The 115,343-nt window shown below is 52.4% G+C and carries 102 protein-coding genes and 1 pseudogene; 47 read left to right on the forward strand and 56 right to left on the reverse strand.

Translation table 11 applies throughout. The features are described 5' to 3' along the window. On the reverse strand, positions 1–853 hold an 853-nt coding region (locus AADEFJLK_RS16675), incomplete at its 3' end, for an IS1595 family transposase (RefSeq protein WP_103975109.1). A gap of 202 nt (positions 854–1,055) precedes the next feature. Between AADEFJLK_RS16675 and AADEFJLK_RS16680 the strand changes: the two genes are divergently transcribed. Further along, positions 1,056–1,709, forward strand: coding sequence for a M23 family metallopeptidase (locus tag AADEFJLK_RS16680; RefSeq protein WP_146054632.1), 654 nt, complete (start codon positions 1,056–1,058; stop codon positions 1,707–1,709). Here AADEFJLK_RS16680 and AADEFJLK_RS16685 read toward each other — a convergent pair. From AADEFJLK_RS16685 to AADEFJLK_RS16695, 3 genes are all read right to left on the reverse strand, one after another. After that, positions 1,698–2,369, reverse strand: coding sequence for a transposase (locus tag AADEFJLK_RS16685; RefSeq protein WP_103975110.1), 672 nt, complete (start codon positions 2,367–2,369; stop codon positions 1,698–1,700). The two genes, AADEFJLK_RS16680 and AADEFJLK_RS16685, sit on opposite strands and share 12 nt — an antisense overlap. Positions 2,370–2,397: 28 nt before the next feature. Next, a complete protein-coding gene (locus AADEFJLK_RS16690) occupies positions 2,398–2,925 on the reverse strand; it encodes a helix-turn-helix domain-containing protein (protein WP_103975023.1) in 528 nt (175 codons plus the stop codon). Positions 2,926–3,349: 424 nt separating this feature from the next. Next, positions 3,350–4,393: a hypothetical protein gene (locus AADEFJLK_RS16695; protein ID WP_103975024.1), complete on the reverse strand. Its 1,044-nt coding sequence runs from the start codon at positions 4,391–4,393 to the stop codon at positions 3,350–3,352. Between the two features lie 353 nt (positions 4,394–4,746). Between AADEFJLK_RS16695 and smc the strand changes: the two genes are divergently transcribed. The 3 genes from smc (at position 4,747) to AADEFJLK_RS16710 (ending at position 9,835) form a co-directional block, all read left to right on the forward strand. Next, complete coding sequence (gene smc / locus AADEFJLK_RS16700) at positions 4,747–8,274, forward strand: chromosome segregation protein SMC (protein WP_088620217.1); 3,528 nt, start codon at positions 4,747–4,749, stop codon at positions 8,272–8,274. Continuing rightward, positions 8,274–9,140 carry a cell division protein ZipA C-terminal FtsZ-binding domain-containing protein gene (locus AADEFJLK_RS16705; protein WP_088620218.1) on the forward strand — a complete coding sequence of 289 codons (867 nt, stop codon included), beginning with the start codon at positions 8,274–8,276 and terminating at the stop codon, positions 9,138–9,140. Before smc ends, AADEFJLK_RS16705 begins: the two co-directional genes overlap by 1 nt. Positions 9,141–9,460: 320 nt before the next feature. Further along, on the forward strand, positions 9,461–9,835 hold the full coding sequence (locus AADEFJLK_RS16710) for an ankyrin repeat domain-containing protein (protein WP_103975025.1): 375 nt from the start codon (positions 9,461–9,463) through the stop codon (positions 9,833–9,835). 117 nt (positions 9,836–9,952) lie between these two features. Here the strand turns inward: AADEFJLK_RS16710 and AADEFJLK_RS16715 are convergent, their stop codons facing one another. After that, the gene (locus AADEFJLK_RS16715; RefSeq protein WP_103975026.1) at positions 9,953–11,344 is read right to left on the reverse strand and encodes an ammonium transporter; all 1,392 of its coding nucleotides are present in this window, start codon (positions 11,342–11,344) and stop codon (positions 9,953–9,955) included. 356 nt (positions 11,345–11,700) lie between these two features. On the opposite strand from AADEFJLK_RS16715, the gene AADEFJLK_RS16720 reads away from it, so the two are divergent. Together AADEFJLK_RS16720 and AADEFJLK_RS16725 are read left to right on the forward strand one after the other, a co-directional pair. After that, the gene (locus AADEFJLK_RS16720) at positions 11,701–12,879 is read left to right on the forward strand and encodes a hypothetical protein (protein WP_103975027.1); all 1,179 of its coding nucleotides are present in this window, start codon (positions 11,701–11,703) and stop codon (positions 12,877–12,879) included. A gap of 319 nt (positions 12,880–13,198) precedes the next feature. Further along, positions 13,199–13,600 (forward strand): hypothetical protein, encoded by a 402-nt coding sequence (locus AADEFJLK_RS16725; protein ID WP_103975028.1) that lies wholly within the window; start codon positions 13,199–13,201, stop codon positions 13,598–13,600. 59 nt (positions 13,601–13,659) lie between these two features. On the opposite strand, the gene AADEFJLK_RS16730 is transcribed toward AADEFJLK_RS16725, so the two are convergent. The 6 genes from AADEFJLK_RS16730 to cyoE form a co-directional block, all read right to left on the reverse strand. Then, entirely contained in the window at positions 13,660–15,387 is a 1,728-nt protein-coding gene (locus AADEFJLK_RS16730) for an arsenate reductase/protein-tyrosine-phosphatase family protein (protein ID WP_103975029.1), read from the reverse strand. Then, positions 15,387–16,235, reverse strand: coding sequence for a sulfotransferase family protein (locus AADEFJLK_RS16735; protein WP_103975030.1), 849 nt, complete (start codon positions 16,233–16,235; stop codon positions 15,387–15,389). Before AADEFJLK_RS16735 ends, AADEFJLK_RS16730 begins: the two co-directional genes overlap by 1 nt. A 7-nt stretch (positions 16,236–16,242) precedes the next feature. Beyond that, positions 16,243–17,175, reverse strand: a complete 933-nt coding sequence (locus tag AADEFJLK_RS16740) for a glycosyltransferase family 2 protein (protein ID WP_103975031.1) — start codon at positions 17,173–17,175, stop codon at positions 16,243–16,245. Position 17,176: 1 nt separating this feature from the next. Further along, on the reverse strand, positions 17,177–18,136 hold the full coding sequence (locus tag AADEFJLK_RS16745; RefSeq protein ID WP_088619516.1) for a glycosyltransferase family 2 protein: 960 nt from the start codon (positions 18,134–18,136) through the stop codon (positions 17,177–17,179). A 278-nt stretch (positions 18,137–18,414) separates the two neighbouring features. Continuing rightward, the gene (locus tag AADEFJLK_RS16750) at positions 18,415–19,437 is read right to left on the reverse strand and encodes a glycosyl transferase family protein (protein WP_088619517.1); all 1,023 of its coding nucleotides are present in this window, start codon (positions 19,435–19,437) and stop codon (positions 18,415–18,417) included. Next, positions 19,434–20,321 carry a heme o synthase gene (cyoE, locus tag AADEFJLK_RS16755; protein ID WP_103975032.1) on the reverse strand — a complete coding sequence of 296 codons (888 nt, stop codon included), beginning with the start codon at positions 20,319–20,321 and terminating at the stop codon, positions 19,434–19,436. The genes AADEFJLK_RS16750 and cyoE overlap by 4 nt, the downstream gene beginning before the upstream one ends. A 367-nt stretch (positions 20,322–20,688) precedes the next feature. On the opposite strand from cyoE, the gene AADEFJLK_RS25930 reads away from it, so the two are divergent. The 6 genes from AADEFJLK_RS25930 (at position 20,689) to AADEFJLK_RS16775 (ending at position 24,876) form a co-directional block, all read left to right on the forward strand. Next, entirely contained in the window at positions 20,689–20,814 is a 126-nt protein-coding gene (locus tag AADEFJLK_RS25930) for a hypothetical protein (RefSeq protein ID WP_282957371.1), read from the forward strand. Between the two features lie 44 nt (positions 20,815–20,858). Continuing rightward, the gene (locus AADEFJLK_RS25655) at positions 20,859–20,993 is read left to right on the forward strand and encodes a transposase family protein (RefSeq protein WP_249028068.1); all 135 of its coding nucleotides are present in this window, start codon (positions 20,859–20,861) and stop codon (positions 20,991–20,993) included. Further along, positions 20,948–21,160, forward strand: a complete 213-nt coding sequence (locus AADEFJLK_RS25660; RefSeq protein ID WP_249028073.1) for a hypothetical protein — start codon at positions 20,948–20,950, stop codon at positions 21,158–21,160. The genes AADEFJLK_RS25655 and AADEFJLK_RS25660 overlap by 46 nt, the downstream gene beginning before the upstream one ends. 461 nt (positions 21,161–21,621) lie before the next feature. Next, a complete protein-coding gene (locus AADEFJLK_RS16765; protein ID WP_103975033.1) occupies positions 21,622–22,056 on the forward strand; it encodes a hypothetical protein in 435 nt (144 codons plus the stop codon). Between the two features lie 336 nt (positions 22,057–22,392). After that, complete coding sequence (locus AADEFJLK_RS16770) at positions 22,393–22,839, forward strand: hypothetical protein (protein WP_103975034.1); 447 nt, start codon at positions 22,393–22,395, stop codon at positions 22,837–22,839. A 429-nt stretch (positions 22,840–23,268) separates the two neighbouring features. Beyond that, positions 23,269–24,876, forward strand: coding sequence for an NAD+ synthase (locus AADEFJLK_RS16775; RefSeq protein WP_103975035.1), 1,608 nt, complete (start codon positions 23,269–23,271; stop codon positions 24,874–24,876). A 367-nt stretch (positions 24,877–25,243) separates the two neighbouring features. On the opposite strand, the gene AADEFJLK_RS16780 is transcribed toward AADEFJLK_RS16775, so the two are convergent. Together AADEFJLK_RS16780 and AADEFJLK_RS16785 are read right to left on the reverse strand one after the other, a co-directional pair. Continuing rightward, positions 25,244–26,545, reverse strand: coding sequence for a hypothetical protein (locus tag AADEFJLK_RS16780; RefSeq protein WP_103975036.1), 1,302 nt, complete (start codon positions 26,543–26,545; stop codon positions 25,244–25,246). Positions 26,546–26,946: 401 nt separating this feature from the next. Continuing rightward, positions 26,947–29,139 carry an HzsA-related protein gene (locus AADEFJLK_RS16785; RefSeq protein ID WP_103975037.1) on the reverse strand — a complete coding sequence of 731 codons (2,193 nt, stop codon included), beginning with the start codon at positions 29,137–29,139 and terminating at the stop codon, positions 26,947–26,949. A 794-nt stretch (positions 29,140–29,933) separates the two neighbouring features. On the opposite strand from AADEFJLK_RS16785, the gene AADEFJLK_RS16790 reads away from it, so the two are divergent. Further along, positions 29,934–30,299: a hypothetical protein gene (locus AADEFJLK_RS16790; RefSeq protein ID WP_103975038.1), complete on the forward strand. Its 366-nt coding sequence runs from the start codon at positions 29,934–29,936 to the stop codon at positions 30,297–30,299. 48 nt (positions 30,300–30,347) lie between these two features. Here AADEFJLK_RS16790 and AADEFJLK_RS16795 read toward each other — a convergent pair whose 3' ends face one another. The 17 genes from AADEFJLK_RS16795 to AADEFJLK_RS16875 all read right to left on the reverse strand — a co-directional run bounded on the left by AADEFJLK_RS16795 (position 30,348) and on the right by AADEFJLK_RS16875 (position 42,490). Beyond that, positions 30,348–30,746 carry a DUF7684 family protein gene (locus tag AADEFJLK_RS16795; protein WP_103975039.1) on the reverse strand — a complete coding sequence of 133 codons (399 nt, stop codon included), beginning with the start codon at positions 30,744–30,746 and terminating at the stop codon, positions 30,348–30,350. Between the two features lie 122 nt (positions 30,747–30,868). Then, entirely contained in the window at positions 30,869–31,987 is a 1,119-nt protein-coding gene (locus AADEFJLK_RS16800) for a fatty acid desaturase family protein (protein ID WP_103975040.1), read from the reverse strand. Between the two features lie 227 nt (positions 31,988–32,214). Next, complete coding sequence (locus AADEFJLK_RS16805) at positions 32,215–33,204, reverse strand: hypothetical protein (RefSeq protein WP_103975041.1); 990 nt, start codon at positions 33,202–33,204, stop codon at positions 32,215–32,217. 155 nt (positions 33,205–33,359) lie between these two features. Then, positions 33,360–33,626: an NHLP leader peptide family RiPP precursor gene (locus AADEFJLK_RS16810; protein ID WP_103975042.1), complete on the reverse strand. Its 267-nt coding sequence runs from the start codon at positions 33,624–33,626 to the stop codon at positions 33,360–33,362. A 146-nt stretch (positions 33,627–33,772) separates the two neighbouring features. Further along, positions 33,773–34,216 (reverse strand): NHLP leader peptide family RiPP precursor, encoded by a 444-nt coding sequence (locus AADEFJLK_RS25210; RefSeq protein ID WP_211299237.1) that lies wholly within the window; start codon positions 34,214–34,216, stop codon positions 33,773–33,775. Further along, entirely contained in the window at positions 34,198–34,464 is a 267-nt protein-coding gene (locus AADEFJLK_RS16820) for an NHLP leader peptide family RiPP precursor (RefSeq protein ID WP_103975043.1), read from the reverse strand. The genes AADEFJLK_RS25210 and AADEFJLK_RS16820 overlap by 19 nt, the downstream gene beginning before the upstream one ends. A 127-nt stretch (positions 34,465–34,591) precedes the next feature. Continuing rightward, positions 34,592–34,861 carry an NHLP leader peptide family RiPP precursor gene (locus tag AADEFJLK_RS16825; protein ID WP_103975112.1) on the reverse strand — a complete coding sequence of 90 codons (270 nt, stop codon included), beginning with the start codon at positions 34,859–34,861 and terminating at the stop codon, positions 34,592–34,594. 140 nt (positions 34,862–35,001) lie between these two features. Next, positions 35,002–35,274 carry an NHLP leader peptide family RiPP precursor gene (locus AADEFJLK_RS16830; protein WP_103975113.1) on the reverse strand — a complete coding sequence of 91 codons (273 nt, stop codon included), beginning with the start codon at positions 35,272–35,274 and terminating at the stop codon, positions 35,002–35,004. Positions 35,275–35,395: 121 nt separating this feature from the next. Then, the gene (locus AADEFJLK_RS16835; protein WP_088619537.1) at positions 35,396–35,665 is read right to left on the reverse strand and encodes an NHLP leader peptide family RiPP precursor; all 270 of its coding nucleotides are present in this window, start codon (positions 35,663–35,665) and stop codon (positions 35,396–35,398) included. Positions 35,666–35,872: 207 nt separating this feature from the next. Beyond that, positions 35,873–36,148: an NHLP leader peptide family RiPP precursor gene (locus tag AADEFJLK_RS16840; protein ID WP_103975044.1), complete on the reverse strand. Its 276-nt coding sequence runs from the start codon at positions 36,146–36,148 to the stop codon at positions 35,873–35,875. 133 nt (positions 36,149–36,281) lie between these two features. Next, positions 36,282–36,557, reverse strand: a complete 276-nt coding sequence (locus AADEFJLK_RS16845) for an NHLP leader peptide family RiPP precursor (protein WP_088619539.1) — start codon at positions 36,555–36,557, stop codon at positions 36,282–36,284. Between the two features lie 101 nt (positions 36,558–36,658). Beyond that, a complete protein-coding gene (locus tag AADEFJLK_RS16850; RefSeq protein ID WP_088619540.1) occupies positions 36,659–36,934 on the reverse strand; it encodes an NHLP leader peptide family RiPP precursor in 276 nt (91 codons plus the stop codon). Between the two features lie 122 nt (positions 36,935–37,056). After that, on the reverse strand, positions 37,057–37,326 hold the full coding sequence (locus AADEFJLK_RS16855) for an NHLP leader peptide family RiPP precursor (protein WP_088619541.1): 270 nt from the start codon (positions 37,324–37,326) through the stop codon (positions 37,057–37,059). Between the two features lie 83 nt (positions 37,327–37,409). Then, on the reverse strand, positions 37,410–38,855 hold the full coding sequence (locus AADEFJLK_RS16860) for a SagB family peptide dehydrogenase (protein WP_103975045.1): 1,446 nt from the start codon (positions 38,853–38,855) through the stop codon (positions 37,410–37,412). A gap of 13 nt (positions 38,856–38,868) precedes the next feature. Next, on the reverse strand, positions 38,869–41,103 hold the full coding sequence (locus AADEFJLK_RS16865; RefSeq protein WP_103975046.1) for a TOMM precursor leader peptide-binding protein: 2,235 nt from the start codon (positions 41,101–41,103) through the stop codon (positions 38,869–38,871). Positions 41,104–41,262: 159 nt separating this feature from the next. Continuing rightward, on the reverse strand, positions 41,263–41,778 hold the full coding sequence (locus tag AADEFJLK_RS16870) for a Nif11 family protein (RefSeq protein WP_170065146.1): 516 nt from the start codon (positions 41,776–41,778) through the stop codon (positions 41,263–41,265). 91 nt (positions 41,779–41,869) lie between these two features. Beyond that, positions 41,870–42,490 (reverse strand): RNA polymerase sigma factor, encoded by a 621-nt coding sequence (locus AADEFJLK_RS16875; RefSeq protein WP_103975048.1) that lies wholly within the window; start codon positions 42,488–42,490, stop codon positions 41,870–41,872. 193 nt (positions 42,491–42,683) lie between these two features. Between AADEFJLK_RS16875 and AADEFJLK_RS16880 the strand changes: the two genes are divergently transcribed. The 7 genes from AADEFJLK_RS16880 to AADEFJLK_RS24095 all read left to right on the forward strand — a co-directional run bounded on the left by AADEFJLK_RS16880 (position 42,684) and on the right by AADEFJLK_RS24095 (position 53,742). Next, the gene (locus AADEFJLK_RS16880; protein WP_103975049.1) at positions 42,684–44,303 is read left to right on the forward strand and encodes a TolC family protein; all 1,620 of its coding nucleotides are present in this window, start codon (positions 42,684–42,686) and stop codon (positions 44,301–44,303) included. A gap of 18 nt (positions 44,304–44,321) precedes the next feature. Continuing rightward, positions 44,322–45,578 (forward strand): NHLP bacteriocin system secretion protein, encoded by a 1,257-nt coding sequence (locus tag AADEFJLK_RS16885; protein ID WP_103975050.1) that lies wholly within the window; start codon positions 44,322–44,324, stop codon positions 45,576–45,578. 15 nt (positions 45,579–45,593) lie between these two features. Beyond that, positions 45,594–47,783: an NHLP family bacteriocin export ABC transporter peptidase/permease/ATPase subunit gene (locus AADEFJLK_RS16890; protein WP_103975051.1), complete on the forward strand. Its 2,190-nt coding sequence runs from the start codon at positions 45,594–45,596 to the stop codon at positions 47,781–47,783. Next, positions 47,780–50,644 carry an NHLP bacteriocin export ABC transporter permease/ATPase subunit gene (locus tag AADEFJLK_RS16895; RefSeq protein ID WP_103975052.1) on the forward strand — a complete coding sequence of 955 codons (2,865 nt, stop codon included), beginning with the start codon at positions 47,780–47,782 and terminating at the stop codon, positions 50,642–50,644. The genes AADEFJLK_RS16890 and AADEFJLK_RS16895 overlap by 4 nt, the downstream gene beginning before the upstream one ends. A gap of 226 nt (positions 50,645–50,870) precedes the next feature. After that, entirely contained in the window at positions 50,871–52,568 is a 1,698-nt protein-coding gene (ilvD, locus tag AADEFJLK_RS16900) for a dihydroxy-acid dehydratase (RefSeq protein WP_103975053.1), read from the forward strand. Positions 52,569–52,676: 108 nt separating this feature from the next. Then, a complete protein-coding gene (locus AADEFJLK_RS16905; protein ID WP_157679161.1) occupies positions 52,677–53,549 on the forward strand; it encodes a DUF2971 domain-containing protein in 873 nt (290 codons plus the stop codon). Beyond that, positions 53,542–53,742 carry a hypothetical protein gene (locus AADEFJLK_RS24095; RefSeq protein WP_146054635.1) on the forward strand — a complete coding sequence of 67 codons (201 nt, stop codon included), beginning with the start codon at positions 53,542–53,544 and terminating at the stop codon, positions 53,740–53,742. The genes AADEFJLK_RS16905 and AADEFJLK_RS24095 overlap by 8 nt, the downstream gene beginning before the upstream one ends. Positions 53,743–53,779: 37 nt before the next feature. On the opposite strand, the gene smbP is transcribed toward AADEFJLK_RS24095, so the two are convergent. From smbP to rpoE, 13 genes are all read right to left on the reverse strand, one after another. After that, complete coding sequence (gene smbP / locus AADEFJLK_RS16910) at positions 53,780–54,118, reverse strand: small metal-binding protein SmbP (RefSeq protein WP_088619552.1); 339 nt, start codon at positions 54,116–54,118, stop codon at positions 53,780–53,782. 132 nt (positions 54,119–54,250) lie between these two features. Then, positions 54,251–54,889: a protein-methionine-sulfoxide reductase heme-binding subunit MsrQ gene (locus AADEFJLK_RS16915; protein WP_249028069.1), complete on the reverse strand. Its 639-nt coding sequence runs from the start codon at positions 54,887–54,889 to the stop codon at positions 54,251–54,253. An 11-nt stretch (positions 54,890–54,900) separates the two neighbouring features. After that, positions 54,901–55,833, reverse strand: a complete 933-nt coding sequence (gene msrP, locus AADEFJLK_RS16920; RefSeq protein ID WP_103975055.1) for a protein-methionine-sulfoxide reductase catalytic subunit MsrP — start codon at positions 55,831–55,833, stop codon at positions 54,901–54,903. 212 nt (positions 55,834–56,045) lie between these two features. After that, entirely contained in the window at positions 56,046–56,792 is a 747-nt protein-coding gene (locus AADEFJLK_RS16925; protein ID WP_103975056.1) for a DUF5765 domain-containing protein, read from the reverse strand. 271 nt (positions 56,793–57,063) lie between these two features. Further along, the gene (locus AADEFJLK_RS16930) at positions 57,064–57,465 is read right to left on the reverse strand and encodes a hypothetical protein (protein WP_088619556.1); all 402 of its coding nucleotides are present in this window, start codon (positions 57,463–57,465) and stop codon (positions 57,064–57,066) included. Between the two features lie 3 nt (positions 57,466–57,468). Continuing rightward, a complete protein-coding gene (gene def / locus AADEFJLK_RS16935; protein WP_103975057.1) occupies positions 57,469–58,032 on the reverse strand; it encodes a peptide deformylase in 564 nt (187 codons plus the stop codon). Then, complete coding sequence (gene ppk1, locus AADEFJLK_RS16940; RefSeq protein WP_103975058.1) at positions 58,029–60,119, reverse strand: polyphosphate kinase 1; 2,091 nt, start codon at positions 60,117–60,119, stop codon at positions 58,029–58,031. The genes def and ppk1 overlap by 4 nt, the downstream gene beginning before the upstream one ends. Before the next feature lie 108 nt (positions 60,120–60,227). Then, on the reverse strand, positions 60,228–60,884 hold the full coding sequence (locus tag AADEFJLK_RS16945; RefSeq protein WP_103975059.1) for a class I SAM-dependent methyltransferase: 657 nt from the start codon (positions 60,882–60,884) through the stop codon (positions 60,228–60,230). After that, entirely contained in the window at positions 60,869–61,786 is a 918-nt protein-coding gene (locus tag AADEFJLK_RS16950) for a 1-aminocyclopropane-1-carboxylate deaminase/D-cysteine desulfhydrase (RefSeq protein WP_103975060.1), read from the reverse strand. The genes AADEFJLK_RS16945 and AADEFJLK_RS16950 overlap by 16 nt, the downstream gene beginning before the upstream one ends. Before the next feature lie 66 nt (positions 61,787–61,852). Further along, the gene (locus tag AADEFJLK_RS16955; protein WP_088619561.1) at positions 61,853–63,262 is read right to left on the reverse strand and encodes a DegQ family serine endoprotease; all 1,410 of its coding nucleotides are present in this window, start codon (positions 63,260–63,262) and stop codon (positions 61,853–61,855) included. Positions 63,263–63,487: 225 nt separating this feature from the next. Continuing rightward, positions 63,488–64,483 carry a MucB/RseB C-terminal domain-containing protein gene (locus AADEFJLK_RS16960; RefSeq protein ID WP_088619562.1) on the reverse strand — a complete coding sequence of 332 codons (996 nt, stop codon included), beginning with the start codon at positions 64,481–64,483 and terminating at the stop codon, positions 63,488–63,490. Continuing rightward, positions 64,480–65,037 carry a sigma-E factor negative regulatory protein gene (locus tag AADEFJLK_RS16965; protein WP_088619563.1) on the reverse strand — a complete coding sequence of 186 codons (558 nt, stop codon included), beginning with the start codon at positions 65,035–65,037 and terminating at the stop codon, positions 64,480–64,482. Before AADEFJLK_RS16965 ends, AADEFJLK_RS16960 begins: the two co-directional genes overlap by 4 nt. After that, positions 65,037–65,639 (reverse strand): RNA polymerase sigma factor RpoE, encoded by a 603-nt coding sequence (gene rpoE, locus AADEFJLK_RS16970; protein ID WP_088619564.1) that lies wholly within the window; start codon positions 65,637–65,639, stop codon positions 65,037–65,039. Before rpoE ends, AADEFJLK_RS16965 begins: the two co-directional genes overlap by 1 nt. A gap of 153 nt (positions 65,640–65,792) precedes the next feature. Here rpoE and nadB point away from each other — a divergent pair, with 153 nt between their 5' ends. The 3 genes from nadB (at position 65,793) to AADEFJLK_RS16985 (ending at position 69,470) form a co-directional block, all read left to right on the forward strand. Next, the gene (gene nadB / locus AADEFJLK_RS16975; protein ID WP_103975061.1) at positions 65,793–67,391 is read left to right on the forward strand and encodes an L-aspartate oxidase; all 1,599 of its coding nucleotides are present in this window, start codon (positions 65,793–65,795) and stop codon (positions 67,389–67,391) included. A gap of 92 nt (positions 67,392–67,483) precedes the next feature. After that, positions 67,484–68,881: a P-loop NTPase family protein gene (locus tag AADEFJLK_RS16980; protein WP_103975062.1), complete on the forward strand. Its 1,398-nt coding sequence runs from the start codon at positions 67,484–67,486 to the stop codon at positions 68,879–68,881. Positions 68,882–68,969: 88 nt separating this feature from the next. Beyond that, a complete protein-coding gene (locus AADEFJLK_RS16985; protein ID WP_103975063.1) occupies positions 68,970–69,470 on the forward strand; it encodes a hypothetical protein in 501 nt (166 codons plus the stop codon). A gap of 131 nt (positions 69,471–69,601) precedes the next feature. Here the strand turns inward: AADEFJLK_RS16985 and AADEFJLK_RS16990 are convergent, their stop codons facing one another. Further along, positions 69,602–72,091 carry an ABC transporter permease gene (locus AADEFJLK_RS16990; RefSeq protein WP_103975064.1) on the reverse strand — a complete coding sequence of 830 codons (2,490 nt, stop codon included), beginning with the start codon at positions 72,089–72,091 and terminating at the stop codon, positions 69,602–69,604. Further along, complete coding sequence (locus AADEFJLK_RS16995; RefSeq protein ID WP_103975065.1) at positions 72,088–72,774, reverse strand: ABC transporter ATP-binding protein; 687 nt, start codon at positions 72,772–72,774, stop codon at positions 72,088–72,090. The genes AADEFJLK_RS16990 and AADEFJLK_RS16995 overlap by 4 nt, the downstream gene beginning before the upstream one ends. Before the next feature lies 1 nt (position 72,775). Between AADEFJLK_RS16995 and AADEFJLK_RS17000 the strand changes: the two genes are divergently transcribed. The 4 genes from AADEFJLK_RS17000 (at position 72,776) to AADEFJLK_RS17015 (ending at position 75,064) form a co-directional block, all read left to right on the forward strand. Continuing rightward, on the forward strand, positions 72,776–73,378 hold the full coding sequence (locus AADEFJLK_RS17000; protein ID WP_170065147.1) for an arylesterase: 603 nt from the start codon (positions 72,776–72,778) through the stop codon (positions 73,376–73,378). Between the two features lie 15 nt (positions 73,379–73,393). Further along, positions 73,394–73,822, forward strand: a complete 429-nt coding sequence (locus AADEFJLK_RS17005; RefSeq protein ID WP_088619573.1) for a GlcG/HbpS family heme-binding protein — start codon at positions 73,394–73,396, stop codon at positions 73,820–73,822. Between the two features lie 100 nt (positions 73,823–73,922). Then, a complete protein-coding gene (locus AADEFJLK_RS17010) occupies positions 73,923–74,414 on the forward strand; it encodes a hypothetical protein (RefSeq protein ID WP_103975066.1) in 492 nt (163 codons plus the stop codon). Between the two features lie 215 nt (positions 74,415–74,629). Further along, positions 74,630–75,064, forward strand: a complete 435-nt coding sequence (locus AADEFJLK_RS17015) for a hypothetical protein (RefSeq protein ID WP_103975067.1) — start codon at positions 74,630–74,632, stop codon at positions 75,062–75,064. 121 nt (positions 75,065–75,185) lie between these two features. On the opposite strand, the gene ligA is transcribed toward AADEFJLK_RS17015, so the two are convergent. Next, positions 75,186–77,201 (reverse strand): NAD-dependent DNA ligase LigA, encoded by a 2,016-nt coding sequence (ligA, locus tag AADEFJLK_RS17020; protein WP_103975068.1) that lies wholly within the window; start codon positions 77,199–77,201, stop codon positions 75,186–75,188. Positions 77,202–77,650: 449 nt separating this feature from the next. Here ligA and AADEFJLK_RS17025 point away from each other — a divergent pair, with 449 nt between their 5' ends. After that, positions 77,651–77,857, forward strand: a complete 207-nt coding sequence (locus AADEFJLK_RS17025; RefSeq protein ID WP_088619222.1) for a hypothetical protein — start codon at positions 77,651–77,653, stop codon at positions 77,855–77,857. A 179-nt stretch (positions 77,858–78,036) separates the two neighbouring features. On the opposite strand, the gene AADEFJLK_RS25935 is transcribed toward AADEFJLK_RS17025, so the two are convergent. Next, positions 78,037–78,162 (reverse strand): hypothetical protein, encoded by a 126-nt coding sequence (locus tag AADEFJLK_RS25935; protein WP_282957372.1) that lies wholly within the window; start codon positions 78,160–78,162, stop codon positions 78,037–78,039. 135 nt (positions 78,163–78,297) lie between these two features. Here AADEFJLK_RS25935 and AADEFJLK_RS17030 point away from each other — a divergent pair. Next, positions 78,298–78,537: pseudogene (locus AADEFJLK_RS17030) on the forward strand (toprim domain-containing protein); the annotation flags it as partial. Between the two features lie 121 nt (positions 78,538–78,658). On the opposite strand, the gene AADEFJLK_RS17035 reads toward AADEFJLK_RS17030, so the two are convergent. Further along, entirely contained in the window at positions 78,659–81,712 is a 3,054-nt protein-coding gene (locus AADEFJLK_RS17035) for a calcium-binding protein (protein ID WP_103975069.1), read from the reverse strand. 377 nt (positions 81,713–82,089) lie between these two features. Between AADEFJLK_RS17035 and rlmH the strand changes: the two genes are divergently transcribed. The 10 genes from rlmH (at position 82,090) to hisC (ending at position 95,721) form a co-directional block, all read left to right on the forward strand. Further along, positions 82,090–82,557 (forward strand): 23S rRNA (pseudouridine(1915)-N(3))-methyltransferase RlmH, encoded by a 468-nt coding sequence (gene rlmH, locus AADEFJLK_RS17040; RefSeq protein ID WP_088619220.1) that lies wholly within the window; start codon positions 82,090–82,092, stop codon positions 82,555–82,557. After that, positions 82,557–83,129 carry a Maf family protein gene (locus AADEFJLK_RS17045; RefSeq protein WP_088619219.1) on the forward strand — a complete coding sequence of 191 codons (573 nt, stop codon included), beginning with the start codon at positions 82,557–82,559 and terminating at the stop codon, positions 83,127–83,129. Before rlmH ends, AADEFJLK_RS17045 begins: the two co-directional genes overlap by 1 nt. Before the next feature lie 470 nt (positions 83,130–83,599). After that, positions 83,600–85,054, forward strand: a complete 1,455-nt coding sequence (rng, locus tag AADEFJLK_RS17050) for a ribonuclease G (protein ID WP_088619218.1) — start codon at positions 83,600–83,602, stop codon at positions 85,052–85,054. Positions 85,055–85,154: 100 nt separating this feature from the next. Further along, the gene (locus tag AADEFJLK_RS17055) at positions 85,155–89,102 is read left to right on the forward strand and encodes a YhdP family phospholipid transporter (RefSeq protein WP_103975070.1); all 3,948 of its coding nucleotides are present in this window, start codon (positions 85,155–85,157) and stop codon (positions 89,100–89,102) included. Positions 89,103–89,216: 114 nt separating this feature from the next. Continuing rightward, positions 89,217–90,035 carry a carbon-nitrogen hydrolase family protein gene (locus AADEFJLK_RS17060; protein ID WP_103975071.1) on the forward strand — a complete coding sequence of 273 codons (819 nt, stop codon included), beginning with the start codon at positions 89,217–89,219 and terminating at the stop codon, positions 90,033–90,035. A 1-nt stretch (position 90,036) separates the two neighbouring features. Beyond that, positions 90,037–90,681 carry an NlpB/DapX family lipoprotein gene (bamC, locus tag AADEFJLK_RS17065; protein WP_088619215.1) on the forward strand — a complete coding sequence of 215 codons (645 nt, stop codon included), beginning with the start codon at positions 90,037–90,039 and terminating at the stop codon, positions 90,679–90,681. 358 nt (positions 90,682–91,039) lie between these two features. Then, complete coding sequence (tldD, locus tag AADEFJLK_RS17070; RefSeq protein ID WP_103975114.1) at positions 91,040–92,479, forward strand: metalloprotease TldD; 1,440 nt, start codon at positions 91,040–91,042, stop codon at positions 92,477–92,479. A 58-nt stretch (positions 92,480–92,537) separates the two neighbouring features. After that, on the forward strand, positions 92,538–93,281 hold the full coding sequence (locus AADEFJLK_RS17075) for a DUF5131 family protein (protein ID WP_103975072.1): 744 nt from the start codon (positions 92,538–92,540) through the stop codon (positions 93,279–93,281). 13 nt (positions 93,282–93,294) lie between these two features. Continuing rightward, positions 93,295–94,569, forward strand: coding sequence for a three-Cys-motif partner protein TcmP (locus tag AADEFJLK_RS17080; RefSeq protein ID WP_103975073.1), 1,275 nt, complete (start codon positions 93,295–93,297; stop codon positions 94,567–94,569). A gap of 66 nt (positions 94,570–94,635) precedes the next feature. Beyond that, positions 94,636–95,721 carry a histidinol-phosphate transaminase gene (gene hisC, locus AADEFJLK_RS17085; RefSeq protein WP_103975074.1) on the forward strand — a complete coding sequence of 362 codons (1,086 nt, stop codon included), beginning with the start codon at positions 94,636–94,638 and terminating at the stop codon, positions 95,719–95,721. Between the two features lie 291 nt (positions 95,722–96,012). Here the strand turns inward: hisC and AADEFJLK_RS17090 are convergent, their stop codons facing one another. The 7 genes from AADEFJLK_RS17090 to AADEFJLK_RS17120 form a co-directional block, all read right to left on the reverse strand. Then, complete coding sequence (locus AADEFJLK_RS17090) at positions 96,013–96,837, reverse strand: RpnC/YadD family protein (RefSeq protein ID WP_103975075.1); 825 nt, start codon at positions 96,835–96,837, stop codon at positions 96,013–96,015. Positions 96,838–96,914: 77 nt separating this feature from the next. Next, on the reverse strand, positions 96,915–97,544 hold the full coding sequence (hisG, locus tag AADEFJLK_RS17095) for an ATP phosphoribosyltransferase (RefSeq protein WP_088619212.1): 630 nt from the start codon (positions 97,542–97,544) through the stop codon (positions 96,915–96,917). Positions 97,545–97,555: 11 nt separating this feature from the next. Further along, positions 97,556–98,821 carry a UDP-N-acetylglucosamine 1-carboxyvinyltransferase gene (gene murA, locus AADEFJLK_RS17100; RefSeq protein WP_103975076.1) on the reverse strand — a complete coding sequence of 422 codons (1,266 nt, stop codon included), beginning with the start codon at positions 98,819–98,821 and terminating at the stop codon, positions 97,556–97,558. 45 nt (positions 98,822–98,866) lie between these two features. Further along, positions 98,867–99,175, reverse strand: a complete 309-nt coding sequence (locus AADEFJLK_RS17105) for an STAS domain-containing protein (protein WP_103975078.1) — start codon at positions 99,173–99,175, stop codon at positions 98,867–98,869. Continuing rightward, positions 99,172–99,639: an outer membrane lipid asymmetry maintenance protein MlaD gene (mlaD, locus tag AADEFJLK_RS17110; RefSeq protein ID WP_088619209.1), complete on the reverse strand. Its 468-nt coding sequence runs from the start codon at positions 99,637–99,639 to the stop codon at positions 99,172–99,174. The genes AADEFJLK_RS17105 and mlaD overlap by 4 nt, the downstream gene beginning before the upstream one ends. A gap of 1 nt (position 99,640) precedes the next feature. Continuing rightward, on the reverse strand, positions 99,641–100,423 hold the full coding sequence (gene mlaE, locus AADEFJLK_RS17115; protein WP_088619208.1) for a lipid asymmetry maintenance ABC transporter permease subunit MlaE: 783 nt from the start codon (positions 100,421–100,423) through the stop codon (positions 99,641–99,643). 549 nt (positions 100,424–100,972) lie between these two features. After that, positions 100,973–102,238, reverse strand: a complete 1,266-nt coding sequence (locus AADEFJLK_RS17120; protein WP_103975079.1) for an amidohydrolase family protein — start codon at positions 102,236–102,238, stop codon at positions 100,973–100,975. 182 nt (positions 102,239–102,420) lie between these two features. Here AADEFJLK_RS17120 and AADEFJLK_RS17125 point away from each other — a divergent pair, with 182 nt between their 5' ends. The 8 genes from AADEFJLK_RS17125 to AADEFJLK_RS17165 all read left to right on the forward strand — a co-directional run bounded on the left by AADEFJLK_RS17125 (position 102,421) and on the right by AADEFJLK_RS17165 (position 113,938). Beyond that, entirely contained in the window at positions 102,421–102,906 is a 486-nt protein-coding gene (locus AADEFJLK_RS17125; protein WP_103975080.1) for an RNA polymerase sigma factor, read from the forward strand. A 148-nt stretch (positions 102,907–103,054) separates the two neighbouring features. After that, positions 103,055–105,268 (forward strand): TonB-dependent siderophore receptor, encoded by a 2,214-nt coding sequence (locus AADEFJLK_RS17130; protein ID WP_103975081.1) that lies wholly within the window; start codon positions 103,055–103,057, stop codon positions 105,266–105,268. 27 nt (positions 105,269–105,295) lie between these two features. Continuing rightward, the gene (locus AADEFJLK_RS17135; RefSeq protein ID WP_103975115.1) at positions 105,296–106,879 is read left to right on the forward strand and encodes a pyridoxal phosphate-dependent decarboxylase family protein; all 1,584 of its coding nucleotides are present in this window, start codon (positions 105,296–105,298) and stop codon (positions 106,877–106,879) included. After that, a complete protein-coding gene (locus AADEFJLK_RS17140; protein ID WP_103975082.1) occupies positions 106,872–108,173 on the forward strand; it encodes a lysine N(6)-hydroxylase/L-ornithine N(5)-oxygenase family protein in 1,302 nt (433 codons plus the stop codon). Before AADEFJLK_RS17135 ends, AADEFJLK_RS17140 begins: the two co-directional genes overlap by 8 nt. A 1-nt stretch (position 108,174) precedes the next feature. Then, positions 108,175–109,335, forward strand: a complete 1,161-nt coding sequence (locus AADEFJLK_RS17145) for an MFS transporter (RefSeq protein WP_103975083.1) — start codon at positions 108,175–108,177, stop codon at positions 109,333–109,335. A gap of 33 nt (positions 109,336–109,368) precedes the next feature. Continuing rightward, on the forward strand, positions 109,369–111,780 hold the full coding sequence (locus AADEFJLK_RS17150; protein WP_103975084.1) for a GNAT family N-acetyltransferase: 2,412 nt from the start codon (positions 109,369–109,371) through the stop codon (positions 111,778–111,780). Between the two features lie 141 nt (positions 111,781–111,921). Continuing rightward, on the forward strand, positions 111,922–113,223 hold the full coding sequence (locus AADEFJLK_RS17155) for a PepSY-associated TM helix domain-containing protein (protein ID WP_103975085.1): 1,302 nt from the start codon (positions 111,922–111,924) through the stop codon (positions 113,221–113,223). Between the two features lie 421 nt (positions 113,224–113,644). Continuing rightward, positions 113,645–113,938: a carboxypeptidase regulatory-like domain-containing protein gene (locus AADEFJLK_RS17165; protein WP_103975088.1), complete on the forward strand. Its 294-nt coding sequence runs from the start codon at positions 113,645–113,647 to the stop codon at positions 113,936–113,938. Positions 113,939–113,982: 44 nt separating this feature from the next. Here AADEFJLK_RS17165 and gorA read toward each other — a convergent pair whose 3' ends face one another. Further along, positions 113,983–115,338, reverse strand: a complete 1,356-nt coding sequence (gorA, locus tag AADEFJLK_RS17170; protein ID WP_103975089.1) for a glutathione-disulfide reductase — start codon at positions 115,336–115,338, stop codon at positions 113,983–113,985. Positions 115,339–115,343: the final 5 nt, after the last annotated feature.

Consider the following 115,343-nt stretch of genomic DNA (forward strand, 5'->3'; position numbering starts at 1 on the left):
TGCGGTTGAAGCGATAGGCGAACGCCCCCAGATAACGCGAGGCATATTTTGCGAACCCAAACGCATGGTAAGCACCACCAAGGCTGGTCTTAAGGTTGCCCAGTATGGTATTGAGCCATAGGAATTCAAGCATTTCTTTAGGTTTTCGCCCGCCGACAATGATCGCCCCGTGTCGGCAACCCGCCCGGGTCACCGCCGCGAAGCAGGCCAGCCCGTCAGATAAGACGGCGCTGCCGGGTTCCAAGTTAGTTTCCGCCCAGTCGGCAATAGCCTCGCTGGTGAAGCCCGGAACGGGGGACAGCTTGATGTATAAAGGATGCCCGTCGTCGTCAGGCGACAGCGCGGCCACAAAAGGCACTTTGTTTTCAGACCCCCGGCCCGCTTTGCCGCCGCTGAGTTCGCCACCAAGATAAGCGTCGTCAATGTCGACCCTGCCGCTGAGGGTGTAGTCCGCGTCACGCTCGGACATCGCCGCCATCAGCTTGTGCTGGATCAGCCAAGCCGTGGGATAGCTGACGCCAATCAGCCGCTTCAAAGCCAATGCGGACAGCCCTGTCTTGGCTTGACTGATGAAATAGATCGCCAGAAACCAAACCGTCAGCGGCAGGCGGGTGCTTTGGAAGAGCGTCCCGGCGGTCAGTGACGTTTGGCGGCGGCAGGCTTTGCACTGGAAGGTTTTGTGGGTGCCGGTTTTAAACACACTATGGCCGGTTCCGCCACAACAGGGGCAGACAAAACCCTCAGGCCAGCGGGCTTGCTCAAGTTCGGCCTCACATTGCGCTTCGCTGCCGAACTGCTTAAGAAACTCAGGCAGTGACAGCCCAGGTTGGAATTGGATGCGGTTCATCGCCATGATATACGGCCCCTTAAATGATATGCCTTTAGTAGACGCCGTCCTTTCGCGTAATACTGGGTTTGGCTGAAGCATCTTGCTAATCAGGAAGGGATTTGGGAATACTTCCGCAACCATTGGCATGGCCTGTTTCCCCGCTTGGGGTCACGCAGCAGTTTTGTCAAGCAAGCCGCGAACCTTTGGGTGGTGAAGGAGCGTATCCTTGGGCAGCTGGCCAGACAACTTGGGGCGGACACGAACACCGTCCATTTGGTTGACGGCTTACCGCGATTACCATTGCGGAGCGCTCAGTTATGATGACCATAGAGGAACGGATTTCCGTCTGAAGTCTATGGCGGACTTAAACGCCGGCATGCCGGTGCTGGCAGCGGCTGATGGCGTGGTCAGGGCAGTGCGCGACGGCATGGAAGACATTAGTGTTCAGATTTTAGGTAAGCAGGCTTTACAGGGCAGGGAAGCGGGCAATTCGGTGGTGATTGTCCACAGCAAAGACTGGGAGAGCCAATATGCGCACCTGAAAAAAGGCAGTGTCGCTGTCCAGCCCGGACAAACCGTAAAACGGGGTACGGTATTAGGGCGGGTAGGACTGTCAGGTAACAGCGAATTTTTGCATCTGCATTTTGAAATCCGCCATAAGGACAAGCCTGTCGACCCGTTCGTCGGCCTGACGGCTGGCGACACTTGTTCACTAGGTAAGCGTCCGCTATGGCAAGCGGACACCTTGAAAAAGTTGCCCTATATTGCTACTGGGCTTATCTCAGCCGGGTTTGCCGACCATCCGTCTGCGCCTGATGAAGGGCTAGCAGTCACACTAGTACCGCGCTCTCGAAATGGATCGTATAATTTATACAACTAAAGGCTTCCCAATATAATTCCAGCGAAATGGCTTGGCCAAGTGTTCATTAAAATAATCGATAAATGCCAATACCCGTTGGTTCAAAGCCTCCGTTGAGCTGAAGCTGCCCCGTTTGAGGAGGCGGCGGCTCAGGATGCCGAACCAGATTTCGATTTGGTTAAGCCATGAGCAATGCTTGGGGGTATAGACAAAACGGATGCGGTGGCCTGTATCCTGCAAGAATTCGGCACGGGAACCCATGTCACGCAGGATGCCGGACTTGCCCTTTTCGCCCAGTTCATCTTTTATGCCACAAAGTTCCGCCACGCATTGCACCAACGTGGCGGCCTTATGGGTGTTGAGCTGGTCTGTAATGAAGACCCATTTTGCGTCAGGGTCGGTGGTCACGGTGGTGCGGATATGGGCGACAAAATCCGCTTCCGTGCGCGTGTCCCCGACGGTGGGGCTGATGACCTTGCCTGTGGCGATCTCGAAGTTGGCGATCAGTGTCTGCGTCCCGTGCCGGGCGTATTCGAATTCGTGCCGCTCCGGCTTGCCGGGGGACACCGCTTGGTCGGGATGTATCCGCTCCAATGCCTGCATCCCGGTCTTTTCGTCGACGCTGACCACATGCACACCGTCTTCGTGCAGTTCCTGTGCTTGATGATAGAGTTTGCACACGGTTCTGACCTCCTGCCGGAAAGCGGCCTCATCCCCCACTTCGTGGTTCAGCCAATATTTGATCCGGTGTGGCTTTAGGTCGCCCTGATTTTAAAAAACGCCCGACACTGCTGGGCGAAATGGCCTCCACTATGCCCCGCTCAATGGCGGTGCGCGCCAACTCCGGGCGCGTCCAATGGCTGATATGTTCGGGCGGAGCTTCACACGCCAACGCCAACAGCCGACAGATTTGTTCCGCTTCAAACACCCCGGGGCTGCCTGGCCGGAGCCTGTCCGCCAGCAATCGGCTGACGGCTTTCCGCAATAACGTCGGCTGGCCCTCCAGCTTGTCCAAGCCGGCACAACCCTCCAGCCAACGTTTGCGCCACAAGCCGACCGTGTCCTCGCACAATCCGGTGTCCCGGCTTATCTTCTTGTTGCCGCACCCGGCGTTGGCCGACAGCACAATGCGCACGCGTTGTGCCAAGCTGTAGGGAATCTCGCGGCAACGCGAGAGCGCCTCCAATAGTTCCTGTTGTTTGGGGGTTAGCGCGAATGGGGGTAAGGGGCGTGCCATGTCTTCTTATCGACAAATCAATAAAGGCTCAATATTATCGGATATATTTCGAACTTTGGATACTAGGCCATAAAAAAACCGTCTGAAACGTTTAAGTAGGGTCTGCATTTTGCCATCCTCAAATAAGCCCGCGCCCGGTCCGGGTTAGGGAATAAAGACAGCCACAGCTATCCTTAATGCCAGTGACTTTACGAATGCCGCAGAATAGGCCGATGCCTATCCCAAGCAGGCTAACTATACCATAATTTAAGGCTAGCTTGTATAGTAAGTGGCTTTTATAGGCGTTCCCCCGCGTTTTGTCATGCAAAGAGCCCCCCGGCCTATTGACAAAGCTGCCTACCCCACAAAGGATAGGGCGGTTCGCCACCCCGCTGGGTGGCGAAGGCTTGCTAAGGGGTTCTCGGCAGGTCGGGTATCCTCCTTTTTAAGAAAAGCCAATAAACTGCCGATACGGCGAGTCTTGTTTCCAGGTAAAGCTTTCCGTGTAATAGTGCATCAGCCCCAAATAACCGATCAGGCCTATGGTGATTACCTTGCGGATTTCCACACCAAAAAAGAACTCAGTTAATTGGCTGATCCAAAAGTCACCATAAGCTTGTAACACAAAGGCCAAGGCAAACGATAAGGCGGGCAAGACCACCACTATCGGCAATTGGCAGGCCTTACTGAGACGGTACAGGGCATTTTGTGGTTGTTGGTGGTGTTTGTTGTAGTCATGGGTGACATAAAAGATATACGCGGTGACATCATGCACCAGACGCGGCACCAGAATCGCCAGAAAATAATACTGCTGCGCGTAGAGATAGAAGCTGCTTAAGATCAGCAAGACGTTGGCCCATAAAAACCCTTTGCCGAACGTCGTTTTCACATAACGTTGGCATAAGAGCGCACTACCTATCAAACCGACGCATAAGCCGGCGATCAGGTGTTGCAGCCACTCGGTTTGCTGCACATCCAAGCTATTTTTCAAAAAAATGCCGATATAAATAAAAATCCCCGCCGTGACGCTTAAGCCTAACAACAGGTGGTAAGCCCATGCGGGTAGGCGGCATACGCCCCGTGCCACGCCATGTTGCTGTTTTAAGACATGCAGGACTGTCCAAGTGGCGACTAAGATATAAAACGCCTTATAGGGAATAAATAAGCTGCCGATGCCGAAAAAAGCCGCTAAGGCGATGGTCATCAGGACAATTTTGCGCTGGTAGTGCTGCCAATAATCACCGTTGCTGACTAGCAGCACCGCACTGGCGATAATATGCGGCGTACCGAAAAGGATTTGGAACAGCAAAAAATGGTTGGGGCTGCTGGGCAAATGGGTTTTCAAATAGCTTTGCCATAGTCCGGTGTCGAGCAGTTGTAAGGCCAGGCAGAGCGGGATAATCAGATATAAGCTTAATAATAGCCGGAACGACACGGTGAGCTTGCCCGGGCGTGTCTGGTCTTGGACAGAAGCAGTAAGTGCGGACATAAAAGTACCTTTAGGGGGCAGAACGTTTGGTAGGCCGCGCCAGTCTTGGGCATCTTGGTTGGTGTTCTTTTCGGCCCGAAGCCTGGAGCGGTGTTGCGTAATATTGCTTAGTGGCCTAGGTTTGCCGTCCCGCTGCCATTTTTGCGGACTGGTAGGCCATGCCCGCGCAAATTAATGACAGCGGCATGACGGCTGGATTGCCATGCAAACCGATTTTGGCGGGCATAAGTTAAACCGATTAAGCCATTCTATTCAAGTGTTGATTCAATACGACCATTAAAAAAGTCGAAATTAAGACCGCTATCGTTGATAATGATAGCTTTTGCGTAAAGTGCCGGAACTGTTTGCTGTTTATGAAGTTGGAAAAGATCAAGCTGTCAGGATTTAAGTCTTTTGTTGACCCAACGACCATCCCGATTAACGGCAATTTAACGGCGATAGTCGGCCCTAACGGCTGCGGGAAATCCAATATTATTGATGCGGTGCGCTGGGTGATGGGCGAAAGCTCTGCGAAACATTTGCGTGGCGGCAATATGGCGGATGTCATTTTTAACGGCTCCTCAGGCCGTAAGCCGGTCAGCACCGCTTCGGTGGAACTGGTGTTTAATAATAGCGAAGGCAAGCTGGGCGGCGAGTATGCCCAATACGCGAGCATTGCCATTAAGCGGCAAGTCAGTCGTGACGGGCAGTCGCAATTTATGCTCAACGGCGCGAAATGCCGCCGTAAAGACATTACCGATTTGTTTCTGGGCACGGGGCTAGGGTCACGCAGTTACGCAATTATCGAGCAAGGCACTATTTCGCGCATGGTCGAGGCCAAGCCCGAAGACCTGCGCCTGCACATCGAAGAAGCGGCGGGGATTTCTAAATACAAAGAGCGGCGCGGCGAAACCGAAACCCGCATGAAGCACACGCGGGAAAACCTCGAACGCTTAGACGATTTGCGCGAGGAAGTCGATAAACAACTTAAGCATCTGCAAAAACAGGCGGAAAAGGCCGAGCGCTATACGGCATTAAAAAAGCACGAACGGCAAACCAAGCTGGAACTGTTAGCCTTACGGTGGGCGGCTTACCAGCAGGCCGCTGAGGCCTTGGAGGCGACCCTGCACGAAGTGGCGGCCGAGTATAACCGCCTGTTTATGCAGTTGCGCGACTTGGACGCCGCCATCGCCACACAGCGGGTCGAGCATAAAGCCGGCCAGCACCAGCTAGACCAGACGCAAGGCGATTATTATAGCCTTGCCGCCGAGGTCAGCCGCTTAGAGCAGGCTATTGCCCACCAACGCCAGAGCCATCAGCAAACCTTGCTGGACATTGAGCGCACCCGCCAACAGCTTGGGCAAGTACAACAAGAATTGGCTAATGATACCCAAACTTTAGCCGAGCTTAAGGATGGCTTGGTGCTGGCGGAAGCGGCGTTAGAAGATGCGCAAGACCGTCAAGACGACTGGCTGGACAAACAGCAGGACATGCAGCAGCAACGCCTGTTATGGCAACAGCAATGGGACCGCTACCGTACCGAAAGCGCGAAATACCGTGAGCAGGCCGAAGTCCAGCGCGTTAAAAGCGAGCAGTTGGCGCACCAAAGCCGCCAACTGCAAAGCCGCTTGGAGAAGCTGTTGGTAGAGCGTGGCGATTTATCGGCCAGTGCTTTGGCCGGCAATATTGCCGAATTGGACGGGCAACTGCAAGCGCTGGCTGACGAACGCGAACACTTGCATCTGCAATTGGAACAGCAGCAGCATAGCATCCGCGAGCATCGCCAACACAGCAAGGCCAATCAAGAAGCGCTGCACGCCCGCCGCTCGGAATTGCACAGTACCAGTGGGCAGATCACCTCATTGGAATTATTGCAGCAACACGCGATGGGTAAGGCTAACGATAGCCTGCAACAGTGGCTAGTCAACACTGGGCTGGCTAACAACCCGCGCTTGGCGGAATATCTCGATGTGCAGGCCGGTTGGGAAACCGCCGTCGAAACGGTGTTGGGCAACACCTTGGAAGCCGTTTGTGTCGACGCGCTTGCCCCATTAATGGGCGAGTTAGGGGCATTAAAGGACGATTCGCTGTCCTTATGGCAAATCTCCGGGACGCTGTCCGCAGCGGTGATTGCTGATTCAGGACGTTCTGTCGGTGCGCCGCGCCTACAAGATAAAATCAGCGCGGCCTCGGCACTGGACAGTTTGTTAATTGGCGTGTATTGTGCTGAAAATTTGCCGGAAGCATTGGCTTTAGCTGGACAATTACACGCCCATGAGTCGGTTGTCACCCGTGACGGAATTTGGTTGGGTGCGGGTTGGCTAAAAATCAGCCGTACCCAAGACAGTAAAACCGGAGTTTTGCAACGGGAAAAAACCTTGCGCACCTTAAAACAGCGCCAGCAATTGATAGAAACCGAGCTTGAACAATTGGCGCAGCAGCAGGCCGATAGCGAGGCGGCCTTAAAATCCGCCGAGCAGCAGCGCGAATGGCTGCAACAGCAACTCAATCAGGTGCATAGCGAATGGTCGCAAAAAAATGCCCACTTGAGTGCGCAGGCGGCACGGCTAGAACAGCAACAGCGGCGTTTGCAACACGTCCAGCAAGATATTGACAGTCTCCGTGAGGAGTTGGCGGAAACGGTTGAGAATTTGGCTGAAGCGCAACTGGCCCAAGAGGCGGCGGCTGAAGTGTTGTTCGGCCAGGAGGGGCGGCGCGAACAGTTGGACGCGCTCAACCAACAGTTGCAGCAACAGCAGCAGCGCTTCGACAATGCGGTCAATGAGGCCAGGCAGCAGTTGTTCGACAGCAAAACTAAGTTGGAAAATTTACGCGCCTTAGAGCTGGCTACCCATAAACAGCGTAGCCGTTTGCAGGAGCAACAGGCGCAGGCACAGGGGTATTTGCACGAACTGGAAAGCAAAGCCCGGCAAACCTTATCGCCCTTAGATGCCGAACAAGCCGAACTGCGCGAAAAGTCCGCCGTCACACACGATTTGGAAGTCGTTTTGAAAAGTCTGCGGCAAAGCCAAGACGCGCGTGAGGCGCAACTGGTGGAGTTAGCCGAAGCGCATACGCGTGGGCAACGCGCCCTAGAAAAGCACAAAGAGCGGTTGGACGGCCTGCGCTTTGAGTTGCAGGAAAACCAAGTGCGCCAACAGGCCATTAACGAGCAATTGGCCGAAATGGCCACCGATGTCGGGCAAATTATCAGTACGCTGCCCGCCGATGCGCAAGAGACACTCTGGAAAAAAACCGCCGACGAACTGGCCGGACAAATCGAACGGCTCGGCACGATTAACCTGTCGGCCATTGAAGAATATCAGGCACAAGCCGAGCGGATGGCGTTTCTTAACGGGCAACATGCCGACCTCAGCGAGGCCTTACAGACCTTAGATCAGGCCATCAGCAAAATAGACCAAGAAAGTCGGTTACGTTTTAAGGAAACTTTCGATAAAATAAACAGCGGTTTGCAGGAAAAGTTCCCAAAATTGTTCGGCGGGGGGCAAGCTTATTTGGAACTGACCGAACAGAATGTCCTGGAGGCGGGGGTTAACATCATCGCCAGGCCGCCAGGCAAGCGCAACAGTTCTATCCATTTGCTGTCCGGCGGCGAAAAAGCCCTTACCGCAGTTGCTTTGGTGTTCGCTATTTTTGAACTGAATCCCGCGCCTTTTTGTTTGCTGGACGAAGTGGATGCGCCTCTGGATGACGCCAATGTCGGGCGGTTCTCAAAAATGGTCGAGGCGATGTCCGAGACCGTGCAATTTTTATATATTTCACATAATAAGGTTACAATGGAAATTGCAAAACAGTTGGCAGGTGTGACGATGAAAGAACCCGGGGTGTCCCGTATGGTCGCAGTTGATATTGAAGAAGCAGTCAGTCTGGCGGAAATCTAATGGATAAAGAATTATTACGAGTAGTCATTATTGCATTTGGGCTTATTATCATCGTGGGCATGTTGGCATGGCATTTTTTTAGAAATAAAAAATCCTTCCAAGATATGATGTTTTTTGGTAACCAAGAACTCAAGGGCAAAATTGACGAATCCATCGTCGTGCATGGCGATAATGATGAGTTTGATATTGTGCCGAAAGGCCGAAAAAAGCTGATTGATACCGATGAGTTGATCGAAAAAATCAAAGCCCGCTCCAGGCCTAAAGCCAAAGCCCCGGAACCTGAGCCGGAAGCCGAAGCCGAGGAGCCAGTGGAGAGTATGTTCGGGGATTTTGACGGGGAATTTGACTTTGCTGATGAAGGGTCTTTTGCCAAAGAAGCTGAGCCGCCTGCCGAACCGCCTTTAGCCAGAACTGAATTATTGGATGCCGACGAATTGTTCGGCGAGCCGGATAAAGACCCGGAGGCCCCGCGTTTTGTCGCCCCCGATATTATCCAATTTCGGGTTATGGCGCGGGCCGCGGAAGGCTTTAACGGCTTGGATATGCTCAAGGCGTTCCGTATCGCGCAATTGGAGTACGGTAGCCTAAAAATATTTGAACGCTATGATGCCAATAATTTGGTCGATTTCGGTGTGGCCTGTATGGTCGAAGGCGGCACTTTCCCCGACCACGATATCGACCAGTTTTATTGTCCGGGTTTGGTGTTCTTTATGCAGCCCGCCTTGCTGGATGAAGCCGTTAAGGTATTTGACGACTATCTGGAAGCCATCAATATCGTCGCCGTGGAACTTGACGGCGACTTGCTTGACCATGAGAAAAATCCGCTGACCAATGCCACGATAAAAATGATCCGGCAGAGCTTGTAGCCCGTTAAGCCCTCGTTTGCCTATTGTGGCCTGGGTTAAACGATAGGCTAAAATTGGCATTAAGGCCAATGGTTTGTATTGTAAGGGCTTGTTGTTGCCGCTTAGGCATGGGCGACAGCAAAGCCGTATCTACGGCGCAGACGGCGTAAAAATTGCCTTTCCGCTACAAAAGCCAAGAGATGCAGGTCTGTTCCATACCCTCAGCGGCCCCTACCCCTTCCTGAAAATCGTCAATACCAGTCGAAAATGCGTAACGATTGATTTATTGTGGTGTCAATGAGTATTTAGCGGCCCAAAATCCGCTGCAATCAGTAACTATTATGTTGACACTTGAAGAGATCCTTTCTGATGTGGCTGATTTGCCAAGCTTTGAAAATGTAAAAAACATTGGCGTTAACAGCCAAGGAAATAATGGGAAAGCCCCCTTACATTGGATGGCTACATTAGGAGATACAATTGCTATCCAATTGTTATTGGAAGCTGGGGCGGATGCAAATTTAGCAGACAATGATGGAAATACACCGTTACATGAAGCCATATCTTGCCGTCAAGAACGGGCTGCAAAAATTCTTATAGAGGCCTGCGCTAATTTGGATTATAAAAATAAAGCTGGAATGACTCCGCTTGAGATTGCTGAATCCGATAACTACCAACCTACGATTGAACTTTTTTCGGTTACGTCGCGAAATTTATAAAAGCCGGGTAGCCGATAAGTTATAAAACCCCGCCCGGCGGCTAGGCCTTGGGGGCATAAAAAAACCGCCGCCCTTAGGTTTAAAGGGGCGGCGGTTTTGTTTGCCAGAAATGGCCGCTTAGTTATGGTAAGCGATTTCGCCATGCTCGTTGATATCCAAGCCTTCACGTTCAGTCTCTTCGCTAACCCGCAGGCCGATGAGCATATCGACCAGTTTATAAGCGATAAACGCCACCACGCCCGACCAGACTACCGTCACCGCAACGCCCCAGAGCTGGCTTTGCAACTGGGTAAAGATACTGTATTCGCCAAAACCGTTGCTGACATAATCATAAACGCCAGTGCCGCCCAAGGCGGGGCTGGCGACAATAGCCGTACCTATAGAGCCGAGAATACCGCTGATGCCGTGGACACCGAATACGTCCAGAGAGTCGTCATAGCCCATCGCATTCTTAAATTCCGTCACCGCCCAGAAGCAGACCGCGCCCGCGACCAAGCCCAGCGCCATAGCGCCCATGGGTCCCGCCCAACCACACGCGGGGGTGATAGCGACCAGCCCGGCAACCGCCCCGGATGCGCCACCCAACATGCTGGGAGTGCCTCGCGCGAACCATTCAGTAAGCATCCACGCCAGTGCCGCTGCCGCCGTCGCCAGTAAGGTGTTGGCAAACACCAGTCCCGCCGCGCCGTTGGCTTCCAAGTTGGAGCCGACATTAAAGCCAAACCAGCCGACCCATAACAGCGCCGCCCCGATCATGGTCATGGGGACGTTATGTGGGGCCATCGATTCCTCACCGAAGCCGACCCGTTTGCCGACCAGTAAGCAGCCGATCAGGCCCGCGATACCGGCGTTAATATGTACGACCGTGCCGCCCGCAAAATCCAAGGCGCCTTTTTGAAAAATAAAGCCGGCCGTGGCACCGGCTTTAGCTGCCGCATCCGCATCGGTATAGGCATCAGGCCCTGTCCAATACCAGACCATGTGGGCAATAGGCAGATAGGAGAAGGTAAACCACAGCAAGATAAACAACAGAACGGCGGAAAATTTCATCCGTTCGGCAAATGCCCCGATAATCAGCGCGGGGGTAATCGCCGCGAAGGTCAGTTGGAACATGGCATAAACATATTCGGGGAGATAGACGCCCTTGCTGAAGGTTGCCACCACCGAATCGACGGTGATGCCACTGAGGAAGGCTTTGTCCAAGCCACCGAAAAAAGCATTGCCTTCGGTAAAGGCGATGCTGTAGCCGTATAATGCCCATAGCACCGCGATCATGCAGAAGGTCATAAACACCTGCATCAGCACCGAGAGGATATTTTTCGCCCTGACCATCCCCGCATAAAATAAGGCCAAGCCGGGGATGGTCATTAAGATGACCAGCACTGTGGCGACAATCATCCAACTGGTGTCGCCTTTGTTAGGGACGGGGGTGGCCTGTTCCGCTACCGATGCACCAGCATAAAGTAACAGGGGCAATATGGCGGACAGCCGCCTTAATGGTGGGTTCATACACTTCTCCTAAGATGGGTTTTAAGTAGTGGGCCGATAGTATAAAATGATAAAATATCCCTATATTCAAAAGCTTAAGCAGAGTTCGTGCCAGTTGTCTAAATCTTGGGCATACCTTAAAAATAGTGGCGTTTCTCAGAAAAACGCACCAATGCAATGCAAATTAACCGTTATATGCACCATCAGCTAACAATATGGCTGTATTGCCGACAGTGACAGCGCTTGCTTTGCTGATAGGGTTAAGGCGGCATAGGCTGACAAACCTATTTTGGGTGATGCCGCTTTAAATTGGCTTAATAAATGCTTGTTATTTAAGGTTAAGATATCACCTTTACTCCGAAGTCAGCGAGCCGACCATGACACAAACAGCAGAAGGCACTTTTAATCCAGCATTTCATTTTCTGGGATTAATCCAAAAAACCATCGCCGACGGTATCACCCGCCATTGCGTCCATCCAGGTTGCCCGGAAGTCTATCTGGTGCCGACCGAACACACCTATTATACGGCGACGGCGAATATTGACGCGTTGACCGCGCTGTGTTTGGCCGCCCCGTTCGATTTGAACGTCGAATTGTTGCCCGATTGGCGACCACCCGCCGCCAAAGATAACGATGTGCAGGCCGGACGGATGCTGATCCACCGGAAAACGGTTGCGTCTGGTAGCGGGCTGGTCGCCCGTCCGCTGTCAGAGTTGATGTGGTTCGCCACCTTATCGGCTTCTAATGGCCAGTTACTGCAAGGTTGCCATGCTGACGTTGCGGTACGCTTAAAAGAAATGCCGGATTTCTCACGTTTTTACCATCGCGGCTATGATTTGGTGTTGGCGGATTTTTTGCTGAAAAAACGTGCCGACTTACCGACGGCGGCACAAGCGACGGGTATTCCGTTGCCCCATGTCTTCGAGTTTTACAATGCCTGTGTTGTGGTCGGCTTGATCGAACAAGGCAATGTGTTCGAGCCTGCCCACTATCTGCTAGGTTTATTGGATAAGGCAAATGCCGATAAGCAAAGCCGTAGTTGCGCCCTGACGGGTAGTAAGCCTTTAATCATTGTGCCTAACGAAGGTAAATATTACACAGAATTGGATCTGCTCGGCATTGCCAAGCTCTGCTCCACGTTATTGGCGGGTATGGAAGTGAGTATTGTTGACCATAACCAAGACAAGGAAGAAGTGGTGCAAATCGGGCGGACGCGGGTACGCCGGAAAGTAGCTTCGGCGTTGCCGCTATTGCCTTCCCATCCGCTGGCCGACTTGCTGTTCCGCGCCGCCTTATATGCCTCGCAAGGCCGCCTGCTGTATGGTTACGACCTTGATACGCCCGTCCGCCTTCATGATTGGCCGTCCAAAACCTTGCTGCGGGAATCCGCCACGGTGATGGCGGAACGCTATATCTTCCCGCTAACCGCCTTCATGACCGCTAATCCCGCCATGAGCCTCCCCGATATCGCCAAAGCCACCCAGCAATCTCTGGCGAAAGTGATTGATTTCCATAATGCTTGTGCCGTGCTGGGCTTGTTGGAACATCCGGCTTAACAGGGCTGATGCTTTAGGGAAAAGAAAAAACCGCCAATAGGCTATATGGGCATATAATGCCTATAAGTAGGCGTTCATCTATTTTTTAACATTCGTGAATTCAACCCCGTCCCCACCCGCCCTTTAGCAGGAGAGGGAGCAAATCCCCTGCATCTAGTATCCTTCGGCTTCGTTCAGGGGCGGCAAAGCTAAAAATATCAAAAGATATATGCGTACCTACTTAGTCATGGCGTGTCCGGCTTAAGGTTTTTGCTAAAAACAACCTAATGGCGCCGCTCGAATGGCGAACTTTGTTTTCATCATCTAGGCGGCATTATTTATGAACAGGATTGTTATAGCAGGACTTTTTTTTATCAGCTTAGCGGGTTGTGTGGAGCAGCCAATACAAGGCGGGGGTGCTGGTGGGGGGTATAGTAGGATGGGCGGGGGAGGCTATAACCGCCCTAGTTATCCGCAACCCGGCCCTGGTTATTCATGGACGAACCACCCCACCCAAGGCTGGGGTTGGCGGCATCCACAGAACGGTTGGCATCAAGGTTGGCAAGATCGGGATGACAACCGCCAGCGGCAACAATGGGGTGGGCAGCAGAACGATGACCGCCGGCAGCAGCAGTGGGGCAGGCAGCAAAATGATGACCGCCAGCAGCAACAGTGGGGCGGCGGGCAGCAGAACGATGGCCGCCAGCAGCAGTGGGGCGGGCAGCAAAATGATGACCGTTAAGTAACCTGCGGTATGGCTGATCTGTAAATCGCGTTGTGATGAGGAATTTAAGGGTAAGGTTATCTTCTTAAGCCTTCCGCCCAGCAGCCGAGCGCCGTCTTGATGACAGTGAAGCAGTGCTGATAGGCGGTGGGGGCTTTATTATACGGGTCGGCAATTTCCAAAGCCTGTGCCGGATTTAATGTCCCCAACAAAAAGCTTTTGTCCGCCGTGCCGGGGAAGGCGGCTTGCAAGCGGCTAAGTTGGGCCAATTCCATAACAAATACCACATCTGCCTCGGCAAGCATGGCGCTATCCAAGATTTTCGAGCGGCAAGCGGATAAATCCACGCCCTGTTCGGCGGCGACCTTGACCATAGTGGCATCCGCCGGACGGCCCGCAACAGGATGGAATCCGGCGGAGGCAAACCGGATGCCCGCGTCCGCCAGCATTTGTTCGGCGAGAACCTGCGCGACGGCACTGCGGTTGATGTTGCCGTAACAGACAAACAGTACCTTATCGGCTTGCTTAAGCCGTTGTGCCAAGCGGTTTTGCATGGCGGCGGAGCGGTGCTTGTTAACTTGCCATTTCTGCGCCAATAAGCCCGCCACGCGCTGATAATACGCTTGGGCAATCTGCACTATATCCATCAGCCCCGGCAAGGGGTCGCGCCATTGTTGCACGTCAAAGGCATGGCGGCTAGGGTGCAAGACCCACAGCGCGTCCTTGAGCAGTTGCCCAGTGCTGGGGTAGGCGAATAGACGCGGCTCTTCCGAGCGTCTGAACACCTGCTCATACCAGTAAATGTCGCTGGCGAGTTTCCGGCAATAAATGGCAGGGCGATAAGTCTGCGTGGCGGGGCGTTGCCCGTCCACCCAGAGTTGGTATAACAGCCACGGAAAATCCGCGCCTGCCGCGCAGGCCAGCGGTAATGACCCCCAAAACCGCCCGTTAATCTCCATCAGAGTATACCTACCCGTATCCGGTTGCCACTTAAATTCGACCATCGCCACGCCATGCCAGTTTAAGGCTTTTATCAGCCGAGCCGCCGCCGCTAACAGGTCGGGGTCGACGACGATGCTTTTGCGGAAACTGCTGCCGCCGCCCGTCAACGGCACTTCATGCAGGCGTTGGTGTTGAAAAGCGTAGACGATTTCGCCGTGGTCGGCCAGCAGTTCGATGCCTGTGCCGATGCCTGGGCTATAGCTTTGCACTAAAACTTGGCAATGGCTGAGCAAAGCCGCGCCCAATTCCAGCAATTCGGTGGCGTTAAAGGCGTAGGCGACGCTCAGTTGCTGGCGGCTGTCGGCATTGGGGATGGAGCGGCCTGGCTTTAACACTACCGGAAAGCTTAAATCCGGCAATAGGCGCTGGATGTCGGCGACGCTATCGACGGCTTGGCTTAGCGGTATGACGACCCCGCATTGCTGCGCTACAGCCATGGTCTGTTCTTTATCTAAAACCTTATTTAGGCTATCGCGTGGGGCGATTGCCAAAATGTCCACCCACGGCTGCATTTTGGTGCTGTGCGCTAGCGGTATGAGGCTGCGCTCGGTGACGGGAATCACCAAATCATAAGTATGGCGCTGCAAATGCCCGGCGATAAAATCCACAAACCCGTCGGCATCGCTTAAGGGGTTAGGGTGGCGGAACAACTGTCCGGCGTAGCGCGAATACTGGCTTAAGGTCGCTAGGCCGGTACTGGCGGCTATATCGCAAATAATGCCATGGCGGGCTAAAGATCTGACGATGCTTAGACAAGCGATCATGTCGGCATCTAAGACTAAAACGCGGCGGCGCACGGCCATCAGAACCCCTTAGCGGCTAAAAAACGTTGGAATTGCGCGTTCATGGCAATGGCCTGTTCCATCGGCAAGGGATGGGAGACTTTTTGGTGTTCGCGGGTATTGGCTGGGGCGCTGATTTTTGTCAGCAACGCCGCTTCGTCAAAAACTACGCCTAATTCACGAAGCAATCGGCAGGTTTTTTGCGGATCGTTAAAGTCTTCGGTCTGGAATTCGACAAACTGGACATTCGGTAAGGCTTGCCGCCAGTGGGCAATGCGTGCCTCCATCTCATACCAATACCATAAACCTTTATAGAAGGGGTGTTTAAACTCCGGGTCGTTATCCAGAACCTCGGCGATAGGGATATGGTTACTTGCAGCGGTATAGTCCAACCACCATTTGTTGCCTTCTTCTGTGCCGGGAAAATCCTGTAAGGCATAAATGGAGTTGGCGACTTTGACCGGATCGCGGATTAAATGGATGACGGCGAGCTTATCGCCAAAATCGGCTAAGGCGTATTCAATATACGTTTTAATGAACAAATGGTTGGCTTCGCAATAAAAAGCGTAGCCCGCCGCACCGCGCCTGAGGTTGATGGCTTTTTTTTGCCAATATTCGGCGCGGACGACAGCTTCGTCGCCAGCGGTCTTGGCTTTGAGTATATCCTCACTCATGGTCGGGTACGGCTCGTGTTCGGCATGACAGCCTGGGATATGGTTAAAAACTTCCGCTAAGGTCATAGTGCCGCTACGCCCGGTGGTGGCGACAAAAATAATTTTCTGCAAGTTTCGGCAGCGCCATTGGTAATAGGCTTTGCAGATGGCTACCGTCAGCGGGTGGTATTTAAGGGTAGTGATCAGTGGGTGCATGGTCGGCTTAAAACAAGGTACGCAACGACAAGGCTAAAAAACGCAACTGGTTTTTTAGCGATAAATGGGTAATGCCCAAACGCTGCGCAATGCGCTTAAGGCTGGGCTGGTCTTCGGCATAATAGGCCGCCAAAAAGGCTTCCTGCAAGGTCGCTTGAACGGTTTGCCTAATGTCGCCGTGCCAAGCGGCGGGGGCTATGCCCAAGGTGATATGGTCTTCTAAAATCTGGCATTTGCCCAGTAAACTTTTTAAGACGGAACCGGATGTATTGCCGACATAACGGCGCTGCCTGCTGGTGATAGTAAAATCGCATACTGTTTGCCCGTGCAAAACCGCTTTGCGGGTCATGTCGGCATCTTCATTGACTAGGCGCGAATAGCGCGGGTCAATGCCGCCAATTTGGTTATATAGCTCGCGGCTCAGCACGGTGGTGCTGGGCCAAGCCGGATTAAAGGCCAGTAACTGCCGATAAAATTGCCCGTCTAAAACCAAGCAGTTGTCGGCATTGGCCGTTCCTAAGGCTTCCCACCATCCCTTCGGGGCATCATCGGAAAATATCCGCGCACCAGGCTGGGCGCCTGGACCGAAAAACTCTGCGTCGGCAAAGCTGAAATTGGCTTGCGGATAGTGGTTTAACAAGGCTACGCGCCGCTCAAGATGTTCGGGTAACCATAAATCGTCATGGTCACAAAAAGCCAGCCAAGGGCTGGTGGTGGCTTCCGCCGCCACTTTACGCGCCATACTGGGGCCGCTATTGGCAATACGCAGGGATTTGACGCGTGAGGCGTATTCGGCCAGCACCGCCGGGGTATGGTCGGTGGAGCCGTCGTCAACGACCATGATTTCCGCCGCCGGATAACGCTGGTTTAAAATGGCATCCAGTGTCTCCCTGAGCAGTTCGGCATGGTTGTAGGTGGGGATGGCGACGGCAATATCCATGTTACGGTTTAATCTGGCGATAAAAGTTAAGGAAAGTAGGCGGCAGCATACTGGCAAGACAGCGTAAGCGGTTTTTACCGGACAAGCGGCGTAGGCCCAATTTACTGACAATATCCCGCATCAAGGGCTTATCCTCAGCATAGTACGCCATGGTCAGCGCATCATTCAAGGTTTCCGCAATGGCGTTGTCGATGTCCGTGTGCCAGTGTTCAGGGGCAATGGCCAACTGGATGTGATTTTGCAAAATCTGGTATTTGCCGAGCCGCGATTTTAGTTCTGAACCGGAGGTGTTGCCGGCATGTCGCCGTTGCCGGACAGTGACCGCAAAATCGCACAACGTCGTGCCATGCAAAACCGCTTTGCGCATGATGTCGCCGTCTTCTGCCACCATATAAGCGTAGCGCGGATCAATGCCGCCCACTTTATCATATAAAGCCCGGCTCAGCAGCACGGTGCTGGGCCAAGCCGGATTAAAGCGCAACAGGGGCACATAGAAGCCTTGGTCTAATAATAGGCATTGGTCGGCATTGGCTACCCCTAAGTTTTCCCACCAACCTGCCGGGGCATAATCGTAAATGCAGCTATCGACGGCGGTCGGACCAAAGAATTGGCCATTGGCAAAGCTAAAATCCACCGCCGGATACTTTTCCAATAAGGTGACCCGCCGCTCAAGATGGTGCGGCAACCAAATGTCATCGCTGTCGCAAAAGGCCAGCCAAGGGCTGCTTGATGCGTCGACCGCCGTTTTCCGCGCGACTGTACAGCCTGAATTGGTAATGCGGATGGCGGTTATCCGTTTGCCATAACGGGCCAGTATGTCGGGGGTATGGTCGGTCGAGCCGTCATCGACAACAATAATTTCGGTCGCCGGATAGGTTTGTCCTAAGATAGCCTCCAGTGCTTCTTCGAGATACTCGGCACGATTATAAGTCGGTACGGCAACGGCAATGTCGTATTTCATGGCGGCAGATAGGTAAGGGGCTGTTGTTTTTTTTATTGCCTAGTGGATAAAGGGTGCCGTCGTTATGCGTGGGGATTTATATTGTTAGGGGCGGTGCCGCGCACTGCACCGTTCAGAGTATAGGTTAAATTGTACGTTAGGTATCTGTCCGCGCAAAGTCCATGTAGCTTATTTAGGTAAAAATACGCTTTTTCTGATGCCGATTATTGACGGGGAAGCCTCCGCCACGAAGCCGATGCACGGCTCCGTGGCGGAGGTTTTATAAGGGATGGGGCATTTTAGTGGGTAAACTTTTGCTTATCCCTGGCCTGCCAGTAGGCGGTCGCCAATTCTTGCGCCTGCTGTTGGCTATCGGCTTTACCCAATAACTTTAAAGCCACCGCCGCCGTGCCGATCACCGACGCTTGCGCGAACTCATCGCTATACCCGCCTTGCCAAAGCTGAGCCAATTGCTTAGGGTCCAATTCTTCGGGCTTGATATGGCGGCGCGGGAACAGGGCAGGCCACAGCTCGTCGCTTAACTCGCCGTGGTGGACGCTTTGCACCAAGCATTCCATATCCGGGTTGCGCTCAGTCTCGCCACCTTCGCCTTTTAACACCGCCATGTGCGGCTGTTGTAATAAGGCGGCGGCTTGTTGGTGGACGGGGCGGTAACTGGGATGGAAAATGCCTTGGATGCTGTAAGCGGCATTAAATGGGTTAAGCAACCTGACCAAAGTATGCACAGGCGAGCGCAAGCCTAAAATCGGCCTCAGCTCGATAATCTCATGCAATTTAGGGCAAAAATGTTCTAAAGACAAATAACTAAAACGCTGTTCTTGCAATTGTTGCCGCGCTTGCGCCAGTGATTGCGCCGGGCTTAAGCCGAGATAACCGAGCATATTTTCGGTATACAATCGCCCCGCCGAATGGCCGCTGGCTCCGTGCATAAACACACTGATGCCGTTCTCCGCCAATAATAAGGCCGAGAGCAGAAACCACGGCAAATGCCGCCGCTTACCCGCATATGATGACCAGTCCAAATCCACCAGCCCGTCATTGCTGATATGGAACGACTCCCACGCCGCTTGAACAAAACCCGCCAATTCCTCCGGCGTTTCTTCCTTAACCCGCATCAGCATTAAAAACGCCCCCAACTGCACAGGCAGCACGTCGTCCGCCAAAATCATGCGCATGGCGCGGAAAGCTTCTTCTTGGGTCAACGGCCTTGAGCCTTTTTTGCCTTTGCCGAGAATGCGGACAATTTCCGCAAACGGATGCTCTTCGTAAGGGGTTTCTTCGTGGTGGGTAAAAGTGGTCATAGCGTCAGCAGAAAATAATGGTCGATGAGTAAAGCCGCAAACAAAATAGTGATATAGACAATCGAATAGGCAAAGGTCTTCATGGCCGTTTTATTGTCTTTGGTGCGCATCATCAGCACCGCCAGATAAATGAAGAACAAGCCGAGCGGGACGGCAGTACCCAAATAAATCAGCCCGCTCATGCCCGTTAAGTATGGCAATACCGTAACGATAAATAATAACACGGTATATAACAGGATTTGCAAACGGGTGAATTCCACGCCGTGCGTGACTGGCAACATCGGGATATTGACCTTGGCGTACTCCTCGCGGCGGGCAATCGCCAACGCCCAAAAATGCGGCGGGGTCCAGACGAAAATAATCAGCACCAACAGCAAGGCATAAGGATGGACGCTATCGGTCATCGCGCACCAGCCCAACAGCGGCGGGGTCGCACCAAACGCCCCGCCAATGACGATATTTTGCGGGGTGGCGCGTTTTAAATATAAGGTATAGACAATCGCATAACCGAACAGCGACAAAAACGTCAGGATAGCGGTCAGGGTATTGACCAAGAACACTAAAATCAGCATCGAACTGACCCCCAGCACCACCGCAAAGGCCATGACATTGGTCGCGGTCAAGTTGCCCTTCGGCAAGGGGCGGTTTTCGGTGCGGGTCATCTGCGCATCGGCCTTACGGTCGATAAAATGGTTAATCGCGGCGGCGGAAGAAGCGGCCAAGGCAATGCCTAAGGTACTGTAAAAAACAGTGGCCAGCGGTGGCATACCGGGCACAGCCAGTAACATGCCGACCACGGCGGTGAACAGCATTTCCAGAACCACGTTGGGTTTACAAAGGGTGAGATAGTTTTTCCAGGAAATATCGGGAGCTAGGCTAGACATGGTATAAGCGTCAACAGGGTAATGATTTTTTATAGAATACAGGGAAGTGGGGGTTATGGAAAGTGGTGGGGCTTTTAAGGGGGCTATTTGGCGGCTAATCGCTGCCGGGGACTAAAATTATCGGGCGGGCGTTTTTTGGGGGGATCGGCGTTATCCGATTGCGTCGGGGTATCGGGGGTAAAGTAGGGATGATTGGTTGGAACGGCAACCTCGGCTTGGATGAGCCGAATCTGCAAACGTAAATATTCTGAAAAACTCGCTTATCATCCTTAAATAGGCATCTTTCCTAAATGTTGCTGACCATATAAACTTTGACCGGTTAAAATACCAAGCTTTACCCTGAACCGCCAAAAAACCATGAAACCGTATGCCGCTACCCACCGACAACACCGAAGAATACAAACGCCTTGTTGGGCTGTCAAAGGAAGATTTCCAACACCTCAAGGATAAGCTGAGTGCTTACATCGGCGAACAAAAGCCCTCAGCCCGTTGACAAGGCGAGGCCGGAAAGACTCCAAACTGGCGACGGAAGACCGCTTGCTTCTGACCCTTTATTACCTTCGCCATTATCCGGCCCTTATAAACTTGTGGGCAGTTTTTGGCATTAGCGAGTCTATTGCCAGAAGGTGTATTCGCGCACGGTTAAGGCGCAACTCGTCATTTGCGCATTGACGCTCGCGATCCTCTCGGTCGTGGTCGGCAAATGCTGCCAACATGATTTTTCGGCTATCAAGGGTTGCCGCCTATTGCTGCACCCCGAAGCCCTGCTGTTGGCGGATTCGGGATACCAAGGGATGCACGGCCTCCACCAAAATTTGGTATTGCCCATCAAGAAATAAAAAGGCAAATCGCTTTCGGCGAAGAACAAAACCCTTTCAAAACGGCGTGTTTTGATTAAGGATGTCAACCGCCGATGCAAGATTTTCAGGATCGTTAAGAACGTTTACCGGGGCAAACATAAAAACTACTCCCTGACATGGAGTCTGGTGGCTGCACTGGTTAATCTGAGATACGGCAACATTTAGGAAAGATGTCTGGTTTATTCGTGTAAGTTTACTCTGTGCGGATGCTTTGGTGCTTAAGCTAGATGTTTGCCTTACTTAAATCTAACGGCTTAGGTTTCTGGCCAGATAAATTACCTGATGGGTATTGCATAAATTATAGGATGTGCTAAATTTTGTTAAACCATAAAAAATAAATTTTACATCTTTAAATAACTATAGATAAACAGATGACGTAATATCCTGTGCCAATTAGGCTGTCTATATTCCTAGTTTTGAATAGAGTGGGGGGGGGTTAAATGAAAGTATTAAGTATGATAGTGGTTATATTGATAGGTTTGTCTGTTTCTAAAGCGACTTTGGGTGGAGAATATATCGACCAAGTAAAGTTACAACTGGCTATGATTAAACTGACTGTTTTATCGGAAGGTTGGAAAGAAACCCATGACGCAAAATTCGACAGGTTAGATGAAGGCGATTCTGATTCTTTTAGTTTCAATCTCAGAAAAGGAAATTCATATAAAATAGTTTCTGTCTGTGATAAAGATTGTTCTGACCTTGATTTAGCTTTGTATGACGAAAATGGTAATAAAATAAGCAAAGATGCCGGTATTGATAGTATGCCTGTCGTTGAGGCAACTCCAAAATGGACGGGAAACTTTAGCCTTAAGGTAAAGATGTATTCATGTAAAAGCAATCCGTGCTATTTCGGAATCAGTATTCTTGGCAGGTAAAAAGCCTCGCTCATATCGGTAAATAGGTGAAGCTAGGTAGGGATTGCTGTGCCTACCCTTTGATGTTTATTGTCCATCATAAGGTTAAAACCACAGGCTTCCAGCCGGTTAGCTTCAGCTGATAAAATAGCGCACTTTGAGGTGTGCGATGAATTACAGGTATGGCAGCCAAGTAGGGTACGCTGTGCGTACCTTTTGATGCTTGTTATTGATCCGTGGCAATAGCCAGGTAGGGTACGCTGTGCGTACCTTTTGATATTTGTTATTGATCCGTGGCAATGGTACGCACAGCGCACCCTACAAATACTAAATCAGCTTCAATAAGAAGCAAGTCACATGAGAAAGAAGCGTGAAAGATACGATGATAAATATTTTGAGTCGTTATACTCTAGTAAAAGAAGGCTCAAAAAGAAGGTGCTTTTACAGGAAAGATTTTTAGCCCAAGCAGTTGCGATGTATCTTAGGATTCCAATTACAAGGCCGATGAAAATGCGAAGATTAGACAGCGACATAGAATGGTTGTTAACTTGGAAGTTAAAAACAGGATGCTGCCCAAGAGCTATGTGGTGTGATGGCCTAGAAAAGTTAAAGGTTAAACGTATAGGAAAGTATCGTATGGCTTTTAAATCTGACATTTGGGTCGGATTAGAAGATGGTAGCGGCGATACCAGTAAGGGCTTTATTTCAGGTGAAATTGAAGTGAGGCATACCGCTAAGAAATTAAAAAGTTACTTAATGATTATAAATCATGAGGGCGCTATTTACACGGCAAAAAAAATGTAATCAAGCTGTTATATGAGGTCTCTGTTCCGTCGATATTTTTGTGGTTACTGCCACAAAAATTCCAACAGCACTTCTAACCCATATAACGGCGTTACGGGGTGTTGGCTTGTTGTCATTTAACTGACTGGACTCCAGCCCATAACCTGATGAACCAGCCAGATAGGGTACGCTGTGCGTACCTTTTGAGGATTGTTATTGATATGTGGCTTTGAAGCATTTGGCTTCTCTCAATAAAAACCGAAAACTTGGCCGTAAGCAAGTGACAGGCGTTGCTACACACGGCCACAGGCCATCGTGCAAAGGCTAAAGACCTTTGCACTCCACTCTATGCCGCCCAGGTATCCATAACATCCAAAGCCCCACAAACAGGGTTATAATAACGCCATCACCTTTTGCCCCGCCCGACAAACTTAGCCGACCTCTTATCTTATGTCCTTAAAAATCGCCCTAGCCCAAACTAATTTCTTGGTCGGCCATATCGCCGCCAATGTCGAGGCCATTATCGCCGCCGCCCTCACGGCGCGGGATGATTTACAGGCCGAACTTGTCGTTTTCCCCGAACTGAGTATTATCGGCTATCCCGCCGAAGATTTGTTGCTCCGTGCCGACTTTATCGCCGCTGCCAATAACGCCATTTACCAAATCGCCGAGCGGGTGAGCGGCATTGCCGTGGTCATCGGCTTCCCTGAGCTAGACGGCGATCAGCTCTATAACAGCGCCGTGGTTTTGCACCAAGGCGCGGTACTGGCACGTTACCGCAAACAGGCCTTACCCAATTACGGCGTGTTCGACGAACAACGCTATTTTCAGGCCGGACACAGCCCCTGCGTATTCGAGTTTAACGGCACGTTTATCGGCCTGACCATTTGCGAGGATGTTTGGCGCGACGGCATTATCGAAGCCACCCGCGCCGCCGGGGCGGAACTGGTGCTGACCCTGAACGCCTCGCCCTATCATGCCGGAAAAGTCCGGCAACGCGAGGCAGTGGTGTGCGGGCATGTCAAAGCGGCGGGTATCCCTTTGGTTTATGTTAACCAAGTCGGTGGCCAAGACGAGTTGATTTTTGACGGCGCGTCCTTTGTCGCCGATGCCCAAGGCGAAGTGGTGTTCCGTGCCGCCGAATTTGCCGAACAGCTCAGCGTGGTCGACTTTATCGGCGGCCAACCGCAAGCGGCGGCTTGCACAGAGCCTTACCCGGAGGTGGTCAGCGAATACCACGCCCTCGTGTTGGGCGTTCGCGATTATGTGCGTAAAAATGGCTTCCAAGGGGCTATATTGGGGCTGTCGGGCGGGATTGACTCGGCGTTGGTTTTGGCATTGGCAGTGGATGCGTTGGGCGCGGATAAGGTCGAGGCGGTGCTGATGCCGTCCCGTTACACCCATGATATGAGCAATACCGATGCGGTCTTAGAGGCCGAGGCTTTAGGCGTTAAGTACCATAGCATCCCCATCGAACCTGCCGTGCAGGCGTTTACGGGTATGTTGGCCGAGGTATTTGCCGGAACGGCCAAAGATGCCACCGAAGAGAATATCCAAGCCCGCTGCCGGGGTGTGGTGTTAATGGCGATGTCCAATAAACAAGGCAAGCTGTTGTTGACCACGGGCAATAAAAGCGAGATGAGCGTTGGTTATGCGACCCTGTACGGCGATATGGCGGGCGGCTTCGCGCCGATTAAAGACGTGCCGAAATTGCTGGTCTACCAATTAGCGAACTACCGCAACAGTGTAAGCCCGGTTATCCCGGAGCGGGTCATCACCCGTCCGCCCTCGGCAGAACTCGCCCCCGACCAAAAAGACGAAGACTCGCTGCCGCCTTATGAGGTACTAGACCCTATTTTGGAGCGTTATGTCGAACTGGACCAAGCCGCTGAGGACATCATCGCCGCCGGTTTCCGCCCCGAAGACGTGGCGCGGGCGATTAGCTTGGTGGACAGGAACGAATACAAACGCCGCCAATCGCCGCCGGGGATTAAGATCACCGGGCGGGCGTTTGGCCGGGATAGGCGTTATCCGATTACTTCGGGGTATCGGGGGTAAGGTGAAGGGTGGTTAACAGCCGCCAAGTGGTGGGGGTACTGCTTATCTTTTAGGAACTAAGTGATACACTCAAAACCTGCCCTACGCAAATGGGGTCGCGAAACGCGACCCCTGGGATACTTATAGCAAATTGCTATTGCTGGTGTAGACCCCACCATTTTTATAATGCGTACACATTTATTTAATGGTGGGTGGGACATTTCCGAAGTGTTCTGGCCTTTGGGTGGTATGCGCGAAGGGGAGGGCATATTACACAGCTACCACCCTCCGATTTAATTTGAAAACCGATATTGCAAGCTAAACCTAGGCGGAAGCGCTCTGGTTTTTTGCTGTGCTTCCATTTTGCCACGGGATAAATTAATAGTTTTCAGTTAGGAGTCCCAATCAGCTTAAAATCAGAAATTTCAAACTGTAGTTGAGATAGGCCGGGTGATTCAAAACCAATATTTACCGAGCTAAGAGAGAAATGTTGAAAATATTGGTCATCGGTTTCATTAGTTAAACGAGGGGGAATATAAAATACCTTTTGACTATCTGCCTTGCCTGCATTATTCGTATTTTGTTTTGTTTCTAACATCTTAATGGTTCTTTTGGCCTCAACAAGAATATCTGTGGTAAGTGTCGTGCTGGTGGATGGATTGGCGACTTTAAAGGGGTTGCTTGCTCCAAGGCTTGGGAAAAGCACCGATAAATTTTGGTTATACATCCATAGGTTTGTACCTATATCTAAAGCGAGTGACTCCGCCTTGTAGTTGTCCACATCATTGTAGAGCTGAATGCCATAATGAAGATATTTTCCGTTAAAAGCACATTCTTTAGGCAGGCTTGAAGAATAAGCGACTGGACTCCCGTCAGAATTATAGCAGCCGGATACTGTGTGGCTCAAATCTTCCCATCCGATAGGGATAAACATTCGGAATTGTGATCTGTGCTTATTGGAGTCATAGTTTGTTTGAGCGCCTAGAGGCGGCGTACCTGTGACATTTGACGTGTTTATACTTGCCGCCAATAGTCTTCCAGTGAACCCAAATTGAATGCTGCTATAAGTGCCCAAGGGAGCTCTGTGAGAATCGTTGTGAAACGGTGTGCTTAACAACAAAGCAGGCCAATCCTTTATAGTGCCATCCCGATAAAAAGCCCCACCTGTTAAATTCAAACCATAAAGTGCTTTGTATTGAGATACCGACCTTAATCCAATCGTCACAGAATCTTGGTTAAACCATAGGCTTTTTGCATTTGTAGATGTGACAGATTCCTCTCCAGGACGTTTTAAGTTTAGGGATTGCCCTGATAATAGGCTGATACTGTTGGTATCACAAAAAGAGAATACGGATTGCCATTCAGCGAGCTTCCATTTAGGCGCGTTCCAAGTAGTCCAGAAAGTGTTGCTAAATGTAGTGCTAGTGCTACCTAGCGTACCATTCATGCTTGCTATTGTAGGGGAACCCGATAGGTTGTAATCAACAGTGCAAGCCTCTACTGTGCCGGGACTTTGAAGGCTCTTGACTATTAGCATATTTTTCGATGCTGTTGCCGGTTTTAAATCCCCTACAAGATCGAAAAAAGTCACTGGGTCAGCAACAGCAACAGACGTAGATGCAATCATAATGACTAAAGCAACTGAAAGGCCTGTGGTGCTTGATGATGTATTTATCTTTTTTAAAAGCATAATAATCCTCTTGAGTTTAATGTGTGTAAAATGCTTAGTTAGTCTAGCAGATTAGTTTTCTTATTGTTGTGATATATTACCATTAGCTTAGATGTAAGTTTAAATATGCTTAATACCCCCTGTTTTTATGTGCAAATCTCTATTCTTGGGTTATAGTTCGCCCATCTATGGCCAATTACTTTGTATGTATATGGAGCAATGAGTTGGCGTAACGGTTTATTATGTCGCTTTATCGGCCTCTGGCTATATACTATTTTTTATCAAGATTCGGTGGCTGAGTTTTGTTTTTATTAGCGGTATTCGCTTACCGTAACGTAGGTTAGCCGGGATTCGTATAGGCGGTTGACTTGAAAAATTAAGCCGCCGCGCCAGTTAAAGTAACTGGCACGGCGGCTTCGCACTTACGGCAAACTGCCGTTCGCTTTCAAAAAGACCAGTAATTGCCGTAACGCTTCCGGCGGGTTGGTGACGGCCGGATGTCCGGCCTGATCTGCGGTATTCGGCGCATGGCAAGCTGGGCAAGTGCGGATTTCTCCCGGTTGCAAGGTCAGCCAGTTACGTTCGCGGACGACAAATTTGCTGGCGGGGTCGGTGATTTGCCAGCTTAAGGCGCGGCGGGTCGGCAATAACATCGCCACTGAGCCGTCGCTGGCGATTTTGACGCTGCCTTTCGGTGCGCCCGCGCTCAGGGGCGGATTGGCGGTGACGCTATGCAACGGCTCCGCCAACACCCGCCGCCCGTCTTTGGGTGTCGTCGAACCGCAGCAACCGAATAAGCCTCGGATCTGGTCGGCTTGGAAGGCTTGGAAATGCGCCACTTCATAAAGCTTGCCAGCGTTACCCAAGGTTTGCGTCGCCGAACCGGCCACCGCCAAATTATAGGGCTGTTGCTTGTCGCTGTGGTCGCGTTGCGTGACATTGCGCATAATCGCCAACGCCAGACCTTTGCTGGCTAAGAATTGGCGCAAGCTGGCTTCGCTTACCCCTTCTTGTTGCAAGATTTGTTGCTCCGGTGCGCCTAAAGAGGCGACACGGCGGGCAGGTCGTGGCCGCGCCTTCACTTCCACAGGCTGCAATTCCCATAACGCTGTTGAATAATGCCGTAAGGTATCTGGGCTAAAATAGCTGATGTCTTTAGTGATGCCTGCCGTCAACGGTTGGTCGGCTGTCCAAGTACCATTCGGCAATTGCTTTAAGGTACGCAAGCGGAAGGTATAGCGTGATTTCGGGAAGGAATTGGCGTTATCCGCCGAGGTTGTGCCTTCATCCTTATCTTGGCGGGTCTCTGCTGTATGCGCGGCGATCAGCGTACCGTCAGACAGCACCGCCGGGTCGCGGTAATGGCTGGAGTCGGCAGGCGGCGGGGTTTCGTTATCCCCCACAGTCGAAAAGGTCGAGACATCGGTCAGATAATCAATGCGCATTTCATCGGCATTGTGGACGGGGTCAACATTGGTTAAGCGGACAATTTGCCCGGACGCATGAGTGCCAAATTCAGGCGCGTTGATGCCGATAAAAAAATTAGGGTTAGTCGGGTCTTGTTTGATCTGGAAAAAATTGCTGATTTTGTTCTGGTTAAGGCTATTGATTTGGAAGGTCAGGTCAGGATCATCGGTAAACACCGCATCGACAAAGGAGCCGCCCAACTCGTGCCGCCCGATATGGTTGACGGTTTCCATTTCCGTGCCGTCCTCGTTAATTTGCCAGGGGAAAAACTGGTTAAAACTGTGTCCGGTTAAGTTAGTCCCCGCCAAAGAAATGGTGTCGCGGCGGATAGGCTCAGGAAACACTTCTGTCCGGCTGTTTAAGATTTTTGCCGTGGCCGATTCGTTAGAATAGTTAAATGTCCCATAATCGCCGCCTGCCCGGTCGGCAGCCGCTTGCTGGTCTTGCTGCAAATGGTCCCAACGGGTGAAAACAACCCGCCCAAAGCTGTCCACTATCGGGCTAAAATCTCCCGAAGGGGCGTGGGTCAGCATTGTCAACGCACCTGTACTGGGCTTTAAGCTCCACAAACCGCTTACCGTCGGGGCTTCCTCATACTCATCCAACTGCGGATATAAATGCACCGCACCCCCACGCGGGCGGTCAGACGCAAAAATGATGCTGTCGTCTGTGCCATAAGTCGGGCTGACGTTGTTATAAGTGGCGGGTTGTTTGGCGACTTTGGTGATCATTGGCGTGTCATTTTTGCCCAAGCCTGTGATTTCATACAATTGCCAATTAAAGCGTTTGACTTGGAAATGTGCGGGCGCACCGATAACCATGCTAAAGATCACTTTAGTGCCGTCCCAGTGTACGGATGGGTCACGGACGGCGATGCTCCGGTTGCTTTGCAAACCTGTTTGGCCTAAGCCCGCCGCTTGGGTCAAGTTTTTTAAGCTGCCGTCAGGATAGCGTATCCATAAATCGCCACCGCGCCCGCTGCTGTCGATGTCGCCCTGTTGGTTGCAAAAAGTCGAAGTCAACGCGCAAAAATCGCCCGGTATCGGCACTTGGGTGACGAAAACGATGGGGTTGTTAATGGCCGCGAGACAAGGGGTTGTTAGCTGGGTCAGCAGCAATAGGCTGAACCCGTTCAGTTTTTTCATCATGCCAAACTCCTAAGTGGATTTTCATTAAAGTTAAGGGGGGTTTGATATATCGGTTTGGTGTACGCGCGGTTACTAAACAATCCTCTGATTGTCCGGTAATGGATTCCGTCGCGTTTAAGCAAGGTTCAAAGTCTGTATTGTGATTTATTTACTTATGTCAGCCAGCCATTGCCAAAAGGATGGGTCATATAGCCGTGTGTTAAGTTACAGCGGGCTTTCAAGTAAATGTGCTTTGCAATTCAAGACCGTACGCTTATTTTTAATAAATTGGGTTTTTGTCTAAAGTGATGAATGTCGCCGTATAAGTTAGCCTTTTAGGCTTTTGTTATAGCGGATGCCTAGAGAAGCCGATAGGCCAACTTATGGGGCGAAGGCTATCTAACAGGAGATAAAAAAGATTTACCACACAGGTAGATTTGATTAAGATACTAGAGGAACGGTTAATGGAATGTTAATGGGAAAGGCGACCCATCACTATAACCGAAGTTACGCAGGCGGGTTCGACCATAAAAAACGGGGGGCTTAGGGGTGTTGGGGGCTTGTTATCGCTAATAAATGCCCCCCATTGAAGCCAAGGCACAGTTCGGCCTTAGTCTTTTTGCTTTTCAGGCCATTTAATATCGGTTATGGGTATCTCGTTACTGAAATCGGGTAGCTTGTTAAGCTGTGCGTATCATGAGCCGCCAAATAGTTATGGCTCTCTAGCTCCGAAAAATTCCAAGCATCCCTCCAACGTCTTTGGATTTTGGATGCTGGCATATTTAGCCGATACTGTTTTTAGGTGATAGATTGCAATGAAACGCCCCATCATTATCTCAGGCCACGGCGACATTCTGGTTTTTAGAACCGTAGAAGAGGCTTGTTCCTATATCGAACTTATTGATGTGAAAAATGGCGAATATATTGCCTTTGATGCAGATGGATTTTCTTTAACGCTGGCAATAGTTAAGAAACCGCGCACTTGTTTTGGCTTTTTAAACATAAACAGATTGGCTGTAACGATACTGGACGAGAAATACGAGAATAAAGCCGAGGATTTAGCGGCGTTGCTTCTACCTTTTTTGAATGCTGCCAATATAAAAAATGTCGGGGCTGGTATGGGCTTGCCTGATTTAATCAGTGCTGTGGAAAATTATGTACTGCCCGATAGGGCGGCTTAAAGCCAACTATGGGTTGCAACAAGGCTCGTACCCTGCTTAGCTGCTTTTTTAGGAAACAATCTTATTTTTCAAGCTATTTAGCAAGCTGGGATGTTCCGAAACTAAGGCTAATAAATCTGTAGAGCCACCACCCGCAGCAAACAAAAAGTATTCGCAGCCTTCAGTTGCGTCTAAATCATACGTTGTGACAACTTCAAATCCCGCCTTGTCCTCTATTACCTCATCAATCGTATCATGAAGAAATTCGGCTGCTTTTCCTACGCAACAAAACTCAATGCAGCCCATTGCTAAAAACGTAACGATGCGTCTTCCGGCTTCTATACACTCAACTTTGTTTGCAGCGGGTAATAGCACAGCAAATGGAGCGGATAGGTTAATGGGCGGGTCGTCCTTCACTGACCCAATAGCAATGACGCGCGTTCCAAAATTAAGGTATTGATAGTCCATTTGAAATTTATGTCATCATACGGTTAACTGTTTTTAGCGGCTATCGGGATTTGGCTCGGTAAAAAAATCAACGGCATCACCGTTATTCCCACCGATATGGCAGTCCAACGCGCTACAAAAGCCTAATTCAAGCGTTGCCCATCAAACCCTAACCAGCAACGGTTTTCAAAATCGTAAAGTTTGCAGATGCGGGTGCATTCGGCATACCACCGCCAGGAAAAATCCTGCACTACGATAATATCCGGCACCAGCACCTCCAACTGCCGTTGTGCAGCTTGTAGTTGGTGATAAGGGATGCCGGGGCAAAGATGATGTGCCGGATGTTCCATAATGTAGTGCAGGCCTCCGCTCAACCACGCCGGGAAACGGATGTGTACGGTCGCCATTAATGATGGGGGCGCAGACAGGTAGGCCGCTCCCATCGGCTGTTGTTGCCAATTGACTTTGGGGTGGGTGTGGTGGAGATAAGACACGAACCCTATCACTGTGTTGGTGAGGGCCAGCGGTAAAATAAAGCCAGCCAGCCATAGCGGCATATACGCTTGGCCAGTTTGGGCGGCCAGTCCGTATAAGAGCAGAGGCCAAGCCACGGAAAAGCCTATCGCCAGCAAAGCATCCGGTAAGAGGCGGCGGGCCAGGTCGTTGCCAAACTGTTTGGGGGAAGGATAATAAAAATATTGCCACCAAACTTCCACCAAATAATAAAGGCCGACACCGCAGGGGCTGCGGTACAGACGGTACAGTCCCCGTTGCCAGGGGTTGAGCGTCCGGTAGCGGTCAGGGGGCAATGGTGCCCACAAATCACTCGGTATGGAATTGGCATAATTATGGTGTTGGTTATGGCTGAAAACCCAGCTTTGGTAAGCGGTCAATGAGGGTAGGAATGCCAACCTTCCCAGCCAGGCGTTAAGGGGCTTAAAATGGGACAGCGAACCATGTCCGGCATCATGCGCCAAAAAAAATAGCCGGACGGCGGCCATAGCGGCAATAAGCCCACCCAAGGGCTTTAACAGGAGGGGGCTGGCAATAACGGCATATTGTCCGAAAAAAAACAGCAGCATGTTGGCCAACCAATCGCTATACGCCCGCCAGTTGTTCCGGGTGGTGTAAACCTGCAAAGATTTGCGTAACGCTTTGGCGTTATAAGCGGGGGGATTTTGGGGTAAAGGGGGGCTAAACAATGTGCCTGCCCATTGCTGGGCGACCCTTTGGCTGTGGCGCCGAATTTGCTCTTCGTTCATGTTTGCTAGGAGGAGTGGCAGGCCGCTAAGGGGCGGCAGGATAAAATGGCATTATGTGGCAAATGCCCCCTCCCTTTCTTAGCCTAAGGGCTGGGCATAAAGCAATGCCGACATCCCCCGCCAGAGGTTTAACAATACCTGTTTTATCCATAAAAATAGATAAAAATCAATCTATTGTTGTTCTGTGCGGTTGTCATATAATACCAGGAAGAACTGGGCAACCCCGTTCAACTTTCGACGAACACGCGCCCGGAACTGGAGCGCCACACCGGACGGACCATATAACAAATTTTGGCAGATAGCCATGCCCCATCCGCCACCACTATCTTGATGCGCTCCAGTGACACCATTAGCCGTAGCAGCGCAGGTTGGCCATCAAAGGTTGCACCTCCCGGTACGGGTATCATCAACGGCGGTTGTTGCAACATCAAGGCGGTATCCGCATCTACCATGCCCCGCTCCAGCAATGCGCCGACCAAAGGTGCCAAGGCTTCGTGGGGTTTCGCGTGCATTCTGGCCACCACCGGCACATGCCAGGTTAAGCCCGGATCAAGGGTTGGCGGCACAGCCACTAGAGGTGGGACAGCGGACAGGCTGGCGATTTCATCAACAGCCGCCCAGTTGGGGTGGCCGTTCCAGTCGCGTTCTGGGCCAATCGCGACAGTCGCCCGCACCGGCATGTCCTGTCGTCCAAGATAAACCCCCAACCCGACGATGTTGGCATGGGGGGCGGTGGCGGCACGTTGCCAAGCCTGGGCCAAATCGGCATCATCCAGTTGCCCGGCAAATTCTCTGACCACCGCCTGCCAGTTGGGTTGGTTGGGCGCAAAGGTCAGGAACACCTGCGGCTGCGCTGGGCCAGTACCGATCTGTTCATCCCACATGATCATCAAATGTAAGGGCAGGCAGTCTTGACAGGTAGTCCGCCAAGCACGGATGAGAGGGGCCAAAAACGCCGCTCTGGGCATATTGGCGGCACAGGCTAAGGCGGCATCCATGCACCATGGCCAAAGATGAAAGCCAAATTGGCTGATGGCGGGCGAGTCCAAGGTACGTTCGAAACCAAACGCGGCCCCGGGCAAAGCGGGCGCAGCGTTGGCCAGCCTGTCCCAGGATGCGCTGTCGACAATATCCGAGGGGACGTAGTTTTTCAACAACTCCCAATAATCACTGGCCGTTCTGGCCGGATAAAGGGAGGGCAAAGCGAATCCGCTCATGCTGATGTCTCCTTATAATTAATGGCAAAAGTGAAGGGCTATCGGTAAATGCAATCGGAAATCCGTTGCACAACTGATTTTATTGTCGCCGTCCATCTGGGTGTGGTCTTGAGATGGACGGCAACGGAAAATGGCTGGCTCTGGCACTGACGCTATCAGGTGCTGGCGGAACAACTGCTGCCGCCCGTGACAACCCCTAAATCCTCATCGCTCAGTTCGCCTTCCGCCGGTGGCGGCGGCAATACCAAGTTGACTGTGGTGGCGGTGTTTTCCAGCACCCGCAGTTCCATGCCGTCGGGCACGGTGATACCTTCGGCGGCCAGCGTGGCTAGCGGATCGCCCATCAGCTTGGCTTTAAATTCCGCGTCCGCCCAGCATTTGGCGACGATTTGGCTGTATTGCTGCATTTGTTCTTCGTTCATAGTTTGCTCCTGGCCGTTATCTGAGGGAGTAGGTGGCCTACCCCCAGTTAAATTTCAGCGGTTTAGTGTTACCTTTTAGAGATGAGTTGGGTAAAGATGGCTGGCCGGAACGGCCCGCGCGTATCTGCTGTCTAGAGACCCTTTGTCTAGCAACTAGAACAACCACAGCCACAGCTACTGCCGCCCGTGACAGTTCCTAAATCTTCATCGCTCAACTCGCCTTCCGTCGGCGGCGGTGGCAGCACCAAGTTGACTGTGGTGGCGGTGTTTTCCAGCACCCGCAGTTCGATGCCGTCAGGCACGGCGATGCCTTCGGCGGCCAGCGTGGCTAGCGGATCGCCCATCAGCTTGGCCTTAAATTCCGCGTCCGCCCAGCATTTGGCGACGATTTGGCTATATTGTTGCATTTGTTCTTCGTTCATGATCGGTTTCTCGTGGTTATGGCGTGGGGACAGGCTTTGGTCTACCTCCACTTGGGTTTCAATGATATTGTGGTGCTTTGGGGATGCGGATTGGGCAAGTGTAGCGGTGATGGCCGGATTACACGCACCCACATCCCAAGTGAACCCTTTTAGGGGGCATTGCTGCAACCGCCGCCGCCTGTGACGAACCCTAAGTCCTCGTCGCTCAGTTCGCTTTCTTCAGGCGGCGGCGGCAACACCAGGTTGACTGTGGTGGCGGTGTTTTCCAGCACCTGCAGTTCGATGCCGTCAGGCACGGCGATGCCTTCGGCGGCCAGCGTAGCTACCGGATCGCCCATCAGCTTGGCTTTGAATTCGGCATCTGCCCAACATTTGGCAACAATTTGGCTGTATTGTTGTATTTGTTCTTCGTTCATAGTTTGCTCCTGGCCGTTATCTGAGAGGTAGGTGGCCTACCCCCAGTTAAATTTCTTACTTTTTAGAGATAATTTGGATAAAGGGCTGGACGAAACGGATCGCGCGTATCTGCCACCTAGAGACCCTTTATTTGGAACTACAGGCACAGCCGCCACCGCCCGTGACAGCCCCTAAATCTTCATCGCTCAGTTCGCCTTCCGCTGGCGGCGGCGGCAGCACCAAATTGACAACCGTGGCGGTGTTTTCCAGCACCCGCAGTTCAATGCCGTCAGGCACGGCGATGCTTTCGGCGGCCAGTGTGGCTTTGGGGTCGGCTATCAGTTTGGCCTTAAATTCCGCATCCGCCCAGCATTTGGCAACGATTTGGCTGTATTGCTGTGTTTGTTCTTCGTTCATAGTTTGCTCCTGGCCGTTATCTGAGGGGGTAGGTGGCCTACCCCCCAGTTGCATTGCAGCGGTTTAGTGTTACTTTTTAGGGTAAAGATGGCTGGCCGGAACGGCCCGCGCGTATCTGCCGCCTAGAGACCCTTTGTTTATCAAGTGCAACTGCAACAGGCACAGCCGCTGCCGCCCGTGACAGATCCTAAATCTTCATCGCTCAGCTCGCCTTCCGTCGGCGGTGGCGGCAGCACCAAATTGACAACCGTGGCGGTGTTTTCCAGCACCCGCAGTTCGATGCCGTCAGGCACGGCGATGCCTTCGGCAGCCAGTGTGGCTTTGGGGTCGGCTATCAGCTTGGCCTTAAATTCTGCGTCCGCCCAGCATTTGGCGACGATTTGGCTATATTGTTGCATTTGTTCTTCGTTCATGGTTTGCCCCTCAATTTTAAAGTGTTGGTTTGGTATTGACATTAGTGTTACGGACAGATGGAAAAAAGCTTAAACCGCAGGCCTAATAAATTAAGGCATCAGAATAGCTTTTTCAGTCAATCTAACAGCTTGCATAACAAGCCTCGCCGCCTCCAGTGACGGCACCTAAATCCTCGTCGCTCAGTTCACCTTCCGCTGGCGGCGGCGGCAGCACCAAGTTGACGGTGGTGGCGGTGTTTTCTAGCACCCGCAGTTCGATGCCTTCGGGTACGGCAATGCCTTCGGCGGCCAGCATGGCTTTAGGATCGGCGATGAGTTGGGCCTTGAATGCTGCATCCGCCCAACATTTGGCGACGATTTGGCTATATTGTTGCATTTGTTCTTGGTTCATAGCTTGCTCCAATGGTATGGGATTGTGTTCTGCATATTCTGTTTGCCTAGGGATCAGACCCAATAGGTGGTGGGTTACCATCCCTGATTTTAGGAGTATAATGTTGATTTACAAGCTAATTTAATTGAGAGGGAGGGGCAGCTTTTACTGCCATCTCTCTAAATGCTTTCAGCTCGCGATCTTTTTAGCATCCCCAAAGCCTGTCTTTTAGGTGCAGCACATGCAGCCTTGGCTACTGCCTCCGCCCGTCACTGTACCCAAATCTTCATCGCTTAGTTCGCCCTCTGACGGCGGCGGCGGCAGCACCAAGTTGACGGTTGTGGCGGTATTTTCCAGCACCCGCAGTTCGATGCCTTCGGGTACGGCGATGCCTTCGGCGGCCAGTACGGCTTTGGGGTCGGCGATGAGCTGGGCTTTAAAGGCGGCATCCGCCCAGCATTTGGCGACGATTTGGCTGTATTGTTGCATTTGTTCTTCGTTCATAATGTGCTCCGGTCGTTATCAGCGGGGGGCAGGTTGGCCTGCCCCCCGGTTAGATTTTAGTCGTATCGTCTTGTCGGTTGGGCAAAGATGGCTGGTCGGAACCGGATCATGCATCCCCCTTAGAAGCCTGTTTTTAGCAGGTCGATGAGGCTTCACAGCACAAACCACCGCCTGTGACAGCCCCCAAATCCTCGTCGCTTAGCTCGCCTTCCGCCGGGGGTGGCGGCAGCACCAAGTTGACGGTGGTGGCGGTATTTTCCAACACCCGCAGTTCGATGCCTTCGGGTACGGCGATGCCTTCGGCGGCCAGCGCAGCTTTAGGGTCGGCGATGAGTTGGGCTTTGAAGGTGGCGTCCGCCCAGCATTTTGCGACGATTTGGCTGTATTGTTGCATTTGTTCTTCGTTCATAATGTGCTCCGGTTAGATTTCAGTCGTATCGTCTTGTGGGTTGGGCAAAGAGGGTTGGCCGGAATAGGATCACGCGTATCCATCCCCTAGCGGCGTGTTTTTTAGGTGGAAGCACCACAACAACCACAGCCGCTGCCGCCCGTGACAGCCCCTAAATCCTCGTCGCTCAGCTCGCCTTCGGCCGGTGGCGACGGCAGCACCAAGTTGACGGTTGTGGCGGTGTTCTCCAGCACCCGCAGTTCGAGACCTTCGGGCACGGCGATGCCTTCGGCAGTCAGCGTAGCTATCGGATCGCCCATCAGTTTTGCCTTGAATTCGGCATCAGCCCAGCATCTGGCGACGATTTGGCTGTATTGTTGCATTTGTTCTTCATTCATAATGTGCTCCGGTCGTTATCAGCGGGGGCAGGTTGGCCTGCCCCTCGGTTAGGTTTCAGTGGTATCGTGTTATTAGGTTAGGCAAATTGGATCACGCGTATCCGCCCTTTTGGATACCTGTTTTAGCTGGAGACGGCACAGCAGCAACTACTGCCGCCCGTAACAGCACCTAAATCCTCGTCGCTCAGTTCGCCTTCCGGTGCTGGCGGCAGCACCAAATTGACGGTTGTGGCGGTGTTCTCCAACACCCGCAGTTCGATGCCTTCGGGTACGGCGATGCCTTCGGCGGCCAGTACAGCTTTGGGGTCGGCGATGAGCTGGGCTTTAAAAGTGGCATCGGCCCAGCATTTGGCGACGATTTGGCTGTATTGTTGCATTTGTTCTTCGTTCATAGGTTGCTCCTAAGTTTGCTTAGTGGTTATGGCCCGGTTGTTGCCTTCTTCCTGCGTAGGGCCGGTGACAGGTGAAGATCCGTTTAACTGTCTAAGCCACTTGACAGTTGGCCTCCCAGCATGAATTCGCCGATGGCGGTTTCTTGGTAATAATCCAGCCCTGCCGCTTCGGCGAATAAATCAGAATCGCCCATCCCCAATCCGCAAGGAGCCAGGCCCATCACGGTAGCTGTCAGGTATAGTTGGTGGTAGAGCACGCCCGTGTTTTTGAGCATCAAGGCATAGGCCATGCCTTGGTATTTCCACGCCGGACGTTGGCAACGCGCCACTAAGGTGAGCAATACCGGGGGCTGTGTGGCCGCGCCTGAGTTTAGTCTGGCGTTGTCCAGCAATTGTTGGACATCGGCGGTCAAACCGCTGATGGGTAAAAGCCTGTGTTCTAGGGGTTCGTAGTAGTACAGACCAGCGGCCAAACCGGTACAAGCCCCCACCGACAAATACAGTTCCAGTTCGTACATCGCCCCGCCGCTAGGATAAGGCCGCTGCGTGATAGGGTAGGGGCGGCCTGGTGGGTTTGCATCGGTTTGGGCTTTGACACGGGCCGCACGGTACAAAAACTCACCCAACAAGTCCACATCCAACAGCCTGCCTGTGTAATCACGGATAGAGCGGCGGTTTTCCACCACGGCAGCAAACGGCGGGTCTTCCTGTTGTATGCGTGCCATATCAGGTATGGGTAAGGGAAGCCCGGCATCTGCCGCAACCGATTTGAGCGCGGGTAAGGGGTCTATCTGCCCTAAGAAACGGAATGTCGCGCCGCAAAAACCGTCGTGCCGACCGGGTCGGCTACGGCTATGGAACAGCAAATCCATACTTTCCCATTGCCTTAAGGCGATGTTGCCATCCTCTGGGAGTTGCCCGACGGCATCACAGGGAGCGACGGCCCCGGCGGTGACCAGCAAGGCCAAGACAGCTAGGGCCGTATCCGGTTCCCAGTCCGGCACGGCACGGCACAGCGTATCCAAGGCTGTCGGTTGCGCCAAGCAAGCTAACAGAGGCAAAGCTTGTCCGGCATGTAGCCACAGTTTGGCGGGGCTTAACGGCGTTTCCAGCAACCACTGGCCTTGCTCTGGCCGCAAGTTGACAAAACGGGATAAGCGGTAATGGCTGGCTGGGCTAAGTTTGGGCAATACAAACTGAAACCGGGCGGTCATGGGCTGCAAGGTCGCCAACACGGTGTTATTGCCTAGTACGGAGCGGCTTAACAAGCCTTTTGCATCCAGACGGCCTAGCATGAAATGCAATTTTGCCCAGTCAACGCCGCCATCTTGGGTTTGCAAGATGCTTGCGATGCCGTCTAGGTCAGCACCGTCTGCCGCCAAACAAGCTAAGGCCTTGCGCCAACCTAGTGAAGGGGTGCGCCAACGTAGGCCTTGGCTGCTGCCTTGCACGGGGAAAATCAGGTCATCACCCTCGGCATAAAAGGTTGTGGCGGATTTAAGGCCGAAGGCAAACGGGTAAGCGGACATACTACACTTACCTTTAAATGAACATGGCGATGGGGTTTAACGCCTCTTCCGGCAAAGGTTCGGCTAACCAACCCATTTGCACTGGCACATCATACAGGCGGCCTGGGGCGAAACGCGCCCAAAAATGCCGTAAGCCCGGCACGATGACCTTGACCACCGCCAGCCCGGTGTCCGGTTTGGATTGGTCTAATACCAACATTTCCATGCCTTTGCCTTCAACAATGCGTTGGCATAGCAGGATGTCGGTTAACAAGTCGCCGCTGGCCAAGCACGGATAATCGTCGCGCCGTTTGGCGGCAATGGCCGGATCAGGCAATAAATAAGGCTGGTTGGCCACGGTGGCGGTCTGTAGCCAAGCCAAGGTGTCGGCATCGCCAAGCTGGCCTTGGCTTTCTAGGCAACCGTTAGCCAGCCCCAACATTTGGTTCATCTCGGCGAATGCCCGTTGCAGGGCGATGCGGGCATCCAAATGGCAGCCAAAGCCAAACAGAATATGCTCTTTGCCTGTGCGGACGCGGGATATGGCGACAAACACAGGCAGACCTAAGTCGGAGGTCAAGTCTAAAGCCCAAGCATCACGGCCAAGGCTGCCGTAATAGGCGATTAAGTCTAATAAGTACGGTTCGCCAAAGCTAGCAATATCAACACCCGGTTTGGCTAAGCGGTTGTACCACCACAAGGCGACGGCATCGCGCTCCACCAGTTCACAAAAGCCTTGCAACACCGCTTCTTCCAGATTATTGCCGGAAGCGTTGCCGTTGGAGCAGCCGAAGCAATAAAAAGTGTCGCAGTTATCGCCTGCTTTGGCTTGGAAATACAACAATTGGCTAGGCAAGTATTTGTGGCGTTGCTCGGTCAATGACCAAGCGGCTGACCAGAATAATGGCCGCTCATCATCGAAGGGTTCCGGTATCCGGTTGAAATGTGAGCCTTGGGCATTGCAGGCCTCACGGCCTGCAAATTGCCGCTCGCTGTACAACATGCAGGCAGCAGGATGGATGGCGGCATCGCCTAATTCCCGGTAGCTGGCGGTAATCCGGTGTTCTTGGCCTGTGAACAGCCCGGCATCGCGTTCGATGGCTTCACACAACGCGCTGACTTTGGCTTGGGTGTCGGAAATGCCTTTGCCGCTGCTGGCTTGGCGCAAATTACGGCGCAAAAAAGCTAAGGTGTCCATAGGGACGGCATAATTATGCCCGGCCACATAGACATGGGCGATGCCGTCTGCTTGATGTACCGGTTCTAACACCCTGACGATGCCGGTGATCGGGCTGACCAAATGTTGGTATTGGCGTAGGGTCTGATCTGGGGACACGGCGCGGTGGCCGCCGTCTTGAAGGAAGTTGACTTTGCGCTTGACCAGCGCGATGGGGGCGGGCAAGGTGGCAGGCATCGGTTCGCCGCATCCGTTGCAACAGGGGTTACGGCTGAGGGTATGGCTTTGGCTTTGCAAAGTCGCCAAATTCAGGCTCAGCACTTTGCCCAGCAGCGGCTGCTCAGTGCAGCCCGCCAGATGCTTGGCGGTTTCCAAAGCCAGTAACCGGGCCGCCAATGCTAAGGACATCGGTGACAGCACCAACGGTAAGGATGCCAACCCTACGCCCAATTTGTCCGCAACAAAGCCCCGTGCCCGTTGATGCCGCTCCAGACGTGAGTGCAGGCACTCGTAGCAGCCGGTTTGTCCGGGTACGAATATAGGCCCTAACCAAATCTCATTGCCGGACAATTTGGCCAACAGCCAAGGGCGGCCAGTGGCCAGAGCTGTACGGTTGTGCGCCGATAAGGCTAAGTCCAGATAATCATCGGCCAATACCACGTCCAAGGCCGATTGCCCGGTTTCGGCAACGGTGATGTCCAGTTCGGCAAAGACCTGCCGCACCGGCTCGGCAAATGCTGGCTGTAAGGCGATGAGGTTGATCGGTTGCTGTTGCAGATGTTGCTGCATGGCTTGCGGGTCTAACCCTAAACCGTGCCAAAATGCCGCCACTTCGGGGGCAATGTCGGTAAGCTCGGTGGTATAGCCGTTTTGCTCCAAACGCAACAAGGCATAATAAACCTTGGCAGGGTCAATGCGGCCCGCCAAGGCGGCAACCACGGCATCGGCGCTGCGGCCATCCAACAGCGGGGCCACTGCTTCATAAATCGATCCGTACAGGGCTTTGCTGTCTTGTTCGGACAGCAGCAATACGCCCTCGCCGCGAATGGGCGTAACTTGGTAATGGTTCTTGAAAATGGGGCGTTTGAGCATGGCAGATTCCTGTTTTTAAAATTGTCAGTGTGGCGCTATGTTTACCGTGCCCCGATTTGGGGGCTTGGCAATGGGTAACACCGCACTGGAAAAAGTTCGCCAAAAGGGTATTTTTTTTCGTTTGCAGGTTAACGGTTGCCGAAATTGCCGCCCGAATGGTTAGGGTTTGAGTAATTTGTCCAAAAAATGTCCGTCGCCGCCGGTGCCGCCAACGACAGCGTCCAGTTCAAGGTCGCTCAATTCCCAATCGTTGGCCGCCATACCCATGTGCCGTATCAGTTCCTGGTCGCTAAACCGGAAGCCTGAAGCATTGCCTAGTTGCACATAAAGCTGGAGAAAACTGCTCAGGTCTGTGGTTTGTTTAATCTGTCCCTGTAAACGGAGGTCATGGGTCACTTGCCTGTTAAATTGCCGCAATGCTTCTTCTGGCGGCAAGCGTACGGTTATCGCCTCCTCTAGGCGTTGGCCGAAATTGTCATCCAGGGTATGGCCGCTATACATGCCGTTTAGACTACCGATCCAGCCCATCACCACCGCCAGAGCGGCCTGGTGTGTCCGGCACGCCGGGCAATCGGCCAGATGCCCGGCCAATTGTTTGGCCTCGCCGTCATCTAAGTCGTGCTCGGATGCGCGGCTTATCAAGAGCCGGATGTCATCACACGTCAAAACTTGCATAACCAGATACCCCATAAACAAGTGGAAAATTGTTGGCAAATAGCTATTGTCAGTAACATTTCAATATGTCCGGTTCCCCGCTCCTTAGTTTTTAACATGAGCCGCTGGCGGCTATAGTGGGCAAAACCGCATCTGAAGGTGTCAGCCCCTGTACTTGGAGATAATCGGCCAATAAGCAACGTGCCCGGTTGACCCGGCTTTTGGCCGTACCCACAGGGATACCGAGCAGGTTAGCGGTGTCCTGATAAGACAGTTGTTCAAAAGACACGAAAATAAGGGCTTCGCGCAAATCGGTCGGCAACTGGGCAATGCCTTGGCGCACGGTGTCCAACACTTGGCGTTTTTCCAAATCCAGGCAAGGCATACTGTTGGGACTGGCATGGTTAAACAGGCTATCGTCAGATTCCCAATGGAAACGCCGTTCGGGTGCGCGGTTAAGATAATTTCTGGCCTTGTTGAGGGCAATGCCCAGCAGCCAAGTGGCCAAGGTGGAGTCGCCCCGAAAATTAGCCAAGTTCAAATAGGCTTCGATGAAGGTATCTTGAGCCAGGTCTTCAGCATCGGCGACGTGGTTAATGTGCTTGAGGAGGAAGCGGTAAACGCGGTTTTGGTGGCGGCGTACCAAATGCAAGAAGCTTCGGTGGTCACCGTCCAGCGCGGCATCAATAAAGTGACGTTCGGATGGCATATCGTCATCAGGAGAAGTTACCATCGGCACGATTTTGCGCTCCAGTGGTGAAAAGTTGCATGATTATTGATTATAGTATTGTAGAATTCAATCATTATCGCCACACTGAAATAGCACGCCAATTTGTGCCGGTGGCTCTGGCCTTACCGAAAGCGGTTTTGTGGATCTGTGCCCTAAACGGACTCTATAACAACAAGAAAAGACGGGGAAACCAATCATGACCTTGCCAATTGATAGGGAAGGCATCAGGATTTTATGCCCTGATGCCACATCCCATACGTTTTGTAAGCGGCGGAGCCGCTATAAAACCCCACTGGTGTTACTGGGGCTATGGCCTTTACTGGTGGGGCAGCCCTTACAGGCGGCGCAATTTGACGGCCATTTGTTGGAAGCGGTGCGCCTTACTTTGGCGAACGCGCCTGATATCGCCCTGAGCGAGCAGCAAATCCAGGCCAGTCAAGGCCGTTTGCTGGCGGCGCAAAGCGAATTTGTCCCGGTCATTTACTCTGGGCTGGGCGGGCAGAGCATCCATACCCCGTTGCCGCAAGCGTTGCGGTCGGGCGGACAAACCGAAATCAACGGCGACCTATTCAACTACACCGTTGGCGCAAGCAAAAAGCTCTATTCCGGGGTCATCGTTAACCCTGAATTGAGTGTCATCCGCACCAGCGACAATTACGGCAACACCACTATCCCTAACAGCGGCAATCTCGCCCTCAATTTTACCGTGCCGTTACTGAAAAACAGCGGCACATTGGTCAATACCGCCAATATGACCGCCGCGCAACTGGAGCTGGATTCCGCCGTACACGATTACCGCTTCACCTTGTCGGCTAAAATTGCCTCCACCGTTATTGCCTATTGGGACTGCTTGGCCGCCAAAAAGTTGTTGGACATCAGTGCCGCCGCCGAGAATCGGTCTAAGGAGTTCCTCGACAGTGCCCATAAACTGGCTAATGCGGATGAAATTCCGCAAGCGGAAGTGAAGCGCTACGAAACCCAACTGGCGGGGGATACCATTAACCGTATCTCTGCGGAACAGGCCTTGGTTGTCGCGCGTGCCGGGCTGGCCTTGGCCATGCAGTTGCAAAACCAAGACCCCGCCGCCGTGGCCTTGCCTATCGACGATTTCCCCGTTGTGGAGCCTGCGGACTTGGCAAGCTTGGACAATGCCGTTTCTGTCCAGAATCTGATTGAAACAGCCGCCCAACAGCGTTTGGACGTGCAAGCCATCAGCATACGCCAACAGGCCGCCAACACGCTGTTGGCTGCCGCGCAGCAAAACAACCGTACCCAATTGGATTTGAACCTCAGCTTTGGTTATAGCGGCCTGACTGAAGGCAGTGCCGTCGCCAATACTGTCACGGCCTTGCAACCTAAGGGTAACGGCCCTAATGCCGCCGTCAGTGTCAATCTGGCGTTCCCGGTCACTGACAACGCCTACCGCAGCGCTATTGTCCAACGTGCCGCCGCCGCCGAGCAAAACAGTATCCAAACCCGTGCCTTGCAAAACGCCATCCGCAATAATATACACGTCCACATCAATGCCTTGCGGCTGAGCGCCGCACAATGGGCAAAAGCGAAATTTCAGGCCGAAACCCAATTCCAAGTGCTGGAAAACGAAAAAAAACGCTATAAATTGGGGGTCGGGTCAGTGCTGGACATCATTTACAACAACGGGCAACTGAGTGTCAGCCAAGCCAATGCCGTTTATGCCGCCCGCGATTTTTTCCAAGCCGTCATCCGCTTTAGGTTCGAGACCGGGCAATTGCTTGAACCGTTGCATGAACAGCAAACCTTGGATATGGCAGAACTCACTACCCTTCCCGATCACTGATTTTAGGACTGATGCACCATGAATAACGGGCTGTTTCGCCAATCCGCTTTGCAGGCGCTCGCCAGACCGGAGCAACTGGACCAATTTTTGACCCTAACCCGGCCTCGGGCTTGGCTGGGGTTGGGCGCGTTGGCGATGATTCTCGCCGCCGTGCTGATTTGGGGTATTTTTGGTTCTTTGCCCACCACTGTGGTGGGTACTGGCATTTTGATCAGCCGGGGCGGGGTTTTTAATGTTGTCGCCCTAGGTAACGGGGTAGTGACGGAAATGGCTGACCTGAAGGTCGGCGATCCCGTCCGTAAGGGACAAGTGCTGGGGCGTATCGACCAACCGGCCATGGCACAACAAATCCAAGCGGCCCAGATAGAACTGGAGCGGCTGGAAAAGGAAGAGGCCGAAGTTATTGCGATGATACATGCGCAACAGACGGCTCAAGAGCATTCTTTCATTTCCCGGAAAAATGCGCTGCAAAATATCATCCATGCCAAGGAAGAGCATTTGCGTTCGTTGAATACGGTCAAACAGTCACGGGCCGGTTTGGTCAGCGAAGGGCTGATTACCAAGCAAGGCTACGAAGAAACGCAACAACTGATTTATGCCGAAGAAAACGCCATTGATGAGGTGCAAAGCCAGTTGCAACAACTAGGGCTGGAAAAATTGGGCAATGCCGACCAGCATAGTGAACGTTTGCGCATGTTGCGTTCGCGTATCCTCCAAGGCCAAAACCAATTGCAAGACATGCAATTGCGCCAACGGCTCGCTGTGGACATTATCAGCCAGCATGACGGCAATATCATTGAAACCATGACTACCCGTGGCAGCGCCATCACCACGGGCCAAGCCATTTTGAGTTTGGAAATCACGGCCAAAAACTTGGAAGCCGTCATTTACCTGCCGCCTCTGAGCAATGCCAAACGCCTGCAACCGGGTATGACCGCGCGTATTTCCCCCGTCACTTATAAAAAAGAACGCTATGGCTATCTGCTTGGCAAGGTCAAAGGCGTAGCCAAGTATCCTGCCACCGCCGCCGGCATGATGGCGATGTTCAATAATGAATCGTTGGTTGGCGCCTTGTCGCAACAAGGGCCACCGATTGCGGTGTCGGTAGATTTGCTGACCGACCCCAGCACGGCGAGCGGCTATGCTTGGTCATCGGATACGGGCGCGAAGCTGGAATTGAGCGGCGGCACGATGGCAACCGGCAATTTTATCATCGAAAGCAAACGGCCCATCAGTCTGGTGTTGCCGTGGCTGAGGGAACTCACTGGCTTGTAAACAGAAGGAACTCACATGTTAAAAGGGTTGTTGAAAAAAAGCTGGTTTGCTAACGGTAAAGCAAGTGGCGCACGGGTGCGGACACCCACCGTTTTACAAATGGAAGCGGTGGAATGCGGAGCGGCGGCTTTGGCGATTGTGCTGGGCTATTATGGCCGCTTCGTGCCGCTAGAAGAGCTGCGGGTGGCCTGCGGCGTGTCGCGTGATGGCAGCAAAGCCAGTAATGTTGTGCGGGCAGCACGCACTTATGGCTTGATCGCCAAAGGTATGCGCCTGGAGCCGGGCAGTTTGGCTGCACAGAACAGGCCGCTTATTGTGTTTTGGAATTTCAACCATTTTTTGGTGTTGGAAGGCTTTGGCAAACAGCGGGTTTATCTGAACGATCCGGCCACCGGGCCGCGCACGGTCACGGCGGAAGAGTTCAACAAGGCATATACGGGTGTGGCACTGACGTTTGAGGCCGGGCCGGAATTTTGCCCCGGCGGGCAAGCCCGCAGTTTGCTCAGATCGCTTAAGCCCCGCCTGAAGGGTACGGGGACGGGGCTGGCGTTTGTGCTGTTGGCAAGTTTGGCGTTGGTCATCCCTGGGCTGGTCATCCCCATCTTCACCCAGGTCTTTGTCGATAATATTCTCATAGACCACATGGGCAATTGGCTCAGGCCGTTGTTGGTGGGTATGGTGGCCACCGCTTTGTTGCGCGGCCTGTTCACGTTATTGCAACAAACGTATTTGTTGCGCTTAGAAATGCGCTTGGCGTTGACCTCGTCCAGCACCTTTATTTGGCATGTGTTGCGCCTGCCCGTGGAGTTTTTCAACCAACGCTATGCTGGTGACATCACGATGCGGGTCTTCTCCAATGACAGCATCGCCCAGATACTGTCTGGTGATTTGGCCACCAATGCCGCCAATATTGTGTCATTGGTGTTTTTTGCCTTGATCATGTTCCAATACGACTGGATGCTGACTTTAGTCGGCATTGCCATCACCGCGATCAATTATGCCGCCTTTAAAACCGTGGCGCGGCTACGCAAAGACAGCAACATGAAATTGTTGCAAGACCAAGGTAAGCTCAATGCCGTAACTATGGGCGGTGTCCAAGCCATAGAGACCATCAAGGCCACGGGTGCCGAGAGCGATTTTTTTTCCCGTTGGGCTGGCCACCGCGCCAAGGTCAACAACACCGAGCAGGGACTGGAATTGTACAACTGCTTGTTGGCGGCTTTGCCGACATTGCTGTCGGGGCTGACCAGTGTGGCCATCTTGGGTTTGGGCGGGCTCAGGGTCATCAATGGTGAACTGACTGTGGGTATGTTGGTGGCTTTCCAAAGCCTGATGAGCAGTTTTACCCAACCTGTCACCAATCTGATGGGGTTGGCTGGCAAGTTACAACAGGCTGAAGGCGATTTGGCACGCTTGGATGATGTCTTGCATTATAAGGCCGCAGACTGGGAAGAGTCTGCCAGTACCCTAGAAACGGAGGCAAAATTACAGGGCGAGTTGGAATTACGCAATCTTTGTTTTGGCTACAGCCGTTTGGATCCGCCGTTAATCGACAATTTCAACCTGCACTTGCAGCCCGGCCAACGGGTCGCCCTAGTGGGTGCATCCGGCAGCGGCAAGTCCACTATCGCCAAGCTGGTCATGGGGCTTAACGCGCCCTGGTCAGGCGATATTTTGTTGGATGGCATCCCTAAGCAAGACTTGCCGCGTTTGGTCTTACATGCCTCCTTGAACGGTGTTGACCAAGATGTGTATTTGTTTGAAGGCACGGTGCGCGATAACCTGAGCTTATGGGACGACACCTTGCTTGAGGTGGACATCATCCGTGCGGCTAAAGATGCCTGCATCCATGATGCCATTATCAGTCGGGCCGGCGGTTATGGCAGCCTTGTCGAGGAAGGCGGCACCAATTATAGCGGCGGCATGGCTCAACGTCTGGAAATCGCCCGCGCTTTGGCCAGCAACCCGCGTATTTTGGTCATGGATGAGGCCACGGCGGCTCTGGACCCCAGTACGGAAAAACAAATTGATGACCATATCCGCCAGCGTGGCTGTACCTGCCTGATCGTCGCGCACCGCTTATCCACCATCCGCGATTGTGACGAAATCATCGTCATGGAACGTGGTCGGATTATCGAACGCGGTAACCACGAGCAGTTGCTCAACCTGAAAAAAGCCTACTACCGTTTGGTTAGCGAAACATGAACATAAGCGCCTTAGAAACCCTGCCCTTAGATAGTAACCAGCCGATATTGCTGAACGGGCGCAGCGAACTGTGGAAGGTCGCACAAGGCCAAGTTGACTTGTTCGCTGTCGAAGTCAGGGACGGCAATCCCGTTGGGGTACGCGAACATATCTGCCGTTTGCAAGCGGGGCACTATTTGCTGGGCTTGGGGGAGGGTGGCGGCGCGGTCGGAATGGGTCTGTTAGCGGTGGGATTACCTGGCACCCGTCTGGCTTGTTTGGCTTCTTCCCTATCAGCGCGTGCCGAACTGGCGGCAGAATCGCCCGAAGAATGGGTAGCCGAGTTGGATGAATGGCTAATTATGCTCAATGTGGTGTTGCGCCAATCATCGGCTATGGATTCGTTGTTTGAAGAAGCCGATAAGGAAGACCACGAAGGCGTGGTTTGGCTAGTTGACCCTAGTGGTGAGGCATTGATACCGGTGCTGGTGTGGATGCCCATGCAGCAAGTGCGTTCGCGGACGGTGGTGTTGCCGTTAAATTTGCAGGCTTGGATGGAAGCCAGCGTGGACGGCGATTTGGTGTGTCAAAGCAGTGCGGTGCTGGCCAGCACCGGGCATTTGCAAACCGCCTTAGATGCCTGCCATAGTGCCTTGCTGGAAGCGATCAAAGAGCAGCGCGACCAACGCCAAAGCGCGGAAGCGCAACGCTTGGTATATAAGCAGGAACTGGAAACGCAACGGTTCGGTGATGCCTTAGCAGGGTTGACCCACATTATGGATGCCTCGTCTGAACACTATTTGCCGTTCAGCGATTGGACAGGGCTGGCGGCTGTGGATGCCTGTTTGTTGGTGATGGAAGCCAGCGGTATCCGTTCGCCTTTGCCCAGCGGCGAGAAAATTGATCCTGCCATTCACACAGTGGAAAATTTGGCCTTACGCAGTCGGGCCGCCCTGCGCCAAGTGACGCTCACGGGTGAGCATTGGTGGCAGGAGGATGCCGGGGCGTTGCTGGCCGCCCGTAAAGACGGCAGTCCGGTGGCGTTGTTACCGCGTGGCCGCCAAGGCTATTGGCTGGTTGATCCCACCGATAAATCGCGCGTACCTTTAACCCAGGAGAATGCCGCCGGGCTTGGCGATACCGCCGTGACGTTTTTCCGCACCTTCCCGATTGGACAGCCGATTGGGATCAAAGAGGCTTTGCGTCTGGGCAAGGTGGGGAGCGGTGGCGACTTCCGCCGTTTACTGGGGGTGGGTGTATTGGGCGGCCTATTAGGGCTGTTAGTGCCATTCGGCACTGGCTTGCTGATCGACAGCGTCATCCCCAACGCCCAACACAGCGAACTGGTGCAACTGGTATTGCTGTTGTTCACCGCTACCCTAGGTATCAGCGCCTTTGAACTGACCCGCGCCATTGCTATGTTACGCATTATGGATGGCCGCATCGGCAATGCTGTGCAAATGGCGGTGATCCATCGCCTGTTGTATTTGCCGACGGTGTTTTTCCGCCGCTATTCGGCGGGCGATTTAGCCAACCGCGCACTGGGCATCGGCATGATCTTCCGCCAATTCAACACCACCACACAAGCGGCGGTACTCAGTTGGTTTTTCGGTTTGGCCAGTTTAATCTGTCTGTTTTTCATCAGCCAAAAGTTGGCTTGGCTGGCGGTGCTGTTGGCGGTGTTGATCATCCTGCTGTTTTCCGGCCTCAATTACTGGCGGCTTACTTTTGAGCGGCGTAAATATCGGTTGCAAGGCACGCTTGCCAGCCGGGTGTTCCAGTTGCTCAACGGTATCGGCAAACTCCACGCCAACGGTGCGGAAAAACGCGCCTTTGCGTTGTGGGCGACCGATTTCGCCAAACAAAAAGCCTTGGATTATCAGGCCCGCCGTATCAGCAACATCATCATCGTTATTGAGTCAAGCTACCCGGTTTTGGCATCGGCGCTGTTATTTGGCATCACCGCTTTTGCCCTGCCTAACCTCAGCACCGGCGATTTTGTTTTTTTCAACACGGCATTCACGCAGTTTTTAGCTTCCACTTTGGCGATGTTCAACGCCCTGACGATGCTAATCCCCGTCATTCCGCTATACGAACGCGCCCAACCCATTTTAGAGACTTTGCCGGAAATGAGCGCCGCCCACAAGTCCCCCGGCCTATTGACCGGGGCGATTGACCTTAATTTGGTTACATTCCGTTATGTTCCTGATGGGCCGACTATACTCCATAACTTGTCAATCAACATAAAATCTGGCGAATTCATTGCCTTTGTCGGCCCGTCAGGTTCGGGTAAATCCACTATATATCGGCTGTTATTGGGGTTTGATAACCCTGAATCAGGCGCGATTTATTATGATGGCCAAGACCTGTCCGGTCTGGATATTGGTGCGGTCAGGAAGCAACTGGGCGTGGTGCTGCAAAACGGCAAGCTGATGTCGGGTGATGTCTTCAGCAATATTGTCGGTTCCGCACCGCTGACCTTGGATGATGCTTGGGAAGCCGCCCGTATCGCGGGTTTGGAAGCCGACATTAAAGCCATGCCGATGGGTATGCACACCGTCATCGCCGAAGGTGCGGGAACACTGTCCGGCGGCCAAAGACAACGGCTGATGATTGCCCGCGCCGTGGTCAACAAACCCCGCATCCTGCTGTTTGACGAGGCCACCAGTGCCCTTGACAACCATACCCAATCCATTGTTTCACAAAGCATTGAACACCTTAATGCCACCCGCATCGTCATTGCCCACCGCCTATCCACTATTCAGAAAGCCGACCGCATTTTCGTCATTGAGGCCGGACAGGTCAGCGAATGTGGGACTTATGATGAACTGATGGCAAAGGGTGGCGCGTTTGCGTTGTTGGCCAAGCGGCAATTGTTGTAACAGCGCGTTAAGCTATGACGTTATTTTATGCATATTGCATAGCGGATGATATGTCCGGTATTACCATCATTAAATTATTTCACACGATGTTGGAGTAGGTTACATCCAATGACAAGGCTTTTGTGTTCTTCTGCACTGCCGCCTATCCGTCCCTAGCCCATATACTCTATAATGGTAGCCATTTTTCCACCCATTCCACTTACTCCACATCTAAAGGAATTGTTACATGGCTCACCCTGACGAACCTACTTCTAACACCCGCACCTTTTCATCACAAGTTGTCGATGGCATGGAGCGCGCGCCTAGCCGCGCCATGTTACATGCGGTCGGCTTTAGCAATGAAGATTTTAAAAAGCCGCAAATTGGCATCGCTTCGACATGGAGCATGGTCACGCCTTGCAATATGCACATCAACAAACTGGCGGACGATGCGGCGGCGGGGGTTAATAACGCCAACGGTAAAGCCGTGGTGTTCAACACAATCACCATTTCTGACGGTATCTCTATGGGTACTGAGGGCATGAAATACTCGTTGGTGTCGCGTGAAGTGATCGCCGACTCGATAGAAACCGTGGTCGGTTGCCAAGGTTTCGATGGCGTGGTCGCTATCGGCGGCTGTGACAAAAACATGCCCGGCTGTATGATCGCCATTTCCCGCCTCAACCGTCCGGCGATTTTCGTCTACGGCGGCACGATTATGCCCGGTTGCCACAAAGACAAAAAACTCGATGTTGTGTCGGTGTTTGAAGCGGTCGGCGCACGCGCCAATAATAAAATCGACGATGAAGAGCTGGCGCAAATTGAAGCCAAAGCCATTCCTGGCGCGGGTTCTTGCGGTGGCATGTATACCGCCAACACCATGGCCTCGGCGATTGAAGCCTTGGGCATGAGTTTGCCGAACAGCTCCGCGCAAGCCGCCATTTCCAACGACAAACGCCTGGACTGCGAACGTGCGGGCGCGGCGGTGTTGGAGTTGCTGAAAAAAGGCATCAAGCCCAGCGACATCATGACCAAAGAAGCCTTTGAAAATGCCATCACCGTAGTCATCGCCTTGGGCGGTTCCACTAACGCGGTGCTGCATATCTTAGCGATGGCGAATGCGGCGAAAGTGGACATTAACTTGGACGATTTTACCCGTATCGGCAAGCGCGTGCCGATGTTGGCGGATTTGAAGCCTAGCGGACGCTACCAAATGGCGGAATTGATCGAAATCGGCGGTATCCAACCGTTAATGAAAGTCCTGTTAGGCGCAGGTTTACTGCACGGCGATTGTTTGACCGTGACCGGCAAAACTTTGGCGGAAAACTTGGCTGAGGTTGCGCCTTACCCGGACGGTCAGGATATGATCCGTGCCTTAAGCAACCCGATTAAAAAAGACAGCCACTTGGTCGTTTTATACGGCAACCTCGCCCCCGAAGGCGCGGTGGCAAAAATTACGGGTAAGGAAGGCCTGTGCTTTACGGGTACGGCAAAGGTGTTTGATGCCGAAGAGCTAGCTCTGCAAAGCATCTTGAACGGCGATATTGTTAAAGGCGATGTGATTGTTATCCGCTACGAAGGCCCTAAAGGCGGCCCCGGAATGCGTGAAATGCTCTCACCCACCTCGGCGATTATGGGCAAAGGCTTAGGCAAAGAAGTCGCGCTGATTACCGATGGGCGGTTTTCCGGCGGTACGCATGGCTTCGTGGTCGGCCACATCACCCCGGAAGCTTACGTCGGCGGGCCTTTAGCGGTTATCGAAAACGGCGACACCATTACTATTGATGCGGAAAACAACGCTTTGACCCTGCATGTTAATGAGCATGAAATGGCGCGGCGCATGGACAAATGGCAACAACCTGCACCCCGTTATACGCGTGGGGTGTTGGCTAAGTATGCTAAGTTGGTTAACTCGGCTTCTTTGGGGGCGGTTACGGATAATTAGGATGGGGTAGGGCTAAGCCTGTTTGTTAAGGTTTGGAGAAAGGGCCGCTTCTGTTCCGGTATGTTCTGGAACAGAAGCTTTATCATAAAGATCTATAGAGTAATTGCCATGTCTAGTTTCTATAAATTCATTGATAATAATCTTGATGTTATTCATAGCTTAATTGGTGGCAGTATCAAATTCACGCCAATACCGGAACTGAACGATCCATCCGAGCTTGTGCCGAATCTCGATATTGACGAGATAAAAGCTTCACTTCAGTACCTACGTCAGCATGGTTATAGCGAACAAGATATGATTTATCTCAGGCAACAGGGCAACCTTTTGCAGCGTCTAGCACCAGAAGTTATGGTTATTGGAATACCTGCGACACAAGAACAGGCAAGCCAAGTTATCCGCTTACCATTTTTTAATGATATACAAAATTTAGAACCGCAGCTTTACAGAACTGCCACAGCAATTTCCTCCAATGTCGGCATATTCTGTCTTTCGCAACGATATGACTCACTTCCTATGTGGGCGCATTATGCGGCTAATGCCAAAGGATTTGTGGTTGAGTTTCTAGAGTCCGAATTAAAAAATGAATTTTTGGGTGACAATACTGGTGTGTTGAACCAGCTTATTCCAGTACGCTATGGACAAGAAATATCAGGTGTAACTTTTGACCCAAAGTCCCACGAATCACTTTTTTTCGATAAATTCCAAGATTGGCAGTACGAACAAGAAGTGCGCATTATAAAGCCGCTCAAAGAATGTAACAAAGTAGAATATAAAAAAACAGAATGCCAAGAAACTGGCATCATATACTTACATCAGCTTCCTTTCACTTGCATAGGGCGTGTGATATTGGGCTGGAACATTTCTCCAGAGCATCGGAATGCTGTAGTTGACTATGTTCATAGCCTTGATTCGCCAGTAGAAGTTGTGCAAGCAAGATTTTCAATCAGAACAGGGGTAGAATTGATGAGCCTAAATGATTAATGCCATTAAACGCCTTGACGAAGAGCGGTTAACAGACTGTCTGGAAGATTACGCGCTGGGTGAGTATGGCAGCAAAACATTATTGGTGGGCGGCATTCACGATGATACGCTGCTTTGTTATTTGCGAAGGGCAAGCCGAAGAAATCTATTTGACCGAATTGTATGCCTGCTAGCCGGACAATCACAACCATAAGGGCAGCCAAGCCGCCCCTATGGCTAAAAACAACCGCTTATTTGCTGCTGGCCTTAATGTGTTCCACTGCCTCTTCCGCCGATTTGGTGGCGGGGGCGGTTTGGTCTAGGCCGCCTTGGTCAATCGCGTCTTGCAAGGATTGGGCGGCTGCGTCCAGATGGTTTTTGGCTTTGCCGTGGGCGACTAAAGAACCTGCTAAGGTATGTTCTAAAGCCAATTTGGCGTGTTCTACCAAGACGGGCGGGTGGCCGGCTTTGCCGTGTTCTACGGCGGCTTTAGCGTGGCTTAACGCTTCGGCGGCGTGGTCTTCGGCGGCGAAAGCGGCAGTGCTCAAAATCAAGAATAAGCCTGCACAAATAGATGCTAATTTTTTCATTATTCTTTCCTCATGCTAGTTAAGTCGATATATTTATTATAGTTGCCGGGATTGCCTGTAGCGATCCGACACTACTATTCTAAATAGCTGGAGGATTATTTTCAATAGCGTAATACAAGTATGCCGCTCTTTTTAATTGCTAGGCTTGGCGATGACAGGCCGTGCCTGTGGTTGCCGTCCGCGCCACCAAAACACCAGCCGAAAGCTCAGCAATACCGCCAAAATGGCCGCAAATGCCATAGGGTTGGTCAGGTCTTTTTTTACCAGCCACCAGTAATGCACCACGCCGCCGACCCCGATCACATAAATCAGGCGGTGCAGCCCTTTCCAACGTTTGCCGCCGAGCTTTTTGATTAAGGCGTTGTTGGAGGTGACCGCCAGCGGGATCAGCAGCAGGAAGGTGGGGAAACCGACCGTGATATAAGGGCGTTTGATGATGTCCTTAAGGATGCTGTCCCAGTCAAAAAATTGGTCTAAGACCAAATAGGTCAAAAAGTGCAGGCAGGCGTAGAAAAACGCGAACAGCCCCAGCATCCGGCGGGTACGGGTCAGCCAGTGCCAGCCTGTCAGTTTGCGCAATGGGGTGACGGCCAGCGTCACCATAATCAGCACCAATGTCCAATAGCCCGTGGAGCGGGTGATTTTTTCGATAGGGTTAGCCCCTAAGGCATCGGTCAGGCCGCCGATTATCAGCCGGGCTAAGGGGATTAAGGCGACTAAGAACAAGGCCACTTTAACCCAGGTCAGGGTTTTGTCGGTTAATTGTTTCATGGTCATGACACTTAAAAATAGGTTTTTAAATCCATGCCGGTATACAAACCCGCCACTTCGTCGGCATAGCCGTTAAAGGGCAGGGTAGGGCGCTTGAGAAAGTCACCGATACGGCGTTCTTTCGCTTGTGTCCAGCGCGGATGGTCAACTTCGGGGTTTACGTTTGAGTAAAAACCGTATTCGCTAGGCCCGGCCTTCATCCATGAGGTGATCGGTTGCTGTTCGGTAAAGCGGATTTTAACGATGGACTTGGCGCTTTTAAAGCCGTATTTCCACGGCACGACCACGCGGATCGGCGCACCGTTTTGGTTGGGCAGCATTTCCCCGTACAAGCCGAAGGTCAGCAAGGTTAAGGGGTGCATGGCTTCGTCCAGGCGTAAGCCTTCGTTATACGGCCATTCCAGCACAGCGGAACGCTGTCCGGGCATTTGCATCGGGTCATGCAGGGAGATAAATTCGACAAACTTGGCGTTACCTGTCGGTTCGGCTTGTTTAATCAACTCCGCGAGCGGATAACCTATCCACGGCACGACCATAGACCACGCTTCGACACAGCGCAGGCGGTACACCCGCTCTTCCATCGCCGCCAATTTCAGCAATTCGTCTATATCCCAGGTTTTGGGCTTATGCACTTCGCCTTCGATAGTCACCGTCCATGGACGGGTTTTTAAGCTGTGGGCATTTTGCGCCGGGTCGTCCTTGCCGGTGCCGAACTCATAAAAATTATTGTAGCCCGTCACATCTTTATAAGGGGTCTGCTCTTCGCTTAAGGTATAAGCTTGGGATTTACCTGCCGCCAGCTTATCGCCCGCCCACAGCGGCGCAGGCAACAGGCTGGCCGCTGTCGCTCCCGCCGCCATTTGCATAAAACGCCGACGATCATAATAATATTCGCGGGGGGTGATGTCTGAAGGCAACAGGTGGGGGTCGGGTCGGTAACTCATAACGGCGTTCCTTTTTTATGATAAGTGGATGGCTTTTATAAGTAGTCGTAAGCAAAACGTTTTGCTTACCGTTTTTTTTTTCGGCGGTTCGGTTGGCGATAGCGTCGGATGCTGCTATCGCCGTTATGTCTTGGAGGGCAAACCCGACTCACCGGCAGTTTTTTCCGGCCATCTAAATTTATTTACCCGATAATCGCCAGAAGGCAAGCGGCTTATACCTTGAGCCAGCGCCACCAGAACCAAGTGCGCACATGCAAATAGTCCCGAATCGGGGTTTTGAGCAGCAACAGCAACAGGCCGATAGAATATAAACACCACACAGCCGCCCATTCGTTGGGGTTGTTGGTGCTTAAATAGGCCAAAAACGGCCCGGTCACGATGTGGTAGACTGTTATTTTCCAAGACCCGTACAGCACCGGCATAATAAACGCGGCGATGACGTACATATTAAACAGCACCAAGTTGGCGATGGCCGGAATTTCCCAGGCAATATGCCACTGCCCTGACACCGAGCAAATATGCTTGCCGCAAAAAGGCACGTTAAACGATTCGAAATAATCGCTGAACAGCACTACTTTGGTCTTTACTTCATAGCACATCGGTGCCCAATCAAACGGATATAAGCGGATCAACAGGCAGACCGTGGCGACAAAGCAAATAAAATACACCGTCGGCGAAATTTTCTGCCGGATAATGTCAGGGATGAAATACATGGACACGGCGTTGACAAAGAACGGTTGGAAGGCGATGTGGATATAACCCAGTAAGGTGGCGATCTGGTTGCCCGGATTGGCGCAATCGTCGATCACCGTATAGGTATAAGCCTGCAAGGCTTCCATCAACGAAAAAAAGCCCAACGCCGCACATAACGCCAGCGGTTCTTTTTTATAATAAAAATACACAGTACTGCCTAAGCCCACCGCCGCTAAAACGGTGGACGCTTCGCCACTCCAACACATTGCCTTGCCCCTTGTTATTGTTATTATTTATCCTTTTTAGGGGATGGTGTGATGCCAGTAGCGGAGCTGTTTCCGATAAGACCTGTGGTCTGAACGAAATAGTTTTTGCATCTGAACCCTGCTTGGTATATGGCTATTGTGGCCGTATATGCGGGTAGGATGCCCGCGCTCCCTGGCGTGTGCCGCCGCTGCTATTTTATGCCCATTCCCTCTTTTACACTAGGGTTCGCAATAGCCGATGGGTTTATACAATGGTTTTATCGCCGGACTGTCATTTCCATTTTACGCCGCGGGCAAATGAGGTTTTCGCCATTAGATAAACTATATCAATATAGCGGGTGGTCGGGTTATGTTGGCAGGTTTGGTAGGCCAGCGATAGGGCGTAATCGGTACTTTTAAACGGCCAGACTTTATCGCCATGCTCCATCATAAAACTGGCAAAAAAACCGCTTAATGTGCCGCTAAAGTTGCCATAATCCTCGTAGGTTTTCTGTAGCGTAGCGGAGTCTTGCACTTCGTGGCGGTTAATTTTTGCCATTGTTTCGTAAGTGCTGACAAATGCCGAGCAAGGGGCGTTGCCGATGCCGACCATGGTCGCGGGCGGGCGGAAAAAGCTGGCGGCAGAGGCGGCGCAGGGTAGGGCTAGCAGTAACAATATGGGGAGCTTGTGCATGGTTTAATCAGGTTGTGAGGGAGGGGGCATTTTATCAGCCGCCAGCCGCTTAAAGAATTCGCTTTCGGCGACGATATCCAAACTGCTTTCCACCCTATCCAAATAGACTTTACCTTCCAGATGGTCATATTCATGCTGGAAAACCCGCGCGATAAAACCGTCCAGCGCTAGGGACACGGCTTCGCCTGCCGTATCGGTATAGTGTACGCTGATGTGTTGGTAGCGCGGTACTAGGGCGCGTATCGACGGTATGCTCAAACAGCCTTCCCAGTCTTTTTCCTGCTGGGCTGAGGTAATGTCATAACGGGGGTTAACCATCACTGTCGGGGCCATCAGCGGCGCGTAAGGATAGCGCGTGGTGGGGCGCGAGGCGACGATGATAATGCGCTGGCTGATGCCGATCTGCGGGGCGGCCAGCCCGACACCCTGGCTGTTGGCGAGGGTGTCTTGCAGGGCGGCAATGGTCGCTAAAGTGTCAGCGGCGTGGATGTCGGCGACCGGGGCGGCGATTTGCCGCAGTACGGGCGCACCCAATTGGGCGATGGCATAAACGGGCTCTGGGGTCATGCTTGCAGCTCATTTAGGAGTAAGGCTTGCGCCTGTACGGAGGTTTCGTTGTCATGCAACTGGTGTTGCCGATAAGTGCCGTCGGGCTGTAAGAACCAGACTTGCGAGTTGTCTTGCAAGTAGAGGTTTAGGTCGTGCAGGATCCGCGCCGCGAGTTTTTTGCTTTCAATCGGGAAACAGACCTCAACGCGCTTGAACATGTTCCGGCTCATTAAATCGGCGCTGGAGGCATACACTTCTTGATGGCCATCATTGGCAAACACATAAAGCCGCGCATGTTCCAAAAAGCGGCCAATGACGGCGCGTACTTCGATATTGTCCGATACGCCGGGGATACCGGGGCGTAGGCAGCAAATACCGCGCACAATCAGTTTAACCTCCACCCCCGCTTGCGAGGCCCGGTACAGGGCCTTAATCAGTTGTTCTTCAACGACGGCATTGACTTGGATGATGATTTTCGCTGGCTTGCCGTTTTTGGCATGTTGGCTTTCACGGTCGATTTTTTCCACTAAGCCCTTATGCAAGGTAAACGGCGATTGCAGCAATTTGTTCAGCTTGGTCACTTTACCCAAGCTGGTCAACTGGGCAAACACCCGCCGCACGTCTTCGCCCAGTTCCTTATCGCAGGAGAACAGGCCGTAATCGGTGTAAATTTGCGCGGTGCGCGGATGGTAGTTACCCGTGCCCAGATGCACATAGTTACGCAGTTGCTTATCTTCGCGGCGTAACACTAAGCACATTTTCGCATGGGTCTTATAACCGACCACACCATACACCACATGCACCGCCGCTTCTTGCAATTTGGCGGCGAGGTCGATATTGGCCTTTTCATCAAACCGGGCGCGTAGCTCAATCACGACGGTGACGACCTTGCCTGCCCGCGCGGCTTTAATCAGGGCGGCGACGATAGGCGAATCGGCTCCAGTGCGGTACAAGGTCTGCTTAATCACCAACACATCAGGGTCGGCGGAAGCTTGCCGCAAAAATTCCACTACGGGTGCAAATGACTCGAAGGGATGGTGCAATAGCACATCGTTTTTTCTGATGGCGGCAAACATATCCTTGTCTTTACCAAAACAGCTCGGAATGCTGGGCTTAAACGGCGGAAATTTCAGGTCGGGGCGGTCGAGACAGTCGTTGACTTCTTGAATACGGTTGAGGTTGACGGGGCCATTGACCAAAAACAGGCGGTCACGGGTCAGATGGAAACGCTCCAGCAAAAAGTTGACTGTGTCATCGGCGCAGTTGGCATCAATCTCCAAACGCACTTCATCACCATAATTGCGCATCGCCAATTCGCCCTGTACCGCCAGTAACAGGTCGTCAATGGCATCGTCATCGACAAAAAAATCACTGTTGCGGGTGACGCGGAATTGGTAGCAGCCTGTGACATTCATGCCGCTGAATAAATCGTTAATAAATTCGTGGATAATCGACGACAAAAACACGAAATCATGCGGGCCGCTGCTAGTCGCTTCGGCGGGTAACTGCACAACTCTGGGCAGGCCGCGCGGCGCTTGCAATATCGCCCGGCCACTGTTACGGCCAAACGCGTCTTTACCGGTTAAGGAGATAATGAAGTTAAGGCTTTTGTTGAGGATGCGCGGGAAGGGGTGTGCCGAATCTAAGCCTACCGGAGTCAAAATCGGCAACAGCTCTTCGTTAAAATAAGTGGTCAGCCATTGGTGTTGGGCTTTCGTCCAATCTTTACGGCGGATGAAGCGGATATTGTGTTCGGCCAGCGTCGGGATGAGGATGTCATTAAGGACTTGATATTGCTTATTGACCAATTCATGGGCGTAGATGGCGATTTTTGCCAATTGTTCGCTGGGGGTAGTGCCATCGGCGCTAATGGTGTTCGGGTCGATGCTCGCCATTTCGATGATACTGGCGACCCGCACCTCGAAGAACTCATCTAAATTAGAGCAAGAAATGCACAGATAATTGAGCCGTTCCAGTAACGGCACGGCCTCGTTTCTGGCTTGCGCCAACACCCGCTTGTTAAAGGCCAGCAGGCTCAGGTCGCGGTTAATATATAACTCAGGGGCATTCAGTGGGAGGCTGGTTTCGGTTGGCTTGCTGTCCATAGGGGTTCCGTCAATGAAATGTTCAGGGTAGGGAAATTAGGCTAATGGGTTAGGGGTGGAAAAATTTGGGGTTGCGGGTATTGGCGGCAGTAGATTGGCACAGCCCCTTCAAGCTATCACCCCGGCAATAAACACATGCCGGTCGCTGGTTTGGCTAACGCTTAGCGGTAACTGCGCCGCCGCCAATTGGGCGGTGATTTCCTCAAGGCTAAACGCCGCCAATAGGGAATGGTAAAAATCCCGCCGCAAGATGTCCGGCTCATTGCCCGCATAGTTATCCACTAGCCGTTGGGCGGTGGCGGGGCTGTCAGGGCGTAACAAATCCATGACGATAACCCTTGTGCCGCGCCGCGCATACTGCCGAACCATTTGCCAAAGTATCTGCGGGTCTGGCAGATGGTGCAACAGGCTATTGCTAAAGATAATGCCATAATCAGATTGTGGCAAGATGACAGCAGGCAAACGACCGAAAATATAACGGATAGTTTCCGGTTGCGGACACAACAGCGGATTTTGCGCATACGCGAGCATGGCGGCGGAACCGTCGACGGCATGGACTTGGCTGTTGGGGTAGGCATTGGCAAAGCGGCGGCTAATGTCGCCCGCGCCGCAGCCCAAATCTAAGGCGACACCTTGATAAACGTCACCGACCACGGATTGCAAGCGGCGGATAAAATCACTATGAGCCTGGCTAAAGTCGGCCTGGGCGTAGGCTTCTACTTGCTCAGGGTCTTCCATCAGTTCGGGTTCTAATTGTCGGTGCATGGCGGAAAGCCTCGATTGCCTTGTAGGCCGCCGGTATGGACGGCAATAATGGTAGTGCCGGGCGCAAATACGCCGTTGTTAATCAGCTCATACAACCCTAACAGCATCTTGCCCGTGTAGACGGGTTCTAAAGCAATGCCGTGGTCGGCCTGAAAATCCCGGATAAACGCCAGCAGTGCCGGGGTCGTTTGGGCAAAGCCGCCGCAATGGTAATCTAAATTGATGTGCCAATTTTGTTGGGGCTGCGGCAATAACTGTGCGACATCTTCGCGTAAAAATCCGGCGTTTTTTAAGGCCGCAAAACCCAGCACTTGGCTGGGTGACGTAACGGCTGCCGCCAAGCCCGCTAAGGTCGCGCCAGTGCCGCACGGCACACAAAGCCACTGGTAGGGTATGGCCAATTCCGCCACCAATTCGGCGACCCCTTGCAAGGCCAAGGGCTGGGTGCCGCCTTCGGGCAGCCAATAGTCGCCTACTTGCCAGCCGGGCAAGCTGTCCCACGCTTTATAAGGCCTGAGTATACGGTAATCACCGCGCGAGATAAACTTTAGCTGCATACCCCAGTCTTGGGCATCTTGCAAGGTCGGGGTTAACGGGGTGGGCGGCTCACCACGGATATAGGCGGTAGTCGGCAAGCCCAGCGCCTTACCCGCATAGGCTAAGGCGTGGAGATGGTTGGAATAAGCCCCGCCCATACTGATGAGGCGGCGGCAATCCAACCCTAAGGCGTGGTTGAGGCTATATTTTAGCTTGCGCCATTTATTGCCGGAGAGGATGGGGTGCAACTGGTCGTCGCGCTTGAGCCATAGCGTCACTTGCTTTTGTTCAAGGAGCGGATCGGTGATACGGCTGAGGCCGGAAGGCTGGAATTGGGTTTCCAGGCGCTTAAGTGCAGGGTGCATGGGAGAATAAAGGGAGGGGTAGGGTATAAAGCCGCCCAATCCGGGCGGCTTTATACCAGTTACAGCTTACTTATCGAGCTTTAAGGCAATATAAGACGTACCGCCACGGCGTTGCACCAGTACCGCTACCGATTTGCCCACAGGCAGGTTTTTCAGTGCCTGCTCAAAGTCGGCAAGACTAGAGATAACGGTGTTTTGGATGCGTAAGATCACGTCGCCGCGTTGGAGGCCTGCGTCTTTTGCCGCGCCTTTGCCGACCTCGTCAACAATGACCCCACCCTTAGGCAATTCTAAGACGGCTTTTTGTTCATCGTTTAAGGCACTGACCGCAATGCCGATTTTATTCATCGGTTTGGCTTCGGGTTTGCTGGCTTCAGTTTTTTGTTCAGGCTGGTCGGGCAATAATCCGACTTTAAACGTCACCGTTTTGGCGGCACCTTGGCGGATGATTTTTAAGGTCGCGGGGCTGTCGATGGCGGTGATGCCGACTAAAGGCGGCAAATCGCCCGAATTTTCAATGGTTTGGCCGTTGAACTCGACAATCACGTCACCCAGTTGCAGATCGGCTTTAGAGGCGGGGCTACCAGGAATAATCTTGGCGACTAACGCGCCTTGCGGGCGTTTCATGCCGAACGATTCGGCCAATTCGCGGGTGACATCTTGGATTTGTACGCCTAACCAGCCGTGGGCAACTTTGCCCTTGGTCTTGATTTGGTCGGCGACATTCATCACCACATCAATCGGGATGGCGAAGGACAGGCCCATAAAGCCGCCGGTGCGGCTGTAAATCTGCGAATTGATGCCGATAACTTTGCCGTCCATATTAAACAGCGGGCCACCGGAGTTGCCGGGGTTAATCGCCACGTCAGTTTGGATAAACGGCACATAGTTGCCGCCGGGCAGGCTGCGGCCTTTGGCGCTGACGATACCCGCCGTTACCGATTGTTCAAAACCGAACGGCGAGCCGATCGCCAATACCCATTCGCCGACTTGTAATTTATCCGGTGCACCGATGGTGACAGTCGGCAAATCACTGGCGGTGACTTTTAACAAGGCGACATCGGTACGCGCGTCGGAGCCGACCAGTTTGGCGACCAGTTCGCGGTGGTCGGAGAATTTGACGATAATCTCATCGGCATCTTTCACGACATGTTGGTTGGTCAGTACATAGCCGTCAGGGGAAATGATAAAACCGGAACCTAAGGATTGGGTTTCGCCCGCGCCGTAACCGTCGCCGTTTTCGTCGGGGTTATTGTAAAAGCGTTTGAACAGCTCTTCCATTTCCGGCGGCATACCTTCGGGCATTTGTGGCTTGGCGGTTGCTTCGGGACTGGGTTTGGGTTTCTGGCTAGTGCTGATATTGACTACGGCGACGCCGTTGGTTTTGACCATTTCGGTAAAGTCCGGCAGTTGAGCCAAGACGTTTTGGCTTGCCAAGACCGCCAAAAACACACATAAACTCATAATTCTGAGCATATTATCTCCATTTTGGGCAATTAAAATTAGTGGTAGGTCGCTTGATAGCCATTTTTTAGATTTGATGGGCAATTGGAGCGTAAAGGCTTGTTGCCTTTGCTGAGAGCTTTAAGGGGGGCTAAACTATAAGACATTACACGCGGTCCGTTCAGGCAAGCCATTAAGTCGGTATCTGTAAGGCCTATAGCCCATGCGCTTCTGGCGTTAGAGGCTGCCATACCCCGTTTACCGCAACCGGACATTATCGGCAATTAGGCGGATGGTTTCGGGCGGCACTTCCCCCATCACCGTGATCTGGTAATTGCCTTGGGCATGGCTGAAAAAGTTGATGGCATCAATCGTTTGTACCCCTTCGGTACTGTTATTGACAGGCGGAGGGGTATTATTCCTGGGTTCCATATAAATGGATACCGAGGCTAGACCATCGCTCAGCAAAACATGGTCGACCGGCTGCTCGGCGACATGGATGGGCTGGCGGGAAAAAAACACTTCCGTGAAGCCCTTAGGCAGGCTGCTGAACGTAAAGGCTGCCTGTTGCGGGGCGGTGGCGTTGGTTGCGGCTGGCGGGGTGTTGGTGGCTGGCGGCATGGCAATAAAAGGCAAATTGTCTTTGACTTGCAACTCGGTGAACAGCCGCTCTTCGACGATTTCGCCGCTCAGGCCATATACCTCCACCTTAAGCGGTAAGGCCCATTGCTGACTTAACCAGATTTTCCGGCCATATCTAAGGCCGTCTTTAGGCTTGATGGCGACCACATTAGCGGGCAATAAAGCGACGCTTTCTTCGCCCTGCATTTCAATGTCGTAGGCGGCGTCCAGTTGCGCCAAGTCGGTGGGCATGTTAACTAAGAACGAGCGCTCAAAGGGGCGTTGATCAACGACAAGCTGGTGAGTCGCCTTATAGAGGCAACTCACCTTGCCGGTTTCGCGTACCACTTCGCGTAACGGCGAATTAAGCGACAGTAGATGTTCTTGCTCTTGGCCGTTGTTGACGGCATGGGAATAACGCATCGGTTCGAGCTTACCGTCCCGCAGAAACGCTACTGTCCCTTGATAATTAAGGGTCTGCATGGCGGTCACCATATTTTTTAACGCCTGTTTACCATTTTGCAATTGTCCGGCGGAGTGGCTCCCGGAAATAAGGGAGGGTAGGTTTTCTGCCCATGCCGTGACAGTGGACAAAACGGAGAGGATAAGAAAAAACCACTTTACCACAATCATTTTTGATTATATGCCGTAAGACGCGCCATAGATTGTAACTGTTGGTTATCCGCATAAGCGCTACCATTGTGGGCTTGCAGATAATCGTTGATGCGGGCATTTAACGGTTGCTCGGTATTGCTGCGGGCAACGGTAGTGACGGGCGAGTGGGGCAAGGTGGGCACAGCGGCGTGTTGGGCAATTTGTAGGGTGGCCGGATTGGCGTTGGGGCTATGCTGCCCTAACAACGGCAAGGAGCGGACTGCCACTACAGATAGCACCGCCACCGAGGCCGCCAAAGCCAGCCATTGGTAGCTACGCTTGGCGGCAGGCTTAGGGCGCGGCAATAGGTAGGCCGGTTCCGCCTCCAGCCGTGCGGAAATTTGCGCCGAAAAATCTGGCCGTAAGGCGATAAACTGCTCGGTTTTTAACGCATGGCTGATGGCGGCATAGCGCTGCAATTTCTCCGCCAACGCCGCATTGGTACGCATTTTCTGCAATAAGGCCAAGGCTTGGTCATGGGGTAGTTCATCGTCAAGAAATTGGGAAGTTTTCTGATTTAGCTCGTCGTTCATCAAAAGTCACCGTGTGTGAGCAAAGGGTTTAATTTACTATCTATGGCCTCCCGCGCCCTAAAGATGCGCGAGCGGACCGTTCCGACCGGACATTCCATGGCCTCGGCAATTTCTTCATAACTCATCCCTTCAAATTCGCGCAGCATAATTGCGGTGCGCATTTCTTCGGGCAAATGGTCAATTGCCGCCCTGATGGTCTTGATGATTTCTTCATTCAACAACAATCTCTCAGGGGTGTCGATACCTTGCAATTGCGGGGCGTTTTCTATCGCCTCCGCATCTTGGATATCGACTTCATATTGGGAGCTACGCCGTGAGCGCGACACCAGATAATTTTTGGCGGTGTTGATGGCGATGCGGTACAGCCAAGTGTAAAACGTCGATTCGCCGCGAAAACTGCCAATGGCGCGATAGGCTTTAATGAACGCTTCTTGGGCGACATCCTGCGCTTCGCTGGGATCTTTCAGGTAGCGGTTAACCAACTGGACGATTTTGTGCTGGTATTTAATGACCAACAAATCGTAGGCTTTTTTATCGCCTTGCTGTACACGCGCCACCAACTCTTCGTCGAGATGTTCGCTAGTCCTATTTTGACTGTTCACTACTGCTCTTATATGTTGGGTAGACAGGATTAAACTGAATAAGTTCTTTTGTGACAAAATTGTGTTATCACTTCAAAAAGCGGTATTATCGCCAATCTGCGTTAACTAAGCCACTTTCATAAGCTGGCTGCCCATACTTTTTGTTGATTTTTTATGCCCTATTCAAGTAGCTATGATGTTTTAATTATCGGTAGCGGGGGTGCTGGGCTAAGCCTGGCACTGAAGCTGGCAGACCACGGCACACGTGTTGCCGTACTGTCAAAATTTGCCTTGACCGCCGGCAGCACCTATTATGCCCAAGGCGGTATTTCGGCCGTTTTTGATGCCGAGGATTCTATCGAGTCACATATTGAAGACACGCTGGATGCGGGGGCCGGCTTGTGTAATCCGGAAATAGTCCGGCTGACCGTTACCCACGGCAAAAGTTCCATCGAATGGCTACGCCGCCAAGGGGTCGCCTTTACCGAAGACGTTACTCCCACCGGTGAAAAAGTCCTGCACCTTAACCGCGAAGGCGGGCATTCGCACCGCCGCATTGTCCATACCGCCGATGCCACAGGCAAAGCGGTGTCTTTATCGCTGATCGAACGCGCCCAAGAACATGACAATATCCGGCTGTTCGAGCATCATAACGTCGTCGAACTGATTACCCAAACCACCCCTTCGGGCAGCAAAACCATCGTCGGCGCTTATGTGCTCGACTCACAACGGCAAACTGTGAATACTTTTACCGCAAAAGTGGTGGTCTTGGCAACAGGCGGGGCAAGTAAAGTGTATTTATATAGTACCAACCCGCAAAGCGCCACGGGTGACGGCATCGCTTTAGCATGGCGGGCGGGCTGTCGGGTCAGTAATATGGAGTTTATGCAATTCCACCCGACTTGCCTGTTCCATCCGAAAGCCCAGTCGTTTTTAATCAGCGAGGCAGTCAGGGGTGAAGGCGGCAAACTGATCTTGCCGGACGGCTCACCGTTTATGCACCACTTCGATCCCCGCGCCGAACTGGCGCCACGCGACATTGTCGCCCGCGCCATTGACCATGAAATTAAAAAACGCGGCATCGATTGCGTGTATTTGGACATCCGCCATAAGTCGGAAGACTTTATCCTAAAACATTTTCCGACCATCCATAAAAAATGCCTTAAATTCGGCATTGATATTTGCAAACAGCCGATTCCGGTCGTACCGTCGGCACATTATACCTGCGGCGGTATTTTGACCGACAGCTATGCGCGTACCGACATCGCCAACCTTTACGCCATTGGCGAAGTCGCCAGCACCGGCCTGCACGGAGCCAACCGTATGGCCAGCAATTCGCTGTTAGAATGCTTAGTCTTTGCCGACCGCGCCAGCATTGATATTTTGGCTAAGCTGGCTAGCATCGCCGCGCCGCCGTCCGTGCCGGATTGGGACGATTCGCAAGTCAGCGACTCTGACGAAGAAGTGGTGGTATCGCATAATTGGGACGAACTACGCCACTTTATGTGGGATTATGTCGGCATTGTCAGGACGGACAAGCGCCTGTCCCGCGCCATGAGCCGGGTCGAATTGCTAAAGCAGGAAATCAACGAATATTACCGCTATTTCCGCGTCACCAGCGACTTGCTGGAACTGCGCAATCTGGTCATTGTCGCCGAGCTGATTATCCGTTGCGCCATGCAGCGCAAAGAAAGCCGGGGTCTGCATTATACCTTAGATTATCCCGAACTTGACAACAGCAAGCCGCCGCAAAATACGATTTTAACACCCTAACCAGTGACGGATTCCTATATAATGGGCTTGTTTCGGGTGTATACTTCGCCCACTCCTTAACTATAAAAAATAATAAAGACGGGGATCTTCTGATGACTGAAAAGACCGCTAGCAAATACCTGCTGAACTTAGAAAAACAATTCGCCCACGACAATCCGGTCTTGCTGCAAGCCTTAAAAGTCTTCCAAGAAGTTGACCAATTCGAATATGATTTAGGGCTGATCGAAGCCGAGGAAACCACCGCCAGCAAACATTCTTGGTGGCCCATCGTTAGTCTGGTCGGCGGCAATTCCACCGCCAAAGCCCGTTTTATCAACAGTTATTTGGAAACCGGGCAACAACTGGCTGGCGTGCAAAGCGCCGGACATAAATTTACCGTACTGCTGCACAACAACCAAACCAATTCCACCACGTTGCCGGGTACGGCTTTAGATGTCGACCCGCGCTACCCGTTTTACAAAATCAGCAGCAAAATCGAGCAGCAAAAAGCCGGCGAAGGCAGCCGTATCAATTCCTACCTGGAATTAAAAACCCTGCACAGCGACCGCCTTAAAGGCAAGCTGATCATCGACATGCCCAATGTCGCCACCGCCTTGGTAACCCCTGTCATATCTTTACTGACCCGCCATACCATCGAAACGTCGGATTTGGTCTGTGTGTTCAGCGATGTGTTCGAGTCCGATAGCCCGCTCGCCAAAGAACTGATCGGCTTGGTTGCCGCCCATCAGGACACCAATAAGTTTGTGTACCTGATCGACGAGCCGACCGCCAATTTAAGCACCACCAACAACAACGCCATCATTTCCCTATGGCAACGTAAATTGGCGGAATTAGGCCTGAACAGCGGCCAATTCATTGTGCTGACCAACCAACAAAATTCCGCCAACCCCTCCGGCAGCGGTTATTTTGCCGAGATAGACCACCGCATGGCCAATGTCGCCCACGGGCGTTCATACCGTGTCTTGGACGCGCTGGAAAAAAATATCAACGATATTAAAGATGTGGTTATACCGGAAACCCAAAAAGGCATCGCCGCCTGGAAAGACCGCGTCAATATGTCCACGCTGATGATTTTAGGCTTTTTAGGGTCGCTGGCGGTGTTGGCAGAAATCCAAATAGGTATTTTAGAGTTTATCATCGACCCCATTATCGGCCCTATGGTCGGGGTGGCATTTTTGGTGGTGATGATCCCCATCCATTTAATCAGCAGTAGGCTGCAAGGCCGCATCATCAGCCACCGTTTGGCGGCACGGCAAAAAGAACTGCATTTGCTGGAAAATCTGGCGAACCTGTTTGAAAAGAACCTGACCTTCAGACGCATGATGTTTACCGTCAGCGACCCTGTGGGTTGGAACAAAAAGAGCAAAGCCCGCTTATTGCATCTGCGCGAAAAGACCGAAGAGCTGGTGCAATCCTTAAACGACCATTTCAGCAGTTATCAGGAGCCACCGCCGAGCAACGGAGCATCCAGTTTTAAAGAGTTTCCATAGCGTATCCCTTCCCATCCGTAGCACTTAAAAAAGGGCGTTATTATTCTATAGCAGTTAATCAGACAGCATTCAATGCTAAAAAATACCTATGGATACTTTAAAACACTATTTGCCGCTCTGCTGGTTTACGCTGAACCCGCTCGAGCTGATAAGATCAGTCAGTTTCTTCAAAAATAACCTTATTTTTTATTTTATCGTTGAGTTTTTTTTGCAGGCCAATATGACCGACGACCCGATTGAGTCGTTTTATGAAGTCAGTTTTGAGACGCTGTTAACCTTGCTGTTTATTTGGGTCATGTTGGGGCTTAACCGTTCCCTGTACGGCTTTATTCAAGTCACCGCCGCCGTGGTATTTTGCTCTAATTTGGTGTCGTTTTTTATCATTCCGGTGCTGGTTTGGCTGACCATCAGCGAAAACACCATCAGCTATTATCTGGTCGGTATCCTGCTGGTTTGGGACTACGCCCTGACCACTTACATCTTCAAGCGCGTCTTAGTGCTGAACATCCCCGCCAGTGCCGTGGTTTCGCTGATTTATGCGGGGTTTACTTATTTTGGCGCGTATACCTTGGGGCAGTTGGTGCAGTGAGGGGGGTGAGCTATAAAAAAGTGGGGTTAAATGGGTGGGCATGGGATTGTTGCTAATCATTTTACAGCCCACCATTAGTCATTAGTTATGATATGCCGATGCTTGCCATGTCATCGGCTAAATACCCCGTCTTACCCATTCATCCCTTGCCGCAACACTGGCAACGGCGGCTTACCCAATACCCCACGCAAACCCCAACACCCCGTCACGGCAACACACAACGCGCCAATCAGCGGCACGGCGACCCATACATACAGATTAGGCTGGTAGGCCATGTTCATGACCCGCGTGTATAACCCCCACAACAAAGCTTCGGATAACAGCACCGCAACTAACCCGGCGATAAACCCTAAGGCGGCAAATTCGCTTATTTGGTTGCTGCGCAATAAGCGGCGGTTCGCGCCTAGGGTGCGCATTAACGCCCCTTCGTAGATACGGCTGTCTAAGGTGGCGTAAACGGCGGCGAACAGTACGGTAAAGCCCGCCAGTAAGGCGAAATACAACAAATAGTTAATGGCTTGGGTCAATTGGCTGATAATGGTCTTAAGCTGTTGGATAATCGCATCCACTTCCATTAGGGTGATGTTAGGATACTGTTTTACCAGCGCATTCAAGCGAAGCTTTTCGGTGCGCGGCAGGTAAAAACTGGTCAAATAAGTGCTAGGGAAAGCCTCTAACGTGCCTTTGGAAAAGATCATATAGAAATTCGGCTTCATAGTGTCCCAACGCAAACTGCGCAGGCTGCTGACGGTGGCGGTGAATTGTTCGCTGCCGACGGTAAAGGCCAGCACGTCGCCGACTTTAATCTTTAGGCTATCGGCGAGTTTTTGCTCGACTGACACCTGCCCGGCTGGCGCGTCGGCATGCCAAGTGCCGGCGGTGATTTTGTTCTCGTCCGGCAAGGCCTCTGTCCAGGTCAGGCTGAGTTCGCGGTGGGTGGCGGCATCGCCTTGGCTGTCTTTACTGACCCGTTTTTGTACTTGGGTTTGGTTAATCGTCACTAAACGCCCGCGCACCACCGGATAAAATTGGCTGCCGCTGATGTGTTGTTGGCGCAAGGCCTCGGCAAACTCGCTTTGTTGCTGCGGGAAGATGTTCAGGGCGAAATGGTTGGGGGCGTTGTCCGGCAATTGCCGTTGCCAAGTGCCGAGCAAATCGTTACGCACGGTAAAGCTTAAGATCATGGCGACCAGAGTCAAGCTAAACGCCAGAATCTGGCTGACGCTGGCTTGGCGGTTTCTGGCCAGCCCTTGCAAGCCAAACCGCCAGTACAGGCTGGTGATGGGCAGACGGCGCAAGCCCGTCAACAGGCCAAACACCAATCCACCCAATATCAGCAAACCGAGCGCACCGCCGCCCAGCAAGGTGGCGGTCATCGGCAGGTCGTCGGTGTATTGCCAAATCAGCACGCCAATCAGCCCCAAGGCTAAGCCATAGACCAGCCAGGCACTGGTGGGCAAGGGTTCCAGTTCGCGGCGTAACACCCGCAACGGCGAGACGTGTTTAAGGCGCAATAAGGGCGGTAAGGCAAAGCCCAGCAACACCGCCACACCTACCGCCAAGCCGGACAGCAAGGCGGGCCAGCCGGGGGCGGCGAGCTGTTTGGGCAATAAGTCTTTTAACAAGTAAAATAAGCCTTGTTGCGCCAAGCCGCCCAAGGCGCTGCCCAGTAGGCTTGCCGCCAAGCCCAGCACGGCGAACTGGCTGCCGTACAGCCACAAAATATCCCGTTGCTTACAGCCCAAACAGCGTAACAGGGCGGTATTGTCGAAATGGCGTTCGCTATAACGGCGCGTCGCCATGGCAATCGCCACCCCGGCGATGATAATCACTAAGGTGCTGGACAGGCCTAAATAGCGTTCGGCCCTATCCAAAGCCGAACCCAATTCGGGGCGGTCGTTATGGATGTCCATCAGCCGTTGCGAGGCGTTGAGTTGGGGCTTCAGCCAGCGGTTAAAGGCCAGCAAGTCTGTGCTGTCGCCGATAAATTGGAAAAAATAATGGACGTGGCTACCCGGCTGGATAATCCGGGTCGCGGCCAGATCGGCGCTGTTCATCATGACGCGCGGCGAGAAGCTGTAAAAATCGCCTTGTTTGTCGGGTTCGTAAGTCAGGATGCGGGTCACGGTCAGGGGGTGTTCGCCGACGGTGAGGGTATCGCCCAGTTGTAGCTTTAACGCGGGTAAGACGCGTTTTTCCACCCAGACCGTACCCGCCGCCGGGCCGGCGCTGCTGGGGGTTTCTTGGGCATAATCGGCGGTGCTGGTTTTCAGTTGCCCGCGCAAAGGATAATTGCTGGTGACGGCCTTGATGCTAGCTAAGAGCATTTCCTCATGCTCAATCAGGACGCTGGAGAACTCAACCGTTTGCGCACGGGTCAGGTGTTGTTTTTCCGCCTGCTCTGCCCACGCTGGGGGCAACTCAGTCGGACTGCTGACCACCAAGTCCGCCGCCAGAAACTCGGCGGTCTGTTGGGTCATAGTGCGTTGCAGGCGGTCGGAAAATAACGCGATGGCACTGGAGCAGGTCACGGCGATGATGAGCGCTGCCAGTAAGATGCTCAGCTCGCCGGAACGGCTATCGCGCCAGAGCAGGCGCAAGGCTAATGTAAAACGGTTCATACCAGCTCTCCGGCGGACAGGCGGATGGTGCGCTGGCAACGCGCGGCCAGGGCGTGGTCATGGGTGACTAAAATCAGTGTGGTGTGGTGTTCTTGGTTCAGCTCGAAGAGCAAATCAATAATATGCGCCCCGGTTTTGCTGTCCAGATTGCCTGTGGGTTCGTCGGCGAACAAAATCGCCGGACGGGTGGCGAATGCCCGCGCCAACGCCACCCGTTGCTGTTCGCCGCCGGACAATTGCTTGGGCGTATGGCTCAAGCGTTGCGCCAAACCGACCCGTTCCAGCAACTGCGCCGCGATGGTTTTGGCCTCCGGGTTGCCGAGCAGCTCTAAGGGTAGCATGACATTTTCCAGCGCGGTTAGCCCCGGCAGAAGCTGAAAGGCTTGAAAAACAAAGCCTATCAGTTGGCTACGCAAAGCCGCCCGCCCGTCTTCGTCCAACCCGGTCAGGCTCTGCCCGTTCAGGTGGATAGTGCCGGAAGTGGGCGTATCCAAGCCTGCCAATAAGCCGATTAAGGTCGATTTGCCGGAACCGGATTCGCCCACGACGGCAACGCTTTCACCCGATTTGATTATCAGGTTTATTGCTGACAAGATATGTAAGTTTTTATCGGCAGTGGCCACGGCTTTACCGAGATTTTCCGTGACGATAATGTTGTTTAACAAGTGTGTTGGAGAGTGCATAATGTCCCGATTGTTTGTGGCTTTAATCATGATGTGGATGCCGATGGCTGTGATGGCGAAATCTATTGTCGTCTTGGGTGATAGTATCAGCGCCGCTTATGGAATGGAGGTAGACCAAGGTTGGGTGGCATTGTTGCAGGCTAAGCTCAATAAAGACCAGCCGGGCCGCCATAGTATCCATAACGAAAGCATCAGTGGCGACACCAGCGCGGGCGGCTTGGCACGGATAGACGCAGCTTTGGCCTTGCACAAGCCCGACCTGGTGTTGCTGGAACTGGGCGCTAACGACGGCCTGCGCGGCCTGTCGCCTGTGACGATGAAAGCCAATCTGACCGAAATCATCCGCCGCGCCCAACAGGCAGGAGCCAAAGTCCTGTTGCTAGGCATGAAAATCCCGCCCAATTACGGCAAGCGCTATATTGATTTGTTTTACAACGTCTACCCGCAATTGGCAAATGAATTAAACCTCCCCCTCGTTCCGTTTATTCTCGAAGAAGTCGCGCTCGACCCGGCGCTGATGCAGGCGGACGGCCTGCATCCCAACGCCAAGGCGCAGCCGATTATCGCAGACAAAATAGCGGCTTATGTTTTTCCTTTACTGTAACCAAGAGCCTAAACAATGACAGACTTAACTTTGCAACAAGCCAACCAAATCATCAACCACGCCATTGCTATCGCCCGCGAGCTTAACATGAACCCGCTCACCGTCGTGGTGTTGGATTCTTCCGGCCACCTTAAGGCCCTGCAACGCGAAGACGGTGCCAGCATGATCCGCCAACAGATCGCCACCGCCAAAGCCTGGGGTGCGGTTAATATGGGGGTGTCTTCACGCGGTTTGGAAACCGTCGCCCAACAACGCCCCGATTTTATGAACGCCTTGATTACCATTGCTGACGGCAAAATCATGCCTGTTCCTGGTGGGGTGTTAATCCGCGATGCCGACAATCACCTGCTCGGTGCGGTGGGCATCAGCGGCGACAAATCCGATCAAGACGAACGCTGTGCCATTGCCGGGATTGAGGCGGTGGGATTTTTTGCGAGTATTTAAGCGTTAACCCCCCTGTGTGTTAGCCCGCCCCGGATGTGCATCATGATTCTTTCAAGGACGTGGCACATCCGTATCACCTTACTTTATCAGGATGCTAACCATGCCAAAACCGTTCCGCAAACTGACCCGTGCCGACTTCACTACCTCTCCGATTTGGGAGTGGCTTATGGACGAAAATACAGAAGATGAAGAGAGCGATGAAAGCTATGTTCAGGCAACGTCTTATACGCAAGTGCCCAGATTAAGTTTTGGGCAATTTATCGTTTCGGCGGCAATTGAGTTAAAAAATGGCGATGTTTTCCCAGGGGTTGCCGAAGTCACTGTGGCAGGTGATGAAGTGAACGTCCAACCAGTCAATGTTTTTATGCTTGACCGCCTGTTAACGATTCCCGGCATGGATACCAATCGGTTGCTGACCCGATACACACAAACGGTAGAAAACTATCCGATTGCGTGGACGCTTAATGTCTTGATCGAAAAAGAAAATGCTAAGCGTTCGGCTTCTATTCTAGATGCTGATATGAAAGACATGCAGGCGGTTATGGAGATGATGAACGCGTTGCTGTTGCTAAAAAAGGGGCGTTTAAGTTAACTCAGTATTTTGCTGCTTTAATAGGGCGATTTAATGCGGCTTGGCTTGGGAGCGCGGGCATCTTGCCCGCAAAAGCCGACAAGATACCTGCATCTCTAAAGCGCTGACTGGCTTGTCAGTCGGGGTTATAGCCCACAGCAAAGTATTCACTACCCAAGGCGTAACCGGGTAACTATAATCTTAGGCTTCATCTGCCCTTTTTTAGGTATTGCCCAATGAAACGCTTCCTTATCTTATTTTTGCTGCTAATGGTTGCGGCTTGTTCTAATAAACCCGGCGACAGTGAAATACAAAGCCAAGTGCTGCCTTTACTCGCCACCGCCAGCACCAAAGACATTGCCGACATTAAAAACCTGCGCAAAACCAACGGCTATGAAACCGACGGCAACACCTATGCCATTGATATTGCTTACGACTTGGTGTTTAAGGTGAATTATGCCGATTTGGCGAAAACATCTATGCCCAAAGACAGCCCCGACGGTCTGATCGAAGGCCTGCAAAGCGTGATTACGGGCTTTAATTTGTTGGGGCTAAACGTCACCTACGGCAACTTTAAGGCGGGCGACCGCTTCGTCAAACAAGACCACCTGACCTTTATCAAAACCGAAAACGGCTGGATGCTGACAGAGCCACCGGAATCGCCTTTGTAAAGGCTGTTATTGGCAAGGGTTTAGGGGATAATATCGGGCAAATAGCCGATATTATGAGGGAGGCTCAAGGAGTGTGGGCATCTTGCCCGCCTGCGCTTTTACGGGCAAGATGCCCGTGCTCCTAGGCTTGTGCCACCCCCAATTCCGTTAGCAAGGCATTAAACGCCACTTCATCAAACACCTTAACCCCCAACTCTTCCGCCTTCGCCAGTTTCGATCCGGCTTCTTCGCCTGCCAGCACGGCTGTGGTTTTTTTCGAGACGGAGCCGGACACTTTCGCGCCTAGGCTTTCCAGTAAGGCTTTGGCCTTGTCGCGGGGTAGGCTTAGTGTTCCGGTAATGACCCACGTTTGCCCGGCTAAGGGTTGGGCTTGGGCGGGGTCGGCGCTGATTTCCGGCCACGTCACGCCTGCGTCGATAATCGCCTGCACTATCGCTTGGTTTTTGGTATCGGCAAAAAAATCGACGATGTTTTGCGCCATGACCGGGCCTATGTCGGGGACTTGCAGCAGGTCGTCGTAACTGGCGTTGGCTAGGGCAGGGTAGGTTTTAAAATGCTTGGCGACGGCTTTGGCACTTTCTTCGCCGATTTCGTGGATACCCAAGGCGGCGATAAAGGTGCCTAGTTGGGTGTTTTTAGCTGCATTGATGGAGTCCAGCACGTTTTGCGCACTCTTTTCGCCTTGCCCGTCCAAGTCGGCAATGTCGTTGGCCTGGAGCGTGTAAATGTCGGCAATGGTCTGTAGGCTGCCTTTGCTGTATAGGGCTTCTATCAGTTTTGTGCCGAGGTTGATGATATTCATGCACTTGCGCGAGGCGTAGTGGCGGATGCGTTCCGCCCCTTGCGCGGCGCAGCTTAGGCCGCCTGTGCAGCGGAACGCGGCTTGTCCGGCGGTGCGTTCAACTGCCGCCGCACAGACCGGACATTCAGTAGGCATGATAATCGGCGTTCTGGTATCGCCGTGGTGGGCGACTTTGGTGATTTTTGGGATGACATCGCCCGCGCGTTGGATTTCGACGCTATCGCCGATGCACAAGCCCAGGCGTTCGATTTCGTCCATATTGTGCAAGGTGGCGTTGCTGACGGTGACGCCGCCGACAAAGACGGGTTCCAGCCGCGCGACGGGAGTTAATACGCCGGTGCGCCCGACTTGAAAATCTACCCCTAATAAGGCCGTGACCGCGACTTGGGCGGGAAATTTACGCGCCACCGCCCATTTTGGCGACCTGGCGATAAAGCCTAAGGCATTTTGCAAGGCTAAAGTGTCGATTTTGTAGACAATTCCGTCGATTTCCATCGGCAAGCCATCTCTGGCTTGTTCCATCATGGCGTAGTTTTGGCTAAATTCGGCGAAACTGCCACAAAATTGCTGGCAAGGGGCATTTTTACGGAAACCTAAGCTGACCAGATAATCCAAGATTTCGGCATGGGAGGTAAATGCTTGGTCGCCTTGGTATTCGCCCAGGCCGTAAGGGATGAAGCGCAAATCCCGGCTGGAGGTGATTTTTGGGTCCATTTGCCGGATTGTACCCGCTGCGGCGTTGCGGGGATTGACAAAAACGCGGCTATTATTGGCTTCCGCCCAGCGGTTGAGCTTGGCGAATGCGGCTTTGGGCATAAATACTTCGCCGCGCACTTCCAGGATGGCGGGCGGGTTGGCGGTGGCGAGTTGCAGCGGTACAGAGCGGACAGTTTTGATGTTATGGCTGACATCTTCGCCGATTTGCCCGTCGCCACGGGTCGCTGCGTAACTGAACTGGCCATGGTCGTAATGGATAGAGATTGCTAGCCCGTCCAACTTGGGTTCGCTGATGATGGGGAGGGTGTCGGTGGCGACATCGAGGTCTTTGGCGGCTTTTTCAAAAAACTGGTAGGTTTCCTCTAAAGAAAAGGCGTTTGCCAGCGACAGCATCCTGACGCGGTGTTCGATTTTGGTAAACTCATCAATCGGCTGGCCACCCACCCGCTGCGAAGGCGAGTCGGGCGTGACCCAATCGGGATGCGCCGCTTCCAAAGCCAGCAAGTCGCGGAAAGCTTGGTCGTATTGGGCATCGGGTACGCTGGGGTTGTCGAGTACATAGTATTCGTAATCCCATTGTTTGAGTGTGGCGAGCAGTTGTGTGTAAGCGTGTTTCAAGGTTGATCCTGGAGGGTGGATAATGCGTTAGGGCCTAAGCAACCAAGGCGTTATCATAACAAACTAGCCCAAGGGATAATAAATGAATTATCTTGGCCGCAAAGAATGCTTGGGGAGTGTGCTGGCACTAATACGCCGTGCGCTTTGACGCTATTTGGGTATCCGTCTGCCCTGATAGGTGCATAATCGCCCCTCACATGGTTAAAACCACCAATCCCAACCCTTTTTCTGGTGCATTGTCACAAAACCAACAGCAAGCCGTGCTCTCACCGCCTTAATTCAATCGCCATTTCTGATGGTAAGCCCAGTGTTGGCAGGCTCTGCGGCCTGTACCGGCTATTTTGGAGGAGCGTGGCACTTTTTTTGCACGACTAAACAGGCCATGCGCTTTTATAGCATGGTGCAATGCGTGTGACGCATTATTTTTTCACTTGTCTAAAGGTGTTGATATGATTGAGATTATTATCTATGGTTTGCTGGCTGTTGCGGTTGCCGCCAGTTGTTTTCCGCTCATTAACAAATTTAATGTCGCCAAATTGGCAAAAGAACTGGATGTGCCTGAAGACTCTATCCTCAGACGGCATTTTCTGACCCAGATCCGCACTGAAAACGCCAGCCTTGCCGCCGCCTTAGAAAAGCGTTTGGCTAAAGCCTGATCATCCCCTAAGCGCAGTGTCGGCGCTACTGGACAGCCAGCCAGTGCCGGATAACTGCCCCTCTTAACCGCACAAGTGACCGTCCGCCTTAGCGGCCAAGCCGGGCTTATTGCCAGCAATCCCCCTCTCTCACGAGATTTTTGGCTTCTCCGTGTTTTGCTTAAGCTGTGTGGCGGCGGTTATTTGTCGGTTTCTGTTTCTGTGGTTTCTAATGGTTCTTGGCCTATGCCATGTGCCGTATAACGTTGCACTTTTTCGAGACGCGCCAGTAAATAATTTTGGCTGTCCTTAGGGTCTTTTGCCAAGCCTGCGCGTACTATAGGCTCTGAAGCTGATTAATCGGCACCCGCAGCATATTCTGCGTCCGGCAGATGGAAAAAGGAAATTTAGCCCCAAATTGGCGGATTATCCCTTAAGCTTAGAAAATTTGTGACAAAACCGATGAGCTGGGTCTGGATTTGTTGCGCTAACACTTGTCCAGTGGACGCATCAACGAACTGGTCTTGGCTACCAACTCAACGGTTGAGGGCGAGATCACGGCCTATTTTATCGGTGAGCTGGCGCGTAAATATCAGGTTAAGACCAGCCGGATTGCCCATGGCGTACCGATGGGTGGCGAGCTGGAATATATTGACAGCAGCACGTTGACACATGCGCTTGATGACTGGAAAGTTTTTTAAAGCTAAGAGTATGAACTCAACAACCACCAATTTAGCGGGTGGTTGTTGAGCTGATATTTAAATGTTTTGCTTGATTCTGGCAAAGACTCTGCTGTTTTTCACAACAGAGCCGTGGGAAAGCTTAAGCCAAATGTATTCCTGTAGAGCTAAATCCAGTCGATAGGAGGCTGGTTGCGGTGGTTACGCCTATTAAAGCCACTAGCGTATCATTGCTGCCATTATCTTGAAACACCCAAGTGCTTGATACTTGCGCATTTGTCGTTGAACTGGGGTCAGGCGCACTTCCTTGAAACGCAACCGTTGAACTATCGGTAATGTTCAGGCTTAAATATTGGAGGACACCGCTGATATTGGTTGCTGTAATGGATACAGGGCTATAAGTGTCTGAGATACCAAAATGGATAATACCGTTTGTGATGTTATGGCTTTTAAAACCGCCAGCATCAATGCCATTAGCTGCGGTTTGGTTGGCGGCGATTTTTATCACGTTTGGAAGATCCAAGGTGTCATTAGCCAAACCAAATTTAACAATCCGGTCTGCTTGGCTGGTAGTGGCGACACTATCGCCTGTGGCAATCCTGACTATGTCGCTGGCCGCCAATGATTCGGTCAAATTCAACACATCAGTACCCGTGCCGCCAATCAGGATATCAGCGCCTTCCCCACCAACCAAAGTGTCGTCGCCGCCCCATCCGGTCAATGTGTTGGCTGCGGAATTGCCAATGATCTTATTGCTCGCGTTAGTCCCTGTGCCATCGGCCACTGCAATGCCGGAAAGCGTCAAATTTTCTACATTACCTTTAAGGCTGGATAGTAATAATGAAAAATTTCCAGATATTTCAATGGTATCAGAGCCTTCACCAGGCTGCTCGACAACTATGTCGCCATCATTGGAAAGATAGTAATAATCATCGCCTTTTCCACCGTAGAGCGTGTCCGCCCCGCCACCGCCATCAAACGTATCATTGCCATCCAAGCCATACAAAGTATTAGCAATGTCATTACCTCTGATGGAGTTGTTATTAATGTTGCCGGTTCCCGTTGTCGCACTGGTACCTTGGCTCAAGGACAGGTTTTCAAAATTAAGTAGCGAAGCCAAAGAAAAATTGACGGCGCTTTGGACGGTATCTGTCCCAGAGCCAGTACCCGAATCCTCTATCAAGGTATCTGTTGTCGAATTGACATAATAAACGTCATCACCCGCCCCGCCCTGTAAAGTATCAATACCATCATGCCCATCCAGAACGTTAACGCCACTATTGCCAATCAGTACGTTATTGGCAGAGTTACCCGTTAAATTTAAGTTTGAGGTACCCGTTAGTTTGGCATTTTCAATGCTGCCACCCCAGTTCGATGTATTTAAATCCAAGGCTATGCCTGCCGATTGCACCCAATCATTACCTTGTCCGGCTTTTTCTGCAATTATTTCACTAACACTATCAACTATATAGGTGTCATCGCCGTAGCCGCCTTCAAAATTGTCAAGGCCACTACCGCCATCCAGATAATCATCACCATAACCACCTTTAAGGATATTGGCTTCTGAGTCACCAATAATTATGTTATTCAGGTTATTGCCTATGCCACTGATCAGGTTGCCCAAAATAGTGAGGTTTTCTACCCCATTGGTAAGGATGTACGCACTGTTGGCGACCGCGACCGCCCCTTTATATTGGACGGTATCTATACCGCCTGTGGTCACAGAATCCTCAATCACTTGATCTGATGCGGAATCGATGCGATAAGTATCATTACCGGCACCGCCTTTCATAATATCATCGCCGGTCGATTTGTCGGTGGCGCTTGCATAGCTCGTTGAATAATACCAACCGTCTAGGATGTCATCGCCTTCATTGCCAATCAAGGTGTTATTGAGGTGGTTGCCACCCAATATGTTATTGGCATTGTTGCCTGTTGCTGAAATGGCTCCAACGACATCAAGCAAATCAATATCTTCAACATTTTTTACTAGACCACTCAGGAGACTGAAACTGGCTTCGGCGGCGACGAGATCTTCCCCCGCTCCCCCGTCAATGGTATCAGTGCCTTGGCCCGCAAAAATAACATCATCGCCATCACCAGCACTGATGGTGTCATTGCCTAGGCCACCATCCAAAATATCATCCAGGTTACTACCTTTTATGTTGTTATTTAAAGAATTACCAATTAACCAAGCCGCCGTATATCCTAATTGGTTAGGGTTATTAACATAAATTTGGTCATCCAAAACCCCGTTTTCGATATTAGTAGGTATATAGACAATCATATCGCCGTAACCGGTTGTTACCAGCGTTGGGTCTAATTCCTTACCATCAGTTCCGACATCGTCATCACGGCCATCACCTTTGAAGTCACGGATGTAATAAATGGTGTCATTACCGCTGGAGTCAATAATGGTTTTTACACCTGTAGCAGGAGCCGTCGCCGTCGAATAAATGTGGTCAAAGGTTATTACATAGCTGTCATCGCCAGCCCCGCCGTTCAGTGTATCCATACCATAGCCAGAGAACAGCACATCATTGCCTGCGCCACCAGTCAAAGTATCTGAGCCTAAACCGCCTTCCAGCCAAGAACCTAAAGCAGGATTGGTGTTGGTGACCGTAATGATGTCGTTGCCAGTACCGCCGTAAACGGTACCTTGATTATTGACTTTAAAAACATCATTGCCATCACCCCCCCACATGACATCATAACCGCCAAAAAAGCTGTCATTGCCAGCCCCGCCAATCATTTGATCGTGTTCTGTGCTTATGGTGCCGTATACGGTTGTAGTGTCGGAGTCATAAAAAGTATCATTACCATCTCCACCATTCATCACATCGGAACCGGAACCTCCGAACAGCGTATCTGAATCGGCACCGCCAAAGAGGTAATCATCGTTAGCGCCACCGTATAACGTATCTGTGCCAGTCCCCCCGTAAAGAATGTCATTGCCATTGTCGCCATAGAGCAGGTCGTTTTCGGTTCCGCCATCCAAGACATCGTTACCATCGCCACCATGCAAGGTATCATTACCTTGGCCTCCAGCGAGAAGATCGTTACCCGTATTGCCCCCAATAATATCATTGCCAGCACCGCCATCGACGGTGTCATCGCCACCTAGCGCATCAATGCTATCGTTGCCGCTACCCAATAATACGTTGTCGTTACCTGATGTTAATAATGTAGTTGCCATATTTAATCCTAGATTTTTACAGTGAAAGGTCTGGTTGTTGTCAAAACGGAAGGCTTACCCTAGAATGTTCGCAGGGTAATGCACAGGGCAAGTGCATAAATAAACTTCTTATTGTACCCTGATCATAGCGTCTAAATGCCAGCCTGTCACCGTCAGGTGATTTTTAAGTGTTTTATAATGTGAACTAGATCACTTTTTAAAACTGCCTTTGCCGATGGGGCCGTTCTTTAGCTGGCTATTTCAGTCTCTTCCAGCTCTTGTGTCCGATAAGTAATTACTCTGTCTTAGTGGGCAAACCGCTGGGGCAGTGCGGCAAGCAGTGCGGGTACTAATGTCCCAATTGCATCAAGCCCCGCTTATCTGTATCCTGCCCGCCTATGCAAATACATCTCATATCAGTAGGAAACCGTATGCCGGGCTGGGTGCTGACAGGCTACGATGAATATGCCAAGCGGATGCCGCGTGAATGCGAACTGGTGCTTAAGGAAATTGCGCCGGGCAAACGGGTCAAGAACAGCGACGTGGCGCGGTTAGTGCGTGACGAAGGCGAGCGGATGATAGCGGCGATTCCGTCCGGGGCGCAGGTTGTGGCCTTGGATATTCCGGGCAAGCCGTGGACGACTCCCGAACTGGCCGAAGCCATGCGCCGCTGGATGGGCAGCGGGCAATCCGTGGCGTTGCTGGTCGGTGGCCCCGAAGGGCTGGCGGACGCGGCGCGGCAACGGGCGCAAGAGTCTTGGAGTTTGTCGAAACTGACTTTTCCGCATCCGTTGGTCCGCATCATCGTCGCCGAACAGGTTTACCGTGCTTGGACTTTATTAAACAACCACCCTTATCACCGCTAATGACTGCCGCGCTTATTTTAGCTTCCGCCTCGCCGCGCCGCCGCGAACTGCTCGACCAAATCGGTATCCGCTATCGGGTTTGTCCGGTCGATATTGACGAAACCCCTAGGCCGGATGAAGCCCCGTTGGCTTATGTGCAACGGGTGGCGGCAGAAAAATCGGCGGCGGCTGTGCTGCGCTTCGGCACGGATATTCCTGTACTGGCGGCCGATACCAGCGTGGTCTTAGATGGGGAGATCATGGGCAAGCCCCAAGACCAAGCCCACGCGCTGGCGATGTTGCGGCGTTTGTCGGGGACGACCCACCAGGTTTATACCGCCGTGTCGTTACGCGGCCTTAGGCATGGCGAGGCGGTCAGTATTAGCGCGGTGACGTTCCGGCCTTTGGCGGAAGCGGAACTGCTGGCCTATTGGGCCAGCGGCGAGCCGCGTGACAAGGCCGGGGCGTATGCCATCCAAGGCCAAGGCGGGGTGTTTGTCGCCGCCCTTAACGGCAGCTTTTCCGGCGTGGTCGGCTTGCCGATTTTTGAAACTGCGCAATTGTTGGCCGCGCAGGGGATTAAGGTCTTTTAAGTTTAGGGATGTGCATAAAGTTAAGCAGGCGTTCATTGCACCACAGCGTGTTAAACCCACCCCAGCCTCCCTTCGCAGGGAAAAAAGCCTCTTCCCCCTGGCAAGCCTAACCCTTTGTCCTATAATGGCAGCGGCTACCCACACTGCCAACTGAGCATCACGTTGTCAACGATTCACCTAATCTCTGTGAATTAATTCCCTTCCTAAGACTCTATGCGGTAACTCAGTTGGCTTTGGTCGGCATAGCCCTGCCAATCGCCCGATTGCATCAGTCGCCGCTTGTCTGTATCCTGCTCGACCATAACCAAAATTTAATTTCAGTGGCGGTCTATTGCGGGACATAACAGGGGGCGGCATACTGAAAGTATGCCGCTAGCCATAAGGTTAGGATGCCAGCGATAGGGCTTAAGCGTCAGGCTGTGCCTGTCGGTAATGGCTTAAACTTAGCCCCATAATGGACAGTATTTATAATGAGCGAAGAGATTTTAATTAATGTGACCCCGCCGGAAACCCGGGTGGCGGTGATTGAAAATGGTGTGGTGCAGGAACTGATTATCGAACGTAGCCGCGAACGCGGGTTGGTCGGCAATATTTATAAAGGCGAAGTTTGTCGGGTTTTGCCCGGAATGCAGGCGGCGTTTGTCGATATTGGCTTGGATCGGGCGGCGTTTTTGCATTTGTCCGATTTATGCAGCAAAGAGCTGGAAAAGAAAGGTTCGGAAAATATCGAGCATTATCTGCATGAAGGCCAAGCCATCATCGTACAGGTGGTCAAAGATCCGTTAGGCTCTAAGGGTGCACGGCTGACCACCGAAATCGCCATTCCCTCGCGCTATCAGGTGTATATGCCGTTTTCGCAAACGTCGGGGGTATCGCAACGCATTGAATGCGATGCCGAACGCGCCCGTTTGCGTGCCTGTTTGGACGGTTTTCGGAAAGAACACGGCTGCGGCGGTTTTATTGCCAGAACCGCTGCCGAATGCGCGGAGGAGTCGGTGTTGCTGGCCGATATGGCGTTTTTGCTGAAATTATGGGAAGCCATCTCGGAAAAAATCGCCACCGCCAAACCGAAGGAATTTATCCATAACGATTTGCCGTTGAGTGTGCGTACCTTGCGGGATTTATATAAGGAAAGCATTGATCGGGTGCGCGTGGATTCGCGCGAGACCTATTTGCGTATGGTCGAATTTGCGGAAATGTTCGTGCCGGAAATTGTCCCGGTGCTGGAGCATTACAGCGGCGAGTGTCCGGTATTTGATATTTACAGCGTCGAGGATGAGATTAAAAAAGCCTTGGAACGTAAGGTTAAGCTGAAATCCGGCGGGCATTTGGTGTTTGACCAAACCGAGGCCATGACCACGGTTGATGTCAACACCGGCGGCTATGTCGGTGGGCGTAATCTGGAAGAGACTATTTTTAAGACCAATCTGGAAGCGGCGCAAACCATTGCCAGACAACTGCGCTTGCGCAATTTGGGCGGTATCATCATTATTGATTTTATCGACATGAAGAGTGAAGACCATAAAAAGCAAGTGTTGCAGGCTTTAGAGCGGCATTTGGAGAAAGACCGCGCCAAAACGAAGATCACCGAGGTGTCGGCTTTAGGCTTGGTGGAGATGACCCGCAAACGTACCCGCGAGAGCTTGGAGCATATCCTGTGTGAACCCTGTAGTGCTTGTGGTGGCCGGGGAGTGCTGAAAACCGCCGAAACTGTGTGTCTGGAGATTTTCCGCGAAATCATCCGCGAAGTGCGGCAATATAAAGTGCAAACCCTGCTGGTGTTGGCTTCTAATGCCGTGGTGGAAATGTTGCTTGATGAAGAGGCGAATATGCTCGCCGAGCTGGAGACGTTTTTGGGTGTGCAGATAAAATTCCGTGCCGAGGCGCAATATAATCAGGAACAGTACGATGTGGTGTTGTTGTAAGCCGATATTCAAGATCGTCGAGACCTTTATTTGTGTGCAGCGTAATACGTTGATACGATCTTGGGACTATTTGACGACCCTTTAAGCCCGGCATAATGTCATGATCCCACGCTTGACCCGTTTATCACGGCACGTTATTTTCTGGAGCTTACTGGCGGTGGCGGTGGGGCTGACGGGATTGCGTGTCGCGTTGGTGGGATTGGAGCATTACCAACGCGAATTGGCGGCGCAAATCAGCACGTTAGTCGGTGCGCCAGTCAGTATCGGACGGTTCCGTGCCAAATTACGCGGCTTTACCCCTGAGCTAATTTTGGACAATATTACCGTCGCCGCGTCTACGCCTGGCCAAAGCCCCGCTGTGGCGTTGCGGCAAGTCCGTATCGGCGTGAATTTGTTGGCGATGGCGGCGAACCGCGAGGTTATGTCATCCGCTTGGGTGACGCTGGTGGGCGCTAAGCTTTCGGTGCAACGCCAAGCGGATGGGCGGATTGCCATTGTCGGCCTGAAAGCGGGGGGAGGGCAACCGGACTGGTTATGGCAAGGCCGCCGTTTCGAGTTATTGCAAAGCGACATTCTCTGGCAAGGCCAGCTTAACTCTAACCAGCCGCTGAGTCTCAAAGGCGTGGATTTGGTGGTGTTTAACCGAGGCCAACAGCACAGCATCAAGCTATTGGCGAAACTGCCCGCCGCTTATGGGCAAGCTTTAACACTGGTGGCGGACTTTACTGGCAACCCTTTTGCGAGTGGTAGCCTCAACGGTACGGCGTATTTGGCCGCTAAGCAATTGAACGCTGCCGCTGTGCCGCTCCGGCAGTGGCCGCAGACCCAAGGTCTGGACATTCGTGCCGGGCAGGCGGATATCGAAATCTGGGGACATATTGCCCAATCACGGATGATGGCGGTATCTGGCGCGGTGTCGGCGCATAAGGTGCAGGTGCAGCGTGATAAGCAGCCGATTTGGAAACTGACAGCATTGCACAGCACTTTTGCTTGGCAACAGGAGGCGCTGGCTCCCGTTTGGCGGCTGGAAGTGCCGCGTTTGCTCTTAAGCCATAACGAGGCAACCCTCGCCGATGTCCGTTTCCGGCTGTCAGGACAAAGTGCCGACGCATTTGCCCCGCAACAACTGGCTTTAGTGACCCGTCAACTGGATATCCAACCCTTATTACGCACCGTCCAATTTTTCGCGCCGGCACTGGCGGTGCAATTGCCCGGCACTGCCCAAGGTACGGTCGATAATGTTTCGTTATGGGTAGATGTGCCGACCCGCGCCGCCGCCATTAACGCCAATATTAACCATCTAGGCTTTGCTCCCGTCGCCGCCTTGCCGGGCGTGGAGAATCTCAGCGGCCACCTGCACGGTACTGGGCAAGGCGGAGTGCTTCAGTTGCGCACTGGTGATGCCCAGTTACTTTTGCCAACATTATTTCGGAAGGCCTTAGTGATTAAACGCTTGGACGGTAGTTTAGCCTGGCAACGCCAGGCGGGTGGTTTAACCTTGTCCAGCGACCGACTTACCCTTGAGCTGTTAGGGGTGCAAACCGTTAACAAGCTCCGCTTGACCTTACCCGAACAAGTGTCAGCTTTACCGTTTTTGGATTTACAAACGGCCTTAATTTGCACGGATGCCAGTCAATTAAAACACTATTTTCCGGTCGGGGTAATGAAGCCCTCTGACATCGTTTGGCTGGACGGGGCATTTGTGCAGGGACAAATTCCTGAAGGTAAACTGGTGTATACGGGGCATCTGGGACAAGCGCTGGCTAGCCCTATTCAAGACTTTGAACCTCAGGACACGGCCGTGGCCGCTAGCGGTGAACCTGCCCGCGCTACCGATACGGTTATCGCTAGCGAACCGCTGGGCGGCGGTTTTTTTGAGGCGTTAATGGAAGTCCGGCATTTGCAACTGAATTATGCGCCCGGTTGGCCGCAATTGACTGATGTTAATGGTCAGCTGCGCTTTTTACAAAACCGTTTGGTGGTGCACGGCGACGAAGGCCATAGCCAGCAATTAAAGGCCAGCCAAGTGACGGTGATTAATCCGGCGGTGGGGGTCAGCGACCATTTGCTGGTGCAGGGCTTGGTCAACGGCAAAATTGCCGATGCGTTGGCGTTTTTAAAAGCCTCACCTTTGCAAAGCCGTATTGGGGCGGTGGCCGATGCCATCAGCACCCAAGGCGACACTGAGGTTAGCTTAGACTTAAGCATACCTTTGGCCTTGGGGGCGCAACCTAAAGTGGACGGCAAGGCGACTTTGAATAATGCCCGCTTAAAAATAGTGGCTTTGGACTTGCCGATGCAGCATATCAACGGCTTGTTAAAATTTAACGAACAGGGTGTTTACAGCGATACCATTAAAGCGGAAACCTTAAACTATCCGGTGGCCGTTACTGTTAGCAGCAACCACGGGCAAACCACTTTAATGGCGGCAGGCCATACCGAGCTGGGTGATCTGGAAGCGCAATTCGGCTTGCCGCATACCGCCTACGCTGACGGTGGCCTGGATTATCAATTGGTTTTCCCCTTGCCGTTGGACAAGCAGCCATCCGAGATAACGATCAATTCGGATTTGCTGGGGGTCGAAGTCAAGCTGCCGGGACTCTTGGCTAAACCCCGCCGTGAGAAGCAGGCCTTTAGTATCGTGTTTGGCTTAGGTAATCCGCAAACCCTGCCGATCACGCTCAATTACGCCGACACCCTAAAAGCCGCCTTGCGCTTTGACTCCGCCCAGCAACGGGTGCTCTCAGGGCATTTGGTCTTAGGGGCCGGCAGTGCCGTGTTACCCGACGCCACCGCCCACGGCTTAAGTATCGGCATCAACCGCCCGACGGTGGATTTACAAGCCATGCTAGGCGGGCTGGCGGGCAGCTCAGGACAAAATCAGGGCTTGGCCGTCCAAAGCGTCCATTTGCATACTGACAACGCCACTTGGGCGCAAGCCCCGTTAGGGGCGGTTGATTTACGCCTACAGGCGCAACCGCAGCATTGGCAGGGGCAGATTGACAGTGCTTTTGCCGTCGGTACGCTGACTGTGCCTTTAGCGGTTACTCCGGTTAGCACTGTTACCTTGGCGATGGAACAGCTAGATTTGGCGGTCATTAAAAAACTGCAAGGGACTGAGCGCCCTAGTCATATAGCGGTGGCTACGGCCTCGGCGGCGGATTCGGCACCAGCACCGCAAACCTTGCCGTTATTAAGCTTGCACAGTCATAAAACGCGTTGGGAAGCCGCCGATTTAGGCAGTTTGGATATCCGTACCGAACGCTTGGCGGACGGCATTGCCTTGACGGCGCTGACACTGGGCAATGCCGCACAGACCCTGAAACTATCCGGGGAGTGGACGGTCAGAGACGGTCGGCAACAAACCCAATTGCATGGGCATCTGGATTTGCCTAATGCCGGGCGCACTTTAGCCGAGTTGGATTTGACCCATGATTTGGTCGGTAGCCACGCCACCGCCGATTTTACCGGACACTGGCGCGGTGCGCCGCACCAGTTTAGCTTGGCGGCCTTGCAAGGTTCGCTGGATGTGTATGCCAACGAAGGGCGGATTTTAAGCATCGAACCGGGCTTGGGGCGGGTGCTGGGCATTTTGGCGATAGATCAATGGGCGAAACGGCTGCAATTGGATTTCCGCGACCTATACGAGGAAGGCTTGATGTTTAATTTTAGCAAAGGCCATTTCCAAATTGCCGACGGCAAAGCCGTGACCCATGATCTGTTGATGGATGCGATTCCGGCACGGATTAGCCTCAGCGGCAGCACTGATTTTGTTAATAAAACCTTGGATATTCAAGCCAGCGTCATTCCCAAAAGTGCCGATGCCTTGCCTATTGCTGGTACAATTGTCGATAAATTTACTAGCTTGGTGGCGCATACCCTGACAGGTAGTGATCAGGACGGCTTCTTGCTGGGATCGCAATACCAATTGGTAGGCAAATGGGGAGTGCTGCAAGTGGTTCCCGAACATGAAAGCGACGGCGTGGTGCCAAAATTGTGGAGCGGGCTGACGGACTTTTCTTGGCTGGATGACGGTAAGCGCCACTAAGATAAAAGATGGCTGGTAAATGCCGAAATGATTTTACGCTTTGGGCTCCGGTTTAACGCCTTGTGTCCTGTGTAGGCAAGCTATACCCTAAAAAACTAATGAAAAGGAGTAACTATGACCTTATGTGCCGCTATCCAGATGGTATCCTCACCGGATGTCGCCGCCAATTTGCAAGCCGCTGGCGAACTGATCGCCGCCGCCACCGCGAAGGGCGCGAAGCTGGTGGTGTTGCCGGAGAACTTCGCGCTCATGGGGCTGCATGAATTGGATAAGGTCAAGGTGAAAGAAGCCGATGGCAATGGCCCCATCCAAGATTTTCTTGCCGCCACCGCCCAGCAACACGCGGTCTGGATTATTGCCGGTACGATGCCGATAGCGGCACAGGCCGAGGAGAAAGTCCGCGCCGCCTGCTTGGTGTATAACGACAGGGGCGAGCGGGTCGCCCGTTACGATAAAATCCATTTGTTCGATGTCAGTGTGCCGGAGACGGGTGAAGTCTACCGTGAATCCGCGTCCATTGAAGCCGGACAAGAGCGGGTGGTGGTCGATACCCCATTCGGGCGTATCGGTTTGGCGGTGTGTTATGATTTGCGCTTCCCCGAATTCTTCCGCACTATGAGCCAGCAAGGCGTGGACATTTTGGTATTCCCCGCCGCCTTTACTGCCGCTACGGGCGCGGCGCATTGGGAAGTGCTGCTGCGGGCGCGGGCTATTGAAAACCTCTGCTACGTCATTGCCCCCAATCAAGGCGGCTTGCACGGCAATGGCCGCAAGACCTTTGGCCACAGTATGGTCATTGACCCATGGGGGGCGGTGCAGGATTGCCACGCCGAAGGCCCAGGCTTTGCTTTGGCTGATATTGATCTAACCCGCCTCGGCCAAGTGCGCGGGGCGTTTCCTGTCTTAAACCATCGACGTTTTAACTGTGAATGATATGAAAGTTGCCAGAAAAACTATGGGTGTGTTGGCCTTGGCGGTATTGGCCGCGTGTAGCGGCGATGACCCGCGTTATCACAACACCGAAATGCTCGAACGCCCGCCTGTTTTGATAACCCATAAGACGGCGGCGGAACAAGTCGCCGTAGATGCTGACGTTACTGCGGCCCCCGCGACTGAGGCCGAGCTTGCGGTAGTCAAAGATGATAGCATTGTCCCTAAGGCCAAGCATAAAAAAGGCTTGAAAGACGATGTTTATGTTACTGCCTCCAAGCCGCCAGTGCTTAACATCAAACAACCATTGGGGATTGCGTGGGATACGTTGAAATTGGCATTGACCCAAAGTGAAATCAAAGTCACTGACGCTGTGCGTGATAAGGGGTTGTTTTTTGTCTCCTACAACCCCAAATCCCTGTTAGGTGCGGTCGCCTCACTGGTTATTAAGGAAGAAAAGCAGGTCATTTATGTGATCAGCGTCGAACCTAACGGCCAAGAGACCCGGGTCAGCGTTAAAAAAGCCAGTGAAGCCGAGCAAAGCAGTGAATTGGATGCGCGGAATATCGACCAAGATGCCGCTGATGATGCCGAAGCCCTGCTATACCAATTGTTCGAAACCTTGCATGATGATTTGAAGATGATATAAGGACTTAAGGCGCAACAGGCGACTGTGTCGGGCAAGCGGTTTCTGCCCGCCGCGCCGCTGTTGAACCGAGGCAGGTTTAATAGCAGTGGCTTTTGTTGACGGGCTTTGGGCAACCCAATATATAGCTAACGCAGTATAAATTGATTGTAAAGCCGTTCGCCCTGAGCTTGTCGAAGGGCTATGGTGGTTCGACAAGCTCACCACGAACGGCATCATTTTATTGTGCTTTAGCTATATCGGTTTGTCGGGCAACAACAACGCCTGCCTGACAAACCTTTGCCATGCTGTCATATCCATTTCCAACCCTTTAACCCAAACCGCTATTGTGCCGGTATCAGCCTTTGGCGCGGATCTTATTATGAATTTATTAAACCTTGCCAGAGACGCTATCTTGACCCCTGCGGGCCTCCAAGACCGCGATATTGAAACCATCATGAGCCGCTTGCTTAGCGTGCCTGTCGATGCCGCCGACATCTACTTTCAAACCAGCCATTCCGAATCCTGGGTGATGGAGGGCGGCATTATCAAAGAAGGCAGCCACAACATCGAACAAGGGGCGGGGGTACGCGCGGTCGCGGGCGAAAAAACCGGCTTTGCCTACAGCGACCGCTTAGAACTGCCGGTGCTGCTGGCGGCGGCGACTAACGTTAATGCCATCTTAAAACAAGGCCAAGACGCGCAAGTCAATTTAAAAATTGCCGCCAGCCCGAACCGCCTGTATCCGTTTGCCAATCCCCTAAAATCCCTGCCGGATCAAGAAAAAATCGCCTTGCTGCAAGCGGTGGAATCCGCTACCCGCCAGCTCGACAGCCGGATTGAAGAAGTCATCGTCAGCCTGATCGGTGTCCACGAAAGCATTCTGGTCGCCAATCAAGACGGCTCTTTAGCGGCGGACATCCGGCCTTTGGTGCGTATGAACGTAACCGTCATCGTGGTCGAAAATGGCCGACGCGAACAGGGCAGCATGGGTGGCGGGGCGCGGGCCGATTACCACTATTTCCTTGCTCAAGACCGCGCCTTGGACTATGGGCGCGAAGCGGTGCGCTTAGCCTTAGTCAATCTGGCAGCGGGCGAAGCCCCGGCGGGTAATATGACGGTGGTCTTAGGCCCCGGTTGGCCGGGGATTTTGCTGCACGAAGCCATCGGCCATGGTTTAGAAGGCGATTTCAACCGCAAAGGCACCTCCGCATTCAGTGGCCGCGTCGGCGAGCGGGTCGCCTCCAGCTTATGCACCGTGGTCGACGACGGCACTTTGTCGGGCCGTCGCGGCTCTTTAAGCATTGATGACGAAGGCACACCCACCGAGCAAACCGTACTGATTGAAAACGGCATTCTGAAAGGTTATATGCAGGACAAGCTCAACGCCCGCTTGATGGGCGTAAGCCCGACAGGTAACGGGCGGCGCGAGTCCTACGCCAGCCTGCCCATGCCACGCATGACTAACACCTATATGCTGCCAGGGGCGCATGACCCTGAAGAAATCATCAAATCGGTGAAAAAAGGCCTGTACGCGAAAAACTTTGCCGGTGGGCAAGTGGACATCACCTCCGGCAAGTTCGTGTTCTCCGCCAGCGAAGCCTATCTGATCGAAGACGGCAAAATCACCCGCCCCGTCAGAGGCGCGACCCTCATCGGCAACGGCCCGGATGTGCTGACCAAAGTCTCCATGGTCGGCAACGATTTGGAACTCGATAGCGGCGTCGGCACCTGCGGCAAAGACGGGCAAAGCGTCCCCGTAGGCGTAGGCCAGCCAACCTTAAAAATTGACGGATTGACGGTGGGTGGGACTAGCGTTTAGTATCTACAAAAATTACACCGCCAATGGGTAATGTACTTAAGTTTTGCGGACTATCTTTATGACGACTAAATCAAAAATAGAATGGACAGAACAAACATGGAATCCCACTACTGGTTGCACTAAGATTTCAGCGGGTTGCAAGTATTGTTATGCTGAAACTATGGCTAAACGTTTGCAGGCTATGCAAGTTAAGGGTTATGAAAATGGTTTTGACTTATCTATTTTATCAGAACGGCTTAGCGAGCCATTAAAGCGTAAAAAACCTACGCTTTATTTTGTCAATTCTATGAGCGACTTATTTCATGAAGGTGTTTCTGATGAATTTATAGGGCAAGTGTTTAATGTCATAGAACAAGCCCCCCAGCATCAGTTTCAAATTTTAACGAAACGGGCGGAACGGTTAGCGGTATTTTTTAAAAATCGTACTCCTCCTGTTAATGCGTGGTTAGGCGTTTCAGTAGAAAATAGAAATGACGGCTTAGCCCGTATCGAGCATTTACGAACGGTTAATGCGGCAATACGCTTTCTTTCTTGTGAGCCGCTACTTGAAGATTTGGGGTCGGTTGATTTAAACGGCATCCATTGGGTGATTGTGGGCGGGGAATCCGGTGTTAAGGCTAGACCCATGAAACCTGAATGGGCAGATGGGATACGTTTGCAATGTTTGGAACAAAATGTACAGTTTTTCTTTAAACAGTGGGGTGGCTGGGGAGCGGATGGGAAAAAACGCTCTAAAAAAGAAAATGGCCGAGCGTTAAATGGTCGGGTTTTTAATGAAATGCCGATTCATAACATTTATTAGGAACCAAAATTGAATGGCGAAGAAAAAATACGAATGGAGTTTTGATTGCCCCCCACCTTTAGAGCAACATAGCTTAGCAAAGCATGACATTCTAAAAGCATATTTAATCCGCTATATTCAAACGTTAGTTTCCCATCCATCCCAAGAAGAATTAAAACTAACGTTAATTGATGGGTTTTCTGGTGGAGGTGTTTATAGCCATAATGACTCAAAAGAAATTATCTATGGTTCTCCGCTTATTATGCTGGATGCTATGGCGGAAGCAAGCGTTTCTATTAACAGAAAACGCCGCAAGCCCATTAAGTTTAATATTCACTATTTCTTTATAGATAATGATAAAAATGCCTGTATTTGCTTAAAAGAAACCTTAAAATCAAAGGGCTATGGTCACTTAATAGGCGAGTCAATTTTTGTTCTTGAGTCTTCTTTTCAAGACAAAGCCGACACTATTATTGAATTTATTAATAAAAAAAGTCGCGCCAGACATGCTATATTTCTGCTGGATCAATACGGTTATAAAGAAGTTCCTGTTCCTTTAATTAAAAAAATCCTGTATAGCTCCCTTAAATCAGAAATTATTTTAAATTTCAATGTCGATTCGTTATTAACATACATTAGTGATAAAAAAGACTTGGCACAAACGCTACTTAATGCAATAGGCACTCCTCATGCTTTAAAAGGCCGCACGATAGAAGATATTAAAAGCTCAACAAAAGACTGGCGACTGTATATCCAAAGCTGTCTTTACCGGGATCTGGTTTTAAACTGTGGAGCAAGTTACTACACGCGCTTTTTTATTCGCTCACCAGAGGGGCATGGTGATTATTGGTTGGTGCATTTGTCGCAACATCCAAAAGCGCGTGATGTGATGACAGAAATCCATTGGGAAAAGAATAATCATTTTATTCATTACGGTGGTGCGGGATTAGATATGTTTATGACGGGATATCTTCCGCAATTAGATAATAATTACACTAAGCAAGCCGAATTTGATGCCCTTTATTTTGATGAAACGGCAAAAGAGAAAAGTATTGAAGAGTTAAAGCGAGACATTGTCCGTATTATCAATAACGATAGCGTCACTTTTGAAAAGTTATTTATTGTTACCTGCAATAACTCACCTGCTTCAGCAAAAATTTATAAAGAAGCAATAGCCAAATTGATTGAATATAAAGAAATTGAAGTGGTTAGCGAACAAGGGCGAAAACGCCTGTCAGCTAATTCCATAAAAGCAAGCGACATTATTACTAAACATCGCCAAAGCTCAATATTAATATTTACTTTCTAATACGTTGTTGCTGTTTACGTTATAGCTACACCGCTAATTATACGTCACTTGAAAAATAATTTACTCATGAAATCTGTCGTTTTGTCTTCTTCTCTGTTCCGCCCCGAAATCCTCGCCCTATCCGCCTATAAAGTCGCTGATGCCAGCGGTATGGTCAAGCTCGATGCGATGGAAAATCCTTACCATTGGCCTGAGGATATTAAAGCCGCGTGGTTGGCGGAACTCCAAGATTGCCCGATTAACCGCTACCCCGACCCCGAAGCGCGGCAGTTGGCGGCGACCTTGCGGGAGGTGGAGCAAATCCCCGCTGACTTTGATATTTTGCTGGGCAATGGTTCCGACGAGATCATCCAAATGCTTTTGATGGCCTTGCCGCCGACCGCCAGCGTTTTGGCACCTGCGCCTGGTTTTGTTATGTACAAACAACTGAGCGATAGCCTCAGCCTGCGTTACCACGCTGTCCCCCTAGTCGCCGACGGGTTTGGCTTGGATTTGCCCGCCCTGTTGGCGACTATTGCTGCGCACCAGCCGTCGGTGATTTTTCTCGCCTACCCCAACAACCCGACCGCCAACCTGTTCGACCCCGCCGCCATGATTGCCATTATCGAAGCCGCACACGGTTTGGTGGTGATTGATGAAGCCTACGCGCCGTTTGCCCACGCCACGTTTATGGATAAACTGGCCGCTTACGATAATCTGCTGGTGATGCGCACGGTGTCTAAGTTAGGTTTGGCGGGGCTGCGCTTAGGCTATCTGGTCGGCCAGCCGAAATGGCTAGGCGAGTTGAATAAAATCCGCCTGCCTTATAACATCAACAGCCTGACCCAAATCACCGCCGACTTCGCCTTGCGCCATAAGCCCCTGTTTGACGGGCAAACTCAGCGCATTTGTGAACAACGGGCGGTGGTTATGGAACATATCAACGCCTTGCCCGGACTGTTGGCCTATCCTAGCGCGGCGAATTTTATCCTCTTTAAAACGCCCAGCGGTCAAGCCGACGCTATTTTTGCCGCGTTGAAAGCGCAGGGGGTGTTGATTAAAAACCTCAGCCCCCAAGGCGGGCTATTGGCCGACTGCCTGCGCGTTACCGTGGGTACGCCGGAAGAAAATGCGGCGTTTTTGCAGGCTTTGGGGCAGAGCCTTAAAGATTGACTGTCTTTGGGGAAACTAAGCAATGGGTAGGGTGTATGGTCGAGCTTTTCACCCTATGCGCGTTTATGGTGTGTTGTTGCAGCTTATCGTTTGTACACGCAGTTCGGCCATTGTGCAAAGGACATTAACTTCGCGTAGCTAACCTTGAAAGTGTTTCGGGGTGAGTTGTTTTGTGCAGCTAATTAAGGTGGTTCCATTTAAGATGTTACACCTTAACACGCCGATTGTTTGGCTAAAAGCGCGTGGACAGAACAGCTAGCTTATTAAGTTCTTCCCGCAAAAAAACCTGCATTAACGCTCTTCGTCAATAAATGGCAACTCACTCGCGTCCAAGCCTGTAATTTCCACGATTTCCGTTACAGAAAAATTTCTTTGGATTAGCTGCTTGGCGACCATGATGGCCCTATTCCGTTCACCCATATCCATGCCCATATCGATGCCCCGCTCAATGCCCTTCTTCTGCCCCAAAATAAAGCTAGGCAGTTTCTCTATCTCTATTTGTAACATTGCAAACTCCTGCTGTATGTCTAGGTGGATGTTCCGGTTACTGGCCAATATCTCCAACATGCTGAGATATTCGCGTAGCCGCTTACTGTCGTCTTGGGTAAGGGCGATCAGCTTGGTGATGATGTCATGGATGACGGTTTTTGCGTCGGTACCCTGCAAATCGCACAACAAAGCCAGCACGATGGCATCAGGGCTGTTTTGGGTAATGAAAAACCGATAATCCATCTCGTGCATATCCAGCACCGTATAGCGGTAGTGCAACTGCGGGGTTTGGATATGGCCTGGCATCGCTAACGCGGACTTGCCGATGTACAGCAAATATTGGCAAACTTCCTCGCCCGGATGGCACAGCCTAATGTCGGTCAGATACCGCAACATCCTATCCGGCATATCTTTTTGGTTTTGATTTTGGATTTCGATATGCAGGATGAAGGTTTTGCCGCTGTGGTCGCTGACCCGCGCCAGCAAATCTGCCCGCCTGTCTTCCAGGCGTTGCTGCTCGGTTTCTATCAGTTCGGCCGCCGCCAAGGGCAAATTAAAGATATACGTCGCCACATCCACGAGGATGCGCTTAAAAATCTGCTTGGAGATAATGTCTTTTTGCCCCATGCCTTACTCTATCGATAACCTTTGATTAAACGACTAAAATCCACCCTTCCAACTTGGCAGCGGCGTACCGTTAACGCTTAAACCCGTTGCGCCAGGGTCTTCTCAAACTGCGCCAACAACTGGGCAATATCGGCATTCTTCATTTTCATCGCGGCCTTATTGACCACCAAGCGCGAGCTAATGTTCATAATCAGTTCGCGCGGCTCCAAGTCGTTGGCTTTTAAGGTGTTGCCGGTATCGACCAAATCGACGATACAATCGGCGAGGCCGACCAGCGGGGCGAGTTCCATCGAACCGTATAACTTAATAATCTCCGCCTGAATCCCTAAACTGGCAAAATAACTTTGCGCGGTTTTGACATACTTGGTGGCGACGCGCACCCGTCCGGTAATCGGCGGCGCGTCCTTGTGGGCGGCAGTCATCAGGCGGCAACGGGCGATGTTCAGGTCGAGCGGCTCGTATAAGGCTTCCGTGCCGTGTTCGAGCAGCACGTCTTTACCCGCTATGCCTAGGTCAGCCGCGCCGTATTCGACAAAGGTCGGCACGTCGGTGGCGCGGATAATGACCAACTGCACATCGGGGCGGGTGGTTTGTAAAATCAATTTGCGGCAAGTGGTAGGGTCATCGGTCGGTACGATACCCGCCTCCGCCAAAAACGGCAGGGCTTCTTCGTAAATACGGCCTTTGGATACGGCAATCGTCAGCATGGGGCAACCTTTTATTTGGCGACGCGGCGGATGGTAGCGCCCAATTGCGTCAGTTTTTCTTCAATGTGGTCATAACCACGGTCAATATGGTAAATGCGGTCTACCAAGGTGCTGCCTTCGGCGATCAGCGCGGCGATCACCAAACTGGCGGATGCGCGTAAATCGGTCGCCATGACGGGGGCTCCGGTCAAGCGGGCAACTCCGGTACAAATCGCGGTGTTGGATTCCAATTTAATATCCGCGCCCATGCGGTGCAGTTCTTGGACGTGCATGAAACGGTTTTCGAAAATGGTTTCGGTAATCACGCCCACGCCTTCGGCAACGGTGTTCATGGCGATGAACTGCGCCTGCATATCGGTCGGGAAAGCCGGATACGGGGCGGTGCGCAACGAGACGGCTTTGGGCTTTTTGCCGTGCATATCCAATTCTATCCAGTCGTCACCCGTGGTGATGTCCGCACCCGCTTCAATCAACTTATCTAAAACCGCATCAAGAATATCGGGGCGGGTATGTTTCAGCTTGACCTTGCCGCCAGTAATCGCCGCCGCCACCAGATAAGTGCCGGTTTCGATACGGTCTGGCAGGATGTCATAGTGGACACCTTGCTCGGCCAATTTCTCCACGCCTTCAATGATCAGCACATCGGTGCCGATACCCGTGATTTTCGCGCCCAGCGCATTTAAAAAATGCGCCAAATCGGTCACCTCCGGCTCTTTCGCGGCGTTTTCGATAATGGTTATGCCTTCCGCCAAGGTTGCCGCCATCAACAGGTTTTCCGTGCCCGTTACCGTGACTTGCTCCAGCACTAATCGGCAACCTTTCAGACGTTTGGCGTAGGCATGGATATAGCCGTTTTCGACGGTAATGTCCGCCCCCATTTTGATCATGCCATTCAAATGGATGTCAACCGGACGGGTGCCGATGGCGCAACCGCCGGGCAAGGACACATGGGCTTCGCCGAACCGTGCCAGTAACGGCCCTAGCACCAGAATCGAAGCCCGCATGGTCTTGACCAGCTCGTAAGGGGCTTCGTAGCTGTTAATGGTACTGCTATTGACTTCGATGTTCATTTTTTCATCGACCAGCAAATGCACGCCCATCCGCCCCAATAATTCCATGGTGGTGGTGATGTCGTGCAAATGCGGGATGTTGCCGACACTGACGGGATGTTCCGCCAGCAATGTCGCCGCCAAAATCGGCAAGGCGGCATTTTTCGCGCCGGAAATGCGCAACTGTCCTGAAAGCTGCGTGCCGCCAGTAATGATTAATTTATCCATGCTTTTAAGGTTCCTGCTAGATGCGGTCAGTGGTTAAATCAGCACTCAGGCTGACGGGTGAAATAATAGTGTGTCTTCCAAGCCGCTCAGCTTGGCAAGGTTAAGCAACTGCTGGGGGATTTGGGCAAAACTCAGCAGGGTCTGGTGGCGGTGGGCGTATTTCGCCCATTCGATCAGCAACGCCAGTCCGGCACTGTCGGCATTAGCGACCCGGCTCAGATCGATGGTGATGGGTTGGCCTGCCTGTAAAAAGGCCAAGGGCTGCCCGGCATTTTTATCCAAACTGGCGAAAGTCAAATCACCGTCGATGAGGATAGGGCCACCACCTTGGTCAAGAATCTGCAAGCCGCTCACTTTTTTTCTTCCGCCGCTTTAAACAAAAATTGCCCAATCGCCTTTTCTAAAATAATGGCGGGTTGGGTAATGTCGATAGTGCCGTTATCTTTTAAAAACGTCTCCGAGCCGCCCGGCTCTAGGCTGACGTATTGCTCTCCCAACAGTCCGGCAGTAAAGACGCTGGCGGTGGTATCGTCGGGTAAGGTGTTATATTGCGATTCAATCTGTAAGACCACAACCGACTGGTAGGTTTTCGGGTCAAAGCTGATGCTGCTGACTTGGCCGATCTTCACCCCGGCGGCGGATACTGGGGATTTGACTTTTAAGCCGCCGGAATTGTCAAAGCGGGCGGTCACGGTATAAGTGGCTTTCTGCGTGAATGAGCTTAAGTTACTGACTTGGAAGCTGAGAAAAAACAGCCCGGCAATCCCGGCCGCGACAAAAAGTCCGACTAGGGTGTCTTGGGTATTGGTGTGCTGCATGTTAATTGTCTCCAAACATGAGAGCGGTAAGAATAAAATCAAGCCCTAAAATACTGAATGCGGAATTGACCACGGTACGCGTAGTGGCGCGGCTAACCCCTTCCGAAGTCGGCAGAGTGTCGTAACCTTCAAATAACGCGATCCAAGATGTTACCCAGCCAAACACCACGCTTTTGATGACCCCATTAACAATGTCGTCCCAAAAATCAATGCTGGCCTGCATTTGTGACCAATACGCCCCCTCATCGACCCCTAACAGGCCGGAGCCGATCATCTGGCCGCCGACCACCCCGACGGCGCTGAATAAGGCTGTCAGTAATGGCATGGCCAAACAGCCCGCTAAAAAGCGTGGCGAAATGATGCGTTTAATCGGGTCAACCGCCATCATTTCCATGCCGGAAAGCTGCTCGGTCGCCTTCATCAGGCCGATTTCCGCTGTCAGTGCCGACCCGGCCCGGCCTGCAAACAACAGTGCCGATACCACCGGCCCCAATTCGCGCACCAACGACGCGGCGACCATTACCCCTAAGGTGGCTTCCGCGCCAAAATCGGACAGGATATTATAGCCTTGCAGACCTAAGACCATGCCGACAAACAGGCCGGAAATGGTAATAATCAAAAACGATAATACCCCGACCGAATAGAGCTGGTTAAGCAATAAGCGCGGCCTGAGCAATACACTGGGGATGCCCGCCAAGGTTTGCAATAAAAAAAACGTCGCCCGCCCCAGCTTGGTAAAGGAGGAGCGGGTGGACTTACCCAAATTCTGTAGAAAGTACGTCATGATTGAATGGCTGATGGTGGCTGTACTGTCGATATTACGTTGATCTTGTCGGCAAAATCACAAGACTTGCCCTGACTAACGCCCTGCTTTACGGCTTGGCGCAGCCCCCGTCGTGTCGGTCGGGTAAAAACCGCCCGTGAATCGTATAGTGACCCACGATTATACATTATTTCATAAAAGGGCTGGGTTTCTGATGAAAAGAGATAACATAGCGGATTTTTTTGCAGCTATTTATTTGCCACATAGCTGCCAAAAAATCCGCTATGTTACCTCACCATGGGTGGGGGGCTATCAGATGTGGCTTGCCGAATAACAGCTATACTCTGAACGGTCAAGTTTTCGGTTAATCCGTTCATGGTGAGCCCGTCCCACAGGGACTTCCGCTGGTCGCCGAACCATGGGCGGATTAACCGTCCAGCCTTCGACAGGCTCCCCCACAAGGGGGGTCTGGGGACAGGCGAACGGTTAATCCTAAAAACCGAAAACTTGACCGTTTGAAGTATATGTCCGTTTTAGTTATCCCCAAAATCCCCATTCGGCCCAAGCAATTTACACAACCCCTACGTCTTGCGGCGCAGAAAAAAACTGCCGTGTAGCAAAAACACTATCCCCAAAGCGTTTGCCTTGCCAACTTAAATGGCGTTTTAACACAAAATCAAAGCGTAGGGCATGGTAGTCTTGCAGGGCTTCTAACGGGGCCACTGCCGTTTCCGGCAACAGGCCTTCGTGGGCAAAATCGCGGGCGGAGATGAGGGGCAGTACCGCTGGCAAGGGGTAGTCTGAGCCATATAACAGGCGGCTATGCCAAGCGGTCTCGGTCAGTAAGGTTTTTAGCACGTTAATATCGCGGTTAAGCATGGTGATGGCGGAGATGTCGCCGAATAAGCGGCCTTGCCATTGCGGTTCCGCCATCAGCTTGGCGAAACAGTCAAAACTTCTGACGGTTTTGCCGTTGTCGTCGGTATCGTTACCGATGCTGGCGCAATGCGCGACCACTACCCTCACTCCGGCATCTAAGGCTCGGCGCAAGCGCAAGGGGTTGCCGAATGCGGCCTGAGCCGCACCGTGCATGGCTTTTTCTTCGCCGCCGTGGCTAATGATGGGGATGTTAAGCTGTGCCGCCGCCCGATAAAATCGCCCGCATTGCGGTGAGGCCGGATCAATCGCCATAGCGGACGGCAACCATTTGACCGCCCGCGCCCCGTGCGCGACGGCATCCGCCAACACTTCCACACAATCGGCACGGTAGGGATGGATGCTGGCGACCCATTCAAAGCTATCGGGGTAGAGCTGCGCCAGTTTTTGCGCATACGCGTTGGGGACAAAATAGGCGGTATGGGCATCATCCGGTTCACCGCTGGCCCCGTGCGCCTTATCAAACGCATACAGCAATACTTTCGCGCCCTTCGGCAGGCTCGCCATTAAAGCCCGCAGCCGCGTGACAAACGCTTCGTCTTGATGCCCCGGCGTTTCGGCACAAGCGGCATTGGCAAAAGTCCGCTGTTGCAAGTATTGCCAGGGATGCCAAAACGGCGACTGTAAATCGGGGCTTAGGCTAATGCCGCTGCCCCCGTCACCGGAGCCGACGATATGGGCATGGCAATCCCACCAATCGACCGGGTTAATGCCTTGCCATGCCGCTTGTTCTAACGCGCTGGCTGGGCTTGCCGCCGGGTCTAGGCAGTGGTTTTTCAGGCGTAGCCAGTCCGCATGTAGCGGCTGGCTGGCGGCGACGCTAAGGCCTGTGGCGGCTAGGCGGAGAAAATGGCGGCGGCTGAGCGTAGGGGTAAAAAGCGGGCTTGGGGTGGGCGGCATAAACGGTTAGGTTTGGTGGACGGCGGAACGCTATACCTTACGGTACTGGCATCAATAAATCCACCCGTTATTTTATGCCCATAGCAAGTGCTGTTGGGCAAATTGGCGGGAAAACATTGCCAATACGTCATAGTCAATAATATAATTGATAATCATTATCAATAACGCCTTTATTTACTACCGTGCTAGAACATCATTATCACGAATTGTTAAATTATCTGCTCCGTATTACCGGCAACCGCGACACAGCAGCAGATATTGCCCAAGAGGCGTTTGTGCGGGTGTTGGAAGCCCAGGCCGCCAAGCCGGAAACCCAAATCCGGGAGCCGCGTGCTTGGCTGTTTAAAACCGCCAAAAATATCGTCATTGACCGCTATCGGCAAGAAACGGTACGCGGCTATGATAATGTTGACGAAATCGGCTTGCTGGCTTCAGAAGCCTGTGATCCGGTAACGGTTATCGCTGGGCAACAAGCCGCCGAGGCGGTATTGCAAATCATTGCCCAGTTACCGCCGCGCTGTAAAGAGGCTTTTGTGCTCTATAAGTTAGTCGGTTTACCGCAAGCCACCATCGCCGTGCGTATGGGCATATCGGCCAATATGGTCGAAAAACATATCAATACGGGGATGCTGGCTTGTAAGAATTGCCCTTATGCGCGAGAAGATTAGGGCTTATCGCTTATCGCTGATGATTTTGCCTTTGCCTTCCGGCCTTAGCCCCACCCGCAAAAAATTATTTTCCCCGCCATATCAGGATTAGCCATTGCCATGCGTCTACAAATGAGAACGATTATCATTTCTTATTGGAGACAAGCAGATGTCTTATTCATTACTATTGCCGCATCGGCACACCAACCGTCCGCTAGCATTAGCCGTCGCCCTGTTGCTTGCCGCACCCACGCCAGGATTGGCGCAGCCGTCAGAAACCACTGAAGAGGGTAGGGCGGAAGATAAAGCCGCCGCCAAAGCCACTACCGCAAAAACGGCTACCTTACCCACCGTGAACGTCACCGCTGAAGCGGAACAATCGGCTGATGTCGGTTATGTCGCGCCTAATAGTACCGCCGCCACCAAAACCGACACCCCGTTGCTGGCAACACCGCAATCGGTTTCGGTCGTTACCCGCAAGCAAATCGCCGCGCAAAATGCCACTACCTTGGCGGAAACGCTACGTTATACGCCGGGCATCCAAAGCGAGACCTTCGGCTTTGAGCCGCGTACCACGTTCCTTAAAATGCGGGGCTTCGATGCCACTGAAACAGGGCTGTACCAAGATAGCTTAAAGCTGGCCAACCCCGGCTTTGTCGTCGGTTACAGTTTGGAGCCTTACGGGGCGGAGCGTATTGAAGTGCCGCGCGGCCCCGCTTCGGTGTTGTATGGGCAAAGCAGTGCCGGGGGCTTGGTGAATTACATTTCCAAACACCCGCAATTCGACCCGTTCCGCGAGATTAAGTTTGATGCGGGTACTTATGGGCGTTTACAAGGCGCGGTGGATGCCACGGGGGCATTGGACGCACAAAAAACCTTGGCCTACCGCCTGACCGGGGTTGTACGCGACAGCGATACCCAAGTCGATTACATCCAAGACAAGCATATCTATGTCGCTCCCGCCCTGACGTGGAAGCCCAACAGCCAAACCACCCTGACGTTATTAAGCCACTATCAAAAAGATCAGACCCAGCCCTCGCAGCGTCTGCCTGCCGCCGGGACTTTATATGGCAATCCCAACGGCAAAATTCCCACCAACCGCTTTACTGGCGAACCCACTGTAGATAGCTATAACCGTGAAGAATTTGCTGTCGGCTACGAATTGGAGCATCGCTTGAACAAAGCAGTGACGTTCCGGCAAAAAACCCGCTACTACGATAATGCCGTTGATGACAGGACGATTTACACCACCGCCTTGCTGGCCGACCAACGCACTATCACCCGCGCCTTATATGAAAGTTTCGGCAAGGTGCAGGGCGTTAGCTTGGATAACCAAGCCCAGTTTAACTTTGCCACTGGCCCCGTGAGCCACTCTTTGCTGGCGGGCTTAGATTTCCAGCATGTCCATTCGACGACGGTGCAGACCTATGGCGACGCGCCTAACCTGGACATTTACAACCCGGTTTATGGCAGCCCCGTCGCGGCAGCCCCAGTGTTTAAGAACCAAGCGGCTGTACAAAACCAAATCGGTTTGTATTTGCAAGACCAGCTTAAATTGGCCGAACACTGGCGACTGACCTTAGGCGGGCGCTATGACTTGGCCGATAGCGAAACCCAAGACCGCCTGAGCGGCCAAACTACCCAACAGGGCAACAACGCCGCCACAGGCCGCGCCGGGTTGGTGTATCTGGCTGACAATGGCCTTGCCCCTTATTTAAGCTACGCGCAATCGTTTTTGCCCGTGTTAGGTACGGATGCCAATGGGGTGGCGTTTACGCCGGAAACGGGCGAGCAATACGAAGTGGGGGTGAAGTTCCAGCCCAAACAGTCCAATAGCTTTGTCACCTTAGCGTATTTTGATTTGACCCGGCATAGCTTCCTGACCCCGAACCCGATTACCTTCGCCAATGTGCAACGCGGTGAAGCGCGTTCGCAAGGCCTAGAGTTAGAAGGGGTCGCCAGCCTGGATAACGGTTTGGATGTCACGGCCAGTTACGCCTATACCGATGCCCATGTCACCAAAAGCTCATTCAGTGCCGAAGTGGGCGAAACTTTGGAATACACGCCTGAACACAAAGCCACGCTATGGGCGGATTACACCGTGCCGTCCGGCCAAGCGAAAGGCTGGGGCGTGGGGGCGGGGACGCGCTATATCGGCACCTCAGTCGGCAACAGCTACGCCGCCAGAAACACCATCGAAATCCCCGATGTCGTGCTGTTCGACACGGCTGTGCATTTCAACCTCAAACCCTTCCAATTTGCCGTCAACCTGCAAAACGCCCTCGATAAGGAATATGTCGCCACCGCTTTTACCAGCGGCGGCGACTTTGCCACCTACGGGGCGCGGCGGGTCATTATTGGCTCGGTTAAATACAGTTTTTAAGGCTTTCCTCCCACTTTGGAGATGTTTATGAATAACGAAACCGTTATGTTACAAACCGTTAAATGTTGCCCCGAGCCGTCTGCTAGCCACTTGTTAAACCCGGATTTTATCTTTAATGAGCGCAACTTAGGCCACTATCAAGCCAGTTTGCTGCAAGGTATCGCCCTGATCCAAAAAAGCGTTGCCGCCGCCAATAAACCTTTTAGCGGCATTTTGCCGCACGAACTGGCGGCACAGTTCCGCGCGGTGGATTTACGCCAGACCTGCGGGTTGGCCGAAGCCTTGGCGGAACTGGAGCAGTTATATCTTAACCATGCCGTGTACTTCCACCATCCCCAGTATGTCGCGCACCTGAATTGCCCGATAGCGATACCCGCCATTTTGGCGGAGTTGTTGCTGGTGTCGGTCAATTCGTCGGTGGATACTTGGGACCAAAGTGCGGGCGGTACGTTGATCGAACAAAAATTGCTCGATTGGACTACTGAGATTATCGGCTTGGGCGGACAGGCAGACGGCATTTTTACCAGCGGTGGTACCCAATCCAACTTAATGGCGATGCTGTTGGCGCGCGATAGCTGTTGCGCCAAAAATGCGGGTTACAGCACCAAAACCCACGGTTTACCCGTTGATTTTGGCAAGTTACGAATTTTCACTTCGCAAGCCAGCCATTTTAGCATCCAAAAAGCGGCGGCTATTTTAGGCTTGGGCTATGACGCAGTCGTGCCGGTTGCTTGTGACCGCTATTTTAAAATGGATGTGGCGGCGTTGGCGCATGAGCTGGATAGGGCTTTAGCCAATGGACTGATCCCCATGGCGGTGGTGGCGACGGCGGGCACTACCGATTTTGGCAGTATCGACCCGTTACCTGAGCTGGCCCAGCTTTGCCAAGTTTATGGCCTGTGGCTGCATGTCGATGCGGCTTATGGTTGCGGCCTGTTGGTGTCGCCTAAATTCCGGCATTGGTTGGCGGGTATTGAGTGTGCCGATTCGGTCACGGTCGATTATCACAAAGCGTTTTTGCAACCTGTCAGTTGCAGCGCGTTTTTGGTGAAGGACAAACGCCATTTGGCGGTAGTGACTCATCATGCCGATTATCTCAACCCTTTAAGCCAAGCTAACGACGGTGTACCTAATCTGGTCAATAAAAGTATCCAAACCACCAAACGCTTTGACGCACTGAAGCTGTGGCTGACTTTACGCGTAATGGGGGCGGCGCAATTGGGTGCGGCTTTTGATGCCTGCATCCATTTGGCCAAACAAGCCTATTTGTTGCTGCTGTCGGAGCCGTCTATCGAAACGCTGCATCATCCGCAACTTAGCACCTTAGTGTTCCGTTACCGCCCCGCCCGGCAAGCCGACGGAGCCGAGTTGGACAAGGCCAACGCCGCTATCCGCAAGGCTTTGTTCCGTTCCGGCGAGGCCGTTATTGCGGGGACAAAAGTGCATGGCCAACAATACCTTAAATTTACCCTGCTCAATCCCTTAACGACCATCCAAGATTTGCAGGCGGTGCTGAAATTGATCCTGTTTTATGGTCGCCAGTACGGCCATGCCGATGACCTGCCCAATGCCGTTAACGATGATTTTGTTAAGGAGGCTTGTGATGCCTGAGAAAATTTATGACGTGGTCGGCATCGGTATCGGCCCGTTCAACCTGAGTCTGGCGTGTTTGCTCCAGCCCATTAAAGGCGTGGACAGTGTGTTTTTGGATAGCAGTGCGGGCTTTAATTGGCATCCGGGCATGATGTTGGAGTCGGCGCATTTGCAAACGCCGTTTTTATCGGATTTAGTGACCTTAGCCGATCCGACCAGCCCGTTCAGCTTTTTAAACTACCTGAAAGAACAAGGGCGTATCTATGCGTTTTATATCCGCGAAAACTTTTTCCTGTTGCGTAGCGAGTATAACCAGTATTGCCAATGGGCGGCGGCTAAGCTCGATAACGTGGTTTTTAACAGCCATGTCTGGCAAGTGGATTACCACGCTGGGTTAGGTTGTTATCTTATCCATAGCCAGTGTACGCAAACCGGGCAAAGCCGCACTTACCGTGCCAAAGCCTTAGTGTTAGGCACGGGGACTGTACCTTACACGCCGCCGTGCTGCGCAAACTTGGCGGCGGCGGTGCATTCGTCGCAGTATCTGAACGTTAAGGCGGATTTACAGCGGCAGACCTCGATTACCGTGTTGGGTAGCGGGCAAAGCGCGGCGGAAATTTATTATGATTTACTGCAAGATATTGATAAATATGGCTATGAACTGAGCTGGATTACCCGCTCGGCACGGTTTTTTCCGCTGGAATACAACAAGTTGACCTTAGAAATGACCTCGCCGGAGTATGTGGATTATTTTCATGGCCTGCCCGCCGGGCAACGCGACCGTGTTATCGCCGGACAGCATAACCTTTATAAAGGCATTAACGGCGCGTTGATTAACGATATTTATGATTTGCTCTATGCCAAAAGCCTAAACCATGCCATTCGGGCCAATTTATTGACCCATTCCGCTTTAACGGCGGCGGCTTTCGATACCACCAGCGGCCAATTTACCTTGGACTTTGAGCATCAAGAGCAGGCCGCCAGTTTTCGCCACCACAGTGCCGGTCTGGTATTGGCGACGGGCTACCATTACCGCTTGCCGGAATTCTTGGCGGGTATCGAACAGCGCATCCAATGGGATGGGCAGGGCCGTTTTGCCGTCAACCGCAATTACAGCATCGACCCGAACGGCAACGAATTGTTTGTCCAGAATGTCGGCCTGCACAGCCACGGCTTCACCACCCCTGATTTAGGCATGGTGTGTTACCGCAATGCCTGCATTATCGAAGCCATTACGGGTACGGCACATTATCCCATTGAGCGGCGCATCGCCTTCCAGCAATTTACCGTCCCTGAGGCCACCGGAATTTAGCATGGCGAACCCCTTCAAGTGTTTTCTGGTGACGTTAATTACGGTGTCGGTAGTCAGTGATGCCCTGTTATTGCCGTTTTATCCGCAATTTTTTCGTGCCGCGTTTGCGATGGATGACCCGTGGTATATCGGCCTCTATCTCAGCGCGACCTGTTTGGTGGTGATGCTGGCATTTGTGTTATGGGCTCGCGTGGCCAAACACATTCCTGTATTGCGTTTGCTGGTGTACACCCAATGTGCCGCCGGCCTATTGAGCATCGCTTGTTATGGGGCGCAAAGCTTGGCGGATTTCTGGCTGTTGTCGTTACTGATGCTGGGTTTTAAAGGCAGTTACTTGCTGATTTACCCGTATATCATGAGCTTAGAAACGCAAGACAAACACGGCGGCACGGTAGGCTTGTTGGCGGTGCTGGTACATTTAGGGGCGATATTGGGTGCGGCGGCGGGTGGCCTAGTATTGGAATTATTAGCACCTAGGCAAGCGTTTTTGCTGATGGCGGCGGGTGATTTTATGCAGATGCTGATCTGTTGCGGCTTGCTTGCCGTCCGCATGGTTCCCGTGCCACTTCCCGAAACGGCTATGGCGAACCCGCCCCGCACTGTCGGCTTGTATCCGCTGGGTATGGTGATGTTGTTGTTTTATTTTAGCATCAGTTTGGGGCGGCCATTTTTTTCTTCCTACTGGCAGACGCTTAGCCCTTGGCAGGGCGAAACCGTTACCGGGCTGGTATTTGCCCTGCCCGGCGCTATCGCCTTAGTGGCTTTGTGCCTGGGCAAAAATAAGGGCGGTTTGCATGGCGTAAGCCCCGCACTGGGTTTATGCGCCATTGGCTTGGCTTGCCAAGCCATCCCACATCCCGCTGTGGTGCTGGTGGGGCGTTGTCTCTATGGTTGGGGATTGTTTCAAGCCACGGTGTACTTAGATGTCTGCGTCTTCGCCATCAGCACCCCCAGCACCTATACCCGCGATTTTAGCAAAATTTACTTTTGCCAAAGCGTGGGGGCGTTACTGGCGGCTTTGGCGGCAGGCCGCTTAGTCGCCGATTATCCGCTGTCAGCCCCGTTTCTGGTCGGCGCGGCAGCACTCTTACCGACTTTGTTAATTTATCTGTTGCTGTTCCGGCCTAGGGCATTGCATAGCCTGGCTGTCAGTAAACCGTAAGCTTTCTTATCTTATTCTCTATAGGTATCCTTTATGAACCCAACACCTGTTTGTTTCCAAAAACACATTCCGGCTATCGGCAGCTTTTCGTTACGCCCTTTGCAAATCCCCGATGATATGGCCTTAATCCATCGTTGGGTTAATTTGGACTATGCGCGTTATTGGGGTTTGCAGGGTATGGCTTTGGCGGAGGTGGAGGCGGAATACCGTAACATCAGTACCAAGGCGCAGGTCTATCTGGGCTTTTGCAATAATGCCCCGGCCTTTTTATTGGAATGTTACGACCCCCGGCAATATGCGCTGGATCAGCATTATGCTTGGCAAGCGGGTGATGCGGGGATGCACATTCTGGTTGCCCCCGCCGAGCAACGGGTCGCCGATTTTACTTGGACAGTGTTCACCGTCATCATGGCGTTTATCTTCGATGACCGTCGTGTGCAACGCTTAGTGGTGGAGCCGGACATCCGCAACGCCGACATCCATACCTTGAACAAACGTGCCGGTTTTGTCTATCAAAAGACCATCAACTTGCCGAATAAAACTGCTTATTTGGCCTTTTGCACGCGTAACCATTATTACGCCGCCCTCGCCAAGGCCAGCCGCCAAAGCCCACCGCAGCACAGTGCCGCGCATTTGCAGGCCGACACTTGGGCGCAGGCCAACACCTTGTTGTTGATTAAGGCTATCAGCGAACTCGCCCATGAACTGGTGATTGTCCCCGAACATCAGTACCAGGAAGGCGAATGGGGGTATTACCGCTTGCCGACCGACCAAGCGGCTGTCGAATACCGCTTCCGGGCGCAGCTTTTAAGCTTAGAGCACTGGCATATCGATCCGGCTTCTTTAGAAAAATGGGCGGGCGGCAATCTGGCGGCCTTGGACGCATTGGCTTTTATCACCGAAAATCAAGCCAGCTTGGGCATAGCCCCCGCTTTGTTGCCTATCTATATGGAAGAAATCACCAGTACCTTATATGGCAGCGCCTATAAACTGTGCAAACAGAGCGGCAAGGTGGCCGAACTGGTCGGAGCGGATTTTCAAACGCTAGAAACGGCGATGATGGCGGGGCATCCGGCGTTTATCGCCAATAATGGCCGCATCGGTTTTGATGCCGCTGACTATCAGGCCTACGCTCCCGAAGCGGCAACGCCAGTGAACTTAATTTGGCTGGCGGCGCATAAAAGCAAAGTGGAATTCGCCTGTAGTGAAGATTTGACTTATGAAGATCTACTGGTGCAAGAGCTGGGCGCGGCGGCCTTGGCGAATTTTGCCCGCATATTGGAACAACAAGGCTTGGTGGCGGCGGACTATTACCTGCTGCCCGTGCATCCTTGGCAATGGTATAACAAACTGGTGCAACTGTTCGCCGCCGATTTGGCGGCTAAACACTTACTGTGCTTAGGCTATGGCGACGATGCCTATCTGGCGCAACAGTCGATACGCACCTTTTTTAATATCAGCCAGCCGCATAAACGCTATGTCAAAACCGCCTTATCGATTTTGAACATGGGCTTTATGCGTGGTTTGTCACCTTATTATATGAGCACCACTCCCGCCATTAATGACTGCATTAACGGCCTGATTAGCCAAGACCCTTATCTTAGCACCAAAGGCTTTAGCATTTTGCGGGAAGTCGCCGCCATCGGCTATCGCCACAGCTACTACGAGGCCGCTTTACGCCAAGACAGCCCTTATAAAAAAATGCTCGCCGCCTTATGGCGCGACAGCCCCGTGCCGCAACTGCAAGCCGGGCAACATTTAATGACCATGGCGGCTTTGCTGCATACTGACGGACAAGGTGCGGCCTTATTGCCCGCCTTGATAGCCGCCTCAGGCCTGAGTACCCATGCTTGGCTGCACGCCTATTTGGACTGCTACTTAAGCCCGTTGCTGCACTGCTTCTATGCCTATGATCTGGTGTTTATGCCGCATGGCGAAAATCTCATTTTAGTGCTGGAAAATCAAGTGCCGATCCGCGCCATTATGAAAGACATCGCCGAAGAAGCCGCCATCATGAACCCCAATGTGCTGTTATCCGACAAAGTGCAACGTTTGGCGGTAGACGTGCCGGAGGAACTGAAGCTGTTATCGATTTTTACCGATTGTTTTGACTTGATTTTCCGCTATTTGGCGGAGATTTTGTACGTCCATAGCGGCTTCCCCGAACACCAGTTCTGGCAACTGGTCGCCGCTTGCATCCTCGACTACCAAGCGGCGCACCCCGAACTGGCCGAAAAATTCGCCCGCCATGACCTGTTCGCACCGGAATTTATCCGCTCCTGCTTAAACCGCCTGCAATTGCGCAATAACCAGCAAATGGTGGATTTGGCTAATCCTGCGCAAAGCCTGCAATTTGTCGGCACACTTGCCAACCCTATCGCCGCGTTTAGGCCTGTTAGCCCTAAAAGCACCAACCGGGAAGCGGATACTGAGGCTTGCTTATAACAAATCCGTGGGCATAAAAATGGCGTAGGCCTTGGGGCGCGGCCATTCTGGCTGCAAGGGCGGGCAAGATGCCCGCGCTCCAAGAGCATAATAACGTTGCCGCTGTTGTTTTATGCGTGATTCTCTTTTGGTAGTTACTTTATGAAAAACGTGAGCATCGGCTTAACGCCGCGCATCCTCAAGCGTTGGGCCTTTATCCATAAATGGAGTAGCCTCATCTGTACGGGCTTTATTTTGCTGCTATGCCTGACAGGGTTGCCGCTGATTTTTGCCGACGAAATCGACCATGCCTTAGGTTACCGCATAAGCCCGCCGCCTTGGCCGGATAGCGCCATCCCAACCCGCGCCAATCTGGATGCCGTTATCGCCGCCGCCCAAGCCCGCCGCCCAGGCGATAGCGTCCAATTTCTCGTTGCCGAACCCCAAGAGCCGGATCTGTGGTTTGTGCGCATGGGGGCGGACATAGCGGCGGCGCAGCCATCCGCGTTTTATAGCATGGATGCCCGCACTGGGGCGTATTTACAGGCCTATCCGCTCAACCAAGGCTTGATGAATATCGCGTTAAGGCTGCATGTCGATTTGTTTGCCGGCTTATGGGGCAGTTTGTGGTTAGGCTTAATGGGGGGGTTCTTGATGGTGGCGATAGTGTCCGGCGTGGTGTTATATGCCCCGTTTATGCGCAAACTCACGTTCGGCACTGTCCGGCAAGGGTATTTGGCGTGGTTGGATTGGCATAATCTGCTCGGCATCGTCACTGTGGTGTGGCTGTCGGTAGTGACGGTCACTGGGGTCATTAACACGGTTGCCGCGCCGATTTTTAGCCGCTGGCAAAGCGAACAATTGGCGCAACTGCTTGCTCCCTACGCGGCGGCACCTATCCGGCCTATCGGTTCGGTGCAAACAGCCGTTAACGCCGCTTATCGGGCGGTGCCAAACAGTGCGTTGAGTTTTTTGGCGTTTCCGGGCAATCCCTTCGCAGGGCCTAACCAATTTGTCGCGTTTATGCAGGGTGAGACCCCGTTAACGGCAAAATTGCTTAAGCCCGTCGTGCTGGATGCCCAAACTGGCCAAGTCCTCGCCACGGCGGAACTGCCCGGTTATGTCAGTGCCTTGTTACTGTCCAAGCCCCTGCATTTTGGCGATTACGGCGGCTTGCCGCTAAAAATTCTCTGGGCAATGTTAGACTTGCTCAGCATCGGGATTTTAGTGGGCGGCTTATACCTTTGGGGTAAGAAACACTGCCGCCGCCCCGCCCAAACCGCCAAGCCTCAACGGCAGTTACGCCCCATCCGCCCCAAGCCGTGGCCTATCCCCATCGCCATTTGCGCAAGCAGCCTCATCGGCTTATGCGCGGCCTTATTAGCCGATGGCCTGGGCGATACCTTGTCATGGTTGGCTTTGAGCGTGCCGATTCTCGCCTTATTTGCCCGCCGCATTGTGTGAGTGCTATGCCTGCGAATAAGCCTAGGAACGTATATAAAATTAAGTAGGCGTTCCATTGCATCTCTGCGTGTTAAACCCCACCCCAGCCCTCTCGGCAACCGCTCCTTGCGTTGCTCTACCTCCTGCATCCGTGCAGTCGCCCTTGGCAGGGGAGGGAGCTTATGCCTTCTCCGTCATACAGGCGAAAATCAAGGGGAAAATGCCCCTCCCCCTGCCAAGGGGGAGGCTGGGAGGGGGTTGCCGTACTTTCGCCTGTTCAACAGATTTTATTTTATGCGCGTTCCCTAGTCGGTTGATGATAAATTTTCGATGCAGGGCATAAGCGGTTAAAATGGCGTACCGAACTGAGGCCGGATAGCCTTGTCTAAGTGCCGCCAACTGTTTTCTCTCCCCACTACTGACCTGCAAAGGAAAATCCGCTATGAACTTCCCTGTAAAAGCCACGTTTGCCGCCGCCACCCTGATGTTATTGGCAGGTTGTTCCGGTGTTGAAATTAAAGGTGTCGTCCGCGACAAGCCGACCGGCAACCCGATTTCCTCGGCAACCGTCAGCATCGGCAAAGAAAGTACCGCTACCGATGCGATGGGCAGCTATACCTTAGAAGTCTCCGACACCGACCAAGCGATGATCGTCAACGCCCCCGGCTATTTCCTCTATACCAAAACCATCGGCAAAGACACCATTAACGACATCGACTTAATGCCGCGCGAATAAGCGTAAGCCCAAGGTACGCTGTGCGTACCTTTTCTGTGCTGTTATCATTCCCCCACGGGCTTGCGCATAGTCACAAACTCTTCGGCGGCGGTGGGGTGTATGCCTAGGGTGGAATCGAACACCGCCTTAGTCGCCCCGGCGCGTAACGCCACCGCCATGCCCTGAATAATCTCCCCCGCTTCCGCGCCGACCATGTGCAAACCCAGCACTTGGTCGGTACTGCGGCGCACCACCATTTTCATCAAGGTTTTCTCGCCCAAGCCCGATAAGGTATGCTTCATCGGCGTAAACACCGATTTATAAATTACAATATCGTCATAACGGCGACGGGCTTCGGCTTCGCTTAAGCCTACTGTGCCGACATTGGGTTGGCAGAACACGGCGGTCGGGATATGGTCATAATCGACCGGGCTGCGCTGGTCGGTATAGAGCAAATTCACCAACGCCATCGCCTCGGCGGTGGCGACGGGGGTCAGGCTGAAGCGGTGCGTGACATCGCCTAGGGCATAGATTGACGGCACGTTGGTCTGGTAGCCGTCATTAATGATAACAGCCCCGCGTTTGTCCAGCGCCACCCCGGCTTCGGCCAAGCCTAGGCCAGCAGTGTTGGGGCTGCGTCCGGTCGCATACAACACCAGATCAGCGGTTAAGGTTTGGCCTTGTTTGGTCTGCGCCACGAAGCCTTCTGCGGTTTTTTCGATGCGTTCGATGTCGGTGTTGAACACAATCCGCAAGCCTTTTTTCTGCATCTCTTGGGCGACAAAGTCGCGGATATCCTCGTCAAAACCGCGTAACAGTTTGTCGCCGCGATAACATAAGGTCGTCTCCACGCCCAAACCGTGCATAATGCCCGCGAATTCCACGGCGATATAACCGCCGCCGACAATCAGCAGCCGTTTCGGCAAGGCTTCTAAGGCGAACATTTCATTAGAGGTGACGACATGCTCGCTGCCGGGAAATGCCGGCACGTCCGGCCAGCCGCCTGTGGCGATCAGAATCCGCCCGCAACGGTAGTGTTGCCCGGCGATGCTCACGGTATGGGCATCGATTAATTGCGCTTGGCCGTTGATGACGGTCACGCCGGAACCTGCCAGCAAGTTGCCGTATATGCCTTGCAGGCGGGTGATTTCTTGGTCTTTCTGGGCGCGTAAATGTTGCCAAGAAAATTGCGGTTCGGATAATGTCCAACCGAATCCGGGTGCGGCTTTAAAGTCTTCGTGAAAATGCGCGGCGTAGACAAAGAGTTTTTTCGGTACGCAACCGACGTTGACACAAGTGCCGCCTAAGTAGCGGTTCTCGGCAACCGCGACCCGCACCCCCAAGCCCGCCGCCATCCGCGCCGCCCGCACCCCGCCGGAGCCTGCGCCTATTACAAATAAATCATAATCGTAAGGTATCATGTTGG

Origin of the sequence: Methylovulum psychrotolerans, from assembly GCF_002923755.1 — a bacterium.
GTDB lineage: Bacteria > Pseudomonadota > Gammaproteobacteria > Methylococcales > Methylomonadaceae > Methylovulum > Methylovulum psychrotolerans.

Excerpts from the sequence above, each read along its gene's own strand:
- AADEFJLK_RS16860 (WP_103975045.1), bottom strand. The coding sequence starts at position 38,855 with ATGTCCGCTTACCCGTTTGCCTTCGGCCTTAAATCCGCCACAACCTTT.
- AADEFJLK_RS25930 (WP_282957371.1), top strand. The coding sequence starts at position 20,689 with ATGCCGCTACCCACCGACAACACCGAAGAATACAAACGCCTTGTTGGG.
- AADEFJLK_RS16985 (WP_103975063.1), top strand. The coding sequence starts at position 68,970 with ATGGATACTTTAAAACACTATTTGCCGCTCTGCTGGTTTACGCTGAAC.
- AADEFJLK_RS16890 (WP_103975051.1), top strand. The coding sequence starts at position 45,594 with ATGTTAAAAGGGTTGTTGAAAAAAAGCTGGTTTGCTAACGGTAAAGCA.
- AADEFJLK_RS17155 (WP_103975085.1), top strand. The coding sequence starts at position 111,922 with ATGAAAAACGTGAGCATCGGCTTAACGCCGCGCATCCTCAAGCGTTGG.
- hisG (WP_088619212.1), bottom strand. The coding sequence starts at position 97,544 with ATGCTGACGATTGCCGTATCCAAAGGCCGTATTTACGAAGAAGCCCTG.
- AADEFJLK_RS16775 (WP_103975035.1), top strand. The coding sequence starts at position 23,269 with ATGTCCTTAAAAATCGCCCTAGCCCAAACTAATTTCTTGGTCGGCCAT.
- AADEFJLK_RS16915 (WP_249028069.1), bottom strand. The coding sequence starts at position 54,889 with ATGAAACAATTAACCGACAAAACCCTGACCTGGGTTAAAGTGGCCTTG.
- AADEFJLK_RS16855 (WP_088619541.1), bottom strand. The coding sequence starts at position 37,326 with ATGAACGAAGAACAAATGCAACAATACAGCCAAATCGTCGCCAAATGC.
- AADEFJLK_RS16870 (WP_170065146.1), bottom strand. The coding sequence starts at position 41,778 with ATGCAAGTTTTGACGTGTGATGACATCCGGCTCTTGATAAGCCGCGCA.
- AADEFJLK_RS17035 (WP_103975069.1), bottom strand. The coding sequence starts at position 81,712 with ATGGCAACTACATTATTAACATCAGGTAACGACAACGTATTATTGGGT.
- mlaE (WP_088619208.1), bottom strand. The coding sequence starts at position 100,423 with ATGACGTACTTTCTACAGAATTTGGGTAAGTCCACCCGCTCCTCCTTT.
- bamC (WP_088619215.1), top strand. The coding sequence starts at position 90,037 with ATGAAAGTTGCCAGAAAAACTATGGGTGTGTTGGCCTTGGCGGTATTG.
- AADEFJLK_RS17080 (WP_103975073.1), top strand. The coding sequence starts at position 93,295 with ATGGCGAAGAAAAAATACGAATGGAGTTTTGATTGCCCCCCACCTTTA.
- ilvD (WP_103975053.1), top strand. The coding sequence starts at position 50,871 with ATGGCTCACCCTGACGAACCTACTTCTAACACCCGCACCTTTTCATCA.
- AADEFJLK_RS16725 (WP_103975028.1), top strand. The coding sequence starts at position 13,199 with ATGAACAGGATTGTTATAGCAGGACTTTTTTTTATCAGCTTAGCGGGT.
- AADEFJLK_RS16810 (WP_103975042.1), bottom strand. The coding sequence starts at position 33,626 with ATGAACGAAGAACAAATGCAGCAATACAGCCAAATCGTCGCCAAATGC.
- tldD (WP_103975114.1), top strand. The coding sequence starts at position 91,040 with ATGAATTTATTAAACCTTGCCAGAGACGCTATCTTGACCCCTGCGGGC.
- AADEFJLK_RS16765 (WP_103975033.1), top strand. The coding sequence starts at position 21,622 with ATGAAAGTATTAAGTATGATAGTGGTTATATTGATAGGTTTGTCTGTT.
- ppk1 (WP_103975058.1), bottom strand. The coding sequence starts at position 60,119 with ATGGACAGCAAGCCAACCGAAACCAGCCTCCCACTGAATGCCCCTGAG.
- AADEFJLK_RS16835 (WP_088619537.1), bottom strand. The coding sequence starts at position 35,665 with ATGAACCAAGAACAAATGCAACAATATAGCCAAATCGTCGCCAAATGT.
- mlaD (WP_088619209.1), bottom strand. The coding sequence starts at position 99,639 with ATGCAGCACACCAATACCCAAGACACCCTAGTCGGACTTTTTGTCGCG.
- AADEFJLK_RS16730 (WP_103975029.1), bottom strand. The coding sequence starts at position 15,387 with ATGGCCGTGCGCCGCCGCGTTTTAGTCTTAGATGCCGACATGATCGCT.
- AADEFJLK_RS16840 (WP_103975044.1), bottom strand. The coding sequence starts at position 36,148 with ATGAACGAAGAACAAATGCAACAATACAGCCAAATCGTCGCCAAATGC.
- AADEFJLK_RS16795 (WP_103975039.1), bottom strand. The coding sequence starts at position 30,746 with ATGGACTATCAATACCTTAATTTTGGAACGCGCGTCATTGCTATTGGG.
- AADEFJLK_RS16720 (WP_103975027.1), top strand. The coding sequence starts at position 11,701 with ATGACACAAACAGCAGAAGGCACTTTTAATCCAGCATTTCATTTTCTG.
- AADEFJLK_RS17015 (WP_103975067.1), top strand. The coding sequence starts at position 74,630 with ATGAAACGCTTCCTTATCTTATTTTTGCTGCTAATGGTTGCGGCTTGT.
- AADEFJLK_RS16750 (WP_088619517.1), bottom strand. The coding sequence starts at position 19,437 with ATGACCACTTTTACCCACCACGAAGAAACCCCTTACGAAGAGCATCCG.
- AADEFJLK_RS17000 (WP_170065147.1), top strand. The coding sequence starts at position 72,776 with ATGTCCCGATTGTTTGTGGCTTTAATCATGATGTGGATGCCGATGGCT.
- AADEFJLK_RS17145 (WP_103975083.1), top strand. The coding sequence starts at position 108,175 with ATGGCGAACCCCTTCAAGTGTTTTCTGGTGACGTTAATTACGGTGTCG.
- AADEFJLK_RS16925 (WP_103975056.1), bottom strand. The coding sequence starts at position 56,792 with ATGTGTTGGAGTGGCGAAGCGTCCACCGTTTTAGCGGCGGTGGGCTTA.
- rng (WP_088619218.1), top strand. The coding sequence starts at position 83,600 with ATGAGCGAAGAGATTTTAATTAATGTGACCCCGCCGGAAACCCGGGTG.
- AADEFJLK_RS16895 (WP_103975052.1), top strand. The coding sequence starts at position 47,780 with ATGAACATAAGCGCCTTAGAAACCCTGCCCTTAGATAGTAACCAGCCG.
- AADEFJLK_RS17075 (WP_103975072.1), top strand. The coding sequence starts at position 92,538 with ATGACGACTAAATCAAAAATAGAATGGACAGAACAAACATGGAATCCC.
- AADEFJLK_RS17150 (WP_103975084.1), top strand. The coding sequence starts at position 109,369 with ATGAACCCAACACCTGTTTGTTTCCAAAAACACATTCCGGCTATCGGC.
- AADEFJLK_RS16980 (WP_103975062.1), top strand. The coding sequence starts at position 67,484 with ATGACTGAAAAGACCGCTAGCAAATACCTGCTGAACTTAGAAAAACAA.
- AADEFJLK_RS16705 (WP_088620218.1), top strand. The coding sequence starts at position 8,274 with ATGGATAAAGAATTATTACGAGTAGTCATTATTGCATTTGGGCTTATT.
- AADEFJLK_RS16805 (WP_103975041.1), bottom strand. The coding sequence starts at position 33,204 with ATGAGCGGATTCGCTTTGCCCTCCCTTTATCCGGCCAGAACGGCCAGT.
- AADEFJLK_RS17165 (WP_103975088.1), top strand. The coding sequence starts at position 113,645 with ATGAACTTCCCTGTAAAAGCCACGTTTGCCGCCGCCACCCTGATGTTA.
- murA (WP_103975076.1), bottom strand. The coding sequence starts at position 98,821 with ATGGATAAATTAATCATTACTGGCGGCACGCAGCTTTCAGGACAGTTG.
- nadB (WP_103975061.1), top strand. The coding sequence starts at position 65,793 with ATGCCCTATTCAAGTAGCTATGATGTTTTAATTATCGGTAGCGGGGGT.
- AADEFJLK_RS17140 (WP_103975082.1), top strand. The coding sequence starts at position 106,872 with ATGCCTGAGAAAATTTATGACGTGGTCGGCATCGGTATCGGCCCGTTC.
- gorA (WP_103975089.1), bottom strand. The coding sequence starts at position 115,338 with ATGATACCTTACGATTATGATTTATTTGTAATAGGCGCAGGCTCCGGC.
- AADEFJLK_RS16990 (WP_103975064.1), bottom strand. The coding sequence starts at position 72,091 with ATGAACCGTTTTACATTAGCCTTGCGCCTGCTCTGGCGCGATAGCCGT.
- AADEFJLK_RS16845 (WP_088619539.1), bottom strand. The coding sequence starts at position 36,557 with ATGAACGAAGAACAAATGCAACAATACAGCCAAATCGTCGCAAAATGC.
- rlmH (WP_088619220.1), top strand. The coding sequence starts at position 82,090 with ATGCAAATACATCTCATATCAGTAGGAAACCGTATGCCGGGCTGGGTG.
- msrP (WP_103975055.1), bottom strand. The coding sequence starts at position 55,833 with ATGAGTTACCGACCCGACCCCCACCTGTTGCCTTCAGACATCACCCCC.
- AADEFJLK_RS17090 (WP_103975075.1), bottom strand. The coding sequence starts at position 96,837 with ATGGGGCAAAAAGACATTATCTCCAAGCAGATTTTTAAGCGCATCCTC.
- AADEFJLK_RS16950 (WP_103975060.1), bottom strand. The coding sequence starts at position 61,786 with ATGCACCCTGCACTTAAGCGCCTGGAAACCCAATTCCAGCCTTCCGGC.
- AADEFJLK_RS16770 (WP_103975034.1), top strand. The coding sequence starts at position 22,393 with ATGAGAAAGAAGCGTGAAAGATACGATGATAAATATTTTGAGTCGTTA.
- AADEFJLK_RS16880 (WP_103975049.1), top strand. The coding sequence starts at position 42,684 with ATGACCTTGCCAATTGATAGGGAAGGCATCAGGATTTTATGCCCTGAT.
- AADEFJLK_RS24095 (WP_146054635.1), top strand. The coding sequence starts at position 53,542 with ATGATTAATGCCATTAAACGCCTTGACGAAGAGCGGTTAACAGACTGT.
- AADEFJLK_RS17010 (WP_103975066.1), top strand. The coding sequence starts at position 73,923 with ATGCCAAAACCGTTCCGCAAACTGACCCGTGCCGACTTCACTACCTCT.
- AADEFJLK_RS16875 (WP_103975048.1), bottom strand. The coding sequence starts at position 42,490 with ATGGTAACTTCTCCTGATGACGATATGCCATCCGAACGTCACTTTATT.
- AADEFJLK_RS16885 (WP_103975050.1), top strand. The coding sequence starts at position 44,322 with ATGAATAACGGGCTGTTTCGCCAATCCGCTTTGCAGGCGCTCGCCAGA.
- AADEFJLK_RS16695 (WP_103975024.1), bottom strand. The coding sequence starts at position 4,393 with ATGTCCGCACTTACTGCTTCTGTCCAAGACCAGACACGCCCGGGCAAG.
- AADEFJLK_RS16800 (WP_103975040.1), bottom strand. The coding sequence starts at position 31,987 with ATGAACGAAGAGCAAATTCGGCGCCACAGCCAAAGGGTCGCCCAGCAA.
- AADEFJLK_RS16850 (WP_088619540.1), bottom strand. The coding sequence starts at position 36,934 with ATGAATGAAGAACAAATGCAACAATACAGCCAAATCGTCGCCAGATGC.
- AADEFJLK_RS16710 (WP_103975025.1), top strand. The coding sequence starts at position 9,461 with ATGTTGACACTTGAAGAGATCCTTTCTGATGTGGCTGATTTGCCAAGC.
- AADEFJLK_RS17135 (WP_103975115.1), top strand. The coding sequence starts at position 105,296 with ATGAATAACGAAACCGTTATGTTACAAACCGTTAAATGTTGCCCCGAG.
- cyoE (WP_103975032.1), bottom strand. The coding sequence starts at position 20,321 with ATGTCTAGCCTAGCTCCCGATATTTCCTGGAAAAACTATCTCACCCTT.
- def (WP_103975057.1), bottom strand. The coding sequence starts at position 58,032 with ATGACCCCAGAGCCCGTTTATGCCATCGCCCAATTGGGTGCGCCCGTA.
- smc (WP_088620217.1), top strand. The coding sequence starts at position 4,747 with ATGAAGTTGGAAAAGATCAAGCTGTCAGGATTTAAGTCTTTTGTTGAC.
- AADEFJLK_RS17045 (WP_088619219.1), top strand. The coding sequence starts at position 82,557 with ATGACTGCCGCGCTTATTTTAGCTTCCGCCTCGCCGCGCCGCCGCGAA.
- AADEFJLK_RS16690 (WP_103975023.1), bottom strand. The coding sequence starts at position 2,925 with ATGGCACGCCCCTTACCCCCATTCGCGCTAACCCCCAAACAACAGGAA.
- AADEFJLK_RS16955 (WP_088619561.1), bottom strand. The coding sequence starts at position 63,262 with ATGCTCAGAATTATGAGTTTATGTGTGTTTTTGGCGGTCTTGGCAAGC.
- AADEFJLK_RS16740 (WP_103975031.1), bottom strand. The coding sequence starts at position 17,175 with ATGGATATTGCCGTCGCCATCCCCACCTACAACCATGCCGAACTGCTC.
- AADEFJLK_RS16960 (WP_088619562.1), bottom strand. The coding sequence starts at position 64,483 with ATGATTGTGGTAAAGTGGTTTTTTCTTATCCTCTCCGTTTTGTCCACT.
- AADEFJLK_RS16780 (WP_103975036.1), bottom strand. The coding sequence starts at position 26,545 with ATGCTTTTAAAAAAGATAAATACATCATCAAGCACCACAGGCCTTTCA.
- AADEFJLK_RS16735 (WP_103975030.1), bottom strand. The coding sequence starts at position 16,235 with ATGCACCCACTGATCACTACCCTTAAATACCACCCGCTGACGGTAGCC.
- AADEFJLK_RS17130 (WP_103975081.1), top strand. The coding sequence starts at position 103,055 with ATGTCTTATTCATTACTATTGCCGCATCGGCACACCAACCGTCCGCTA.
- AADEFJLK_RS16995 (WP_103975065.1), bottom strand. The coding sequence starts at position 72,774 with ATGCACTCTCCAACACACTTGTTAAACAACATTATCGTCACGGAAAAT.
- AADEFJLK_RS17060 (WP_103975071.1), top strand. The coding sequence starts at position 89,217 with ATGACCTTATGTGCCGCTATCCAGATGGTATCCTCACCGGATGTCGCC.
- AADEFJLK_RS17055 (WP_103975070.1), top strand. The coding sequence starts at position 85,155 with ATGATCCCACGCTTGACCCGTTTATCACGGCACGTTATTTTCTGGAGC.
- AADEFJLK_RS16715 (WP_103975026.1), bottom strand. The coding sequence starts at position 11,344 with ATGAACCCACCATTAAGGCGGCTGTCCGCCATATTGCCCCTGTTACTT.
- smbP (WP_088619552.1), bottom strand. The coding sequence starts at position 54,118 with ATGAAAAAATTAGCATCTATTTGTGCAGGCTTATTCTTGATTTTGAGC.
- AADEFJLK_RS16865 (WP_103975046.1), bottom strand. The coding sequence starts at position 41,103 with ATGCTCAAACGCCCCATTTTCAAGAACCATTACCAAGTTACGCCCATT.
- AADEFJLK_RS16745 (WP_088619516.1), bottom strand. The coding sequence starts at position 18,136 with ATGAAATACGACATTGCCGTTGCCGTACCGACTTATAATCGTGCCGAG.
- AADEFJLK_RS17005 (WP_088619573.1), top strand. The coding sequence starts at position 73,394 with ATGACAGACTTAACTTTGCAACAAGCCAACCAAATCATCAACCACGCC.
- AADEFJLK_RS16830 (WP_103975113.1), bottom strand. The coding sequence starts at position 35,274 with ATGAACGAAGAACAAATGCAACAATATAGCCAAATCGTCGCCAAATGC.
- AADEFJLK_RS16905 (WP_157679161.1), top strand. The coding sequence starts at position 52,677 with ATGTCTAGTTTCTATAAATTCATTGATAATAATCTTGATGTTATTCAT.
- AADEFJLK_RS16945 (WP_103975059.1), bottom strand. The coding sequence starts at position 60,884 with ATGCACCGACAATTAGAACCCGAACTGATGGAAGACCCTGAGCAAGTA.
- AADEFJLK_RS17120 (WP_103975079.1), bottom strand. The coding sequence starts at position 102,238 with ATGCCGCCCACCCCAAGCCCGCTTTTTACCCCTACGCTCAGCCGCCGC.
- AADEFJLK_RS16825 (WP_103975112.1), bottom strand. The coding sequence starts at position 34,861 with ATGAACGAAGAACAAACACAGCAATACAGCCAAATCGTTGCCAAATGC.
- AADEFJLK_RS16785 (WP_103975037.1), bottom strand. The coding sequence starts at position 29,139 with ATGATGAAAAAACTGAACGGGTTCAGCCTATTGCTGCTGACCCAGCTA.
- AADEFJLK_RS16930 (WP_088619556.1), bottom strand. The coding sequence starts at position 57,465 with ATGCACAAGCTCCCCATATTGTTACTGCTAGCCCTACCCTGCGCCGCC.
- AADEFJLK_RS17025 (WP_088619222.1), top strand. The coding sequence starts at position 77,651 with ATGATTGAGATTATTATCTATGGTTTGCTGGCTGTTGCGGTTGCCGCC.
- hisC (WP_103975074.1), top strand. The coding sequence starts at position 94,636 with ATGAAATCTGTCGTTTTGTCTTCTTCTCTGTTCCGCCCCGAAATCCTC.
- AADEFJLK_RS16820 (WP_103975043.1), bottom strand. The coding sequence starts at position 34,464 with ATGAACGAAGAACAAATACAACAATACAGCCAAATTGTTGCCAAATGT.
- AADEFJLK_RS16965 (WP_088619563.1), bottom strand. The coding sequence starts at position 65,037 with ATGAACGACGAGCTAAATCAGAAAACTTCCCAATTTCTTGACGATGAA.
- AADEFJLK_RS16790 (WP_103975038.1), top strand. The coding sequence starts at position 29,934 with ATGAAACGCCCCATCATTATCTCAGGCCACGGCGACATTCTGGTTTTT.